Origin of the sequence: Actinokineospora bangkokensis, assembly GCF_001940455.1 — a bacterium.
Lineage (GTDB): Bacteria > Actinomycetota > Actinomycetes > Mycobacteriales > Pseudonocardiaceae > Actinokineospora > Actinokineospora bangkokensis.
The window spans coordinates 5,623-120,326 of the sequence record NZ_MKQR01000004.1 but is presented as its reverse complement, the minus strand read 5'-3'; the positions used below and the strand labels follow the sequence as shown (position 1 = coordinate 120,326).

Below are 114,704 nucleotides of genomic sequence, written 5' to 3'. Positions count from 1 at the left end.
CGGGGAAGGGCGGGAACCGTTCCCGGTCCCCGCCCTTCCCGTGGTCCTGCGGTCAGCTGCAACCGGAGGTGGAGCCGCAGCCCTCGCAGACGTAGCAGGAGCCCGCGGGGCGCATCTTGGTGCCGCAGGTCATGCACAGCGGGGCGTCGGCGGCCTTGCCCAGGTGCAGCTCCAGCAGCTCGGTGGAGCTGTGGGCGGCGCTGAGCGGCTTGTCGGCCACGGCCTGCTCGATCTCGGTGCTGGGGGTGGCGTCGACCGAGGTGCGCAGGGCTTCGAGGTCCACGTCGGTGCCGTAGTCGGCGGCGACCTGGGCCGAGCGCTCGTCGGCGGTGAAGATGCCGAGCTGGGCGCGGGTGTCGTAGGGCAGGTAGTCCAGGGCCAGCCTGCGGAACAGGTAGTCCAGGACGCTGGTGGCGATGCGCACGTCCGGGTCGTCGGTCATGCCCGCGGGCTCGAAGCGCAGGTTCTGGAACTTCGAGACGTAGAACTCCAGCGGGATGCCGTACTGCAGGCCGACCGAGATCGACATGGAGAACGCGTCCATCACCCCGGCCAGGGTCGAGCCCTGCTTGCCCAGCTTGACGAAGATCTCGCCCAGGCCGTCGTCGGGGTAGGAGCCCGCGTGCAGGTAGCCCTCGGCGCCGCCGACGGTGAACGACACGGTCTGGCTGGGGCGCTTCTTGGGCAGGCGCTTGCGGACCGGCTTGTACTCGACGACCTTCTCCGGCTCGGCCTCGGCCTTGGCCGCGCCGCCCTTGCCCGCCGACAGTGGCTGGCCGACCTTGCAGTTGTCGCGGTAGATCGCCAGGGCCTTGATGCCCAGCTTCCAGCCCTCGTAGTAGATCTCCTCGACGTCCTCCACGGTCGCCGACTCCGGCATGTTGACCGTCTTGGAGATGGCGCCGGAGACGAACGGCTGCACCGCGGCCATCATCTTCACGTGGCCCATCGGCGCGATGGACCGCTCGCCCATGGCGCAGTCGAACACCTCGTAGTGCTCCGGGCGCAGGCCGGGGGCGTCGACGACGTGGCCGTGCTCGGAGATGTGCTCGACGATGGCCTCGACCTGCTCGTCCTGGTAGCCCAGGGCGGTCAGCGCGCGCGGCACGGTCTGGTTGACGATCTGCATGGAGCCGCCGCCGACCAGCTTCTTGAACTTGACCAGCGCCAGGTCCGGCTCGATGCCGGTGGTGTCGCAGTCCATCATCAGGCCGATGGTGCCGGTGGGGGCGATCACCGAGGCCTGCGCGTTGCGCCAGCCGTTCGCCGCGCCCACGCGCAGCGCCTCCTGCCACTCCCGGGTGGCCACCCGCTGCACGTGCGAGTCGATGTGGTCGTAGGTGCGGACCAGGTCGTTGGCCGCGGCGTGCTTGCGCATGACGCGCTGGTGGGCGTCGGCGTTGCGCGCGTAGCCCTCGTACGGGCCGACCGCACCCGCCAGCTCGGCGGAGCGGCGGTAGGCGGTGCCGGTCATCAGCGAGGAGATCGCCGCGGCCAGCGCCCGGCCGCCCTCGGAGTCGTAGGCGTGGCCGGTGGCCATGAGCAGCGCGCCGAGGTTGGCGTAGCCGATGCCCAGCTGGCGGAAGCGGCGGGTGGTGTCGGCGATCGGCTCGGTCGGGAAGTCGGCGAAGCAGATCGAGATGTCCATCGCGGTGATGATCAGCTCGACGGCCTTGGCGAACCGCTCGGCGTCGAAGGTGCCGTCCTCGCGCAGGAACTTGAGCAGGTTCAGCGACGCCAGGTTGCAGCTGGAGTTGTCCAGGTGCATGTACTCGCTGCACGGGTTCGACGCGGTGATCCGGCCCGACTCGGGGCAGGTGTGCCAGGCGTTGATCGTGTCGTCGTACTGGATGCCGGGGTCGGCGCACTCCCAGGCGGCCTGGGACAGCTTGCGGAACAGCTGCTTGGCGTCGACGCGCTCGATGACCTCGTGCGTGGTGCGCGAGCGCAGGCCGAACTCGCCGCCGGTCTGCACCGCGTGCATGAACTCGTCGGAGACCCGGATGGAGTTGTTGGCGTTCTGGTACTGCACCGAGGTGATGTCGGCGCCGCCGAGGTCCATGTCGAAGCCCGCGTCGCGCAGCACGCGGATCTTCTTCTCCTCCTTGGCCTTGGTCTCGATGAACTCCTCGACGTCGGGGTGGTCCACGTCGAGGACGACCATCTTCGCCGCGCGCCGGGTGGCGCCACCGGACTTGATGGTGCCCGCGGAGGCGTCGGCGCCGCGCATGAACGAGACCGGGCCGGAGGCGGTGCCGCCGGAGGACAGCAGCTCCTTCGACGACCGGATGCGGGACAGGTTCAGGCCCGCGCCCGACCCGCCCTTGAAGATCAGGCCCTCTTCCTTGTACCAGTTGAGGATCGAGTCCATCGTGTCGTCGACCGACAGGATGAAGCACGCGCTGACCTGCTGCGGGGAGGCGGTGCCGACGTTGAACCAGACCGGGGAGTTGAAGCTGAACACCTGGTGCAGCAGCATGTAGGTCAGCTCGTGCTCGAACACCTCGGCGTCCTGCGGCGAGCCGAAGTAGCCGTGCTCGACACCGGCGGCGACGTACTTGCCCACCACCCGGTCGATGAGCTGGCGCAGCGACTTCTCCCGCTTGTCCGAGCCCACGGCGCCGCGGAAGTACTTGCTGGTCACGATGTTGGTCGCGTTGACCGACCAGGTCGAGGGGAACTCCACGCCGCGCTGCTCGAAGTTCACCGACCCGTCGCGCCAGTTGGTCATCACGACGTCGCGCAGCTCCCAGGTGACCTCGTCGTAGGGGTGCACCCCCTCGGTCGTGTGCACGCGCTCCACCCGCAGCCGCTGGCGCGGTGCCCCGCCGCGCTCGGCCGTGGTCTCGACGGTCTCGGTCATGACCGGTCCCTCTCGTTCGTCAGTCCGCTGCTGTGCTGTGGCCACGGCCGCCGTCCCCGCCGTCCGCGTCGCCCCCGTGCTGTCCTTGCCCCTGCTCGCGCCCCCACCGGGGCGGCCCGGCGCACCGCTGCGCCGCCACTTGCCGCGCTTACCGCTCATCCGGCCCTGCCGCCCGCTGCGCCATGGCGGCGCGCAGGTCGGCGATCTCCTTCTCGAAGTCGTCGACGGAGGAGAAGGACCGGTACACGCTCGCGAACCGCAGGTACGCCACCCCGTCGAGCTCGCGCAGCGGTCCGAGGATCGCCAGCCCGACCTCGTGGCTGGGGATCTCGGCGCTGCCCTGCGAGCGGATGGCCTCCTCGACCCGCTGCGCGAGCTGCTGCAGCTGGTCCTCGTTGACCGGGCGCCCCTGGCAGGCGCGCGCGACCCCGCGGATGACCTTGTCCCGGCTGAACGGCTCGGTGACCCCGGACCGCTTCACGACCGCGAGCACGGCCTCCTCGACGGTGGTGAACCGGCGGCCGCACTCCGGGCAGGACCTCCTGCGCCGGATGGCCTGGCCGTCGTCGACCTCGCGCGAGTCCACGACCCGCGAGTCGGCGTGCCGGCAGAACGGACACCGCACCGGCCCCACCCCTCTTCCTCACGTCCTGGCCCCCACCTGGTACCCGCTCATCGACCACGCTTGGTGATCAACCTGTGGACAACCCTGTGCACAGGGTGTGGGCAACTGCCCCTACCTGTGGACTACTTACACGGGTGTAACTACCAGATGTTGTGGTGAACCCTAGGGGTAGACACCAGTGGGGGCAAACCCGGGGTAGGCATCGACTTGGCGCCGGAACTCACCCTGCGTGAGCACCGTTGCGCGTACGTGACCTGGGTGAACAGGGTGCGGCGGTAGGTCGACGGCGGCGTACCCGTCATCGACCTGCCCACACGCGAGAAGGCGTCACGGGTCGACAACGGACTGTCGACGGCGGCCGACCACGCACGGTGAATCGCCCGACGGAGTGACACGCGCCACCCGGGCGCGCGGGGTGATGTCGATCATGCGGAGCGTGGCGGTGCACCGTCCGAACAGGACGGATCCGCAGGTAGCGCCGCCCGTGAGCGGTGGTGCGCGTGGTACGCGCGGGAACGCTGGGGCGCCCGAGGGCGGTGGTGCGCCCGGTAGTCCTTGGCGCCCCGGGCAGGCCGTCAGCCGGAGAAGGGGACGGTGAGCGGCTGGCCCGAGCGGATCGACCCGTCCGGCAGCGCGTTCAGCTCGCGGATCCGGTCGACCACCGCGGCGGTGTCGCTGCCCGGCGCCATCCGCTCGGCGAGCCCGGACAGCGTCTCGCCGGGCTGCACCCGGACCACCGTGGTCGTGCGCGGCACGTCGGCGCCCGCGACCGACCCGGCGAACGCGCCGAGGCCCACGACGGCGGCGGCCACCACGCCCGCGAGCCCGACCAGGGCCGCGACCGGGACCGGCCTGCGCCGGGCGCAGCGGGAGGCGCCGAGCAGGTGCTGGGCGCCGACCGGGGCGCGGCGGGTCGGCGGGCGGAGCCTGCCCCGGCCGACCCGGCGACCCGGGCGCGCCGGTGCCTGCTCCCGCGTGGCGGTGACCGCGCGCAGGGCGGGTCGCGGCGGCGGGCCCGCGGTCTCCACCGGGGTGCCCGCGCCCGCGATCTCCGACGTCAGCGGTGCTGCCATCGCTGCCTCCTCGAACTACCGTTCGATCGAACGTCCGTGCGAATGTGTACCACCGAACGCGGCGGGAATTCCAGACCGCCCCGGCGTGTCGCTCGAACAGGTGTTTGATCTGCGCAGGTCGGCGGGCTACCGTCGACCCCGGAGATGATCGAGAAGGCGATCGACCCGCGATCGGCTCAGGCTCCACCGGCGCCGCAGGCGGGCGCCGGCGCGCAGGGAGGCACAGCAGTGGCAGGCACAGGAGGTCGGAAGCCCTCGGGGGCGCCGAAGAGGAAGCCGTTGACGGGGGGCAACGTGCGCAGCTTCCCCGAGCTCGACCAGACGTCCGACGGCGCGGAGCTGCCGCTGCGCCAGCGCCAGGTGCTGGAGGTCATCCGCTCCTGGGTGCAGCGCTTCGGCTACCCGCCCAGCGTGCGCGAGATCGGTGAGGCCGTGGGCCTGACCTCCACCTCCTCGGTGGCCTACCAGCTGCGGGCGCTGGAGGAGAAGGGCTACCTGCGCCGCGACCCCAACCGGCCGCGCGCCATCGGCGTGCTGCCCGCCGACGCCACGCCCGCCCAGCTGCGCGGCGAGCAGGTGTCGCCGGTGCTCATCGAGCAGGGCGACCAGGGCCCCAGGCCCACCTACGTGCCGGTGGTGGGCCGGATCGCCGCCGGTGGCCCGATCCTGGCCGAGCAGGCGGTGGAGGACGTCTTCCCGCTGCCGAAGGAGCTGGTCGGCGAGGGGTCGCTGTTCATGCTCAAGGTGGCCGGTGACTCCATGATCGACGCCGCCATCGCCAACGACGACTGGGTCGTGGTGCGCCAGCAGCCGACCGCGGACAACGGCGACATCGTGGCCGCGATGATCGACGGCGAGGCCACGGTGAAGACGTTCAAGCGGCGCGACGGGCACGTGTGGCTGATGCCGCACAACGACGCCTACGAGCCGATCCCCGGCGACGAGGCGACCATCCTCGGCAAGGTCGTCGCGGTCCTGCGCAGGCTCTGAGACCGGCGCCGTCAGCCGCGCTTGCGCGCGGCCCGGCGGTGCATGAGGTAGAGGATCCCGGCCACGACCACCCCGGTCACGCCGAGCGCCGGGATCGTGGACAACCCGCTGCTGCCGTTCGCGGCCGCCCGGGGCTGGTCGCTCGCGGGCGCGGCCGTCCCGGGGGTCGCCCCGGCGCGCTGCTGGTCGTCCTCCGGCTTGTCGCCCGCCAGCAGTGCCGTGGCGCCCGCGACGACCTTCACCGGCTCGCCCACGCCCTCCGAGGCCGAGACCAGCGACCCGTCCGGTTGCAGCGCGATGGCCTCGCCCTGCTTCTCCCCGGGCAGCGGGATGCGCACCGGCTCGCCCTGGAGCAGCGCGGCGCCGACGTCCCCGTCCGGTGCGGCGAACAGGTAGGCGTCGGTGTAGGTGCGCAGCGCGACGACCGTCCCATCGGCGCTGACAGATCCCCCGGTCACGGCCATCGACCCGATCGAGGGCGCGACGGGGCCGCCTTGGGTGGTGGTGCTGTCGACGGTGAGCGCGCCGAGGTGTTCGAGCGCGGTGGGCCCGGGCGTCGCCAGTGGACCGGCCGGGCGGTAGACGTCGGACACGCCGAACGGGCTCTTGGCCACGAGGTAGGGCGTGCCGTCCTTGGCGAGCAGCAGCGCCTCGGTGTCGTGTGGACCGTCCGGGTAGGTCAGGCGGTGCAGGGTCGTCTTCCCGGCGGGGGTGAGGGCGATGAGCGCCACTGTCTCGCGCTTGCGGTTGTTGTCCCCCGTGTCGGACAGCCAGAAGGTGCCGTCCGCCCCGCGCGCCAGGTCCTCCACGTCGTAGGGGTCGACGGGACCGGAGATCACCCGCTCGACCGCGCACGTCCGCGGGTCGAGCACGAACACCTGCGACCGGGTGCCGCCGTCGTTGACGGCGAACCAGCGCTCGCCATCGGAGACGAGGCCGGACAGCTCACCGAGCCTCTTGTCCGAGGTCGTGCAGGCGTCCACCGGCGCGGGCTGCCCCTGCGCGGCCGCGGGCAGTGGCACGGCGAGTGCCACCGCCGCGGCGGCGAGGAGCGCCCGCACCGGTGTCCGGACGAGCGGCACCGGGCCGGTCAGGCGCGGGTGCGGTGGACGGCGAACTGCTCCAGGGCGCCCGCGAGGTCGGCCTTGACCTTGGCGTGCAGCGCGGTGCCGGACTCGGTGTGCTCCTCGGAGAGCACCTCGCCGTCGCGGTGCACGCGGGCCACCAGCTCACCCCGGTCGTAGGGGATGAGCACGTCGACCTCGACGTCCGGCCGCGGGATCAGCTCGGCCACGCGCTCGCGCAGCTGCTCGATCCCCTGGCCGGTGTGCGCGGAGACGAACACCGCCCCGGGCAGCAGGTGGCGCAGCCTGGCCAGCGCCAGCTCACCGGCCGCGTCCACCTTGTTGACCACGATCAGCTCCGCGGGCATGGCCTGCTCGCGGCGCTCACCGATGTCGTTGAGGACCTCGCGCACCGCCTGGACCTGCCACTCCGGCATCGGGTCGGAGCCGTCCACCACGTGCAGGATGAGGTCGGCGTCGGCCACCTCGTCCAGCGTGGAGCGGAATGCCTCGACCAGCTGGTGCGGCAGGTGCCGGACGAACCCGACGGTGTCGGTCAGGGTGAAGCCGGTGCCCTCGGGGGTCTGGGTGCGCCGGGTGGTGGCGTCCAGGGTGGCGAACAGCGCGTCCTCCACCAGCACGCCCGCGCCGGTCAGCGCGTTGAGCAGACTGGACTTGCCCGCGTTGGTGTAGCCGGCGATGGCCACGCTCGGCACGTCGTTGGCCACCCGCCGCCCGCGCTTGGTGTCGCGGATGGTGGACATGTCCTTGATGTCGCGGCGCAGCTTGGAGATCTTGGCGCGAATCCGCCGCCGGTCGGTCTCGATCTTGGTCTCACCGGGGCCGCGCAGACCCACGCCGCCGTTGCCGCCACCGGCGCGACCACCGGCCTGCCGGGACAGCGTGGCGCCCCACCCGCGCAGGCGCGGGAGCAGGTACTGCAACTGGGCCAGCTCCACCTGCGCCTTGCCCTCCCGCGAGCGGGCGTGCTGGGCGAAGATGTCCAGGATGAGCGCGGTGCGGTCGATGACCTTGACCTTGAGCCGCGCCTCCAGCTGCTGCAGCTGCGACGGGGACAGCTCACCGTCGCAGATGACGGTGTCGGCGCCGGACGCGCGCACGACCTCGGCCAGCTCACCGACCTTGCCGGAGCCGACGTAGGTCGCCGGGTCGGGCTTGTCGCGGCGCTGGATGAGGCCGTCGAGCACCTCCGAGCCCGCGGTCTCGGCCAGCCGGGCCAGCTCGGCCAGGCTGGACTCCGACTCGAGCGCGGTGCCCTCGGTCCACACCCCGACGAGCACCACGCGCTCCAGGCGGAGCTGCCGGTACTCGACCTCGGTGATGTCCTCGAGCTCGGTCGACAGGCCGGTGATCCGGCGCAGCGACGAGCGCTCCTCCAGTTCGAGTTCACCGAGGGAGAGCTCAGCCGGACCGGTCCCGTCGCCGTGGGTGTCGTGCTGGAAGCTTTCCTCAGTCACGTGGTGAACCCGTCCTTCGTGTCGACGATGGTGTCTGCACTGCTACAACGCCATGGTCCCACGTCCGCGTTCCCGATTCGAGCAGGATTTACCCGCTCGGGTAGATCGCGAGGTACACCGCCGTGCGCTCGGCGCCCTCCAGGGGCTCCCTACCTGCGAATTCCTCCAGCAGCTCACCGATGCGCACCTGCAGTTCCGCCCGGGAGGCCTCGTCCACCTGCACGACGAGGCGGGTCTGCTCGACTGCGCCGACCCCCGCCGCGGCCACCTCCCCCAGGTAGGCCTGCAACATGGCCTCGGAGACGGTCGGGGTGTGGCCCAGGCTCAGCCGCCAGGACAGCCCGGTGGACCGGTAGGGGATCTCCTTGGCGCCCCGGGTGCCCCGGCGCTCGGGGAGGGCCTCCAGGAAGCCCGCGGCGTGCAGCTTGCGCACGTGGTGCAGGGTCGTGGCCGGGTCCTTGCCGACCTTCTCGGCGATCTCCTTGTTCGTCAGCGGCCGGTGGTGGGTCAGGCGGATGATGCGCAGCCGCACGGCCGAGCCGAGGACCTGCAGCTCCTCCGGCGTGGCCGCCCTGCGCTCGGGCACCTCAGTCACCCCTGGAGACTAGGGCGTACCTCCCACGGGGGGCGGCCTCAGCTCGTCCGTCGTTGTGCCGGGTCGCCTGGAGCGGGACCGGCGGGTGCGGGACCGTGCCGGGTGGGGTGTGGATGACTGATTGACAAGTTCCAATCAGTCGTCGACCCTGTGCGCCATGACTTCTCCGGGAACCCCTCCCACCGCTCGGCGCCGAGCCGCGCTGTGGCGGCACCGCGACTTCCGGCAGCTGTGGGTGGGCGACACCATCGCGCAGTTCGGCTACCAGGTCGGGCAGGTGGTGCTGCCGCTGCTGGCGATCTCCGCCCTCCAGGTCTCACCGGGGCAGATGGGGCTGCTCGGCGCGGCGGAGAACGCGGCGTTCCTGCTGGTGGGGCTGCCCGCGGGCGCGTGGGTGGACCGGATGCGCAAGCGGCCGCTGATGATCGCCATGGACCTGACCAGGGCGGTGCTGCTGCTGACCGTGCCGGTCGTGGCCTGGCTGGGCGCGCTGACGCTGGCGCACCTGCTGGTGGTGGCCCTGGCGATCGGGGTCTGCACGGTGTTCTTCGACGTCGGGTACCAGTCCTACCTGCCGGGGCTGGTGGGCCGGGAGCACCTGGTGGAGGGCAACGCCAAGTTGCAGGCCAGCCAGACCGTCGCCGCGCTGGCGGGTCCGGCGCTCGGCGGAGGGCTCACCCAGGCCCTGTCGGCTGCTTCGGCGCTGGTGGCGACGACGGTCGGGTACCTGTCGTCGGCGTTGTCGCTCTCGCGGATCCGCACCGGGGAGCAGGCGCCCGAGCGCAAGCAGACGCCGAACCTGCGCGCGGAGGTGGCCGAGGGCCTGCGGTTCGTGTTCGGCAACCGGTTGCTGGTGGCGATCACCGCGTGCACGAGCACGGCCAACTTCTTCGGCGGCGTCGTCAACGCCAGCTTCGTGCTCTTCCTCAGCGGCGTCGTCGGCCTGTCCCCCGGCCAGATCGGCCTGGTGATCGGGGTGCAGGCCCTCGGCGGCGTGCTGGGCGCGCTGGTCGCCGGGCGGGTGGGCGACTGGTTGGGCGGGGCGCGGGCGATCTGGGTGAGCACGCTGGTCACCTCGCCGTTCGGCCTGCTCGTGCCGCTGGCCGCGCCCGGGTGGCCGCTGGTGCTGTCGACGTTCGGGTTCGTCGTCACCGGCATCGGCGTGGTCGTCTACAACGTCGCGCAGGTGAGCTTCCGGCAGGCGGTGTGCCCGGACGCGCTGCTGGGCCGGATGAACGCCAGCATCCGGTTCGTGGTGTGGGGCACGCTCCCGCTGGGGTCGCTCGCGGGCGGGCTGATCGGTGAGTGGGCCGGGGTGCGGACCGCGCTGTGGGTGGGCGTCGGCGGCACGGTGCTCAGCGCGCTGTGGGTCGTGTGCTCACCGCTGCGGCGGATGCGCGACGTGCCGAACGCCCCCGAGGAGGTGGTGGCGGCTGGGTGATGCCCCAACTCCGATGCCCCACAACTCCACAGTGGAACAGGTCAGGCCAGGGCGTCCCACCAGGACTGCGCGAGCTCGCCCTCGGCCACGAACTCGGCCGGGCCGGTGAGGGTGCTGCCGGTGTCGGTGACCTCGACGGTGACCGTGCCACCCGGGATGTGCACGGTCACCACGCCGGTGGTGCGGCCCTGGGCGTCCAGGGCGGCGGCCGCGGCGGCGACGGTCCCGGTGCCGCAGGAGCGGGTCTCCCCCACCCCGCGCTCGTGGACGCGCATGCGCACCTCGTCGTCGGTCACCGGTTCGACGAACTCCAGGTTGACGCCCTGGGGGAAGGTGGCGGGGTCGAAGCCGGGCTGGGTGGCCAGGTCGAGATCAGCGACCGCGTCGACCACGCAGGCCAGGTGCGGGTTGCCGACGTCGATGCCCAGGCCGTCCAGCTCGCGGCCCGCGAGCCGGGCGGTGGAGCGGCCCAGCCTGCGGACCGGTCCCATGTCGACGGTGACCGTGCCGTCCTGGTTGACCGTGGCCGGGCGCAGGCCCGCCCGGGTGCCCACCGGCACCTCCGGGCCCGCGGCGAGGCCGGTGTCGGTGAGGTAGCGGGCGAACACCCGAACGCCGTTGCCGCACATCTCGGCGATCGAGCCGTCGGCGTTGCGGTAGTCCATGAACCAGACGTCGCCGTCGATGCCGCCGGGGGCGTCCGGCAGGGCCTTGGTGCGCACCACGCGCAGCACCCCGTCGGCGCCGAGGCCGCGGCGCCGGTCGCACAGGGCCCGGACCCGGTGCGGGGTCAGGTCGAGGTCGCCGTCGGGGTCGGGCAGCAGCACGAAGTCGTTCTCCGTGCCGTGCCCCTTGCTGAACGCGATCGCCACGCCACCAGGCTACGCGGCGGCGCCCGGCGGGCCCTCAGCGCGGCAGCAGGGCGAGGACCGCCTCGACCAGGCCGGGGTCGGCGGCGTCGAACCAGGTGGTGCGGCGGTCGCGGCGGAACCAGGAGCGCTGCCTGCGCACGAACCGGCGGGTGGCCCTGGCGGTCTCGGCGGCGGCCTCGTCCACCGTGGACGTCCCGTCGAGGACGGCGAGCACCTGCTGGTAGCCCAGGGCGCGCGGGGCGGTGCGGCCCGCGCGCAGCCCGACCTCGCAGAGCGCGTGGACCTCCTCGACCAGCCCGGCGGCGAACATCCGCTCGACCCGCAGGTCGACCCGGGCGTCCAGCTCGGCGGGGTCGCGGTCGACGCCGACCAGGACCGCGCCGTAGCGGGGTGGGCCGGGGGTGGGCAGGGTGGCGGAGAACGGCTGCCCGGTCAGCTCGATGACCTCCAGCGCGCGGACCAGGCGCCTGCCGTTGCTGGGCAGGATGGACTCGGCGGCCACCGGGTCCAGCCCGCTCAGCCGGTGGTGCAGGGCGGGGGCGCCGACCACCGCCAGCTCGTCCTCCAGGCGGGCGCGGATGCCCGGGTCGGTGCCGGGGAAGCGCAGGTCGTCGAGGACGGCCTGGACGTAGAGGCCGGAGCCGCCGACCAGGATGGGCACCCGGCCGCGGGCGAGGACGTCCTCGACGGCGGCGCGGGCGTGGCGCTGGTAGGCGGCGACCGAGGCGGTCTCGGTGACGTCGAGGACGTCGAGCTGGTGGTGCGGGACGCCGCGCCGCTCGGCCGGGGTCAGCTTGGCGGTGCCGATGTCCATGCCGCGGTAGAGCTGCATGGCGTCGGCGTTGACCACCTCGCCGCCCAGCCGCTCGGCCAGGGCCAGGCCGAGGTCGGACTTGCCGGTGGCGGTGGGGCCGACGAGGGCGAGCGCGGTCACGCCGGGTCCCAGACGGCCACGTGGTAGGCCACGCCGAAGGGCACCAGCGCGGTGGACCGGGTGCCGCGCCAGGTCCGCCCGTCGGCGCGCAGGGCGGCGGCGAGAACCTGCCAGGGTGCGCGGCCTGCGGCGCCCAGGTCGGCGGCCACGGCGGGGTCGAGGCCCGCGAGCGCGGCCAGGTCGGCGGTGGCCAGGGCGCGGGCGACGGCGTCGTCGAAGGCGGGGGCGCGCTCGTCCGGCCTGCCGACGGCGTGCTCGCCGTGCCGGTGTGAGCCATCACCCACCACCAGCAGGGCGACCGGGTCCGGGCCGGACAGCTCGGCGGCCAACCGGGCGCCGTCCCTGGCGCAGTCGGCCGGGGTGGCGTCCTGGGCGACCAGGTGCACGGGGACGTCGGCGGCGTCGACCTGGCCGCGCAGCCAGCCCGCGACCAGCACGGGCAGCGGCAGGTCGGCGGCTGGGGGCCGCCGGTCCTGGGCGGGGTTCACCCGCTGGAGTGAGACGGGCACGTCGGCGCCGTAGGGGGCGAAGGTGCCGGTGGTCGCGGGCGGGTGGTGCGCCGGGCGGGTGTGCGCGCCGACCGCGACCCAGTGGTCGCTGCTCGCCAGCAGGGCCGCCGCCGCGTCCCGGCAGGCCGCGCGCAGCCGCTCGGCGTCCTCGTCCGGTCCGCCGACCAGCTCGGGGACCAGCAGGGGCGGCTGGGGCACCACCGCGACTCGGGAGATCACGGTGGCGAGGTTACTGTCCGTCGAACTATCTTGGCCGCCGCAGCCCACGGCCGGACGATTTGCGGCACCATGATGTGCAGAGCGGCCTGCCGAGTACCCGTGCGCGTGCTGACCTGTTTGAATGCGCGCGGTACGCCCGGGCCGCACGGCCGCCGAGGCCGTACGCACAGTGCTGGGCCCCGCGCGAGCGGGGCGCCCGCGGGACGCGGGCAACGCAGGCGGGAGGGAGCCGGTCATGACCGACAACAACGAGGGCACCGCGGACGCGGGCACCGGGCCGGGCACGGCCGAGGGCACCACCGGTGACCCGGTCGAGTCGACGCCCACGTACTCGGCCCCGACGCCGGTCGAGGGCGCCACCGCGAGCGCGGCACCGGCCGGGACCGCGACCGGCGAGGTCGCCGACGACCAGGCGGACGCCCCGGCCCCCGCTGCCGACAGCGCCCCCTCAGACAGCGCCCCCTCCGACAGCGCGCCTGCTGACGATGCGCCTGCTGGGGTCGTCGAGTCCGCCCCGACCTACTCCGCGCCCGCGGCCGCCGTGCCCGCGCCGGTCGAGGCCGCCCCCGCACCGCCCGCCGCACCGGTCGCGCCCGCGCCCCCTGCCGACGCCGCCCCCGCCGCCGCGCCCAGCCCCGCCTCGGTCACCCCCGGTGGCGCCGGCGCCGCGCCCGTGGTCGCCGTGGCCTCGGCGGACCCGGGCAAGTGGGGCCGGGTCGACGAGGACGGCACCGTCTACGTCAAGACCGCCGACGGCGAGCGGGCCGTGGGGTCGTGGCAGGCGGGCGAGCCCACCGAGGGCCTGGCGCACTACGCCCGCAAGTTCGACGACCTGCGCACCGAGGTCGAGCTGCTGGAGGCCCGGCTGACCTCCGGGTCCGGCGACCCGAAGCAGGCCGCGGCCAGCGCCAAGCAGATCCGCGACGGGCTGGCCGAGGCCACCGTGGTCGGTGACCTCGACGGGCTCGCCGCCCGGATCGACTTCGTCCTGGGGCACGCCTCGAAGGCCGTGGACAAGGCCAAGGCGGCCCGCGACCAGGCCAGGGCGGCCGCGGTGGCGCGCAAGCAGGCGCTGGTCGAGGAGGCCGAGAAGCTGGCCGACGAGTCCACCCAGTGGAAGGTGGCGGGCGACCGGCTGCGGGCGATCCTGGACGAGTGGAAGACGGTCAAGGGCGTCGACCGCAAGACCGACGAGCAGCTGTGGCGCCGGTTCTCCAAGGCCCGCGACACCTTCAACCGCCGCCGGGGGTCGCACTTCGCCGACCTCGACCGCCAGCGCGCGCAGGCCAAGACCCGCAAGCAGGAGCTGGTGGAGCTGGCCGAGGAGCTGTCGGAGTCCGACGACTGGGGCCCGACCGCGGGCCGCTACAAGGACCTGATGGTCGAGTGGAAGGCCGCGGGCCGCGCGCCCAAGGACGCCGACGACCAGCTGTGGCAGCGGTTCCGGGCCGCGCAGGACAAGTTCTTCGCCCGCCGCTCCGCGGTCTTCGACGAGCGCGACGCCGAGTTCGCGACCAACGCCAAGGCCAAGGAGGAGCTGCTGGTCGAGGCGGAGAAGATCGACCCGAGCACCGGCCTGGACGCCGCCCGCAGCGCCCTGCACCGGGTGCAGGAGCGCTGGGAGGAGATCGGCAAGGTCCCGCGCGAGCGCATCCGCGAGCTGGAGGGCCGTCTGCGCGCGGTCGAGGAGCGGGTGCGCCAGGCGGGCGAGGCCCAGTGGCGCCGCACCGACCCCGAGGCCGAGGCCCGCGCCGCCCAGTTCCGCGAGCGCGTGGAGCAGTTCGAGGCCCAGGCCGCCAAGGCGCGCGCCGCGGGCGACAAGCGCCGCGCCGAGCAGGCCGAGGCCCAGGCCGCCCAGTGGCGCGAGTGGCTGGCCGCCGCCGAGCAGGCCGTCGCCTCCCGCTGACGCACCAGCGCGAAGGGGCTCACCTCCGGTGGAGGTGAGCCCCTTCGCGCGTGGTCGCCCCTGGCAGGAGCAGGACGAGGCGGGTCAGGCCGGGTCGTCGGGGTCGGGGTGGGTGGGTTCGGGCTTGGAGGGGTCCCGGGACCACGCGGTGCGGAACCACAGGATCGCCAGGACGACCATGGCGGCCTCGGCGATGACCATGCCGAGGCCCGCACCGGGGCCGGGGGTGGTGCCGCGGACGAGGGACTGCTCGGTCCAGATGGCGAGCAGGCCGTCGACGGCGGCGAACCAGCCGCCGATGGCGGCGATCCAGGTCATGCCCCAGCGGCGGGTGTTGAGGGCCAGCGCCGAGGCGAGGATGCCGAAGAGGGTGCTGGTGAAGGCGAACAGGCGCGGGACCGAGAGCACGCCGAGCTGCTCGGCCGGGCCGAAGCCGAAGAGGATCTCGAAGCCGAGGGCGTCGCCGCCGGGGGTGTGCACCCAGGGCAGCACGAGGCCGACGATGAGGGCGAACACCGCGACGGCGATGACCAGCGCGCGCACGCCCAGGTCGACGGTGCGCACGGTGGCGGTGCCGCGGGCCTCCACGTCGGCGCGCAGCTGCTCGTAGGCCTTGCCCGGGTCGGTCATCGGACTCCTCCGTCGAGTGCGGGGACCTCCGCCGCGCAGGCCTGGGCGGGGGGCAGGGGCGCGGGGGCGCCGAAGGAGGGCAGGCCCAGGCCGACGCCGCCGGTCTTGGGGCGGATGCCCGCCTCGTGGTTGTCGCCCGCGCGGGTGCGGCGGTGGGAGACGAGGGGGCCGTCGGCGACCAGGTGGTGCGGGGCGGCGTAGGTGATGACCGCCTCGACGACGTCGCCGGGGCGCACGTGGGTGGTGCCGGGGGTGAAGTGGACCAGGCGGTTGTCCCTGGCGCGGCCGCTGAGGCGGTGGGTGTCGGCGTCCTTGCGGCCCTCGCCGACCGCGGCGACGACCTCGACGGTGCGGCCGACCTGCTCCTTGTTGAGCTGCCAGGAGATGTCGTTCTGCAGCTGCACCAGCCGGTCGTAGCGCTCCTGGACGACCTGCTTGGGCAGCTGGCCGGGCATGTCCGCGGCGGGGGTGCCGGGGCGCTTGGAGTACTGGAAGGTGAAGGCGCTGGCGAACCGGGACTCGCGGACCACGTCCAGGGTGGCCTGGAAGTCCTCCTCGGTCTCCCCGGGGAAGCCGACGATGATGTCGGTGGTGATGGCCGCGTCGGGCATGGCGGCGCGGACCTTCTCGATGATCGAGAGGTAGCGGGCCGAGCGGTAGGAGCGGCGCATCTCGCGCAGCACCCGGTCCGAACCGGATTGCAGCGGCATGTGCAGCTGGTGGCAGGCGTTGGGCGTCTCGGCCATCGCGGCGATGACGTCGTCGGTGAAGTCCTTCGGGTGCGGGGAGGTGAACCGGACCCGCTCCAGGCCCTCGACCCCGCCGCAGGCGCGCAGCAGCTTGCCGAAGGCGAGCCGGTCGCCGAACTCCACGCCGTAGGAGTTGACGTTCTGCCCGAGCAGGGTCACCTCCAGCACGCCCTCGGCCACCAGCGCCTCGACCTCGGCCAGCACCTCGCCGGGGCGCCGGTCGCGCTCGCGGCCGCGCAGCGAGGGCACGATGCAGAAGGTGCACGTGTTGTTGCAGCCCACCGAGATCGACACCCAGCCCGAGTGCGCGGAGTCGCGGCGGGCGGGCAGCGTGGAGGGGAAGACCTCCAGCGACTCCAGGATCTCCACCTCGGCGCTCCGGTTGTGCCGGGCGCGCTCGAGCAGGGTGGGCAGCGAGCCGATGTTGTGCGTGCCGAACACGACGTCGACCCAGGGGGCGCGGCGGACGATCTCGCCGCGGTCCTTCTGCGCCAGGCAGCCGCCGACGGCGATCTGCATGTCCGGGTTCGCCGACTTGGCCGGGGCCAGGTGGCCCAGGTTGCCGTAGAGCTTGTTGTCGGCGTTCTCGCGCACGGCGCAGGTGTTGAACACGACCACGTCGGCGGTGGCGCCCTCGGGCGCGGCGGTGTAGCCCGCGTCCTCCAGCAGGCCCGACAGCCGCTCGGAGTCGTGGACGTTCATCTGGCACCCGTAGGTGCGGACTTGGTAGGTGCGCGCGCTCATCTCGCTGTCCGAGGGTACGCGGGCCGGTCGGCGGGGGTTCTGGCACCATCGGCCAATGCTGCCCAGGCGCCCGCGGACCCGGCTCGGCGCGCTGCTCGCCGCCCTGCTCGCGGTGGCCGCGCTGACCAGCGCCTGCGACACCACCTTCCCCGGGACCCGGCTGCGGTTCGCCTCGGGCGGTCCTGGCGGGGTGTACAACGCGCTGGCCAGGGGGTTGTCGGCGGCGTGGGAGGAGCAGCTGGGGCTGGCCGGGACCGACGTGCAGGAGACCAACGGGTCCGGCGACAACGTGCTGCGGTTGCAGTCGGACAAGGCCGACGTGGCGATCAGCGCGGCGGACGTGGCCAGCCGGGCGGCCTCCGCGCAGCGCTCCGACGACCCCCGCGCGCTGGTGGCCCTGGCCCGCATCTACGACGACTACCTGCACGTGGTGGTGCGCCGGGACTCCGGCATCGAGACCCTGGCCGCGCTGGCGGGCAAGCGGGTCGCGGTGGGCACCCGGGACTCGGGCACCCGGGTGATCGCCGACCGGGTGCTGGCGGTGGCCCAGCTCCAGGTGCGCGAGGTCGAGGACAACCTCAAGTCCTCGGTGCTCAAGCTGCGCTCGGGCGAGGTCGACGCCTTCTTCTGGTCCGGCGGCCTGCCCACCAACGACGTGGAGGCGCTGGCCAGGGACACCCCGGTCCGGCTGCTGGACCTGGGCGACCTGCTGCCGCAGATCCGCCGGTCGGACCCGGTGTACAACGCTTCGAGCATCCCCGCCTCGACCTACGGCACCGGCGTGGCGGTGGCGACGCTGGCGGTGCCGAACTTCCTGCTGACCACCCGGGCGGTGCCCGACGAGCTGGCCGAGCAGCTGACCAGGGGCCTGTTCGACGCCCGCGACCGGATCATCGGGTCGAACCAGGCCGTCGGGCAGCAGAACGCGGTGGCCGCGGCGCGGGCGATCGACGTGCTGCCGGGCATCGAGACCGACCCGGTGCCGCTGCACCCGGGGGCGCTGGCCTACTACCGCTCGGCCGACGGCTGAGGCCCCGCGGCGGGCACCTCGGCGGTGACCGCCAGCCCGCCGCCGTCGGGCAGGCTCAGCACCAGCTGCCCGCCCACCCGCTGCACCAGCCGGGACACGATCGACAGGCCCAGCCCGGAGCCGGGGACGTTCTGGTGGGCGTTGCTGCGCCAGAACCGGTCGGTGGCCCTGGGCAGCTCGTCCTCGCGCAGGCCGGGGCCGTGGTCGCGGACGGTGAGCCGGACGAGGTCGTCGTCGACGTCGGCGGCCACCTCCACCGCGGCCCCCGGCGGGGTGAACTTCAGCGCGTTGTCCAGCAGCGCGTCGAGCACCGCCTCCACCGAGCGCGGCGGCATGAGCACCCGGGTGGCGCCGACGGAGGCGTCGACGTGCAGCGGCACCCCCTTGGCCTCGGCCACCACCCGCCAGTCGGCGGTGCGGTCGGCGACCGCGGCGTCGACGTCGACCGGGACGAGGTCGTCGCGGTCGGCCTCGGCGCGGGCCATGGACAGCAGCTCGTCGAGGATGCGGTTGAGCCGGTCGGCCTCGGCCACCGCGGCCACCCGGTGCGCCTCGGCGGTGGCGTCGACGTGCCCGTCGAGGTTGACCAGGCGCAGCTTGAGCGCGGTGAGCGGGTTGCGCAGCTGGTGCGAGGCGTCGGCGACGAACGCGCGCTGGGCGGCCAGGGTGCCGCTGACGCTGGCGGCCATCCGGTCGAACGAGCGGCCCAGCTCGCGCAGCTCCGGCGGCCCCTGCTCGGCGCCGACCGGGTCGGCGTCGCGGCCGCTGACCACCGCGGCGACGAGCTCGCCGGTGGCCTGGTCGAGCCTGCGCACCGGGCGCAGGATCCAGCGCACCACCGGCACCGCCACCGACAGTGCCAGCGCGAACGCCAGCAGCCCGCCGCCCGCGATGCCCACCCACCACCACAGGATCGTGGTGCGGGTGGCGGCGGTCGGGGAGACGACCACGACCGCGCCGCGCACCTCGCCGTCGGCCAGCACCGGCGCGGCGAGCACCAGCGGGTCGGTGTCCCAGGGCACCAGCAGGGGCCCCGGCCCCGGCCGCCTGCCCGCCAGGGCGAGCCCGATGGCGTCGCGCACCGCCGGGTCCGCCAGGTCGATCATGGGACGACCGGAGCCGTCGGCGGAGCTGACGGCGCGCTCGCCGTCGGCGTCGACGACCACCACCGACACCCCGTAGACCTCGGCGTAGCGGTCGAGGCTGCCGCGCAGCAGCCGGGGCTGGGCGTCGGTGAGCGGTTGCTGGGCCAGGGAGGAGAAGCGGTTGAGGGCGGTGAGCCGCCGCAGGTAGAGGTCCTGCTGCTCGGCCCCGGCCACCGAGCGCGCCAGCGGCACGCCGAGGCCGAACACCACCAGGGCGATCAGGAACCAGACCATGCCCAGCAGCCGCGTGCGCACCCCGCTCCTCCCCCGCCCGGCGGTCTCAGCCCGCGAACCGCGGCTGGCCGCTGAGCCGGTAGCCCACGCCGCGCACGGTCTCGATCAGCCCGCTGCGGCCCAGCTTGGTGCGCAGGTTGGCGATGTGCACGTCCAGCGAGCGGTTCTCCGCCGCGCCCGCGTGCTGCCACACCTGGTCGAGGATCGTCTCCCGCTCGCAGACCGCGCCGCGGGCGTTGAAGATGAGCGCGAGCACCTGGAACTCCTTGCGGGACAGCAGCACCGGCACTCCGTCCACAGTGACCTCCCGGCGGTCGAAGTCGACCCGGGCGCCGTCGAGCTCGGCCACCGGGTTGGCCCCGGTGCGCCTGCGGTGCACGGCGTGGATGCGCGCCACCAGCTCGTCGACGTCGTAGGGCTTGACGACGTAGTCGTCTGCCCCGGCCTGCAGGCCCACCACCTTGTCGTGCACCTCGCCCAGGGCGGTCACCATGATGATGGCGACGTCGCCGGAGACCTCCCGCATGCGCCTGCACAGCACCACCCCGTCCACATCGGGCAGGCGCAGGTCGAGCAGCACGACGTCGACCTCGCCGACCAGCTCCAGGGCGCCCGCGGCCGAGGGCAGCCTGCGCACGGCCAGCCCGTGCCTGGCCAGGGCGGGCACCAGGGCCTCGGCGACGGGGTCGTCGTCCTCCACGAGCAGCACTCGCACGCGTGTCCTCCGGTTCCCGAGCGGCGGGTGTGACAGAGTTGAGACCCTAAGTGTTGCTCAAGCGACATGGACATCGGCACCAGCGGGGGTAGCTTCTGCCCATCGCGAGCCAGACAGACGTCGCCCAACGTTCACGCAAGCCCTCGTGGGAGGACCCATGACCGCCCCGGACCCCGAGTCGACGTCCGGAACTTCGATGATCAGCGTGCAGTCGGTCGACAAGCACTTCGGCCCGCTGCACGTGCTCAAGGACATCACCCTGGAGGTCCCGAGGGGGCAGGTCGTCGTCGTGCTCGGCCCGTCGGGCTCGGGCAAGTCGACGCTGTGCCGGGCCATCAACCGGCTGGAGCCCATCGACTCCGGGCGCATCGCCATCGACGGCAAGCCGCTGCCCGCCGAGGGCAAGGACCTGGCCAGGCTGCGCGCGGACGTGGGCATGGTGTTCCAGTCGTTCAACCTCTTCGCGCACAAGACGATCCTGGAGAACGTCACCCTGGCCCCGGTCAAGGTGCGCAAGACCCCCGCCGCCGAGGCCCGCAAGACGGCGATGGAGCTGCTGGAGCGGGTGGGCATCGCCGCGCAGGCCGAGAAGTACCCGGCCCAGCTCTCCGGTGGCCAGCAGCAGCGCGCGGCCATCGCCAGGGCGCTGGCCATGCGGCCGAAGGTGATGCTGTTCGACGAGCCGACCTCGGCGCTGGACCCGGAGATGGTCCAGGAGGTGCTCGACGTGATGACCGGCCTGGCCGCCGAGGGCATGACCATGGTCGTGGTCACCCACGAGATGGGCTTCGCCCGCAAGGCGGCCAACCGGGTCGTGTTCATGGCCGACGGGGAGGTCGTGGAGGACACGACCCCGGAGGAGTTCTTCACCGCGCCCAAGTCCGTGCGCGCCCGGGACTTCCTCGGCAAGATCCTGACCCACTAGTGGAGCCGGGGAGTCGACCGACTCGCCGCTGGACAGATTCTGGAGACAGACAACGATGAGGGTTCGTACCCTGGTCACCGGGCTGCTCGCCACCGGGCTCGTGCTGAGCGCGTGCGGCAAGGAGGGCTCGCCGGACACCGCGTCCGCCCCGTCCACCACCGCGGCCGTCGAGGCCAACGTCGACGTCGCGGGCTCGCCGACCTTCGCCAAGATCAAGGCCGCGGGCAAGGTCCGCATCGGCGTCAAGGAGGACCAGCCGGGCCTGGGCTTCAAGGACCCGACGACCGGCAAGTTCTCCGGCTTCGACATCGAGATCGCCAAGCTGGTCGCGGCCAAGCTCGGCTTCGACGAGAGCAAGATCGAGTACAAGGTCGTCCAGTCCGCGGGCCGCGAGCAGGCCATCGTCAACGGCGACGTCGACTACTACGTCGGCACCTACACCATCAACGACAAGCGCAAGCAGCAGATCTCCTTCGCGGGCCCGTACTTCGTGGCCGGGCAGAGCCTGCTGGTGCGCTCGGACGAGAGCACCATCACCGGCAAGGACACCCTCAAGGGCAAGAAGGTCTGCTCGGTGACCGGGTCCACCCCGATCCAGCGGGTGCGCGACCAGGGCCTGACCGAGCCGGGCAACATCGTCGAGTTCCAGGGCTACGCCCAGTGCGTCGACAAGCTGCTGGCCAAGGAGGTCGACGCCGTCACCACCGACGACGCGATCCTGCTCGGCTTCGCCTCCCAGGACAGCGACAAGCTCAAGGTCGTCGGCGAGCCCTTCTCCAAGGAGCCCTACGGCATCGGCCTGCCCAAGGACGACAAGGCCCTGCGCGACAAGGTGAACGACATCCTGGAGGCCTCGTTCAAGGACGGCACCTGGCAGGCCATCTACGACGCCACCCTGGGCAAGTCGGGCACCAAGGTCAGCCCGCCGTCGGTCGACCGCTACTGATCCGGCAGTCCCCCGAGCGGGCCGGTGACCGACCGGTCACCGGCCCGCTCCCCTAACACGGCGCTGGAGAAGCCAACATGCGCGTGCTGTTCGACAACCTGCACTACTTCGTGGACGGCTTCCGCGTCACCGTCCTGCTGTTCCTGCTGTCCGCGGTCGCGTCGCTGGTCGGCGGCACCGTGCTGGCGATGATGCGGGTCAGCCCGGTCCCGGTGTTCCGGGCGGCGGGCACGCTGTACGTGACGGTGGTCCGCAACACCCCGCTCACGCTGGTCTTCCTGTTCTTCGTCTTCGCCTACCCGCTGCTGGAGATCGTCGAGCTGTCGTACTTCGCGGCGGCGGTCGTGGCGCTGTCGGTGTACACCTCGGCGTTCATCTGCGAGGTCGTGCGCTCGGGCATCAACACCGTGCCGGTCGGGCAGGCCGAGGCGGCGCGCGCGCTCGGGCTGGGCTTCAGCCAGTCGCTGGGCCTGGTGATCCTGCCGCAGGCGGTGCGCGCGGTGGCCCCGCCGATGATCTCGACGCTGATCGCGCTGCTGAAGAACACGACCATCGCGGCGGGCTTCTCCGTCGCCGAGGCGGGCGCGATCCGCCAGATCCTGTCCGAGAGGGGCGAGAACCAGCTGCTCGTGCTGACCTTCGTCGCCCTGGGCTTCATCGTCCTGGTCCTGGTGCTCACCCTGGTCCAGCGTGCCCTCGAGAAGCGTTGGAGCCGCGCCCGATGAGCAACGTCCTGTTCGACCTGCCCGGCCCCAAGGCCCGGGTGCGCCACCGCGCCCTCGGCGTCGTCGGCGTGCTGGCGCTGCTCGGGGTCATCGCCTACGTGGTCTACCGCTTCTACGACAGCGGGCAGTTCACCGGCGAGAAGTGGGAGTGGTTGCAGTACCAGAAGGTCCAGGAGGACCTGCTGGCCGCGGTCGGCAACACCCTCAAGGCCTTCGCGCTGGGCGCGGTGCTGGCGATCGTGTTCGGCGCCGTGTTCGCCGCGGGCAGGCTCTCCGAGCACGCCTGGGTGCGCGCGATCTCCTCGGTGGTGGTGGAGTTCTTCCGGGCCATCCCGCTGCTGATCCTGATGTTCCTGTTCTACTACGGCCTGCCGGTCGCGGGCGTGAAGATGACCCCGTACGCGGCGGTCGTGCTGGGCCTGACGCTCTACAACGGCTCGGTGCTGGCGGAGGTGTTCCGCGCGGGCGTGCTGGCCCTGCCCAAGGGCCAGTCGGAGGCGGCGTACGCGCTGGGCATGCGCAAGACGCAGGTGATGGTCCAGGTGCTGCTGCCGCAGGCGCTGCGGTCGATGCTGCCGACGATCATCAGCCAGCTCGTCGTGCTGCTCAAGGACACCGCGCTCGGCTTCCTCATCACCTACGAGGAGCTGCTGAACTACGCCCGCTACATCGGCTCGCAGGGGTCGTTCGCCCGGCCGATCGTGCCGACGACCATCGTGATCGGCGCCATCTACATCGCGCTGTGCCTGCTGCTGACCCTGCTGGCCAACTACCTGCAGAAGCGCTCGCAGCGCAGCCGCAAGACGCCGGACGCCACGATCGGCGACGAGGAGCTGGTGAAGGCCAACGCCTGATCCGCGCAGCTCAGAGGCGGTACCCCGGTCCGGGGTACCGCCTCTTCGCGTTGCGGGGGCGCCGCGCGGCTCAGGGGGTGCGGCGGCGGAAGAGCTTGTTGCCGAGCCACACGATCGGGTCGTACCTGCGGTCCGCGACGCGCTCCTTGAGCGGGATGAGCGCGTTGTCGGTGATGCCGATGTGCTCGGGGCAGACCTCGGTGCAGCACTTGGTGATGTTGCAGTAGCCCAGCCCGTGCTCGTCCTGGGCGGCCGGGACGCGGTCGGCGGAGTCGAGCGGGTGCATCTCCAGCTCCGCGATGCGCATGAGGTGGCGCGGACCGGCGAAGCGCTGCTTGTTGTCCTCGTGGTCGCGCAGCACGTGGCAGGTGTCCTGGCACAAGAAGCACTCGATGCACTTGCGGAACTCCTGCGAGCGCTCCACGTCGACCTGGCGCATCCGGTACTCGCCGGGGGCCACGCCCGGGGGCGGGGCGAAGGCGGGCACCTCGCGCGCCTTGGCGTAGTTGAACGACACGTCGGTCACCAGGTCGCGCACCACCGGGAAGGTGCGCATCGGGGTGACGGTGACGACCTCGTCCTCGGCGAAGGTGGACATCCGGGTCATGCACAGCAGCCGGGGCCTGCCGTTGACCTCCGCCGAGCAGGAGCCGCACTTGCCCGCCTTGCAGTTCCAGCGCACCGCCAGGTCCGGGACCTGGGTGGCCTGCAGGCGGTGGATGATGTCGAGCACGACCTCGCCGTCGTTGACCTCGACGGTGTAGTCGCGCAGGTCGCCGCCCTCGGCGTCGCCGCGCCAGACCCGGAAGCTCGCCTGGTAGGCCACCGCTACTCCGCCCTTCCGGGGTGTCCGGTCAGTTCGCCGTCGGTGTAGTACTTCTCCAGCTCGGGCAGCTCGAACAGCTCCAGCAGGTCGGGCCGCATCGGCACCTGCTCGGCGCGCTCGACCGACACGCCGCCGTCGGTGGCAGTGCACACGAGCAGGGTGTTGCGCCACTGGCTGTCCATCACCGGGTGGTCGTCGCGGGTGTGGCCGCCGCGGCTCTCGGTGCGGGTGAGCGCCGCGCGCGCCACGCACTCGCTGACCAGCAGCATGTTGCGCAGGTCGAGGGCGAGGTGCCAGCCGGGGTTGAACTGCCGGTGGCCCTCCACCACCAGGTTCGGCAGGCGGGCCTTGAGCCGGTCGAGGGTGTCGAGCGCCTGCTGCATCTCCTCGGCCCTGCGGATGATGCCCACCAGGTCGTTCATGGCCTGCTGCAGCTCGTTCTGGATCGCGTACGGGTTCTCCGGCGCCCCGCCCACCTCCGGGTCGAACGGGGCCAGCGCCGTCGCGGCGGCGGCGTCCACGGCCGCCTGCGCCGCGGTGGGGCGGTCGGTGAGGCCCTCGACGTAGTCGGCCGCGCCCAGGCCCGCGCGCCTGCCGAACACCAGCAGGTCCGACAGCGAGTTGCCGCCCAGGCGGTTGGAGCCGTGCATGCCCCCGGAGCACTCCCCCGCGGCGAACAGGCCGGGCACGGAGGCCGCGGCGGTGTCCGGGTCGACCTCGATGCCGCCCATCACGTAGTGGCAGGTCGGGCCGACCTCCATCGGCTCGGCGGTGATGTCGACGTCGGCCAGCTCCTTGAACTGGTGGTACATCGACGGCAGCCTGCGCCGGACCTCCTCGGCGGGCAGCCTGCTGGCGATGTCGAGGAACACCCCGCCGTGCGGGGACCCCCGGCCCTCCTTGACCTCGGTGTTGATCGCGCGGGCCACCTCGTCGCGGGGCAGCAGGTCCGGGGTGCGCCGGTTGGCCTCCTGGTCGGTGTACCAGCGGTCGGCCTCCTCGGTGCTCTCGGCGTACTGGCCCTTGAACACGTCGGGGACGTAGCCGAACATGAACCGCTCGCCGTCGCTGTTCTTGAGCACCCCGCCGTCGCCGCGCACGCCCTCGGTGACCAGGATGCCCTTCACGCTCGGCGGCCAGACCATGCCGGTGGGGTGGAACTGGACGAACTCCATGTTGACCAGGCGGGCGCCCGCGCGCAGGGCCAGCGCGTGCCCGTCGCCGGTGTACTCCCAGGAGTTCGAGGTGACCTTGAACGACTTGCCGATGCCGCCGGTGGCCAGCACCACCGCGGGGGCCTCGAACAGCGCGAAGCGGCCGGTCTCGCGGTGGTAGCCGAAGGCGCCCGCGATCCGGTCGCCGTCCTTGAGCAGTTCGGTGACGGTGCACTCGGCGAAGACCTTGATGCGCGCCTCGTGGTCGCCGCTCGCGGCGAAGTCCTCCTGCTGCAACGACACGATCTTCTGCTGCATCGTGCGGATCAGCTCCAGGCCGGTGCGGTCACCGACGTGCGCCAGCCGGGGGTAGGTGTGGCCGCCGAAGTTGCGCTGGCTGATGCGGCCGTCGGCGGTGCGGTCGAACAGGGCGCCGTAGGTCTCCAGCTCCCAGACCCGGTCCGGGGCCTCCTTGGCGTGCAGCTCGGCCATCCGCCAGTTGTTGAGGAACTTGCCGCCGCGCATGGTGTCGCGGAAGTGCACCTGCCAGTTGTCGTTGGGGTTGGCGTTGCCCATCGACGCCGCGCACCCGCCCTCGGCCATGACGGTGTGCGCCTTGCCGAACAGCGACTTGCACACCACCGCCACCCGCAGGCCCCGCTCGCGGGCCTCGATGACCGCGCGCAGGCCCGCGCCGCCCGCCCCGATGACCACCACGTCGTACCGGTGCCGCTCGACCTCGGTCATGTCGTCCCCTCGCTCAGGTGATCCGCAGGTCGTCGATGGCGCCGCTGGCCACGAGCATCACGTAGAGGTCGGTGAGCACGAGCGTGCCCAGCGTCGTCCACGCCAACTGCATGTGCCGGGCGTTGAGCCGGGACACGAACGTCCACAGCCGGTAGCGCACCGGGTGGCGGGAGAAGTGCTTGAGCCTGCCGCCGGTGATGTGCCTGCAGGAGTGGCACGACAGCGTGTACGCCCAGAGCATCACCACGTTGACCAGCAGGACGACGTTGCCGAGCCCCACGCCGTAGGTGAGCGCGACGACCGCGTCGTAGGTGTTGACCAGGCTCACCAGAACCGCGACGTAGAAGAAGTACCGGTGGGCGTTCTGCACCACCAGGGGCAGCCGGGTCTCACCGGAGTAGGAGCCGTGCGGCTCGGCGACCGCGCAGGCGGGCGGGGACTGCCACACCGAGCGGTAGTAGGCCTTGCGGTAGTAGTAGCAGGTCAGGCGGAAGCCCAGCAGGAACGGCAGGGCCACGAAGCCCAGCGGGATCCAGCCGGGCAGCTCCGGCAGCGGGGTGCCGAAGTGCGCCGAGCCCGGCAGGCACGACTCACTGAGGCACGGCGAGTAGAACGGCGTGAGGTAGCCGTGCTCGCCGACCCAGTACCACTTGCCCATGAAGGAGCGGACCGTCGCGTAGGCGACGAAGGCCAGCAGCCCCAGGTTCGTCAGCAGCGGGGGAACCCACCACCGGTCGGTCCGCAGCGTGCGCGCGGTGATCGTCGCCCGGCCGGGGGCGCCTACGCCTGACGTCATGTGGTCCTCTCGTCCTTGAGAGCTCCGGGTCGGCGAGCGGCGGTGGTGCTACCGCTGGTAGCCGCCGACCCCCTCGTCGTCGGCGCCGTGCCAGAGCGCCGGGTCGTACGGGGTGTCGGGGATGTGCACGACGTCGAGCTCCACCGGCCCGCGCGGGGCGGGCGCCACCGGGGCGGCGCTCAGGTCGCAGGCGTCAATGCCGATGCGCTCCACGTCGTTGTCCAGCCTGCGCACCGCGGGGGTGTCGCCGTAGCGGGAGCGCAGGGACGCCACGCACAGGCGAAGCTGCCCGATCGTCCGCTGCAGTTCGCTCACCTCAGTGCTCGTCATGTCGACCTCCGTGCTGACCGTGGGTCCGTTCGCGGCCGGGTTGGTCGATACGCCGTCGTACCGGGACCGCTCACCGCCGACTGTGCCCGCTGTGAGCAGATGTGACAAGTACCACAGGGGGGCGAGCCGCAGCCAGCCGAAGTCCTGGGGTGGCTCAAAAGCGCGTATGACGTGTGCCACACAGCCGCCACCCACCCGCATCGCCGATCAGCGATCTCCGCAGCTCAGCGGCCGAAAACGAGCAACCGAACCGGATGTGATACCGGGCACGCGCGGGAGTCGCCGCAGGGGTGCTCCCAGCCACTTCCGGGTGATCGAAAACTGGGGTGCCGCCGTCCCGCGATTCGAGACGGCACCGAGCCCGCTTCGAGGCGGGTAGGGGATCGCTGGGGTGCCTGCGCGGGTGCGGCGGGACCGACCTCAGTCGGGCAGGAGGTCCCACTCGATGCGCTCGTCGGTGTCGGTGTCGGTGTCGGCGTCCTCGGCGTCGAGGGCGGCGCGGACGACCCCGTAGGCCATGCCCTCGGCGTAGCCGCGGCGGGCGAGCATGGCGACCAGCCTGCGGATGCGCTTCTGCCGGTCGAGGCCGCGGGTGGAGCCGAGCTTGCGGCGCACCAGCTCAGCGGCCCTGGCCTGCTCGGCGTCGGCGTCGAGGTCGGAAAGGGCCTCCTCGACGACCACCTGGTCCACGCCCTTGCGGCGCAGTTCCTGGGCGATGGCGCGGCGACCGAGGCCCTTGTGCTCGTGGCGGGCGCGCACCCACGACTCCGCGAACGCCTCGTCGTTGATCAGGCCCGCCTTGTCGAACTTGGCCAGCGTCGCGTGGATGACCTCCTCGGGCACCTCGCGCTTGCGCAGCGCCTGCTCCAGCTCCAGGCGCGTGTGGTCGCGCATGGTCAGCAGCCGGTAGCAGATGTCCCTGGCCCGAGCGGCCGGGTCCTGCTCGCCCTTGGCCGAGCGCGGTGCGGTGGGCTGCTCGGCGGCCTGGGCGGTGCGCCTGCGGAACCGCCTGCCCCCGGGCTCCCCCGGCTCCGCAGCGCCAGGAGGGCTCTGGGGCGGGTCGGCGGGGCCCGCGGACGGGTCCGACGCGGCAGGCCGCTGCTCAGCAGGCTCCGGTGCGGCACCGCGCGAATCAGCACCGCGCGGGTCCGCGCCGCTCGGGTCCGCGCCGCTCGGCTCGGTCTGGGGTTCGCCGCGGGTCACGGGCTTGCGGGCCTTGCGCGGGCCTGCGCGTCGAGCACCCCGACGGGCTGGTTCAGCGTCGAACCAGGCCGTCTCCGGGGGTGGGGCGGGTGCGTCGCCGCCGGTGAACCACGCGGGCTCGGCGTCGACCGGCGGGGGTGGTGCCGGTGCCGGGTCGTCGGCGAACCACGGGGGGTCGTCGGCGGCCGGTGGGGGTGGGGAGGGTGCAGCGGGCGGGGCCTGGTCGACGAACCAGGCCTCCGCCGCGGCGGGAGCGGTGGGCGCCTGCCCCGGGGCGGGTTCGGCGTACCACTCGGGGTCGGCGGCCGGTGCGGCGGTGGGCGGCGGCGGGGACGGGGTGTACCAGTCCGCGCCGCTGTCCCCCTCGGGCTCCGGGGGTCCCTGCTCGGGAGCCCCGGAACCCGGGGGTGGGGTGCCGCCGGTCATGGCCGGTCCGCTCAGAACTCGACGGGGGCGGCGGCCGCGGCGGTCTCGTCGGCGTCGAGCTTGGCGCCGATGCCGAGCTTGTCCTTGATCCGCTTCTCGACCTCGTTGGCCACGTCCGGGTTCTCCATGAGGAACTTGCGGGCGTTCTCCTTGCCCTGCCCCAGCTGGTCGCCCTCGTAGGTGTACCAGGCACCGGACTTGCGCAGGATCCCCTGGTCGACACCCATGTCGATCAGCGAGCCCTCGCGGCTGACGCCCTTGCCGTAGAGGATGTCGAACTCGGCCTGCTTGAACGGCGGGGCGACCTTGTTCTTGACGACCTTGACCCGGGTGCGGTTGCCGACCGGCTCGCCGCCGTCCTTGAGGGTCTCGATGCGGCGCACGTCCAGGCGCACCGAGGCGTAGAACTTCAGCGCCTTGCCACCGGTCGTGGTCTCCGGGGAGCCGAACATCACGCCGATCTTCTCGCGCAGCTGGTTGATGAAGATCGCGGTGGTGCCGGAGTTGTTCATCGCGCCGGTCATCTTGCGCAGCGCCTGGCTCATCAGCCGGGCCTGCAGGCCGACGTGGTTGTCGCCCATCTCGCCCTCGATCTCGGCGCGGGGCACCAGGGCCGCCACGGAGTCGATCACGATGATGTCCAGGGCGCCGGAGCGGACCAGCATGTCCGCGATCTCCAGCGCCTGCTCACCGGTGTCGGGCTGGGAGACCAGCAGGGCGTCGGTGTCGACGCCCAGGGCCTTGGCGTACTCCGGGTCGAGCGCGTGCTCGGCGTCGATGAACGCCGCGATGCCGCCCGCGCGCTGGGCGTTGGCCACCGCGTGCAGGGCGACGGTCGTCTTTCCGGAGGACTCCGGGCCGTAGACCTCGATCACCCGGCCGCGCGGCAGGCCGCCGATGCCGAGGGCGACGTCCAGGGCGATGGAGCCGGTCGGGATGACCTGGACGGGTGCCCGGCCCTCCTCGCCCAGCCGCATCACCGAGCCCTTGCCGAAGTTCTTGTCGATCTGGGCCAGGGCGAGCTCGAGCGCCTTTTCCCGGTCCGGTGCTGCTGGTGCCATCTTCGATCCACCTCGAGTCTGTTTCGTGCTCACGCCGGTGACGCTACGGGCAGGGACCGACGATTTCCGACAGGCACGCGTCCCTGTGGATAACTCGGACCCGCGGCCGTGGGGTCGTCCACGGCCAGGCGAACAGGGTAACGAACACGTGTTCGATCGCGCGCACCGACACGCCCGGATGCCGGGTACCCGCGTGTCGGCACTGCTCAGCGGTGGTGCCCCGGCGCACCGGCGCGCGCCACCCGGCCCGGTCAGCGCCGCTCGTCGGGCACCTCGAACGCCTCGCACACGGCCTGCCAGATGTCCTTGGTCGGCAGGCCCGCGTCGAGCGCCTCGTCGACGGTGCGCCCGCCGAGGGCGGCGAAGACGTGGTCGTGGGCGATGGTGTCGGCCCGCTGCGCGCCGAACTCGTCGGCGAGGCGGGCCCGGAAGGCGGTGATGCGCATCGGTGACCAGTCTAGTCCTGGCGCGCCGCCGCCCGGGGTGGGCAGGCGCGGCGTCAGGCACAATCGGGGCATGCCCCTCAACGACCCGCTGCTGGACGTGCTGGTGGCCGTCGAGCCGCCCAGCCCGACCGAGAGCCTGCTGCTGGACCTGGGCGTGGCGGCGAGCTGCGTGGCGGTGCTGGTGTTCGGCATCGTCTACTTCGTGCGCAACCGCCGCCGCTGACACCCTGCCGCTGACACACCTGCGCTGGCACTCCTACGCTGACACACCTGTCGCCGACGACCCCGCCCTGGGCGACCGCGCTCAGGTGCCCGGCTGCACGCGCTGGGTGAAGTAGTCCGCGAGCGCGTCGGGGGTCAGGTCGTCGCCCTCGGCCGTGCGCGAGATCCACCCCACCAGCGGCCGGTCCTTGACGGTGAACACCAGCACCCCCGTGCCGCCGCTCACCCCCGCCCGGAAGCTGCCGTCGAGGCCGTTGCCGCGCCAGTCCGCGAGGACGTGGTCGCCCTCGGACATCGAGCCCAGCTCCTCGCGCAGCACCCCCTGCACCTCGTCCTGGGTGCCGACCTGGGCGTAGCTGACGGTGTAGTCGTCGCTGAGGCCGCAGGTGACGTCGGCCAGGGCGTCGGCGGGGGCGGCCTTGCAGGTGCCGCCGTCGGCCACCGCCCCGGCGAGCTGGCGCAGGCACTCGGTGAAGCCCTGCGCGTCGCGCGCGCCCGCCGACCGGCAGGACTCGGCGCTGGGCAGGTCGTCGCCGCCGAACAGCAGGAACCCGCCCACGGTGCCCAGCGCGAGCACCACCGCGGCGGCCGCGGCGGCGATGACCTTCGACCGGGTGCGGCGGCCGGGGCGCGGCGGGGTCGGGAAGTCCTGCCGCAGCGGCGTCGGGAAGTTCGTCTGGAGGCCCTGGGCGGGGTAGCCGGCGGTGGGCGGGTACTGGCCGCCGAACTGCGGCTGCTGCGCGGTCGGGGCGGGGGTGGCGGTGGGGGTGGGCGGGTTCTGCGGCGCGGGGGCGGCCTGCGCGCCGGGGGTGACCCCGCTGGTGCGCATGCTGATGCCCTCCTGGGTCACCTGGTGCGCGCCGAGGGCCACGGCCGTCTCCGGCTGGTCGAGGCTGGTGGGCACGATCCGCAGCTGCTCGGCGATGAGGGTCGCCACCAGCGGGATGCGGCTGGACCCGCCGACCAGGTAGACCCCGCCGAGCCGGTCGGGGGTGGTGCCGGTGGCGCGGATCGTTGCGGCGAGCAGGTCGGCGCTGCGCAGCAGGTTCGGCCGGACCAGCGCCTCCAGCTCGCCGCGGGTGACCAGCACGTCGTCGAACGGCTCGGGCATGGGCACCTCGGTCTGCGGGTGCCGCGACAGCGCCTCCTTGGCCGCCCGCACGTCCTCCTGCAGCGCCCGCCGGGCCCGCCGGTCCGCTGTGGACTCCGGGCGCAGCAGGTGCTGCCAGCCGCGCGGGTCGCGGTGGGAGACTTGGCGGCCGACGTGCTCGAGCAGGGTCTGGTCGACGTCGAGGCCGCCGAGGTCGGGCAGGCCGTCCTCGGCCAGCACCGCGAAGCCGGACTGGGTGGCGGCCACCACGGCCACGTCGAAGGTGCCCGCGCCCAGGTCGTAGACGGCCAGCGCCTGCCCGGGCAGCAGGGTGTGGCCGAGCGAGGCGAAGTGCGCCGCGGCCGCGACCGGCTCGGGCACCAGCACCAGCGCCGAGCCCATGCCCGCCAGCCGGGCGGCGGTGAGCAGCACGTTGCGCCGTACCGGGCCCCACTGGGCGGGGTGGGTCAGCCGCACCTCGTCGGGGGCGGCCCCGCCGAGCTGGCGGGTGGTCTCCTCGTGCACCCGCTTGAGCACCGCGGCCAGCGTCTCCGCGACCGGGACGACGGTGTCGCCGAGCAGCAGCGTGCCGTCGTCGACGCGGCGCTTGGGGTTGGGCTCGAAGCGGGAGGGGTCGAGCCGGGCGCGGCGCTCGGCGTCGCGGCCCACGACCAGGGTGCCGTCCTCCTCGGCGTAGACCGCCGAGGGCATCGTCGCCGAACCGTCCACTTCGACCACCCGGGGTGGCCGCCCGTGCGCGGAGAGCACCGCGACGGTGTTCGACGTGCCCAGGTCGACCGACAGCACCCGCATGTTCTGACCTCCGGGTCGGGGACGGCCCAAGTCTGGCAGACCCGGGCCGCGCGGTTCAGCTGCCCGGCTTGACCTTGCTGTTGAAGTAGTCGACCAGGGTGGTGTCCGAGCCGCCGGAGAGGTTCACCACGGCCCCGAGCAGCGGGGTGTCGTCCACGGTGAACAGCAGCAGCCCCTGCCCGCTGACCTCGACGGCGTAGTAGCGCCCGGACAGGCCCGCGCCGCTCCAGGTGGCGGTGTCCGCACTGGACTTGGACACGCCCATCCCGCTGAACGCCTGGTCGATGTTGCTCGACACCGCGGCCTGGTTGGGGAACTGGTAGTAGATGGCGGAGTAGCCGCTGCCGAGGGTGCAGGTGGCGGCGGTGGCGCCGGGGGTGTCGAAGGCCTCGCCGCTGAGGGTCATGCCGGACTCGCAGTCGCCGGAGCTCGCGACCGAGCCCGCGATGCTGCGCATGCAGGGGGTGAAGCCCTGGGCGTCGGTGGTGGTGCTGGCGGCGCAGTCGGCCAGGTCCGTCCCACCGGGACCGGTGGTGCCGCCGGAGGTGGCGATCACGATGACCACGATGGCCACCAGCACGACGGCGCCGACCGAGCCGAGGATCGCCCACAGCTTGCCGCTGCCCCCGCCCTGGCGCTGCCGGGGGAACTGGGGACCGGGCGGGAGCTGCTGGGGGTTGTGCTGCTGCTGCTGCGGGGTGTGCTGTTGGGGGGCGTGCTGCTGGAGCGCGGGCTGCTGCGGGCGCGGCGGGCCGGGCTGCTGCACCGGGATCGGGCCCGAGCGCGGCTGCTGCTGGGCCACCACCGGGTTGGGGCCGGAGGCGGGGTTCTGCGCGGGTGTGGGCCGCGAGGGCGGGTTCTGCGGGGCGCGCTGCTGCTGCGGGGTGGGCAGCTTGGGCTGCTGCACGGTGGCGCCGTCGGAGAAGCCGGTGCCGCGGGTGGGGATCACCGCCCGGGTGCGGGCCTGGTCGAGCGCGCCGGACATGTCGCCGGTGCGCATGGTGATGCCCTCCTGGGGCACGTGGTGCGCGCCGAGGGCGACGGCGGTCTCCGGCTGGTCCAGGCTGGTCGGCACGACGTGCAGCTGCTCGGCGATCAGCGTGGCCACCAGCGGGATGCGGCTGGACCCGCCGACGAGGTAGATGCCGACGAGGTTGGCGGGCGACATGCCGGTGGAGCGGATGGTGGCGGCCAGCAGCTCGACGCTGCGCAGCATGCCGGGGCGGATCAGCGCCTCCAGCTCGGTGCGGGTGACCAGCACGTCGTCGAACGGCGCGGGCAGCGGCACCTCGGTCTGCGGGTGCCGCGACAGCGCCTCCTTCGCGGCCTTGACGTCCTCGCGCAGGGCGCGCTGGTCGCGGCGGTCGGCGGTGGAGGTGGGGCGCAGCAGCCGCTGCCACCCGGCGGGGTCGCGGTGGGAGACCTGGCGGCCGACGTGCTCCAGCAGCGCCTGGTCGACGTCGAGGCCGCCGAGGTCGGGCAGGCCCGCCTCGGCCAGCACCGAGAACCCGGTCTGGGTGGCGCCGACGATGGCCACGTCGAAGGTGCCCGCGCCCAGGTCGTAGACGGCGAGCGCCTGGTTGGGGGCCAGGGTCTGCCCGGGGAAGGAGGCGAAGTGGGCCGCGGCGGCCACCGGCTCGGGCACCAGGGCGAGGGTGGAGCCCGCGCCCGCCTGCCGGGCCGCGGAGAGCAGCACGTTGCGCCGCACCGGGCCCCACTGGGCGGGGTGGGTGAGCCGGACCTCGTCGGGCTTGGCGCCGCCGAGCTGGCGGGTGGTCTCGTCGACGACCCGGCGCAGCACGCCCGCCAGCGCCTCGGTGACGGAGACGACCTGGTCGCCCAGCAGCAGGGTGCCCTCGTCGACGCGGCGCTTGGGGTTGGGCTCGAAGCGGGAGGGGTCGAGCCGGGCGCGGCGCTCGGCGTCGCGGCCCACCACCAGCGCCCCGTCCTCCCCCGCGAAGACCGCGGACGGCATCATCGACGCACCGTCGACGTCGACCACGCGCGGTGGCCGCCCGTGCGCGGACAGCACGGCGACGGTGTTCGACGTGCCGAGATCCACCGACAGGACGTTCACTGCTCTCCCCTCATCACCCAACCCGGCGAACACTGCCCCCCGCGGGTTGTGTCGCTGATGCTCCCACGAGCGATACCGGTCCTGGTCGGGGTCTGCGGATCTGCTCGGCCGCGGGGGGATCGCCGCAGGTCACCGGGGTGACGCGCGGGGGCGGCCGGGGCGCGTCGCCCCGGCCGCCCCCGCGCGGTGGTCCTGCCGGTCAGGGGAGGGCGATGATGCCCTCCTCGACGAGGTAGTCCCTGGCGACCTCGACCGGGTCGGCGCCCTCGACGTCCACCTTGGCGCTGAGCTCCTGCATGGTGCGGTTGTCCAGCCGCTCCACCAGCGGGTCCAGGACGTCCTTGACCTGCGGGTGCTCGCGCAGGAAGTCGGTGCGCACGACCGGGGCGATGTTGTACTGCGGGAAGAACTTCTTGTCGTCCTCGACCAGGGTCAGGTCCAGCGCCAGGATCCGGCCGTCGGTGGTGTACACCTCGCCGAACTTGCAGGCGCCGTTGCCGAGGGCGGCGTACACCGCGCCCGAGCCGAAGATCTTGACGTTGCCCGGCGGGACGGTGAACCCGTAGGCCTTCTGCACCCCCGGGAACCCGTCGGAGCGGCTGACGAACTCGGTCTCCAGGCAGAACACGCCCTGGCTGGGGTCGCGCTTGACCAGCTCCGCGATCTGGCTGGTGGTGGAGATGCCGAGCGCCTGGGCGTCCTGCTTGCGCATGGCGAAGGCGTAGGTGTTGTTCAGCGCCGCGTAGTCGAGCCACTCCAGGCCGTTCTCCTTGTCGGCCGCCTTCACCGCCTCGAACTGCTTGGCCTCGTCCGGGATCGGGTCGGTCTGGGCGAGGTAGCTGACCCACGCGGTGCCGGTGTACTCCCACTGCACGTCGATGTCGCCGGACACCAGTGCCTGCCGGGAGCTGTTGGAGCCCTGGATGTTGGTCAGGTCGACCACGTCGGCGCCCGCGGCGGCGAGCATGAACTCGGTGAGGTGCCCGACGATGATCTGCTCGGTGAAGTCCTTCGACCCCACGATGATCCGGGTGCCGGTGAGGTCGGCCTTGGCGGCGTTGGGTCCGGCGAGGACGTCCAGCGGCAGCGCGAAGCTGCTCGACAGGCCGCACCCGGACAGCAGCAGGCAGCTCGCGGCGAGGGCGGCGAGCCTGGTCTTGAGCCCCGTCATCAGCCCCGTCATCAGCGCAGCCCCTTCGGTCCGAGCTCGCGCTCGGCGAGCGCGCCGAGCCAGTCCACCAACAGCGCCAGCCCCACCGCGAGCACCGCGCCGGTGACCAGCACGAGCGGGCGGTTGAGCTTGTAGCCGGTGTCGATGAGCAGGCCGAGGCCGCCGCCGTTGACGAACGCGCCCAGGGTGGCGGTGCCCACGGCGAGCACCAGCGAGGTGCGCAGGCCCGCCAGGATCAGCGGGACGGCCAGCGGCAGCTCGATGCGGCGCAGCACGGCGCCGCCGGACATGCCGATGCCCCGGCCCGCCTCCACCAGGGCGGGGTCGACGGACTGGATGCCCACGACGGTGTTGCGCAGCACCGGCAGCAGCGAGTAGAGCGCGATGGGCAGCGCGGCGGCCCACAGCCCCTCCCACTCGGTCCACAGGAAGAACAGCACCAGCACGCCGACCGCGGGCGCGGCCTGCCCGACGGTGGCGATCCCCAGCACCACCGGCGCGGCCCACCGGGCCCAGGCGCGGGTGACGGCCACCCCGAGCGGGACCGCCACGGCGAGCACCAGCGCGGTCACCACCACCGAGAGCACCAGGTGGTCCCAGGTGTCGCGGAGCAGCTTGGCGGCGTTGATGTTGGCGGCCTCGATGGGGTCCAGGTCGCGGGTGAAGGCGTAGGCCAGGATGCCGCCCACCAGCACCACGACCGCGATCGGCTGGCCGAGCAGCCGGATGCGCTCCGCGCGGCGGGCGCGGACGTCGACGGCGGCTGTCACGCGGGCACCCCCGCGCCGTGGGTGCCGGGGTTGTGGTCGTCGGCGTGCTCCTCGCGCAGCGCGGTGATCGCGTCGGTGACCGTCTGCAGGCCGATGGTGCCGACGAACTCGCCCCGGGAGCCGGTGACCACCGCGTTGCCGCCCTCGGTGAGGATCGCCTCCAGGGCGTCCTGGAGGGTGGACTGCACGGTGACCGAGTCGCCGATGGGCTTGCCCACCTCGGCCAGGCTGGACACCGAGTTGAGGTCGCGCACGTGCGCCCAGCGGGCGGGGCGCTTGCGGCGGTCGAGGATCAGCGCGTAGTTGACCCGGCTGGCGGTGAGCTTGGCGCGCAGCTCGTCGACCGGGTCGTCCACGCCCGCGGTGACCGCGGCGGTGCGGTCGAACTCGACGTCGCGCACGCGCAGCAGGGTGAGCTGCTTGAGCGAGGCGCCCGCGCCGACGAAGCCCGCGACGGTGTCGTCCGCGGGGTTGGCCAGGATGGCCTCGGGGGTGTCGAACTGGAGCACGCGCGACTGCGGGCCGAGCACGGCGATGCGGTCCCCGAGCTTGACCGCCTCGTCGAAGTCGTGGGTGACGAAGACGATGGTCTTGCCCAGCTCGCCCTGCAGGTTCAGCAGCTCGTCCTGCAGGTTGCCGCGGGTGATCGGGTCGACGGCGCCGAACGGCTCGTCCATGAGCAGCACCGGCGGGTCGGCCGCGAGCGCGCGGGCCACGCCGACGCGCTGCTGCTGGCCGCCGGAGAGCTGACGGGGGAACCGGGTGGCGAACTCCTGGTCCAGGCCGACGAGGTCGAGCATCTCCTCGACCCGGGACGCCGCCCGCTTCTTGTCCCAGCCCAGCAACCCCGGCACCATCGCGATGTTCTGCGCCACGGTCAGGTGCGGGAACAGCCCGGCCTGCTGGATGGCGTAGCCGATCCGGCGGCGCAGCTGGTCGGGGTCGATGCGCAGCACGTCCTCGCCGCCCATCGTGATCCGCCCGGAGCTGGGCTCGATCAGCCGGTTGATCATCTTCATGGTGGTCGTCTTGCCGCAGCCGGACGGTCCGACGAAGACGGTGACCTGCCCGGCGGGCAGCACCATGCTCACGTCGTCGACGGCGGGCGCGCGCTGCCCGGCGTACTTCTTCGTGACGTGGTCGAGGGTGATCTCGACCCCCGCCCGCTCCCCCGCCGCGGCGTCCCGGCCGGTGTCGTTGTGCTCAGTCACGGATCCCCCTGGAGACGGTCAGTCGGCCCACCAGCACGAACACGCCGTCGACCAGCAGCGCCAGCACGACGATGCCCAGCGTCCCGGCGAGCGCCTGGTTGGTGGCGTTGGCGCTGCCCGCCCTGGTCAGCCCGGAGAAGATCTCCGTGCCCAGGCCGGGCCCCTTGGCGTAGGCGGCGATCGCGGCGATGCCCATCAGCAGCTGCGTGCTCACCCGGATGCCGGTGAGGATGGCGGGCCAGGCCAGCCGCAGCTCGATCCTGGTGAGCACCCGCAGCCGGTTCATCCCGATGCCCCTGGCCGCGTCGGTGATGGCACTGTCCACCCCGGACAGGCCGACGATGGTGTTGCGGACGATGGGCAGCAGCGCGTAGAGCACCAGGGCCACCACGGTCGGCGCGACCCCCAGCCCCAGGACCGGGATCAGCAGGCCGAGCAGCGCGAACGACGGCACGGTCAGGATGGCGCTGGTCAGGGCGGTGGCGATGGCCGAGCCCGCGGGGCTGCGGTAGACCGCGACGCCCAGCGCGACCCCCGCGACCGCGGCGATGGCGGTGCACTGGATGACGGCGCTCGCGTGCAGGGCCGCTTCGGGCAGGAGTCGATCCCATCGCTGGACGATGAAGTCCCACAGGTTCACCGACCGCCTCCTCTCTCGACTCGGGCGGACAGTTCGTGGGAAAGCAACATTCCCTAAACCGGCGTTACGGGCAAGCGACTGTCCACACAGCGCGAAACACGGGTACCCCCGGGTCAACCGGTCAAACCGCGCGTTTGTCGGTGGGTTCAGCGACGATGTCACCATGCCCGAGAACGCGCTCGACCTGTTCGCCCCGGCGACCCGCCAGTGGTTCGCGGGCGCCTTCGCCGCACCCACGGAAGCGCAGGCAGGGGCGTGGAAGGCGGCGGCGGCGGGCGAGCACGCGCTGGTGGTCGCGCCGACCGGTTCCGGCAAGACGCTGGCGGCGTTCCTCTGGGCGCTCGACCGGCTCGCCCACGAGGGCCCCCCGGAGGAGGCCAAGCACCGCTGCCGTGTGGTGTATGTCTCACCGCTGAAGGCGCTGGCCGTCGACGTCCAGCGCAACCTGCGCGCCCCGCTGGCGGGGATCCGCCAGGCCGCGCACCGGCTGGGGCTGCCGGAGCCGGACATCTCGGTCGGGACGCGGACCGGGGACACCCCGGCCGAGGAGCGCCGCGCGTTCGCCAGGACGCCGCCGGACGTCCTGGTCACCACGCCTGAGTCGCTGTTCCTGATCCTCACCTCCGCGGCCAGGGAGTCGCTGCGCGGCGTGCGCACGGTGATCGTCGACGAGGTGCACGCGGTGGCGGGCACCAAGCGCGGCTCGCACCTGGCGCTGTCGCTGGAGCGGCTGGACGCGCTGCTCGACCGGCCCGCGCAGCGCGTGGGCCTGTCCGCGACCGTGCGCCCGGTGGAGGAGGTCAGCGCGTTCCTCGGCGGCGGCAGGCCGGTGACCCTGGTGCAGCCGAAGCTGCCCAAGACGGTCGAGGTGCGGGTGGAGGTGCCGGTGGAGGACATGTCCTCCCTCACCGAGCAGCCGCGCGCGGTGCCGGAGGACCCGGACTCCCCCGAGGCGCCGCAGCAGGCCTCGATCTGGCCGATGGTGGAGCGGCGGGTGCTGGAGCTGGTGCGCGCGCACCGCTCCACCATCGTGTTCGCCAACTCCCGCAGGCTCGCCGAGCGGATGACCGCCCGGCTCAACGAGCTGGCCGCCGAGCAGGACGAGCAGGCCCGGCTGGAGCAGCAGGGGCACGAGGCGCCGGGCGGGGGGCCGCGGGACCCGGAGCGGGTGCTCGCCCGCTTCCCCGCGGAGGCCATCGGGCAGTCCGGGCTCACCACCGGCGCGGCGCCGGTGGTCGCGCGGGCGCACCACGGGTCGATGTCGCGCGAGCAGCGGACGCTGGTGGAGGAGGACCTCAAGTCCGGGCGGCTGCCGTGCGTGGTGGCCACCTCCTCGCTGGAGCTGGGCATCGACATGGGCGCGGTCGACCTGGTGGTGCAGGTGGAGGCGCCGCCGACGGTCGCGGCCGGGTTGCAGCGCGTCGGCCGCGCCGGGCACCAGGTCGGCGCGGTCTCGCGCGGGGTGATGTTCCCGAAGTTCCGCGGCGACCTGGTGTCCTGCGCGGTGGTGGCCGAGCGGATGGCGGGCGGGGCGATCGAGGCCGTGCGCTACCCGCGCAACGCCCTGGACGTGCTGGCCCAGCAGGTCGTGGCGATGGTGGCGCTGGAGCCGTGGAACCTCGACGACCTGGCCGCGGTGGTGCGCCGGGCCGCCCCCTACGCCTCGCTGCCGGACTCGGCGCTGCACTCGGTGCTGGACATGCTCTCCGGGCGCTACCCCAGCGAGGAGTTCGGCGAGCTGCGGCCGCGGATCACCTGGGACCGGGTCACCGGGGAGCTGGGCGGGCGCCCGGGGGCGCAGCGGCTGGCGGTCACCTCCGGGGGCACCATCCCCGACCGGGGCCTGTTCACCGTGATGACCCCGCCGGACGAGCGCGGGTCCGGGTCGCGGGTGGGCGAGCTGGACGAGGAGATGGTCTACGAGTCGCGGGTCGGGGACACGTTCCTGCTCGGCACGTCGTCGTGGCGGGTGGAGGACATCACCCACGACCGCGTGATCGTCACACCGGCGCCCGGTGAGCCCGCGCGGATGCCGTTCTGGAAGGGCGATTCCCCGGGCAGGCCGCTGGAACTGGGGCGGGCGCTGGGGAAGTTCGTGCGCGAGCTGTCCTCGGTGGACGACGCCAAGGCCCGCGAGCGCACCGCCGCGGCCGGGTTGGACGCGTGGGCCGCGGACAACCTGCTGGCGTACCTGGCCGAGCAGCGGGAGTCCACCCGGCACGTGCCCGACGACCGGACGCTGCTGGTGGAGCGGTTCCGCGACGAGCTGGGCGACTGGCGGCTGGTGGTGCACTCACCGTTCGGCGCGCAGGTCAACGCCCCGTGGGCGCTGGCGATCGCGGCCCGGCTGCGCGAGCGGCGCGGGGTGGAGGCGCAGATCGCCCACGCCGACGACGGGATCGTGCTGCGGCTGCCCGACGCCGTCGACGACACCGGGCAGGAGGTGGTGGCGGGCGCCGAGGACGTGCTGCTCGACCCCGAGGAGGTCGAGCAGGTCGTGGTGGCCGAGGTGGGCGGCTCGGCGCTGTTCGCCTCCCGCTTCCGCGAGTGCGCGGCCCGGTCGCTGCTGCTGCCCAAGCGCGACCCGCGCAAGCGCTCCCCGCTGTGGCAGCAGCGGCAGCGGTCGGCGCAGCTGCTGTCGGTGGCGGCGAAGTACGAGCAGTTCCCCGTGGCGCTGGAGGCGATGCGGGAATGCCTGCAGGACGTCTACGACCTGGGCGGGCTGCGCGAGCTGATGGCCGACGTGCGCGGGCGCAAGGTGCGCGTGGTGGAGGTGCAGACCACCCAGCCCTCGCCGTTCGCCCGCAGCCTGCTCTTCGGCTACGTGGGCATGTTCCTCTACGGCGTCGACGTGCCCCTGGCCGAGCGGCGGGCGGCGGCGCTCTCGCTCGACAGCGCCCTGCTGGCCGAGCTGCTGGGGTCGGAGGCCATCCGCGAGCTGCTCGACCCGGACGTGCTGGCCGAGGTCGAGCGGTCGGTGCAGCGGGTGGAGCCGTCCCGGCACGCCCGGCACGCCGAGGACGCCGCCGACCTGCTGCGCTTCCTCGGTGACCTGTCGGTGGCCGAGGCCGCCGAGCGCGGGGTCGACCCGGAGTGGCTGGCGGAGCTGGAGTCGGCGCGGCGGGTGCTGCGCGTGCGCATCGCCGGGGACGAGCGGTTCATCGCCATCGAGGACGCGGGCCGGGTGCGCGACGCCCTGGGCACCGCGCTGCCGGTCGGCGTGCCCGAGGCGTTCACCGAGCCGGTGGCCGACCCGCTGGGCGACCTGCTGTCCCGCTACGCCCGCACGCACGGCCCGTTCCCGGCGGGCGAGGCGGCGCAGCGGTTCGGCCTGGGCGTGTCGGTGGTGACCGGGGTGCTGGAGCGCCTGGCGGGCAGCGGGCGGCTGGTGCGCGGCGAGCTGCGCCCGGGCGGCACCCAGGTCGAGTACTGCGACGCCGACGTGCTGCGGCGCATCCGCCGCGGGTCGCTGGCCAAGCTGCGCGCCGAGGTGGAGCCGGTCGAGCAGGCGGCGCTGGGCCGGTTCCTGCCCGGGTGGCACGGGATCGGGCGCAGCACCCGGTCGCGGCCGTCGGTGGACGACGTGCTGTCGGTGGTCGAGCAGCTGGCGGGCGCCCCGCTGCCCGCCTCGGCCCTGGAGTCGCTGGTGCTGCCCTCGCGGCTGCCCGGGTACACCCCGGCGCTGCTGGACGAGCTGACGGCGGCCGGTGAGGTGACCTGGTGCGGCACGGGCGCGCTGGCCGGGGGTGACGGGTGGGTGGCGCTGGCCCCGACCGACGTGGCGGACCTGCTGCTGCCCGACGTCGAGGAAGCGGTGCCGGACACCCCGCTGCACGGCGCGGTGCTGTCCTCATTGGACGGCGGGGCGCTGTTCTTCCGGCAGGTGGCCGACCGCACCGGCGCCGTCCTGCTCGACGGCGGCGCCGACGCGCCCACCGACGGCGACGTGGTGTCGGCACTGTGGGACCTGGTGTGGGGCGGCCTGGTCACCAACGACACCATCGCCCCGCTGCGGGCGCTGGTGTCCGGCAAGGGCGCGGCGCACAAGACCCGCGCGACGGCCCCGCGCGGCCGCTACGCCCGCATGCGCGCGGCCCGCCCCACCATGCCGTCGCGCTCGGGCCCCCCGACCGCGGGCGGCCGGTGGAGCCTGGTCACCCCGCGCGAGGAGGACCCCACCCGCCGGGCGCACGCCCGCGCGGAGGCCTTCCTGGAGCGCCACGGCGTCCTGACCAGGGGCGCCCTCGACACCGAGCGCGTCACCGGCGGGTTCAGCGGCATCTACAAGGTGCTGCGCGCCATGGAGGAGTCCGGCCAGATCATCCGCGGCTACGTCGTCGAGGGCCTGGGCGCCGCCCAGTTCGCCGCCCGCGGCTCGGTCGACCGCCTGCGCGCGCTGTCCACACCGGAGGGTGAGCAGGGCCCGGGCACCGCCGTCGTCCTCGCCGCCGCCGACCCGGCCCAGCCCTACGGCGCCGCCCTCCAGTGGCCCCCCGTCATCGGCGGCGGCAAGCACCGCCCCGGCCGCAAGGCCGGAGCCCTCGCCGTCCTCGTCGACGGCACCCCCGCCCTCTACGTCGAACGCGGCGGCCGCTCCCTGCTCTCCTTCACCGAGGACCCCGCCCCCCTCCACACCGCCGCCCAAGCCCTCTCCCGCGCCGTCAAGGAAGGCTGGCTGGGCGCCCTGTCCGTCCAGAAGGCCGACGGCGAAACAGCCCTGACCTCCACCCTGGGCGACGTCCTGCGCGAAGCGGGCTTCCGCGCCACCCCCAAGGGCCTCCGCCTCCGCGCCTGACCCCGGCCGCAACAGCTGTGCGCGACCTGGTCGAGGAGTTCCTGGCGGTGAGGGGAACGCGCCGTGGTGGCGGGTTCGGGGGACGAGGGGTGGGCGGCGGATGTGTTGAACGAGGGGTGGGCGGCGGGTGTGGTGAACACGGCCTAGTCGGGGCGGGAGGAGAGGATGCAGAACTCGTTGCCCTCCGGGTCGGCCAGCACGACCCAGGAGCGCTCGCCCTGGCCGAGGTCGAGGTGGGTGGCGCCGAGGGCGAGGAGGCGGTCGACCTCGGCCCGCTGGTCCTCGCCCTCGTAGGCGGCGACGTCGATGTGCAGGCGGTTCTTGGTGCGCTTGGGTTCGGGGTGGGCCAGGAACTCCAGCCAGGGGCCGCGGTCGCCGCGGACGACGGCGGAGGCGGGGGTGTCGCGGACGATGGGGTTGCCGGTGGCGGCGGCCCAGAAGTCGGCCTGGGCGCTGGGGTCGGTGGCGAGGGTGACGATGCAGGCGACCGCGCCGGTGTCGGCGTTCTCGGGGCGGGGCTCCAGGACGCAGAACTCGTTGCCCTCGGGGTCGGCGAGCACGACCCAGGGGGCGTCGCCCTGGCCGACGTCGGTGTGGGTGGCGCCCAGGGACAGGGCGCGGTCGACGATGGCGGCCTGGTCGGCGGCCGACACGCTGGACAGGTCCAGGTGGTAGCGGTTGACGCCCACCTTCGGGTCGTCGACCGGCACGAACGTGAGGTCGCCGGGGAAGCCGTCGTCGTCCTGCGGGGCGACGCAGACCTCATCGGCGCTCTCGTGGGTGATCGACCAGCGCAGCAGGTCGGCGTAGAAGCGGGCGAGCGCCGCCGGGTCGGCCGAGTCGACAACGAGGGAGGTCATGCGGGTGGGCATGGCCGGACGTTAGGCGGTATCTCCCGAACCCGCCACCCTCACCCGCATCCACCCGGCACGCGCATCGCCCGCTCAGGTGCGCACGTGCGCGGGCACGAGGCGGAACTCGTTGCCCTCGGGGTCGGCCAGCCAGGCGACGCCGTGGTCGGCGGAGCCGGGGACCGGGCTGGCGCCCAGGTCGAGCAGGTGGGCCAGGTCGGTGGGGCAGCGGTCGGCGGTGACGTCGAAGCGCAGGCGGTTGGGGCCGCGCTTGGGGTCGGGGACGCGGAGGAACTCCAGCCAGGGGCCGCTGGTGGCCGAGGAGCGCAGGGCCGCCGAGCCCGGTTCGGCGTGCACCTGGGGCCAACCGGTCGCCGCGGACCAGAAGCCCGCCAGCGCCGCCGGGTCGGCGCAGTCGACCACCAGGGCGGCCAGCGGGCCGGTGCGCTGGTAGAGGTCGCCGGGTTCGAGGATGCAGAACTCGTTGCCCTCGGGGTCGTGGAAGACCGTCCACGGCACCTGCGGGCCCTGGCCGACGTCGGCGGCGCGGGCGCCGACGTCCTCGGCCAGCGAGGTGAGCACCTGGTACTCGTGCGGGCTCTCGGTGGCCAGGTCGAGGTGGATGCGGTTCTTGCCGGTCTTGCGGCCCGCGGCCGGGGTGAACACCAGGTCGATGCCGGACCCGCCGACGTCCGGGGCGAGCAGCCGGTGGCCGCCGCCGGGCTCCGGGGTCGCGGTCCCGCCGAGCATGATGTACCAGAACTGGGCGGCCGCGGCGGGGTCGGTCGCGTCGATCACGAGACTCGCCAGCCGGGTGGACATGGTCGACACGGTAACCGCGTTCGCGCCGCCCGTGCCGACCACGACCGCCCCGAGCGGCCACCCCCGTCCCCGCCCGGTCGGGTCGTCGCAGCTCAGCGAGGCTGTCCGGCGATGTGGCGAGAATTGGCCGGAACCGGACGCCCCGCGGCCCGGGATGACCGCCGGGACCCGACCGGCCGGGAGCGGCCCGGCCGGTCGGGGGTCAGCGGGTGGCCAGCCGGAGCAGTGCCCACAGCTGCGCGATGGCGTCCTCGTCGCCGGTGCGGACCACGTCCCGGTCGAAGACCGCCGAGCGGCCCCACAGCCACAGGTAGAGCGCCTCGGGCGGGGCGATCACGGCCGTCGGGTGCTCGGTGCCCGCGGGGACCCGCTGCGCGGAGGTGCGGTCGAGGAACATCTCGGCCAGCCACGCCTGGTCGCCCGCCCGGACGAGCACGGCGGCCTCCCGGGTGCCCGCGACGCCCAGCTCCGACAGGCGCTGGGTGAACCAGGCGGTCAGCACCTCGTCGATGCCGTCGAGGGCGACGGCGGGGTCGACGGGGTCGTGACCGCCCGCGGTGGCCGCGCTCTGCACGTCGACGCGGTGGACGGTGGCCTCGTGCGCCATCCGCCGCCGCCAGAACCGGTAGGTGCGCTGCCCCGGGTGCCAGGTGGGGCACGCCCGGTCGGGGGCGTGCGCGGCCAGTTCGCCCAGCAGCGCGCGCAGGCCGTCGCGCAGCCAGTCGGCCACCGGCTCGCCCTCGTCGGGCTCGCGCTCCCAGTTCAGCGGCCGGGAGCCGGTGCGGATCCAGGACAGCACCATGCGCTGCACGCTGCCCACGTGCCGCGCGGTCTCCCCCGCGGTCAGACCGGGGCAGGCGGGCACCGGGCGGTCCTGGTCGGCCGCGGCCGCCACGTCGGCGAGCAGCAGCGTCTCCGCCTCGAGCACGTCCAGCAGCCGGTCGTCGTCGATCGGCCGGGTCACCGGCCGGTGCCGTGCACTGCGCGGTGGACCAGGCCGGTGAACTGCCGGGTCTGCCGGTACAGGTCGTCGGCGGCGCGCGGGCCCACCCGGTTGCTGATCCCGGCCTGCACCGCCGCCCTGGTCGACGAGCACGAGGCGAAGAACGCCGCCCACTCGCGGAACTCCGGCGCGACGCTGGACATCAGCGTCCACACGCTCGTCGGCTTCGCCCGCCCCCGGTGCGGCCGCCCGCGCACGGCCAGCAGCGCCGCCGCCGCGCGCAGCGCGCACAGGTAGGAGTCGGCGAACCGGTGCGCGGGGTCGGTCTCCGCCGCCACCGCGAGCAACCCCTGCTCGGCCTGGTGCAACAGCTGCACCGCCGACGGCGGCACCGGGGCGGGGGGCGGCGGGGTCTGCACGGGCAGGCTCTGCTGCTCCACCTCCGGGGAGGGCGCGTGCGCGCCGGACCGCGCGGAACCCGTCGGCGGCGTGTGCCGGGAGGAGCCGCGCAACCGCACCTCGGCGTCCGGCACCGGCTGCCCGGGCCGCGCGGGCCGATCGCCCGCGACCGCGCTGCCCGCGGCGCGAGCACCGACGGCCTCGCGCTCACCGGGCTGCTCCACGATGGCGAGCAGTTCCCCCTGCCGCTGTGCGGAAGCCTTGGCCCGCGCGGTACCCCGGGGGCGCCGCTCGCCGCGGACGCGCTCCGGCCGGGCGCCCACCAGTTCCGGCTCGCGATCGGCGTCCCCAGCGGACTGCCCGGGGATCACGATCAGCTCCGGCTGCTGGGCGCGGGAACCCTTGGCGTGCGGCAGGACCCGCGCACGCCCGGCCCGCGCGGGCTTGGCGCCGCTACCGGCCCCGGCGCGGGGCTCGGGCCGGCCCGCGCCCCGGGAACCCTTGGCCTGCGGGACAACCAGCGCCGGGTGGTCGCCCTCGGCGGGCTGCCCGGTGATCGCGAGCAGTTCCGGCTGGTCGGCGGCGGGGACCTCCGCACCGCCGTCCCCGGTGCCGGACCCCTTGGCGCGGGCGGGAACCCGGGTGCGGGTCGACGAGCGCCGGGAGGCGGTGCCCACCGGTTCGGGGCGGGGGCAGGCCCGGGGCGGGATCGGGGTGGCGGTCGGGTCCGCCGGTTCGGTGTCCAGGAGTTCGGGCTGCACCCAGTCGCGGGTGGACCGGCGGCGCCGGGTGGGCGCGGCGGACGCGGCGGACGCGGCGGGGTCCAGGGGTCGCGGGCCGCTCGGGCCCTGCTCGTGGGCGGCTCGGGTCGCGCTCGTGGACCCGCCCGGGCGGCGCGGCGCCCGCTGCCGCGCGGGCGGCGCCTGGTCGGCGGGCTGGTCGGCGGGGCGGGTGGGGTCCGGGTCGGCGGGGGTGACGGGGAAGTCCAGCGTGCTGGTCATCGAGACCTCCTCGCGGTCGTGCCGTCGGCTGACGCGCGCCGGGGGGAAGCCAGCGGCGTCCGGTGGTGAGGCGCTTCCCCCGCCCCACCACCGGACCGTCTCGAACACGTGTTCGAGCACCACCAGACTAACCCGCCGCGACCGGCGCTTCAAGCCGACCGGGGGTGACGGTGAATACCGGGTGCCCGCCTGGTCACCGCTGGTGGTGGGATGGAGCGGTGAGCACACTCGAACACCCAGCCATCGCCGCGGTGGCGGCGGCCCTGCGCGCCGCCGGGATGGACACCGCCGCCGCCGGGATCCGGGTCCTCGACGCCGACGCGCGCACCGCGGCGCTGGCCGCCGAGGCCCTGGGCGTCACCGTCGGGGCCATCGCCAACAGCCTGGTCTTCGCCGCCACCATCGACGGCGAGCGGCGGCCGCTGCTGGCCCTGACCTCGGGCGCGCACCGCGCCGACACCGCCAGGCTCGCCGAGCTGGTCGGCGCCAGCGAGGTGGGCAGGGCCGACCCGGCCTTCGTCCGCGAGCACACCGGGCAGGCCATCGGCGGCGTCGCCCCGGTGGGCCACCCGAGCCCGCTGGTCACCCTGGTCGACGAGCACCTGGCCCGGTACCCGGTCGTGTGGGCGGCCGCGGGTCACAACAAGGCCGTCTTCCCCACCACGTGCGCCGAGCTGGTGGCGCTCACCGGGGGACGGCTCGCCAACGTCTCCGGGGAGGAGGATGATCCGTCGTCGTGACCGCCGCTCCCCCACCCAGCACGACCCGGTTCGCCGAGCTGAGCGCCGACGAGCTGCGCGCCCGGCTGCGCGAGGCGCTCGCCCTCTACGTCACGGCCATGAACTACCCGCGCGGCACCGCCGAGCAGCGGGCGCCGATGTGGCTGGCGCACATGCTGCGCGCCGGGTGGCGCTGCGCGGCGGCCTTCGACGGCGACGGGGCCATGGTCGGCATCGGCTACGGCTACCTCGGCGCGCACGGCCAGTGGTGGCACGAGCAGGTCCGCCGCGGGGTCACCGAGCGGCGCGGCGCCGAGGTGGCCGACGCGTGGATGGGCGACTACTTCGAGCTGACCGAGCTGCACGTGCGCCCGGACGCGCAGGGCGGGGGGATCGGCGCGGAGCTGGTGCGGCTGCTGCTGGCGGGGGCCACCAGCAAGCACGTGCTGCTGTCCACACCGGAGGGTCCGTCGCGGGCGTGGCGGCTCTACCGGCGGCTGGGCTTCGTCGACGTGCTGCGCGACTACCAGTTCACCGGCGACCCGCGCCCGTTCGGCGTGCTGGGCCGGGAGCTCCCGATGGCCTGACCCGGGAGCTCCCGGTCGGGCTCAGAGCGCGGCCAGCCGCTCGGAGAGGGTGTCCAGGCCCATCGCGCCCATCTCCAGCACGTCGCGGTGGAAGCGCTTGAGGTCGAAGTCGGCGCCCTGGCGGGCCTTGACCTCGTCGCGGGCGCGCAGCCACAGGCGCTCGCCGAGCTTGTAGGCGGGCGCCTGCCCGGCCCAGCCCAGGTAGCGGTCGATCTCGTCGCGCACGTGCGCCGGGTCGGTGATGGTGCGGGTGAGCAGGAACTCCAGGCCCAGCTCGGGGGTCCACCGCTCGCCCTCGTGGAAGCCGGTGCCCTTCGGGATCTCCAGCTCCAGGTGCATGCCGATGTCGACGATCACCCGGGCGGCGCGGAACAGGTGCGCGTCGAGCATGCCCATGAGGTCGCCGTCGTCGGACAGGTAGCCGAACTCGCGCATCAGCCGCTCGGCGTAGAGCGCCCAGCCCTCGCCGTGCCCGGGGACCCAGCACAGCAGGCGCTGGAACCGGTTGAGCGAGTCGGCCTGGTTGACTGCGGTGGCGATCTGCAGGTGGTGGCCGGGGACGCCCTCGTGGTAGACGGTGGTGACCTCGCGCCAGGTGGAGAAGCCCTCGCGGTCGACCGGCACCGACCACCACATCCGCCCCGGGCGCGACCAGTCGTCGGACGGGCCGGAGTAGTAGGCGCCGACCGGGCCGCCGGGCGGGGCGATGCGGCACTCCAGGGCCATCAGCCGGTCCGGGATGTCGAAGTGCACGCCGCGCAGGTCCGCGAGCGCCTGGTCGGACAGCCGCTGCATCCACTCCTGCAGCGCGCGCTGCCCGGTGACCTGGTAGCGCGGGTCCTGGTCGAGGTGGGCGGCGGCCTCGGCGATGGTGGCGCCCGGCTTGACCCGGCCCGCGACCTCGCGCATCTCGGTCTCCACCCGGGTGAACTCCTCCCAGCCCCAGGCGTAGGCCTCGGCCAGGTCGAGCTTGGCGCCGGTGTAGAGCCGGGAGAACAGCGCGTACCGCTCCGCGCCGACGGCGTCCTTGGTCGGGGCGATCGGCGCGAGGTCCTTCTCCAGGAAGTCGGCCAGCTCGGCGTAGGCCTGGTCGGCGGCCCGCGCGCTCGCGACCAGCCGGTCGCCGGAGTGCTCGCCAGCGCCCGCGACGAGGGTGGTGAAGTAGGAGGGGGTGCCCGACTGGCCCGCGTAGACCCGGCACTGCTCGGCCACCTTGGTGACCTGCCGGACCGCGGCGACCTGCCCGCGCGCGGCGGCCGCGCGCAGCGTCTCGACGTGGCCCGCCAGCGCGGCGGGCACGGCGGCGAGCCGGGCGCCGATGGCGTCCCAGTCCTCGGCGGTGCCGGTGGGCATGAGGTCGAACGCCGAGCGCAGGTCGAGCGCGGGGGCGGTGACGACGTTGATGGTCCAGTCGGTGAGCCCGGCCTCGTCGATCTCGCGGGCGAGCCCGACGCGCTCGGTGAACACGGCCTTGGCGTTGGCGCTCAGCGCGTCGGTGGCCTCGGTGGCCGCCATCCGCTCCAGCGCGCCCGCGTTGATCGCCGCGCGCGCCGCGACGCCCTCCGGGGAGTAGTCGGGCAGCAGGTGGTCGTAGCCCGGGATGCCGGACAGGGTGGCGATCACGGGGTCGGCCGCGGCCGCGGCGTCGACGTAGTCGTCGCTGATGGTGTGCACGTCGTGGGTGGGAGGCGCCATGGGGCCGAACGTAGCCGAACCGGTGCGGGGGCGGCGATCGCATATGGGGTCGGTGCCGGGGCGCGCCGGGGTGGGCGGATGGGGCAGGATGGCCCGGTGCCGCAGACGAGCTCCCCGACCAGGACCCGCGCCCGCAGGTGGGTGGCGCTCGCGCCGCTGGCGGCCGTGCTCGCGCTGGCGCTGTCCGGCTGCCTGCGCGTGCAGGCCGCGCTCGCGGTGTCCGAGGACGACACCGTCTCCGGTCAGCTGGTCGTGGCCTCGGTCGCGGGCAAGCAGGGCGACCTGGGCCCGGCGCTGACGGTGCCGCCCGAGCTGACCGGCAAGGTGCGCACCCAGGTCTACAACCAGGACGGCTACGTCGGGCAGACGGTGGCCTTCCAGGACCTGACCTTCCCCGAGGTGACCCTGCTCGGGGAGTCCATCACGGTCGGCAAGCAGTACCGGCTGACCTTCCGCCGGGCGGGCGACCTGGTGACGATGGCGGGCTCGGTCGACCTCACCGAGCTGCCCGCCGACCGCGCCGACATCCAGGTCAAGATCGCCTTCCCGGGCACGGTGAGCCGCACCAACGGCGTCAACGACGGCGGCACGATCAGCTGGAAGCCCAAGCCGGGGGCGGTGTCGGAGTTCAACGCCACCGCCCAGTACAGCGACGCCTCGGGCGTCTCCTGGACCGGGTGGGTGGCCATGGTGGGCGCCGCGGCGGTGGGCGTGGCCCTGATCGTGCTGGCGCTGGCCCTGTACTCGCACCGGCGCACCGAGCGGCAGCTCGGCGCGCCGCCCGCACCCCGGTACTGAAACGGGCCCCGCGGCTCAGGCGCGGGCGGGCACCAGGCCCAGGCGCCCGACGACCTCGCGGGTCGCCTTGGAGCGGTTGAACGTGTAGAAGTGCAGGTCCGTCACGCCCTCGGCGAGCAGCCGCCTGCTCGTCTCGGTGATCACGTCGATGCCCTCGGCGCGGAAGGCCTTCGCGTCCTCGGCCAGCGGCTGCAAGCGGGCGGCGAGCCGGTCGGGCAGCGGGGCGCCGGACAGCTCGACGGTCTTGGCGAGCATCTTCGGCGTGGTCAGCGGCATGATCCCGGGGATGAGCAGCTTGTCGCAGCCGCGGGCGGCCACCCGGTCGCGGAAGCGCAGGAAGTCCTCGGGCTCGAAGAACAGCTGGCAGATGGCGAAGTCGGCGCCCGCGTCGAACTTGCGCAGCAGGTTGTCGATGTCGGCCTCGGCGTCGGCGGCAGCCGGGTGGCCGTAGGGGAAGGCGGCCACGCCGACGCAGAAGTCGCCCAGCGAGCGGAGCAGCTCGACGAGCTCGTAGGCGTAGTTGAGCCCCTGCGGGTGCTGCACCCACGGGCCGTTGGGGTCGCCGGGCGGGTCGCCGCGCAGCGCCAGCACGTTGCGGATGCCGTGCGCGGCGTACCAGCCGATGACGTTGCGCAGCTCGGCGACGGAGTGGTCGACGGCGGTCAGGTGCGCCATCGGCACCAGGGTGGTCTCGGTGGCCATCCGGCCGGTGGTGCGGATGGTGCGGTCGCGGCTGGAGCCGCCCGCGCCGTAGGTGACGGAGACGAACGCCGGGTCCATGCCCTCCAGCTCGCGGACCGCCCGCCAGAGCAGGGCCTCGTCGGCCTCGTCGCGCGGGGGCATGAACTCCACCGAGAACACCGGCCGGTCGGTGCGCAGCCTGTCCGCCACTGTCGTCATGGACCAAGGTTACCGATGGTCCGAAAGGCGGGACACCCCTCTCACCGGACGGGCGCAACCGGGGGTCACCGGCGGGTGCGTCACATCCGGACACCCCGGGGCGGCGGCGCGCGGCCGCACAGCGGACGATGGGGGGGTGCGAGCCAGCGGCATCCCGGTGATCGACGGACCCCACGACGCGCCCATCGACGAGGCGCTACCCGCGCACGTCGAGCGGGCGCTGGCCGACTACCTGGCGATCCGGCACGCCGCGATGGCCGACCAGGCGCCCTCGTTCGGCACCGCGGTGGCCTCGCTGGCCGGGTTCGTGCTCGGCGGCGGCAAGCGGCTGCGGCCCACCTTCGCCTGGTGGGGGTGGCGCGGGGCGGGCGGCGAGGGCTCCGGGCCGGGCGCCGAGGCGGTGCTGCGGGCGGTGAGCGCGCTGGAGCTGATCCAGGCGTGCGCGCTGGTGCACGACGACCTGATGGACGCGTCCTCGCTGCGCCGGGGCAAGCCGACCGTGCACGTGGAGTTCGCCGCCCGCCACCGCGAGCGGGGCTGGCTGGGCGAGCCGGAGCGCTTCGGCGCCGCCGCGGCGATCCTGCTCGGCGACCTGGCGCTGGCCTGGGCCGACGACATGTTCACCGGCGCCGGGCTGCCCGCGGCCCGGCAGGTGGCCGCGCTGCCGCCGTGGCAGGCGATGCGCGCGGAGATGCTGGCCGGGCAGTACCTCGACGTGCTGGTGCAGGCCACCGGCGACGAGTCCGGCGCCGCGGCGCTGAGCGTGGCCAGGATGAAGACCGCCGCCTACACCGTCGAGCGGCCGCTGCACCTGGGCGCGGCGCTGGCCGGGGCGCCCGAGCCGCTGGTGGCCGGGCTGCGCGCGTTCGGCACCGACATCGGCGTGGCGTTCCAGCTGCGCGACGACCTGCTGGGCATGTACGGCGACTCCGACGTCACCGGCAAGCCCGCGGGCGACGACCTGCGCGAGGGCAAGCGCACCCTGCTGGTGTCCGAGGGCCTGCGCCGGGCGGGCGCGGCGGGCGCCGACGTGCTGCGGGCCGCGCTGGGCGACGACGACCTCGACGCCGACGGGGTGGAGCGGGTGCGCGCGCTGCTGCTCGACGTCGGCGCCGTGGCCGCGGTGGAGCGGCGCATGGGCGAGCTGACCGGCACCGCCCTCGCCGCCCTGGACGGGCTGGAGCTGGCCGCCCCGGCGGGCGCGGTGCTGCGCGAGCTGGCCGTGACCGCGACCAGGAGGACCAGCTAGCGATGCGCGGGCGTCGGACGATCACCGGGCGCACCGACCACGTGGTCGTCGTCGGGGCGGGCCTGTCCGGGCTGTCCGCCGCCCTGCACCTGGCCTCGGCGGGCCGCGCGGTGACCGTGCTGGAGGCCGCCGCCGGGCCGGGCGGGCGGGCCGCCCGCGACCGGCTGGGCGGGTTCGCCCTCGACACCGGCGCCACCGTGCTGACCATGCCGGAGCTGGTGGACGAGGCGCTGGCCGCGGCGGGCACGTCGCTGGCCGCGGAGGTCGACCTGGTGCGGCTCGACCCGGCGTACCGGGCGCACTTCGCCGACGGCAGCACCATCGCCCTGCACACCGGCGCCGAGGAGATGGAGGCCGAGGTGCGCCGGGTCGCGGGCCCCGAGGACGCCGCGGGCTACCGGGAGCTGCGGCGCTGGCTCACCGACCTGCACCGGGTGCAGCGCGACGCGTTCATCGGGGCCAACTTCGACTCCCCGCTCGACCTGCTCGGCCCCCGCCTGGCGCGGCTGGCGGCCCTGGGCGGGTTCGGCAGGCTCGGGCCCGCGGTGGCCCGGTTCCTGTCCGACGAGCGGTTGCAGCGGCTGTTCACCTTCCAGTCCCTCTACGCGGGCGTGGCGCCGGACCGCGCGCTGGCCGCCTACGCCGTCATCGCCTACATGGACACCGTGGCGGGCGTGTACTTCCCGCGGGGCGGGGTCGGCGCGGTGGCCGAGGCGATGGCCGCCGCGGCCGGGCGGGCCGGGGTGGCGTTCCGCTACGGCACCGCCGCGGCGTGGCTGGAGCGGGTCGGGACCCGGGTGGGGGCGGTGCGCACGACCGCGGGCGAGCGGATCGCCTGCGACGCGGTGGTGCTGACCACCGACCTGCCCGCGGCGTACCGGCTGCTCGGGGTGGCGCCGCGCAGGCCGCTGCGGCTGCGCCACTCCCCCTCCGCGGTGCTGCTGCACACCGGCGTCGACCGGTCCTGGGACCTGCTCGACCACCACACGATCTTCTTCGGCGGCGCCTGGGCGCGCACCTTCGACGAGCTGACCCGGCGCGGGTCGCTGATGTCGGACCCGTCGCTGCTGGTCACCCGCCCCACCGCCACCGACCCGGGGATGGCCCCCGCGGGCGGGCAGCAGGTGTCGGTGCTGGCGCCCGTGCCCAACCTGCGCACCGGGCCGGTCGACTGGGAGCGGGTCGGGCCCGCCTACCGCGACGAGCTGGTACGGGTGCTGGAGGCGCGCGGGCTCACCGGGTTCGGTGACGCGATCCAGGTGCAGCGGTTGGTCACGCCCGCGGACTGGGCGGCGGCCGGGCTGGCCGAGGGCACCCCGTTCTCCCTGGCCCACACCGTCACCCAGACGGGGCCGTTCCGGCCGCGCAACCTGGTGCCGGGGGTGGCCAACGTGGTGCTCGCCGGCAGCGGCACCACCCCCGGCGTGGGCATCCCGCCGGTGCTCATCTCGGGCAGGCTGGCCGCCCAGCGGGTCGTCGGCAGGCTGCCGGTCGAGGGCCGCGCGGGCGGTCGCGGGGAGTCCGCGGGCGGGTTGTGAGCCCGCGCCCCGCCGCGGTCGGGGATAATCCCGGCAGGGTCCTGGCTGTCGATCAACAGGGGGTGTCCGCTTGTCGTCCAGGCGCGCAGCGGCGGCGGTGGTGGCGGTGGCTGCGGCCTTCGCCGCGTCGTGCAGCAGCGGGATCAGCGGCTCACCGGTGGCGGCCGAGGTCGCCCCGCCGACCGCCGCCGACTCGGTGCGCCAGGCGGTCACCGACCTCGGTGAGGCCGCGGTGCTGCGCTACCAGGGCGGCATGACCGCCTCCGGCAGCCACCCGGCGACCTTCGACATCACCGCGGCGGGCAGCGGGGAGATGGTCGGCACGCTGACCCTCGACTCCCGGCCCGCGACCCTGCTGGTGGTCGACCGGTCGATCTTCCTCAAGGCGGGCGCGGAGTTCTGGGCCGCGCTGCCGGGCATCTCCGAGGGCCCGAGCAAGGGCACCGCGGTGGCCGACCGGTGGGTGCGGGTGCCCGCCGGGCTCATCGGGGTGGAGCCCGCGGACGTGTTCACCCCCCAGGTGCTCGGGCAGAACCTGCTCGAAGGTGTCGACCGGGCCGGTGACCGGCCGCTGGCCGACGGCGAGAAGGCCAAGGTCGGGGCCGTCGACGCGGTGCGGGCCAAGACCGGCAAGGGCGCGGTGACGGTGGCCAGCAAGGCCCCGCACGGGGTGCTCAAGGTCGAGCTGTCCGAGGCGGGCGAGTCCGACCCCACCAGCGTGCGCGACTTCCAGGCCACGGTCACCGACGGCTCGGCCACCGCCGCCCGGTTCTACCAGGACTTCGCCGCGAGCGCGGCCCAGGTGAGCGCGCCGGTGGACGTGCTGACGACCGTGCAGGAGAGCGGCCACACCTTCGACGCCTGCGGTGCGCAGAGCTGCTCGATCATCGTGAACTTCACCAACCCGAGCAAGGTCGCCGTGCGGGTGTCGGTGCGCGGCAACTGGGTGGGCGACAACGCCCCGCTGGGCAGCTGCGAGACCGTCGCGGGCCCGGTGGCCCCCGGCCAGCCGGGCGCGGCCACCTGCACCCTGGCGGGCCCGGAGTGGGCGGGGTTCTACCAGCGGGCCAACTCGGTGCCCGGCAGCCACCCGTACAGCGTGCAGTGGTCGACCCTGGTGCTGGCCGACCCGCCGGACCTGACCAAGGTCACCGCCCGGGCGCAGGCCAAGCCCGCGGACCCGGCGGCGCGCAAGACCGAGGGCAGCAACTACGTCTACTCCATCGGCTACACCGACGGCGGCACCGACGTGGTGTGGAAGTACGGGTCGGTGGCGACGAAGTTCTGGTCCGAGCACGCCGACCAGCAGCTCGGCACCTGCCTGGGCAGCACCGGACGGGTGTGCCTGACCACGCTGGTCACCGCCACCGACGACGCCGCCTCGGCGCAGGGCCTGGTGCTCAAGCTGGTCACCGCCTACAAGCAGCGCACCGGTGCGTGCCCGGCGGGCCAGTGGGTCGCCTGCGGCGGCTGAGCCGGAGTCCCGGGGCGGTGTCCCACCAGGGGGTCGGCGTCAGCTCGTCCGTCGTCGTGCCGGGTCGGGACGGCGGGGGCGGGTGGCGGGTCGGTGGAGCCCTAGAACGCCAGCGCTTGCGCGCGGCGCTTGACCTCGCGGCCCCGGTCGCCGCGCAGGGCGTCGATGGGGCGCCCGGGCAGGGTGTCGTCGGCGGCGTAGAGCCAGCGCAGCGTCTCGTCCGGGCTGAAGCCGGAGTCGTTGAGCACGGTGATGGTCCCGCCCAGGCCCTTGACGACGGCGTCGCCGTCGAGGAAGTCGGCGGGCACGACGAGCTTGCCGCTGACCCGCACGGCGAGCAGGCCGCGCTCGCGCAGCAGCTGGTGCACGCGGCTGATGGGCAGGCCGAGCCGGTCGGCGACGTCGGGCAGGGGCAGCAGGTCCACGCCCTCGGCGAGGGCGGCGGCGGAAGCGGCTGGTACGGAGCTCACCCGGGCAAGGTTGCCACACCCGGTCGGGCCGCCCGAGCGGGCGCCGGTGCCCGGGTGGGTCACAGTTCCCCGGGGCCGGGCACGCGGGCGAGCAGGGCTCCGTACGATCGGGCACCGTGGAGGCGAAGGGGTCGGCGTTGATCGGGAGGCTGCTGGAGCAGCGCTACCGCGTGGACGCGCTGCTCGCGCACGGCGGGATGTCGTCGGTCTACCGGGGCTTGGACACCCGGCTGGACCGCCCGGTGGCGATCAAGGTCATGGACCCGCGGTTCGCCGCCGACCCGGCCTTCGTCGAGCGGTTCGAGCGGGAGGCGCGCTCGGCGGCCAAGATCCACCACCCGAATGTGGTGGCCGTGCACGACCAGGGCCTCGACGGCGACCACGTCTTCCTGGTGATGGAGCTGGTGCAGGGCGGCACGCTGCGCGACCTGCTGGCCGAGCGCGGGGCGCTGCCCGCCCCGCTGGCGGTGTCGATCATGGAGCCGGTGCTCTCGGCGCTGTCCGCGGCGCACCGGGCGGGCCTGATCCACCGCGACGTCAAGCCGGAGAACGTGCTCATCGGCACCGGCGGGGTCGTCAAGGTCGCCGACTTCGGCCTGGTCCGGGCCATCCACTCGCCCGGGACGACCAAGAGCAGCGTCATCCTCGGCACGGTGTCCTACCTGTCCCCCGAGCAGGTGACCACCGGCGCGGCCACCTCCCGGGGCGACGTCTACTCCTCGGGGATCCTGCTCTACGAGATGCTGACCGGCGCCGCCCCCTACCGCGGCGAGAACGCGCTGTCGGTGGCCTACCGGCACGTCAACGACGACGTCCCGGCGCCGAGCGGGTCCGCCCACGGGGTGCCGCCGCTGCTCGACGACCTGGTGGTGCGCTGCACCCGGCGCGACCCCGAGGCCCGCCCGGCCGACGGCGCCGGGTTCCTGGTGGAGCTCCAGCACGTGCGCACCGCGCTGAACCTCCCCAGGATGCGCGTGCCGGTGCCCACCCCGCTGCCCGTCGAGGAGCTGCCGGGGCCGGACGTGGGCACCGCCTCCGGCGTGCTGCCGGTGCAGGCGGACCCGGCGCAGGTGCACGACGGCCAGGACGCGGTGGAGACCGCCATCGTGCCCGCCACGCCGCCCGCCGGGGCGCCCGCGCAGTGGCCGACCGAAGACGTCGACCCGGAGGCCACCGTGCGCGTGCGCCCGGTGCCTGCCCCCGCGCCGCAGGGCGCCACCGTGGTGCGCCCGGTGGTGCCCGCGGGCTACAGCGCCGCGGGGCCGCAGGGCACCCGGGCCATGCTGCGCTCGGACTTGGAGCGGGTGGCCGAGCGCCAGCAGGCCACCCAGTACCCGCCGAGCGGTCCCCAGCCGCTGCCCCCGGCGGGGCCGCCGCCCCCGCAGACCGGCGCCCACCCCGCGCAGGCCCAGCCCCGGCGGCGCAGGCCGCGCTGGCTCGTCCCGGTGATCGCGGGCGTGCTGGCGGTGGCCGTGCTGGCGACTGGGATCTGGTGGTTCTCCGCGGGCCGCTACACCGACGTCCCCCGCCTGGTGGGGCAGCAGGCGTCGGCGGCGGAGCAGGCCGTGCGCGACGCGGGCCTGACCCCCAAGCTCACCTCCGTGCGGGACAACTCGGTGGAGGCGGGCCGGGTCATCTCCACCGACCCCGGCGAGGGCGCGGAGCTGCTGCGCGGCGACCAGGTGGAGATCGTGGTCTCCAAGGGCAAGCCCGTGGTCCCCGACATCACCCCCGGCACCTCCCCCGACCAGGCCGAGCAGACCCTGCGCGACGCCGAGCTCCAGCCCCAGCGCGACGACGGCAAGAACGCCTACGACGACAAGGTCGCCAAGGGCACCGTCATCCGGCTGGAGCCGCCCTCGGGCACCCAGGTCGACATCGGCCAGCGCGTCGTCGTCGTGCTGAGCAAGGGCCCCGCCCCCAAGCCCGTCCCCGACGTCCGCAACAAGACCAGGGACGAGGCCTACCAGCTGCTCACCTCGGCGGGCTTCCAGCCCTTCGACGCCCCGGCCGAGTTCTCCGACGCCGTGGACACCGGGCGGGTCATCAAGACCACCCCCGCCCAGGGCACCCAGGTGGAGGCCGACGGGGACAAGCGGGTCTACGTGACCCTGTCCAACGCGGTGACGGTGCCCGACCTGAACCAGAAGACGGTCGGGGAGGCGCGCGCCCTGCTCCAGCAGCTGGGCCTGTCGCTGAAGCTGCAACTGCCCTCCGGCGACAACGGCCGCATCTTCACCCAGAGCCCGGGCGCGGGCTCCCGGGTGGCCCAGGGCACGGAGATCACCGTCTTCGCCTTCTTCGGCTGAGCCCGCGGCCCGGGGCTCGGCCGGTGCCGGGCCCCGGACGCACCAGGGGCCGCCCCCGGGTGGGAGCGGCCCCTGGTCACGGCGCGGGGGGTACTACGAGCGCAGCATCTCCGCCACGAGGAACGCCAGCTCCAGCGACTGCTGGGTGTTCAGCCGCGGGTCGCACGCGGTCTCGTACCGACCGGCCAGGTCGGCGTCGGAGATCTCCTGCGCCCCGCCCAGGCACTCGGTCACGTCCTCGCCGGTCAGCTCGACGTGGATGCCGCCGGGGTGGGTGCCCAGCCTGCGGTGCACCTCGAAGAAGCCCTGGACCTCGTCGACGATGCGGTCGAAGTGGCGGGTCTTGTAGCCGGTGGAGGACTCGTGGGTGTTGCCGTGCATGGGGTCGCACTGCCAGATGACCTTGTGGCCGGAGGCCTCGACCTTCTCCACGATGGCGGGCAGGACGTCGCGGACCTTGCCGTTGCCCATGCGGGAGATGAGGGTGAGGCGGCCCGGCTCGTTGCGCGGGTCGAGGCGCTCGACGTACTCCACCGCCATCTCCGGGGTGGTGCTGGGGCCGATCTTGAGGCCGATGGGGTTCGACAGCAGCTCGGCGAAGGCGATGTGGGCGCCGTCGAGCTGGCGGGTGCGCTCGCCGATCCACAGGAAGTGCGAGGACAGGTTGTACAGCCGCGGGTCGGGCCCGGTGGTGTCCAGCCGCAGCAGGGCGCGCTCGTAGTCGAGCAGCAGGGCCTCGTGCGAGGCGAAGAACTCCACGGTGTGCAGCGAGCTGTCCTCGACGCCGCAGGCCTGCATGAAGCGCAGGCCGCGGTCGATCTCGGTGGCCAGCGCCTCGTAGCGCTCCCCAGCCGGGGAGTTCTTGACGAAGTCGCGGTTCCAGTCGTGGACCTTGGTCAGGTCGGCCATGCCCGCGCCGGTCAGCGCCCGCACCAGGTTCATCGCCGCGCCCGCGTTGGCGTAGGCGCGCAGCATCCGGCCCGGGTCGGGGACCCTGGCCTCGGGGGTGGCGACCAGCGAGTTGACGATGTCGCCGCGGTAGACCGGCAGGCCCAGGGCGTCGGTCTTGGCCGAGCGGGGCTTGGCGTACTGCCCGGCGATGCGGCCGACCTTGACCACCGGCATGCTGGCGCCGTAGGTGAGCACCACGGCCATCTGCAGCAGGGTGCGGATGTTGCCGCGGATGTGCGGCTCGGTGTTGTCGACGAAGGTCTCGGCGCAGTCGCCGCCCTGCAGCAGGAACGCTTCGCCGCGGGCGACCTCGGCCAGCCGCCGCTGGAGCTTGTCGATCTCGGCGGGCACGGTGATCGGGGGGACGCTCTCCAGCAGCGAGCGCACCGTGCGCACCTGCTCGGCGTCCGGCCACTCCGGCTGCTGGGCCGCGGGCCGGGCCAGGGCGTCGTCGAGTCGGGTGCGCAGCTCAGGAGGCAGCGGTGGCAGTTCGGGCAAGGTGTCCACCGGCACGTCCACGGTCCAGTTCACGCATCCAGGTTAGAAGGTGCGCGGGACCTGCCCGGAACCGGGACAGCTGTTCCACGATGTGGACGACGCGTCTGGTGCGTGGTACCGGGCGCCGGTACCGGCTGACTGTGCACTTTGCACAAGGCAGGATGCGCCAATGCCCGAGCTGACCCTGGACCCCACCACCGCCGACCGGTTGCTGGCCACCGCCACCGACAACCTCCGCCGCGAGTACCCGATCCACTGGATCCGCCTCGTCGAGTCCCCGGCCGACCTGATACCCCACCGCGAACTCCACCCGGTGTTCGCGGGCTCCTACGACTGGCACTCCTGCGTGCACCAGACGTGGCTCGCCGTCCGCATGCTGCGCCTGCACCCCGGGTCACCGTCCGCCGAGCGGGCCCGCGCCACCCTCGACGAGCTCATCACGGTGGCCAACGCCCAGACCGAGGCCGACTTCTTCCTCCGGCCCGAGGGCGCGCACTGGGAGCGCCCGTACGGCTGGGCGTGGCTGCTGGTGCTCGACTCGGAGCTGCGCACCTGGGACGGCGGCGCGCGCTGGGCGCAGACCCTGTGGCCGCTGGTGTCGGCGGTGCGCACCCGGTGGGTCGAGTGGTTGACCTCGGCGCGCAGACCCGTGCGGGTGGGCACGCACACCAACACCGCCTTCGCGCTGTGCCTGGCGCTCGACGCCGCCCGGGCCGTCGGCGACGAGGAGCTGGCCGCGGCCTGCGCCACCGCCGCCCACCGCTTCTACCTGCTCGACACCGACTACGGCGCCTACGAGCCGGACGCGGCGGACTTCCTCTCCCCCGGGCTCACCGAGGCCGACCTGATGCGCCGGGTGCTCTCGGCGCAGGAGTTCGAGGCCTGGTTCGACGCCTTCCTGCCCGACCTGACCCGCCCGCGCTGGGCCGTGCTGCGCACCCCGGTGGAGGTCGACGCGCCCGCCGACCCGCACGGCTCGCACCTGGCGGGCCTGGCGCTGTCGCGGGCCTGGTGCTGGGCGGGCATCGCGGCCGCGCTGGGGCCGGGGCACCGCTGCGCCGCCCTGGCCGCCGACGCCGCCGAGGCGCACCGGCAGACCGGGTGGCAGTACGTGTTCGGCTACGGCTACGCCGCCGAGCACTGGCTCGGCACCTTCGCCGCCTACCTGGCCGTCGGCGCCTTCGCCTGACCGGCGCGGGCCTGCGGGGCCCGCTCCGGCACCGCGCCGGGCGGCGGGCCGGGGGCACGCCGCCTGCTGGTGCGGATCGCGACCGCGGCCAGGGCGACGAGGACGAGCGCCGTGCCCGCGGACACCCAGGGACCGGCGTACGGCGCCGCCGCGACCACCGGCACCAGGAACGCCGCCAGGGGACCCGTCCGCGGCCGCCCGGCCATCGCGACCGCCTCCACCACCGAGGCCAGCACCACGAGCAGCACCAGCAGCAGCCCGAGCCAGTCGGCGCCCACCAGCAGCGCGCCGCCGACCGCCTCCCCCGCCGTCACCAGCGCCATCGCGGTGACCAGGGCGCGCAGGGGCCACCGGGCGCGGCGGCGGCGCGCGGCGGGCTCGACCTCCGGGGTGCCCAGCACCCGCGCGACCCGCTCGGCCACCTCCGGCGGCAGGTCGGGGACGGCGGCCAGGTGCTCCGCGGCCCGCTGGGCGAGGTCGTCGCGGTCGAGCAGGCCCACCAGCACCGGGACCGCGGAGGGGGTGGCGGCCAGCGCGTCGACCACCGGCAGCGGGTCGGGGCGGTCGAGGACGCCGAGCAGGGCGGGGACGGCCGCGTCGCCCATGGTGGCCAGGGTGGTGAGGTGGCGGCGGTCGGCCAGCAGCTTGGCCGCCCGGGGCAGGCCGGAGGCGGCGAGGGCGTGGCAGGCGGCCGGGTTGCCGCCCTGGGCCGCGGTGATGAGGAAGGCCAGGACGACCTGGCCGCGCGGGCGCGGGTCGGCGGCCAGGCCGCCCAGCGCGCGCAGCACCCGCGGGTCGGTGTCGGGGGCCAGGGTGGCGCGGAAGTGGTCGGTGATCCGGTCCGCGACGGCGATGTCGAGGGTCCTGGCCTCGGGCAGGCACTCCAGGGCGAGCACCGGGTCCAGGGCGAAGACGTCCTCGATCAGCGGGCCCGCCTGGGTGCCCACCGCCCCGCACCAGGACAGCACGGTGTCGCGGGTGCCGTCGGGGTCGGCCTTGTACCGCTCGACCAGCCCGTCGCGGTCGGCGCGCAGGCCCAGCGCCGCGAGGTGGTCGCGCAGGCCGGGGACGGCGAAGCCACCGCCGGGGGCGAGCAGGCCCGCGGCGTCGTCGTCCGGGGCGGGGCCGCCGAGCGCGTGTCCGATGAGGACGTCGAGGGTGGCACCGGGGTCGGGGCACTCGTCGAGCCTGGCCTTGAGCACGCGGGTGTAGAAGGCGGCGCGCGAGGTGGGCGCGGGTGCCTCGGGGTAGGCGGCGTAGAGGCTGAGCAGCAGCGGGGTGCGCACCAGCCGCAGCGCGCGCGGGTTGTCCCGCAGCGGTTTGAGCAGGTCGGGGTCCTTGATCCCGGCGCAGAAGCGGCGGATCTCGGCGTCGGTGAGCGGCGGCACGGCCGTGGTGGTGGCGCCGTCGAGGATCGGGGCGTCCGAGCGGCTGGCGACCACCAGCTTGCACCTCGGGTAGCGGGTGGCGAAGGCCCGGATGGACTGGACCACCCGCGGGCGCAGCTCGGCGGGCAGGTCGTCGTAGCCGTCGAGCAGGACGGTGAGGCCGCGCCCGGCCAGCGCCCGGCGCGCGAACGGGCCGGGGTTGGGGTGGCCGTCGGCGCCGAGCCGGGCGGTGATGTGCTCGCGCCAGGTCCGCTCGGGCGGCCCGGCGAGCGCGCCGAGGTCGAGCAGCACCGGCGCGGGCCCACCGGTCCAGGTGGCCAGGATCCGGCGCAGGTGGGTGGTCTTGCCCGCGCCGGGCGGGCCGGTGATGACCGTGTGCTGGTCGAGGGCGCGCACGTCGAGCGGGCCGACCGCGGGGTCGCGGGTGATCGGCGGCGGCAGGTAGGCGATCGCGGGGCGGGCGTAGGCGCGGTGCAGGGCGGCGCGGTAGGTGGTGAGGGCGCGGCTGGGCGTCAGGGACTTGGCCTTGTGCAGGTGCGGCTTGACCGCTTCCCACACGACCACCGCCGCCAGGGCTGCGAGCAGGTAGCCGGTGGGGGTGCCGAGATCGATGTGCACGGGGGCGAGTCAAGCGGCATCGCCGCCCGCGCGCCACGCGATCGCGACAAACGTAACGCCCCCGCCCCGGGGCGGGCTCAGCCGTCGCCGTAGGCCAGCAGGCCGTCGATGGGCAGGCCGCGGCGCAGGCGGCTGACCGCGATCACCGCCGCGGTCGCCCGGCACCAGCCGTCGAGCCGCTCGGGGTCGAGGTCGGAGGCGGCCAGCAGGGCGTCGCGGCGCTGCTCGACGCGGCCGCCGGGGGCGTCGAGGACGTAGTCGACGGCGTCGAACTCCGGCTCGCCGAGGACGGCCTTGGGGTCGATGGCCACGACGCCGCGGTCGGGGCCGCCGTCGACCAGGTTCGCCGCGTGCAGGTCGCCGTGCAGCAGCACCAGCGGCGCCTCCCGCGCCAGCAGCGCCACCCGCCGCTCGCGCGCCCTGGCCAGGTGGGCGGCGGTCACCGGGCCGGTCGGGGTGAACCGGGGGAAGTCCTCGTAGTCCTTGCTGCGCAGGTGCCTGCGCGCCACCGCGGCGGGGTCGTCGACGGCACCGTGCAGGTCGCGCAGCAGCGCGGCGAACCCCGCGGGCTCGGGCCAGGTGCCCTCGGTGCCGTCGACGTGCTCCATGAGCAGGGCGCCCTCGGCGCGGTCGGCGGCCAGCAGCCGGGGCACCCGGCCGGTGGGGCTCCATGCGGTGAGCACCTCGGCCTGCTCGGCGGCGAAGTCGACGTCCGGGGAGACCTTGAGCACGGCGGGCTCGCCACCGCGCAGCACCCGCAGGGTCACCGCGGAGTTGCCGTCGGCGAAGGCCTCCCCGACCTCCAGGTCCCAGCGCGCGGCGAGGCGGGCCAAGCGGGCGGGCAGCGCCTCGGTCCAGGCCAGGACCCCGTCACCGAAGCGGTTGCGCATGCGGGTGGCGACGTCCATCGGCTGCTCCTCGGTCGGCGGTGGCCGGGGCCAGTTGACCACACCACCGGCCGGTTGCGCCCGCCTATCGCGGCAGGTCGGGGTGTTCGTCAGCCCATGGGTGGGCCCGCTCGTACTGCGCGGCCAGCGACAGCAGCCTGCGCTCGGAGTGCTGCGGGCCGATGAGCTGGACCCCGGTGGGCATGCCCGCGGGCGTTCGGTCGACGGGCACGGCGGCCACCGGCATGCCGAGCACGTTCCAGGTCGGGAAGTACGACATCACCGGCAGGATGCCGAGCATGGTGGTGACCATGCCCCGGCCGTGCGTGGCCCCGACCGGCAGCGGTGTCCTCGTCCACGACGGCTGCAGGATGGCGTCGTAGCGGTCGAAGAACGGCGCGAGCCGGGCGTGCAGCCCCGCCTCGGCCGAGCGGGCCCAGTCCCGGACCCGGTCGGGGACGCGGCGGCCGACCGCGGCGATGCGGCGGGTGCGCGGCTCCAGCCACTCCGGGTGCGGCAGCTGGTCGACGTCGGCGGCCACGCCGCGGAAGTAGCGGACGACGAACTGCGGCGACGGGCGCGCGCCCAGCCCCGGGTCGTCCTCGACGACGGTGTGCCCGAGGGCGCGCAGCCGGTCGGCGGCGGTGGTCGCGGCGGCCCGCCAGGCGGCCTCCATCGGCGGCCTGCCGGTCGGGGCGCGCCAGACCAGGGCGATGCGCAGCGACCCGGGGTCGGCGTCCACGGCGGCCCGGTAGTCGCCGCCGCCCGCCATGCCGTCGAGCAGCAGGGCGGCGTCGGCCACCCGGCGCCCGAGCGGGCCGGTGACGCCCAGGCCCTCCCAGCCCTCGTCGAGGTCGAGCAGGCCGCGGGTGGTCTTGAGGCCGAAGATGCCGTTGGCCGCGGCGGGCAGCCGGATGGAACCGCCGCCGTCGCTGCCGGTGGCGGCGCCGACGATGCCCGCGGCGATGGCCGCGCCGGACCCGCCGGAGGAGCCCGCCGGGGTGCGCGCGGGGTCCCAGGGGTTGCGGGTGGCGCCGTAGGTCAGCGACTCGGTGAACGGCCACAGGCAGCGCTCGGGGGTCAGGGTGTGGCCGACGAGCACCGCGCCCGCCGCGCGCAGGTTGGCCACCACCGGGCTGTCGGCCGCGGCGGGCGGGAACTGCGGGCGCCCGCCCTTGGCCGTGGTGTCCCCGGTGACGTCCAGGTCGTCCTTGACCGCGACCGGGACGCCGAGCAGCGGGGCGTCCTCGCCCGCGTCGATCCGGCGCTGGGCGGCCGCGGCGGCCTCGCGGGCGGAGTCGGTGAACACCGTCCGGAAGGCGTTGAGCACCGGGTTCAGCGCGGCGGCCCGGTCCAGCACCGCTTCCAGCAGGTCAGGCGCGGTCACCTGCCGCTTGCGCAGCGCCTCGGCCTGGGCGTCGGCGCCCGCCCACAGCAGCTCGTCCATGGCCGGTGAACATAGTTCACCGCGCGCGGGTCGGGCCAGCCCCTCAGTTCAGCAGCGCCAGGCCCAGGTTGAGCGCGGTCGCGAACAGCACCCACGCCAGGTAGGGCACCAGCAGCCACGCCGCCACCGGGCGCACCCGGCGGGCGGCGGCGATCGTCCACACCACGGCGAGGTCCAGGGCGACGATGACGGCGAAGCCCAGCCACAGCTGCTCCAGGCCGAAGAACAGCGGCGACCAGGCGAGGTTGAGCACCAGCTGCACCGACCAGGCCACCAGGGCCGGGCGGTCGTGGCGCACCAGCCAGCCGGAGACGGCGATCAGCGCGTAGAGCACCGTCCAGACCGGGCCGAACAACCAGTTGGGCGGGGTGAACGACGGCTTGTCGGCCGTGGCGTACCACCCGTCGACATTGCCCGCCGTGGCGAGGGCGCCGAGCGCGGCGATCCCGAAGCACAGGACGAGGAACCCGACGAGCGCGGCCCAATCGCGCGGCCGGGGGGCGCGGAGGGTGGTCACGCCCCCAGTGGACCCCACCGGGGGCGTGACCGCACGGCGAACCGGGCAGACCGGTCAGCCGAAGAACACCTCCGCCTCGGCGTAGCGCTCGGCCGGGACGGTCTTCAGCTCGGCGGTGGCCTCGGCCAGCTTGACCCGGGTGATGTCGGTGCCGCGCAGCGCGACCATCACCCCGAAGTCGCCGTCGGCCACCGCGTCCACCGCGTGCAGGCCGAACCGGGTGGCCAGCACCCGGTCGTAGGCGGTGGGCACGCCGCCGCGCTGGGTGTGGCCGAGCACCACCGCGCGGGACTCCTTGCCGGTGCGCTCGGCGATCTCCTCGGCCAGCCAGGTGCCCACGCCGCCGAGGCGCACGTGGCCGAAGGCGTCCTTGTCACCGGTGAGCAGCACCTCCTCGCCGCCCTCGGGCAGCGCGCCCTCGGCCACGACGATGATCGGCGCGTACTCGCGCTCGAACCGGCGGGTGACCCACTCGACGACCTTGTCGACGCTGAAGTGCCGCTCCGGCACCAGGATCACGTTGGCCCCGCCCGCCAGGCCCGAGTGCAGCGCGATCCAACCGGCGTGCCTGCCCATCACCTCCACCACCAGCGCCCGGTGGTGGGACTCGGCGGTGGTGCGCAGCCGGTCGATGGCCTCGGTGGCGATGTGCACGGCGGTGTCGAAGCCGAAGGTGTAGTCGGTGGCGCCCAGGTCGTTGTCGATGGTCTTGGGCACGCCCACCACCGGGACGCCCTCGTCGGTCAGCCGCTTGGCCACCCCCAGGGTGTCCTCGCCGCCGATCGCGATCAGCGCGTCGACGCCCTGCTCGGCCAGCACCGCCCTGATCCGCTCGACGCCGCCGTCGACCTGGTAGGGGTTGGTGCGCGACGAGCCGAGGATGGTGCCGCCGCGGGTCAGGATGTCCTCGACGTCGTCGAGGCCCAGCGGCCGGGAGCGGCCCTCCAGCGGGCCCTGCCAGCCGTCGCGGAAGCCCACCACCTCCCAGCCCCGCACCTCGACGCCCTTGCGGACCACGGCCCGGATGACCGCGTTGAGGCCGGGGCAGTCGCCGCCGCCGGTGAGTACGCCCACTCGCACTTGGAGCCCACCTTCCACCGTCCCGGCAGTGATCGGCGTCACTGCCTCTCCCCGGCCACCCTGCCAGGGCTGAATCGGTGTAGCAACGCCCCCGGCCGGGTGGGCGGTCTGGGGGCGCCGTGCTCCCCGCGTTATGGAATCGCTGGCCGAACAGTGGCTGGAGTGAGTGGAAAATGATTTCTCTGACCAGTGGGTACAAGTGCGTACCTACCAGGTACAAGTTCGTACCCCAGCACAGGCCGGTGCACAGGGTTTGTGAGGTGAACGCAGACGTTCGGGCAGTTCCGGCCGCACTCTTGTGTGACATCGGCGTTGCTCGGTAATTTCCCGGAATGTAAGGCTTTTTCCGGGGAAAGGAGACTCTGGTGCGCCAGAGAAAATTCGGGCGGCGAAAGGGCGTGCTGGCGGTCCTGGCCGCTGTCGCGGTCGGCGCGTCGCTCATCGTGGCGTCGGGCAGCGCGGGTGCGGGCCAGAGCACCGCGGCGGTCGCCCCCGCGCCCGCCACCCAGCTGGCCTCCAACGGCCAGCCGGTCGCCAAGGAGATCAGCACCACCGGCGTCCCGGTCGGCGCGCGCAGGAACGCGGACGGCTCGACCACCACCAAGGTCAAGCTCGGCCCGTTCAACCTCGCGCCCATGCCCGCCGACGGCGACGACCACGAGCACCCGTCGTCGACCGGCGAGGTCGGCACCATGCACGGCCCGGACGACCCGGGCGGGCACCACGGCGCGATGACCCGCACCGTCGCGCTGATGCTGCCGCCGTGCACCAACTGCTTCATCACCGGCATCAAGCCGGACATGACCATGGCGGACGGGTCGCCCGCGAACTACGCCCAGGACGTCATGCTGCACCACACGGTCTTCTTCGACCGCTCGAAGTCCGACATCACCTGCCCCGGCGGGTGGCCGGGCATGGCCGGTCAGCGCATCTTCGCCTCGGGCAACGAGCGCACCGGTGGCACCCTGCCCGAGGGGTACGGCGTGAAGTTCGGCTTCATCCCGCTGACCTGGATGATGATCGAGCTCATGTCCATGAGCCACGAGCAGAAGTCCGTCACCGTGACCGTGGACCTGACCTGGAAGCCGGGCAACACCCCCGGCATGAAGGCGGTCACCCCGCTCTGGCTGGACGCCGACAACTGCGGCCTGTCCGAGCACGCGGTGCCCGAGGGCGAGTCGCACACCGGCTGGGACTGGAAGTCGACCGTCTCCGGCAACTTCGTCGGCGCGGGCGGCCACCAGCACGACGGCGGGTCCTGGATCAAGCTCTACAACAAGGACACCAACCAGGAGATCTGCACCTCGACCGCGGGCTACGACACCAAGCCCGAGTACCAGGGGCACGTGGAGTCGATGAGCACCTGCCTGTCCCCCAGCCTCGGCCGGGTCACCAAGGGCCAGACGCTCAGCCTCGACAGCTACTACCACACCCACATGGCCGACGAGCACGCCATGTCGATCATGGTCGCGTTCATCGACGAGAAGGGCTGATCCCAGCCCCCTGAGCACGTCCGGCGGTGACCGCCCCGCGGTCACCGCCACCCCAGCAGACGGCCCGGCGGCCACGCCCGACCCCCGCCGCCGGGCCGTCTGCTCGTCCGGGCACGTCCCGAGGAACCCCGTTGCGAGAAAGGGACGTGCGATGACCCGTGCGCGCTCCACGCGGACCGCGGTCCTGCTGCTCGCCCGCCGCGTGCACTACCTGGCCGGGATGGCCATCGCCCCCTTCGTCTTCCTGCTCGCCCTCACCGGCCTGTGCTACGCGTGCGCCCCGCAGCTGGGCGAGGCCCTCTACGCCACCGAGCTGTTCACCGAGGTCCCCGCCGACGGCGCCGCGCTGCCGGTGGACCGGCAGGTGCGCGCGGCGCTCGCCGCGCACCCGCAGGACGCCCTGCGCCAGGTCACCGTGTTCGACGACCCCGAGCGCACCACGCAGGTCGTCCTCGCCGACCGCGCGCTGCCGCAGGGTCAGGGCCTGGCGGTGCACGTGAACCCCTACACCGGCGTCCTCACCGGCGACTACCCCACCGCCGACGGCCGCGCCCCCGTGCAGACCTGGCTCGGCGCCATGCACACCAACCTGCACCTGGGGCAGGCGGGCAGGCTGTACGCGGAGTTCGCCGTCAGCTGGCTGCCCGCGGTGATGCTCTTCGGCGTGCTGCTCTGGGCCCTCGGGCCCAAGAAGCGCCGCCAGCGGCTCAGGACCAAGAACCCCAAGATCCGCATCCGGGCCTGGCACGGGCTCGTCGGCGTGGTCGTGGTCGTCGGCCTGGTCGTCATCAACTTCTCCGGCCTGACCCGCGCGCTCACCGCGGGCGACCGGGTGCAGGACGCGCTGGGCACCAGGCCCGCGCCCATCACCCACCCCGCCGTCCAGCCCGACGCGGCCGGGCCGACCACCCTCGACGCGATCGTCGCGGCCGCCCGCGCCGACGGCCTGACCGGCGACCTCACCCTGACCCCGCCGCGCACCTACGACGACCCGTTCACCGTCGCGGAGGTCTCCCCCGGGCTGCCCGTGCGCAAGGGCGTCGCGCTGGTCGACCAGTACCGGGGCACCGTCATCGGCAAGCAGACCTTCGCCGACTACCCCCTGCTCGGGCAGCTGCGGCTGCTCGCCGTCGCCGCCCACCACGGGTCGCTGTTCGGGGTGGTGAACCAACTGCTGCTGGTGTGCCTGGCGTGCGGGCTGGTGGCCGTGCTGTGGATGGGGTACCGGATGTGGCGGCAGCGCAAGCCCGCGCCCGCGCCGCCGAGGACGCTGGCGAAGCTGCCGAAGAAGGTGCTCGTGCCGCTGGTGGTGGTGAGCGGGGCGCTGGGGTGGTTGCTGCCGGTGTTCGGGGTGACGCTGGTGGCGTTCCTGCTCTGGGACGCGGTGGGGCAGGCGCTGCGGAAGTCGCAGGCGGCGAAACCGCAGCCGAAGCGGTTGCGGAGTGGTGGTGGCGGCGGTGGGGTCGTGGTGGGTGTGGTGGGGGTTTCGCGGGGGCGGCACCTGCCTGCTGGGGGTGGGGTGGCGGGGCGGCGGCGGGTGGCCGTGGGGGGTGCTGCTGGGGGTGCTTCCGCTGAGCGGGAGAGGGCTTCTGTGTGAAGCGAATGGCCGCTGCGACGGGGGACGGGGTGGATTTTGTGTGATCTGCTTGCGCAGATCGAAAGAAGCGGGATTTTGTTGGCGTGCCCGGGTGGGTGGTCGGGTGCTCGGAGTAGGCGGGGGTTGTGTGTGGGAGCGGCGGTGTGGCGAGGGGGGAGTTAGACCTGTGCGCCGTTGTCGTCGTCGGGGCGGGGGTGGCGGCGAGTGGTGAGGAGGAGGGTGCCGATGCCCACGGCCAGCAGGGCGATGCCGACGGGGGTCCAGATGGTGGACAGGACCGTGGAGGACAGGACGAGGAGGGCGATGCCCGCGGTGATGGTCAGCAGGGCGGTGATGGTGATGGGGCGCAGGCGGGGCAGGGGTGGGGGCTCGGGGGGTTCGTAGTGCTCGTCCTCGTTGTCGTTGTTCCAGTCGATCTCGGTGTCGTGGGCTCGCCAGGTGGAGGCGGGGGGTTTGGGCTGGGGGGAGGGTGCGGGGGGCTTGGGCTGGGCGGGGGGTTGGTCGTCGGCGGTGTCGGCGCGGTCTCGGGTCACCTCGGCCTCGGTGGGGAGGGGGAGGCCGACGCCTTCGCGGCGGAGGTCGGCGACGATCTGGGCGAAGGCGGCCTCGACGTCCTCGGGGCCGTCGCCGGGGCGGGGGGTCATGCGCGGTCCCGGGTGCGCTCGGCGGTGACTCGGTGGATGAATTCGGCGCTGCGGTCGTGGATCAGCGGGGCGTCGTGGTCGAGGGTGGCCACGTGGTAGCTGTGCTCCAGGACGACCTCGGTGGCGTCGGTGCTGCCGACCTCGGCCAGGATCACCGCGGCGTTCTCCGGCTCGACCACGTGGTCGACGGCCGAGTGCAGCAGGAGCAGGGGTTGGGTGACCTTCGGCAGGTCCGCCCGCACCGCGGCCCAGAGCCGGGTGAGGCTGGCCAGGGCGCGCAGCGGGGTGCGCGGGTAGGCGTGCTCGCTGACACCGGGCTTGGCGATGTCGTCGCTGATGGGGGCCACCGAGGCCACCACCTTCGACAGCAGCGGCACGAACCTGATGTCCTTGCGCAGCGACATCACCGACGGGTTGACCAGCACCAGGCCCGCCAGGTCCTGGCGCTGCTGGGCCAGCCGCAGGGCCAGCGCGCCGCCCATGGACAGGCCGCAGGCGAAGACGACGTCGCAGCGGGCGGCCAGCTCGTCGTGCGCGCGCTCCAGTTCGCCGTACCACTGCGGCCACGTGGTGCGGTTCATCTCGCGCCAGTCGGTGCCGTGGCCGGGCAGCAGCGGCACCCGCACGCTGCACCCCTGGGCCACCAGGTGCTCGGCCCACGGGCGCACGCTGAACGGCGACCCGGTGAACCCGTGGCTGAGGACGACCCCGACCTCGGAAGACCCGTCGTGGGCGAAGCCCTCCGCGCCTGCGACTGCGGGCACCCCCGCCTCCTATGATCAGCGTGCGAGCACGGTCCTGGGGCCATCGTCGCACGGATCGGCGCGGTCGCGGACCCCCGCCTCCGCGCATCTGCCCGGCGGCGCCCGGCGTTACGTGTTCCACGTGGCGTTGTCCCGCGTGCCGCGGGTTCGTAAGGTCGACAGGGCGCCACCGAGCGAGGACGCGCACCAGGGCGCGGACGAGGGAAACGGAGACCCGTTGCTGTACTGGTGGATGAAGCACGTGCTGCTCGGCCCGCTGCTGCGCCTGTTCTTCCGGCCCAGGATCGAGGGCGCCGAGCACATCCCGGCCGAGGGCGGTGTGCTGCTCGCCAGCAACCACCTGGCGGTGTCCGACTCGTTCTTCCTCCCGCTGATGGTGGACCGGCGGGTCACCTTCCCCGCCAAGATGGAGTACTTCACCGAGGGCGGGCTCAAGGGCGCGTTCAAGCGCTGGTTCTTCACCGGCATGGGCCAGATCCCCATCGACCGCTCCGGCGGGTCGGCCGCGCAGGCCGCGCTCGACACCGGCGTGCGGCTGCTGCGCGAGGGCCGGGTGATGGGCATCTACCCCGAGGGCACCCGCTCCCCCGACGGCCGCCTGTACAAGGGCAAGACCGGGGTCGCGCGGATCGCGCTGGAGGCCGGGGTGCCGGTGGTGCCGGTGGCCATGTTCGGCACCGACAAGGCCAACCCCATCGGCTCGAAGATGTGGCGGCCGCACCCCATCCGGATCAAGGTCGGCCCGCCGCTGGACTTCTCCCGCTACGAGGGCATGGAGGGCGACCGGTTCGTCGAGCGCTCGATCACCGACGAGGTGATGTACGCGCTGATGGAGCTCTCCGGCCAGGAGTACGTCGACGTCTACGCGGCCAAGGCCAAGGAGGCGGCCACCCCGCTGCCCGCGCCGCGCTCCGGCCGCGACGCCGACCGCGTCCCGGAGTCCGAGGCGAGCTGACTAGGCTGGTCGGATGCGGTTCTTCTACGACACCGAGTTCATCGAGGACGGCCTGACGATCGACCTGGTCTCCATCGGTGTCGTCGCCGAGGACGGCCGCGAGTTCTACGCGGTGTCCACCGAGTTCGACCCGGCCAAGGCGGGGTCGTGGGTGCGCGCGAACGTGCTCGACAAGCTGCCCCCGCCCGCCGACAAGTCCTGGATGTCGCGCGAGCGCATCCGCGCTGAGCTCTTCGAGTTCCTCACCGGGGGCAACCACGGCGGTGCCAAGGTCGAGCTGTGGGCCTGGTTCGGCGCCTACGACCACGTGGTGATCGGCCAGCTCTGGGGGGCGATGCCCGCCCTGCCCCGGGCGCTGCCGCGGTTCACCAGGGACCTGCGCCAGCGCTGGGAGGACGTGGGCAGGCCCGCGCTGCCCCCGCCGCCCACCGACGCCCACGACGCCCTCGCCGACGCCCGGCACAACCTCACCCGCTGGCGCGTGATCGACGAGATCTGGCGCCGCAAAATGGGCTAGTTCTATTCCTCCCGCCACCCACCCCCTCGTCCCCGCCCGGCACCGTCCCCGACCTGGCACCACGGCCGCCGGAAGGGCGGTCGGCAGCAACACGGCGCCAACCCCCACCACCGGGCCTCCGCGTCCCCACCCGGCACCGTCCCCGACCTGGCACCACGGCCGCCGGAAGGGCGGTCGGCAGCAACACGGCGCCAACCACCACCACAGGGCCCCTCGTCCCCGACCTGGCACCACGACCGCAGGGCTGCGCGCACTGACTGGAACGGCGGTGCCAACTCCGCGAGCCCTTTCGCGCCTGGCGTGACAACTCGTGAGCAGCTGTCCGGGGAGAACTGCGGTGTGCAGGGGAACTGCGGTGTGTTCGGCACCGGGGTTCGTCACGCGGTGCTGAGGCCACGGGTGGGGTGGGCGGCGAGGGCGGCGGCGCCGATGATGCCCGCGTTGTCGCGGTGGTGGGCCGGGCGCAGCCGCAGCGGCGGCCGGTGGCCCGCGCCGGTGAGCAGGCCGTGGAACTGCTCGCGCGCGTCGTCGAGGAACAGCGGCGCCGCCTCCGACAGCCCGCCGCCGATGGCCACGACCTCGGGGTCGTAGGCGTCGGCGATCAGCGACAACCCGGTCGCCAGCCAGCGCGCGAACTCCGCCATGGCCGCCACCGCCAGCGGGTCGCCCTCGCGCGCGGCGGCGGACACGGTGCGGCCGGTGAGCGAGCCGGGGTTGCGCTGCTCCTCGCGGGCCAGCGGTGACCCGCGGGCGACGCGGGTGGCCAGCAGGTCGGTCGCCGTCGCGGCCAGGGCGGTCCCGCTGCAGTAGCGCTCCCAGCACCCCCGCTTGCCGCAGGGGCACGGTCGGCCGCCGGGCTCCAGGGTGAGGTGGCCCAGTTCGGGGGCCACGCCGTGCGCGCCCCGGTAGAGCCGCCCGTCGACGACCAGGGCGGCGCCGATGCCGGTGCCGATGGCCAGCAGCAGGCCGGTGCCCACGCCCTTGAGCGCGCCGAAGCGGTGCTCAGCCCAGCCCGCGGCGTTGGCGTCGTGCTCCAGCACCACCGGCAGGCCCAGCCGGGCCTCGACCCTGGCCGCCACCGGGGCGTCGCGCCAGGCCAGGTGCGGGGCGAACATCACCGTGCGCCGGTCGTTGGCGATGAAGCCCGCCACGGCCAGCCCGACGGCGGTGGCGCGGTGGCGGGCGGTCAGCTCCGAGACCACCGCGCAGATCGCGTCCTCCAGGGCCCGCTCGGTGGGCGGGGTGCTGCCGCGGGCGGTGTCGAGGACCTCGCCGCGGGCGTCGACGACCCCCGCGCGGACGCTGGTGCCGCCCACGTCCACGCCGATCGTGCTCACCTGCGGCGGACCGGGATGCGCTGGACCCTCGGGTTCTCGGTGGGGGCGGGCGGGTCGGGGCGGAAGCCGGGCATGTGCGGCTCGCCGGGCTCCCAGCGGTCGGCCAGGACCGCGCGCAGCAGCGCCACCACGTCGGCCAGCCGCTCCAGGGCGCCCGCGGCCATCGGGTTCGGCTCGCCGCGCAGCAGGGCGATGAACGCGCACACCGGGCAGGACGCGCACACCCCGCCGGGGGCGGCGTGCTCGTCGTGCTCGCTGACCGCCACCCGGTCCAGCCAGGGCCCGGCCCGCTCGGCCACGGCGGACAGCAGCAGGGCCAGCTCGTCGGCCAGCCTGCTGCCGGGGTCGGCTCCAGCGCTCACGCGGACTCCTCCTCGGCGAAGCGCACCACCAGGCCCGCGGCGTCGGCCTCGGCGTCGACCACCGCCCGCCGGTGCAGCAGTGGCGGCAGCGCGACGAGCCTGCGCGTGCCGTCCACGGTGACCGCCAGGTCGTCGCCGATCCTGGCCAGGTCGAGCGCGGCGCCGTCGGTGAGCGGCAGCGCGATGGTGAGCAGCACGTGGTCGCCGTCGGCGGCCACCGACAGCAGCGGGGCGCCGGGGGCGGCGCCGACGGCCAGCGGGTCCCGCTCGCCGTAGAGGTCGTCGGCCAGGGCGAGCAGGGCGGCGGGCCCGATCGGCTCGGTGGCCAGGTGCTCCACCCGGTGCACCGGCAGCGGGGTCGAGGCGGCCAGCTCGGCCAGCACCCCGTCCTGCTCGGCGCGGCGCACCCGCAGCCAGGACGCCGCCGGACCGCGCCAGCGGCTCGCCCTGGGGACCAGCCGGTTGGCCACCAGCGCGTCGACGTGCACCCCGCGCAGGGCCAGCGCGCCGAGGGTGCGGCGGGTCTCGGCGACCACCAGCCGCTCCGGGGTGAGCACGAGCCGCACCGAGGTCACCGCGGGGTCGGTGAGCAGCGCGCGCAGCCCGGACAGGTGCTCGGCCAGGGTCCGCAGCGACCCGGCGACCGCGCGCACCTCGCCCCCGGCGAGCACCCCGGCCACACCGCCGAAGGCCCGGTCGAGGTAGCCGGAGACGGCCTCGGGCAGCGAGAGCAGGCGCAGCGTCTCGGCGGTGGGGCCGCAGTCGACGACCACGACCTCCCAGGGGCCCTCGGCGGCGAGCCTGGCGACCTCGGTGAGCGCCAGCAGCTCGTCGACGCCGGGCAGCACGGTCAGCTCCTCGGCGTCGAGGGCGTCGAGGCCGGTGCGGTCGAGCACCCAGCGCAGCGCCGCGCGCAGGGTGGGCCAGGAGCGGTCGGCGAGCACCCTGGCGTCGACGTGCGCGGCGTGCAGCGCGTGGTCCACTTCGGACGGTTCGGGGCCGAGCGGGGTGGCGTAGGCGTCGGCCAGCGAGTGCGCCGGGTCGGTGGACACGACCAGGGTCTTGGTGCCCCGGGCGGCCAGCCGGGCCGCGGTCGCCGCCGCCAGGGTCGTCTTGCCGACCCCGCCCTTGCCGGTGAACAGGAGGATGCGCACGGGGCTCAGCGCGACTCGACGCGCCGCTTGAGCTCCTTGAGCGCGGTGTCCATGATCATCTTCTCCGCCTTGCGCCGGAACAGGCCGATCATCGGCACCGCCAGCTGCACCGACAGGGTGTAGACCACCTCGGTCTTGCCCCCGGTCTCGCGCAGCGCGTAGCGGCCCTTCTGCGCCTTCTGCATCTGGCCCTTGACCAGGGTCCAGTCGACGGCCAGCCCGTCGGGCGACCAGTCGTAGGCGAGGGTGTACTCGTCCTTGAACGGCCCGGCGTCGAGGGCGAACGCGACCTCCTGCGCCCTGCCGTCGGCTCCGGTGGACTGCACCTGGGCGCTCTTGACCGCCCCCGCCCACTCCGGGTACGCCCCGAAGTCCGCGATCACCGCCATGATCGCCTCGGCGGGGGCGTCGACCACGATGGACTGTGTGGACTCATCGGCCATGGCTGAGGAGGTTACCCGCTCCACCCGCTCGGCACCGGGGGCCTGCCGCGCGGGTGCCGCCGTGCTCACCAGCGCAACACGTACGCGCGCTCGGTGCGCTGGAAGTGCCCCACGTTGACGCACTCCGTGCGGCCGAAGCGCAGCCGGGGTGCCAGCGGCTGGTGCACGTGCCCGAACAGCGACCACCGCGGCCGCTGCTCGCGGATGAGCCCGACCAGCGCCGCCGAGCCCAGCTCCGCCCGCCGGGCCACCACGTCGTAGACCAGTTCGGGCAGGTCCGGCGGCACGTGCGTGCACAGCACCTCGACCCCGGTCAGCCCGGCCACCCCGGCGGCGAAGTCCTCCGGCGTGCGCAGGTAGGGGCGGAACGCCGACCCCCGCCGCGGGGTGATGCCCTCGGGCAGCACGGTGCCGCCGACGAAGCCGAACCGCAGCCCGCCGATCTCGGTGGTGGCGCCGTCGAGCACGGTCAGCCCCTCGCGGGCGAACCCGGCCCACAGGTCGGGCGTGTCGACGTTGCCGGGGGTGGCGTAGGTGGGGGTGGGCAGCACCGCGAACAGGCGGGCGTACTGCTCCAGGACGGCTTCCTCGACCAGCGCGCGCGGGTCGTCCAGCTGCGACCACAGCTCGCGGATGTAGCCGGAGGCGCGCACGTGCGAGCGCTCCCGGCGCAGCCGCGCGTAGACGCCCACCTTCTCCGGGCCGAAGACGCGGCCCATGATCCCGCCGCCGTGGTCGTGGTAGTCGACGAAGTCGATCAGGTCGCCCAGCACGACGAGCGCGTCGGCGCCGTCGCCCGCGCGGGCCAGGGCCTCGGCGTTGCCGTGGACGTCGGACACGACGTGCACCCGGTGCCCGCTGCCTGCCACCGACCCTCGCCCTCTCCCGCCCGCCGCGCACCGGCGGGTCGCCCCCAACCAGCCTAGAGCGTTTCACGAAGTGGGGCGGCGTCAGCTCGTGTGTCGTCGTGCCGCGTGGCCTGGGGCGGGGCAGGCGGCCGTGGTGGCAGGTGGGGGACGGTGCCGGGTGGGGACGCGGGGGTGGGTGGCGGGTTGGTGAAACACAGCCGCGCCACAGGCGGGTGCGGGGACCCTCGCTACTCGGCGGTCGGGGGGATGCCGGGGGCGCGGCCGTCCTCCAGGACGGCCTTGAGGCGCAGGGCCAGCGCCTTGGCCGCCAGCTGCCGGGAGCGGCGCAGCTTCTCCACCGCCTTGGCGGGCAGCGGCTCGGCCGGGTCGGCGCGCAGGAAGTAGTGCACCAGGGTGCCGTCGAGCACCGGCTCCAGCCAGACCTCCATGGTGCCGGTGAGCGCGCCGGTCACCGTCCAGCGGACGCCCTCCAGGCCGCGGTCGGCGTAGGCGTGCAGGCGCAGGTCCGGCCAGTAGCGCTGCCAGGCGGCCGGGTCGGCGAACGCGGCGGCCGCGGTGGCGGGGGGCACGGCGAGGAAGGTCTCGTCCACGACGTCGACTGCGGGCACCCGGCCAGCTTCGCACGGGGCGTGGTACCCGGCGCCGCCGCCCTGCTCTAGGTTGGGACCGGGGGTCACCGGGAGAGCGCACAGCGTGTCGGGAGGTCGGCGTGTCCCAGTTCAGCGGCGCGGCCGGGGTGCCGGTCGAGGCCCGGGAGAGCCTGGTCGACGTGGTCTGGGCCAACGCGGAGCGGTTCGCCGACGCGATCGGGTTCCGCAGGCGGGTGGCGGGCACGTGGGTCGACGTGACGACCAAGGACTTCGCCGCGCAGGTGCTCGCGTTGGCCAAGGGGTTCGCCGCCGCGGGGCTGGCGCCCGGCGACCGGGTGGCCGTGCTGTCGCGGGTGCGCTGGGAGTGGACGCTGGTCGACCTCGCCGCGTGGGCCGCGGGGTGCGTGGTGGTGCCGGTGCCCGAGACGGCCTCGGCCGAGCAGGTGGCCTGGCAGCTGCGCGACTGCGGTGCGCGGGCGGTGGTGGTCGAGGACGACGCGCACCGCGCGCTCGTCGAGGGCGTGGTGGACCGGCTCGCCGACGTCACCCGGGTGTGGCGGGTCGACCCGGGGCCCGCGACCGGCGACGGCGACGCGGCCCCCGCGCTGGACGAGCTGGTGGCGCTGGGCGCGGGGGTGCCCGACGCCGAGGTGCACCGGCGCAGGCTCGCCGTGGGCGCCGACGACCTGGCGACCCTGGTCTACACGGCGGGCACCACCGGGCGCCCGCGCGGGGTCGAGCTGACCCACGGCGCGCTGCTGGCCAGGGTGCGCGGGCTGGTCGCGGCGTTCCCCGAGCTGCTGGTGCCGGGCAACTCCATGCTCCAGTCGATGTCGCAGGCCCGGCTGTTCGCCAGGGTGCTCACCCTGGCCTGCGTGCACACCAGGACGACGCTGGGGCACCTGGCCGACAGCGGCGACCTCGCCTCGGACCTGGCGACCTTCCGCCCGACCTTCGTCGCCGCCGGGCCCAGGGTGTTCGAGCGGGTGCGCGCCACCGCCCGGCGGCGGGCCGCCGAGCGCGGCCGGGGCGCGCTGTTCGACCTGGCCGAGGGCGTGGCCGTGCGGCACAGCGAGGCGCTGGCCACCGGCGGCGTGCCGCCGCTGCTGAGCGCGCAGAAGCTGCTCGCGCGCAGGTTGCTGGGCCGGGAGCTGCACGCGGTGCTGGGCGGGCGGTGCCAGGCGGCGCTGAGCTGCGGCGGTGCGCTCGACGCCCGGCTGGCGCACTTCTTCCGCGGCGCGGGCATCCCCGTGCACGCCGGGTACGGGCTCACCGAGGCCTCCTCGATCGCCTGCGCCACCACCGCCGCCGCGTTCCGGGCGGGCACCGCGGGGCGCCCGCTGCCCGGGGTGCGGGTGCGCGTGGACGAGACGGGCGAGGTGCTGCTGGGCGGCGACGGCCTCTTCCGCAGGTACTGGCGCGACCCGGCCGCCACCGCCGAGGCGCTGGTGGACGGCTGGTTGCGCACCGGCGACCTGGGGTCCCTCGACCCGGACGGCTACCTGCGGATCACCGGCAGGCTGCGAGACACGATCACCACCGCCGACGGCCGCGAGCTGGCGCCCTCGGCGCTGGAGGACCGGGTGCGCCGCGACCCGCTGGTCTCGCAGTGCGTGGTGGTCGGCGACGGGATGCCGCACCTGGGCGCGCTCATCACCGTCGCCGAGGACGCGCTGGCGGAGTGGGCGGCGCGCGCGGGCAAGCGCTCGGTGGACGTCGCGACCGACCCGGACCTGCGCGCGGCGCTGCGGCGCACGGTCGACGCGGCGAACCGCACCGTGCCCAGGGCGGCGGGCATCGCGGCGTTCGCGGTGCTGGCCACCGACTTCTCCGAGGCCGCGGGCGAGCTGACCCCGGCGGGCACCCCGCGCCGCGAGGCGATCCTGAAGTCCCGGGCCGACGAGGTGGCCGGGCTCTTCCCCGGCTGAGCGCACCCCGCGCCGAGCGCATCTGTGCACCCCGTGTTGACCGGGCGTGCAGCGGTGCTGGCCCCTGGGCGCCCCGCGAGCCAGAGTTGTCCCGTGTCCCGGAGGGGCTGCGAGCGGAGGCGGGGATGGACGAGAAGGACCTGGTCGACCTGATCAGCGACGCGCTGGGCGAGGGCGGCGGGCGCGGTCGGGGCGAGGGCGGGCGCAAGCCGGACCGGGGCGGCGACAAGGGCGGGCGGGGCGGCGGGCCCGAGGGCTTCCAGGTCGACACCGCCGCGCTCGACGCCTACGCCAAGCAGACCGCGAAGCTGGCCGAGGAGCTGCGCGAGTCGGCCAAGAAGGGCCTCGGCGGCATCACCGGCGAGGGGTTCGGCCGCATCGGCCGCGACTCCGGGTTCGCCGAGGCGCTGGCCGGGTTCGCCAAGGCGCTGGGCACCCAGGTCAGCGGGGTGGCGGGCAACGCGGCCGAGCTGGGCCGGGCCACCCGCAGGACCGCCGACGCCTACCAGGAGCAGGACGGCGGCATCGCGATCGACCTCAGCAAGCTGCTGGGCTGAGCGGGGGGAGCAGGGGACATGGACACCAAGCGGATCGCCCGGCAGTTCGCCGAGCAGATCGTCGAGCACCGCAACCGGCTGGCGGGCAAGGTCGAGGACGCCCAGCGCGCGCACGCCGCCCTCGCCGCCGCGCACGCGCTGCTCGTCGAGCACCGCGACGGGCACCGGACCGCGGCGGGCACGGCCACCGAGCACTGGAGCGGCAAGTCCGCCGACGGCTTCGACACCCGCGCCCACCGGGTCACCCGGTCGCTGGGCGCCACCTCGTCGGCCGCCTCCGACGGCGCCGCGGTCGTCGCCAGGACCGCCGCGGCCCTCGACGGCGGGCACACCGCGGTGGTGCGGCTGCTCGACGAGTACACGACCAGGGCGTCGGCGGCGCTGGACGCCGGGCTCGCCGTCACCGGCACCGGGCAGCGCGCGGCGATCATCAAGGCCGTGGGCGAGGTCGCGGACCTGGTGCGCTCCTACACCGGGGAGAGCGCCAAGCAGTTCCGCTCGGTGAAGGAGCAGATGGCCGACTCCGCCAAGCAGCTGAAGTCGCTGGAGCGGGCCGTCGAGCACGACGGGTACGTCGACCCGAAGGCCAAGCGGGCGGGTACCGCGGCGGCGTCGACCAAGCAGGCCGAGCGCAAGAAGGACAGCGGCAAGCCCGACCGCGCCAAGCCCAAGGACGACGACGACAAGAAGTCCGGCGGCACGTCCAAGGCCAGCAGCGAGCGGGTGCACGACGTGCTCAAGTACGCGCGCTCGCAGCTGGGCTACCACGAGGGCGCGGGCAACCAGAACAAGTACGGCCCGGCCGCGGCGTGGTGCTCGTCGTTCGCGACCTGGGTGTGGCGCAAGGCCGGGGTGAAGATCCCGCTGCTGCCCTTCACCGGCGACGTCTACAAGTGGGGGCAGGAGCACGGCCTCTCCTACGGCAAGGGCGACCTGCGCGAGGCCCGCCCCGGCGACGTCCTGCTGTTCGGGACCGGCCCGCAGAGCCCCGCGACGTCCACCCACATCGCGATCGTGGAGAAGGTCGAGGGCAACACCGTCACCACCATCGAGGGCAACTCCGGCGACCAGGTGGCCCGCCGCACGCACACGCTGTCCACGGCCACCTTCTACGGCGGGGTGCACCCCAGGTGAGCGCGTCCGGGTCCGCGCACAGCCGCGACGTGCTGGTCGAGGTGGCCCCCGGCGGGGCGCTGCTCGACCTGCGCATCGACGAGCCCGCCCTGCGCCGGGGCGGGCAGGCCCTGGCGCAGGAGCTGCTGGAGCTGGTGCGCCGCGCCACCGCGGTCGCCGACCAGCGCGCCCGGCACACCCTGGGCCTCACCGACCGCGACGCCGAGGTCCTGGGCCTGACCGCCGACACCGAGCTGACCGAGCACGCCGAGGCCACCACCCCGGACACGTGGAGGGCGCAGTGAGCAGCAACGCCGTTCCCGGCACCGAGCCGACCGGGCGCGCACCGGGCAGCACCGGGTCGGCGGGCACCGGGTTGAGCAACGTGGACACCGCGGAGCTGTCCAGCGACGAACTGCTGGCGCTGGCCGAGGAGCTGGAGCAGCGCACCCGGGACGTCCCGGCCCGGCTGGCCGCGATCACCGGCACCGCCACCGGCCCGCACGGCATCCGGGTGGTGGTGTCCCTGGCCGGGCAGCTCACCGACCTCGACCTGGGCGACGCCTGCCGCAGGCTGGGCGCCGCCGAGCTGACGGCGGTGCTGCGCGACCTCATCTGGGACGCCACGGACCGGGCCATCGCCGCGGGCGTCGAGGTCGTCGCCCCGATCGCGGGCCCGGAACTGGCGGGCGAGCTGGCGAGGCTGACCGCTCCCCCGCCGCGCCCGGAGCCCACCCCGGCAACCCCGGCGGCCCCAGCGCGGCCCGCCCGGCCGCCCCGGCCCGACGACGAGGACGACTTCTCCGCGCAGACCTTCGCCCTGCGGGACTGACCGTCCGCTGTGGACCGCCCGGGTCAGCTGCTGAAGCGGTAGACCGACTCCCCCTCCAGGAGCCCCGCGAGGCGCTTGGCCCGGGTGTCCCAGCTCCACTCCTCCTCCATCCACGCCCGCCCGGCTGCCCCCATCGCCGCCGCGCGGTCCGGGTCGGCGAGCAGCCCGGCGACGCGCTCGGCCAGCACGTCCACCGCGCGCCCGTCGACCACGTGCCCGGTCTCGCCCTCGATGACCGCCTCCGGCGCGCCGCCGGAATCGCCTGCCACCACGGGCAAACCGCACGCGGCGGCCTCCAGGAACACGATGCCCAGCGCCTCCACGTCCAGGCCCCGCCCGTGCGTGCGGCACGGCATCGCGAAGACGTCCCCGGTGGCGTAGTGGGCGGGCAACTCCTCCCACGGCACGGACCCGGTGAACACCACGTGCTCGGTGACCCCGCCCTCCGCCGCGAGCGCTTCCAGGCGCGACCGGTAGGGCCCGCCCCCGACGACGAGCAACGCCGCCCCGGGCACCGCCGCGCGGATGGCGGGCAGCGCCCGGATCAGCGAATCCTGCCCCTTGCGCGGCATCAACCGCGACACGCACACGACCAGCGGGCGATCCCCGAGCCCGTGGCGGGCACGGATCTCCTGGCGCGCAGCGGGATCGGGGCGGTAGAGCGCGGTGTCCACACCGGACGGGAGCAGCTCCAGCGCCGCCCGCCTGCCGAACGCCGCAGCGAACCGGGCGCGGGTGTACCTGCTGACGTAGGTGACGACGTCGGTCGTGGACCCGATGCGCCGCAACGCTTGCCGCGCCCCCGGCAGCATCGACCACCCGACCTCGTGCCCGTGCGTCGAGGCGATCGTGCGCGCGGCCCCGGCCGCCTTGAGCCCCGGGCCCAGGAGCGCGAGGGGGGCCGCCGCGCCGAACCACACCGCGTCGCAGTCCTCCGCCCGCAGGACCTCCTTCGCCCGCTTGGCCACGGACGGCCCCGGCAGCATCAGCTCCCCGGGGTGGCGCACCACGGCGAAGGGCTGCGCGGCGTCGAACTCCGCGGCCCCGCGCCACGCGGGGGCGTAGACGACGAGGTCGTGACCGGGCAGCCGGGAGGCCAGGTTGTGGACGTAGGTCTGGATGCCCCCTGGCCGGGGAGGGAAGTCGTTCGTCACCAGCAGGGTCCTGCGCACCCGCGTCAATGTAGTCCTGCTGGGCGCGCTCGCGCCGGTCGGGTCGCGAGGGGCGGACGACCGGGGAAGCCGCCTCTCCGCGCGTGCGGAACCACCGCGTCGAGCCCGCTCAGGCGCTCACCGCAGCATGGCCCGCAGGTAGTCCTGCCAGCTCCGCAGCAGCGCGGCCCGGTCCAACCCCAGCACCCGCCGCAGGTGCGCGTCGGTCTCGTTGGCGGAGATCGGCCCGGCCCCGGCCAGGTCCCGGTACAGCGCCACCAGCTTCTGCTCCCCGAACCGGTCGGCCACGAACTTCGCCAGCGACCACGACCGCTGGTAGGCCAGGTCCAGCTCCTTGTCCTTGCCGCGGAAGTCCCGGTCCTGCGGCAGGGACGGCGGCAGGGTCCCGGCGCGCACCGACCGGGCCAGGTCCGGGGCGCCCTGGGCCAGGCCCAGACCGCTCTCCCGGTAGCCCACGTAGTCCGCGAACCCCTCCAGCAGCCACATCGGTGACCCGTCGACGGTCTGCACGCGCGCGGCCACGTGCGTGATCTCGTGCCGGAGCACGACGCGCAGGGAGGCGATGGACAGCGCCCGGGACCCGGTCGGGCTGAGCACGACGCGCTGGCCGGTGGCCGTGCGGCGGGTGGTGTCGACCCGGTCGGCGATGGCGACGGCGACCACGGACTCGACGGGGAAGTCGGGGCCGACCAGGGCGCGCATCTCGGCGGGGCTGTCCGGCAGCAGCAGGGCGACGCGGCGCGGCCACTGGTCGCCCCAGGTGCGGGTGACGGCCTCGACGGCCGGGTCCAGCTCGCGGACGAGGCGGTCGACCATGGGCTTGTTGCCGGGGTGGGCGAGCACGACGCCGTGGGTGGCGGGGGTGACCTCGACCGGGCCGAAGTCCCAGGGGCCGCGCCAGGTGCGCCTGCCCAGGTCCTCCAGGGCGGTGTCCGAGCGCAGGAACCACTGGTCGCCGCGGCGGGCGAACAGGTAGCCCAGGGAGCGGTCGGTGGGGGTGGGGTCGATGCCGCGCAGGGCGTAGTGCAGGTCGACGCCCGGGGCCCACTGCTCGTCGGCGGTGGGGTCGGCGGCGGGCGGGTCGAGCGCGCGCAGGTCCAGGCCGTCCTCGGGGCGCACCGTGTAGGACCACTGGTCGAGGGGGACGCCCGCGAGGTTGGTGAACAGCTCCTGCTGCTTCTCCAGGAAGGCCGGGTCGGCGGCCGGGTCCAGGGTGGCGGTGAACGCGGCCTGGTCGCGGCGCAGCAGGGCGTCCGCGCGGCGGGCGAGCAGGTCGGTGACGGCGTCCGCGCGCTGGGCGTCGGCGGCGCCCACCGCGGGCGGGACGGCCCCCATGGGCCTGCCCTGGCCGGACTGGCCGGGCGCGTCGAGCGGGGTGGGGGCCGGGACGGACACCAGGGCCACGCCGGACAGGCCCGCCACGGCCACCGCCGCCGCGAGCCACCCGCGCACCCTCGCCCTGCCCACCCGGACGATGTTAGGGCAGGAACGCGTCGGGACCGGAGTCCGAGGACCCCGGTCCCGAGCGAGCACTCACGCGGGTGACAAAACCCGGTGCGGCGCCGTGGTGCCGATCAGCCGACGATGCGCTTGGCACCCAGGTAGTCGCGGCCACCGCCGTCGACGGTGTCGGTCTTCACGGGCACGCCGGTGGTGGAGGCGTGCACGATCCGGCCGCCGCCGATGTACATCGCGACGTGGTGGATCGAGCCGACGCTGCTGCCGTAGAACAGCAGGTCGCCGGGCTGCAGGGCGTCCCGCGAGACCGACTTGCCGTAGCCGTACTGGGCCCGGCTGGAGTGCGGCAGGCTGACGCCCGCGGCCCGGTAGGCGTAGAGGGTCAGGCCGGAGCAGTCGAAGCTGCCCGGGCCCTCGGCGCCCCACACGTAGGGCTTGCCGCGCTGGCCCAGCGCGACCTCCATGGCGGTGCCCGCGGCGCCGGGGGGCGCGAGGTACACGCCGTCGTCGGAGCCGCCCTTGAGGGTGGTCTGCTCCTTCGACGAGAGGTTGTTGTAGGCCGTCTTGACCTGGTCGATCTGGCCCTGCAGGTCCTGCTGGTGCTTGACGATGTCGTTCGCCAGCTGCTCGGCCGCCGCCTTGGCCTCGGTCGCGCGCCGCTGGCCGTCCTCGGCGAGCTTGCGGGCGTCGGAGGCGGTGGTGACCGCCTGGGTGTACTTGTCCAGGGCGGCCTGGTTGTCGCTGGCCAGCACGTTGAGCGCGGAGGCGCGCTCGAGGAAGTCGTCGGGCGAGGACCCGGTGAGCAGCGCGGAGATCTTGTTGAACCGCGCGCCCTGGAACGAGGCGCTGGCCAGCAGGTCGACCTGGCCGCGGAACTGCTCCTCCAGCGCCTGCGCCTGCTTCTCGGTCTCGGCCGCCATCGCCACGTCGGCGTTGGCCTTGTCCAGGTCGGCCTGGCGGGCCTGCAGGTCGGTGCGCGCCTTGAGCAGGTCCTCGTTGACCTGCTCGGCCTGCGCCGAGAGGTCCTTGTAGCGCTGGAGCGCCTCGCTGGCCGAGGCCGGGGGCGCGGGTTGCTGCTGGGCCACGGCGGGGGTCGGGGAGAAGCTCACGACGGCGACGACCGCCGCGACGCTCATGGCGCCACGCACTGCACGTTTGAGTCGATGCGACGACACAGTCGCGCGTACTCCTTCATCCGTCTGACCGCCGACGGGCCCACCGGGCGCGGGGCGGTGAACCCGGACCTGTCCGGTGGGCGAGCGGGATCACCGCTGCCTCGCGTCACCACTGCCCTGCGTCCGCCGGTGCGGCCCCACCGTGGGGGGCGGTCCGGCCTGCTGGCCGGATCGGCGGCGACCCCGCGTGCCACCCTCGGGGTGGGTGGCTTGCCGTCGCGAGGTCTCGGACAGGTTACGAAAAGTAGGGCGAGCCGTCCACCACGGCGACAAAAATCGGTTGCCCCCTGCTCGTAAAACACCAACGGAGCAGTCGGAACTGCGTGGTGTGACGAGCCGTACACCTGCATCACTCGGTGTGGTGAACCGCTGAGCGACGGATCCGACCACTCGGCGCGTGGCCGTTTTCGGTCGCGCCGCGCGTGTCGGACACCGCCGGGTTCTCCGCGCCGCAGACCCCCGGGTCAGGCCGACTTCTCGATGGGGACCAGCCGCAGCCGCGGCACCATCCCGGCGTCGGCGAGCGCGTCGATGGCCCGCTGCTCGGAGCTGTCCAGCTCCACGGTGGGCGGGGCGCCGAGCAGCACGCTCACCACGCACTCGGTGCACGCGTCGCCCCGGACCTCGCAGCTGTCGCAGTCGATGATCATTGCCCCGCTCCTCCTCTGGCCGGTGCTCCTGATCCGTCGACGCCGACACTAGGCGGGGGGTACGACAATTCTCGCTCACGCGTTCGAGGGCACCGCGCTGACCTGCGGTTCGACGCCGCCAGGACGGCCCGTCTCAGGCCCCGGTGTACTCCCAGTGCCACGGCTCCTCGCGCCCCCGGCCCGGCTGCGCCCACGGCGGGTTCGACCAGCCGAACAGCGGGGCGTTGGCGGCCATCCACGCGTACTGGGCGGTGCCGAAGGACTGGATGCCCCCGCACAGGTCCACCGCCAGGCCCCAGCCGTGGTTGCTGGTGCCCGGCACCGCCGCCAGCGCGGGTTTCACCTGGTAGAGGCGCACCTGGGCGGAGAAGGAGCGGTAGGAGTCGGTGATGCACAGCGGGCCGCCGAACGACCCGGCGAAGGCCTGCGAGAGCGCCTGGTAGGACTGGGCGGCGTCGCAGCGCAGCATGTGCGACCCGGTCCCGAGCAGGCACAGCGACGCGGGCGGGATGAGCCCGTTCGGGTAGCCGCCCCACGCCCCCGCCGCCTCGCCCTGCGACCGGGCCGGGACGCGGACGCTGCCGCAGCGCCAGGTGAGGCCGCCGTCGGTGGCCTGCGGCACCGGCTGGGCCGGGCGCTGGGCCAGCGCGGGCCTGCCCACGCCGAGCACGGTGTCGCCCGCGGGCAGGTCGGACACGACGACCCCGGCCAGCCGCGCGTCCGCGGCGAGCATGGTCTTGCCGTCGAGCACCACGCCCACGCCCTGCACGCCCAACCTCGCGGGCCCCAGGAACACGACGTCGCCGGGCTGGGCGTCGGCGGTGGCCACCGGCGACAGCACCGCCATCTGCTCCCCCGCGGCGGCGGGCAGCGCGATGCCGCCCGCGGCGAAGGCGGAGCGGACGAGCCCGTCGCAGGAGTACGCGGTGGGCCCCTCACCGCCGCCCGCGGGCACGTACGGCTTGCCCAGCGCGCCGACGGCGCTGGTCACGGCCGCGACGACCTCCGAGGGCAGCACCAGCAGCCGCTCCCCCGACGGCAGCGCCACCTGCGCGACCCCCGCCTGGGGTGCGCCGTCCGCACCGGGCAGCGGCGACAGCCCGGCGGGCAGCGCGTTCGGGTCGCGCAGCGCGGCGGCGCTCGGCAACCGCACGCCGGAGGCGGCCACCTTGTCCGTGTAGGCCTTCCAGTTGGCCGCCGTGCGGTCGTTGCGCTCCTTCTGCGCCTGCTGCTGCGCGGTCACGGCGGCGTTGGTGCGGTCGACCTGCCCGCGCAGCTCCGACGACACCGCCGCCGCCCGGTTCGAGGCGTCCTCGGTGCGCCGGTCCAGGTCGGACTTGCGCTCGGCGGCGGAGCGCTCGGCACCGACCGCCTGCGCCTCGGCGTCCTCGGCGGCGCCCTGCCGGGCGTAGGCGGCGGTGAGCCTGCCGTCCTGGTCGGCGCGCACCCGGTCGATGAGGTCGCTGCCCTGCAGGAACTGCTCGGGGTCGGTGGCGGTCAGCAGCACCTGGAGCTGGTTGGGCTGGGCCAGCGCGGCGAACACGCCCTTGCTGTAGTCGTCGACCTCCGCCTGCTGGGCCGCCACGACCCGGTCGGCCTCGGCGCGCTCGGCCCGGGCGGCGTCGGCCTTCTCCGCCGCGGCCGACAGGTCGCGCTCGGCCCCGTGCACCTGGTCGGCCAGGTCGGCCAGCTCCCGCTGGACGTCGGTCGCGGTGCGCTGGAGCGCGGCGACCTCCGGGTCGGCGAACGCCTCGCCCGGGCGGGTGTCGGGCACCGGTGCCCCGGGCGCCACGCCCGCCTCGATCTGCGGCGGGTCACCGGGCGTCGCGGGCTGGGCGACCGCGGGGCTCCAGAGGAACGCCACCGCCAGCCCCACGGCGCCGACCACGCCGAACCGCACCCGCGCCCCGCCCACCCGAGTTCTGCCCATCTGGAACCCGCCCACCCGCTCCCGGCTCACCAGCGCCCCCGCCCCTCAGACCCGTCCCAGCCGCGTCAGCAGCACCGCCGACGGCACGGTGTGCGCGCCCCGGCCGCGCACGGCGTCGGCCACCGCCTTGTCCGAGGTCGCCACCACCACGAGCCTGCCCACCGGCTCCCCGGCCACCAGCGCCCGGATCACGTCGTCGGCCAGCACGCCGGGGTCGGAGAACATCACCCGCACCAGGCGCGGGCCCGCCACCGGCACGGCCACCACCCCGGCGCCGTCGAAGACCAGGGTGATCTCGGCGGAGGTGCGCGCGGCGAGGGCGGCGAGCTGGCGGGTGAGCCGGTCGCGCTGGTCGGCCAGGGACAGGTCGGAGTAGCCGGTCTTGGTGACGTTGTAGCCGTCGACGACCAGGTGCACGCCGGGCATCGCCAGCAGCCGGTCGAGCTGCTTGGGGTCGTCCACCCGGCGCCCGGCGCCGCCGCCGGTGCTCGCCCCGGCCACCAGGTCGGCGGGCCGGGGGCCGCGGCCGTCACCGAGCACGAGCTCCCGGCGCAGTCCCTCGACCGCGCCGCCGATCTGGTTGACCAGCAGCGCCAGGCGCACCTCGTCGGCCTGCCTGGCCTCGCGGGCGGACTGGCGGGCGGCGTCGGCGTCGGCGACCGCCTTGGCCGCGCGCGCCCGCTCCACCTCGACGCGCTCGCGCTCGCGGGCCAGCTGCTCGGTCAGCGCGGCGACCCTGGCGTCGACCTCGGCGCCCGCCCGCTCGGCGGCGGCGCGCGCGGTGGCCGCGGCGTCCTTGGCCTCGCGCAACCGCACGCCCTGCTCGCGCAGCCGCTTGCGCAGCCGCTCCAGCTCCGCCTCGCCCTCGGCGCGGGCCCGGTCGGCGGCGCCGTCGGCCTCCGCCAGCCGGGCGCGGACCGCGGCCAGCTCGGCCTCCACCTTGGCCAGCTTGACCAGCGCGGCGTCGCGCTCGGCCCGCGCCGCGGCGTCGTCGGCGCGCTTGGCCACCAGCTCCAGGTGCCCCGCGGCGCCGGGGTCGCCGCGCAGCAGCCCGGCGGCGGCGACGCCCACCGGGTCCTCGGCCGGGGGGTCGAGCGCGGGGCCGCGGTGCTCGCGCAGCCACTCCAGCACGGCGGTGCGGAAGGCGGTGTTGTCGCGCAGGGCGGCGACGATGGTGGGCCCGCCGACCCGCGCGCGCTTGGCCGGGGCGAACCGGGCCACCGGGCGCAGCGGGTGCGGGACGTCGACCGCGGGCAGCGCCCCGAGGGCCTCGGCGCCCAGCTCGGCCAGGCGCGCGCGCACCGGGTCGGGCACGGCGTCGGGCCACGGCGCGCACCCCGCCGACTCCTCCACAGTGGACTCGACGGGCGCGTCGACCCCCGGGCCGTCCGCTGTGGACGGCTCGGGCGCGGCCGGGCCGACCGGCTCCGACGAGGGGGTCACCCCCCAAGGGTAGTCGGCACGCCCGGTCCGCCGCGCGGGCGGCGATCACGTCCCGCCGGGTGGACGGCCCGCGCCCCGGTGGGCGGGGGCCGGTGGGCGGGGGCCGGTGGGCGGGTCAGCACAGCTCACCGGCGCGGGCCACCAGCCGCCCGGCCCGCAGCACCAGCCGGTCCGGGTCGCGGTCGACCACGGCGGCGGTGAGGGCGTCGCCGCGCAGCACCACCACGTCGCCCCGGCCGCCCACGACGAGGTCGTGGCCGGTCAGCCCGCACACCGCCGCGCCGCCGGTGGTGGCCACCCGCACCCGCTCGGCGATCTCGTCGTCGCGGCGCAGGCCCGAGCGGTGGGCGAACTCGTAGGTGCGGTCGAGCATGTCGGCGTTGCCGTAGGGCGACCAGTAGTCGCGGATGCCGTCCTGGCCCAGGCCCAGCCGGACCCCCGCGGCGCGCAGCCGGTCGACCGGCAGCGGCTCGCGCGCGCCCGGGGCCACCGTCGTCAGCGCCACGTCCGCCTCGGCCAGCAGGTCCACCAGCGCGGCCTGGCGGTCGGCGTCGACACCCGCCAGGGCGAAGCAGTGGCTGATCGCCACCCGCCCGCGCAGGTCCAGGGCCAGGGCCCGCTCGCAGATCAGCTCGACCTCGAACGCGCCCAGCTCACCGGGGTCGTGCAGGTGCACGTCGACGCCCACGCCGTGCTTGTCGGCCAGGCCGAACACGGTGTCGAGGTGCCCGACGGGATCGCGGTCGTAGCCCGCGGGGTCGAGCCCGCCGACCAGGTCGGCCCCCTCGCGCAGGGCGGCGTCGAGCAGGTCGGCGGTGCCGGGGTCGCGCAGGACGCCCGCCTGCGGGAACGCCACGACCTGCACCACCGCCCGCCCGGCGTGCGCGTCGCGGGCGGCGAGCACGCCGTGCAGCCGCTCCAGCCCGCAGTCGGTGTCGACCTGGGCGTGGCTGCGCACCACCGTGGCGCCCCGGGCGATGGTGCGGCCGAGGGTGTGGGTGGCGCGGTCGGCCACCGAGGCCTCCGCGCGCCGCCAGTTCGCCCGGTCGTTCATGATCAGCCCGCGCAGGCCCGGCTCGGCGGTGTGCTCCCGGAACGGCAGGCCCAGGCGGGTCGAGTCCAGGTGGGCGTGCGCGTCGGCGAACGCGGGCACGGCGATGCCGCCCCCGCCGTCGACGACCTCATCGCCGTCGAGGTCGGGGCCGATGGCCTCCACGGCGCCGCCGCGGAAGCGGACGTCGACCGGGGGCCCGGCGCCCCAGGGGCGGACCGCGCGCAGGACGGTGCTGGTCAGGGGGCCGGTCGGTCGCTGGTCGTCCACCGGCTGATCCTCACACGGGCGCGGGGACTGTCGGTGGGGTGATCTAGCGTCGGCCGCGATGAGCACCGAGACCCCGCCGCAGCTGGCGTTCGACGAGCTGGGCACGCCGCTGCGCGACACCACGTTCGTGGTGTTCGACCTGGAGACCACCGGCGGCAGCCACGAGGACGACGCCATCACCGAGTTCGGCGCGGTCAAGGTGCGCGGCGGCGAGGTGCTGGGCGAGTTCGCCACCCTGGTCGACCCCGGCCGCGGCATCCCGCCGGAGGTCGTCGCGCTCACCGGGATCACCGACGTGATGGTGTGCGCGGCGCCGAAGCTGGACGCGGTGCTGCCCGCGTTCCTGGAGTTCGCCGCGGGCGCGGTGCTGGTGGCGCACAACTCCGGGTTCGACGTCGGCTTCCTCAAGACGGCCTGCGCCCGGCTCGGCTACCCCTGGCCCAAGCCCGCGGTGGTGTGCACGGTGCGGCTGGGCAGGCGGGTGCTGAGCCGGGAGGAGGCGCCGAGCTGCAAGCTCTCGGCGCTGGCCGCGCTGTTCCGGGCGAGCACCACGCCCGTGCACCGCGCGCTGGACGACGCCAAGGCCACCGTGGACGTGCTGCACGGGCTGCTGGAGCGGGTCGGGTCGCTGGGCGTGCAGACCGTCGAGGAGCTGCTGGACTACATCCCCGAGGTCACCCCGGCCCAGCGGCGCAAGCGGACGCTGGCCGAGGACCTGCCGCACGAGCCGGGCGTCTACCTCTTCCGCGGCCCCTCCGACGAGGTGCTCTACGTCGGCACCGCCTCGGACCTGCGGCGGCGGGTGCGCCAGTACTTCACCGGCTCGGAGACCCGGGCGCGGCTGCGGGAGATGGTGGCGCTGGCCGAGCGGGTCGACCACGTGGTGTGCGCGCACCCGCTGGAGGCCGAGGTGCGCGAGCTGCGGCTGATCTCGGCGCACAAGCCCGCCTACAACCGCCGGTCGAAGAACCCGCGCGACGCCTGGTGGGTGGTGCTGACCGACGAGCCGTTCCCCCGGCTGTCGCTGGTGCGCACCGCCCGCGACGGCGCGCTGGGGCCCTTCCGCGGCCGGGCGCGGGCGGAGGAGGCGATGCAGGCCATGCAGGCCGCGACCGGGGTGCGGCCGTGCACGGTGAAGATCCCGGCGAAGTCCCCGTCGGCCACGCCGTGCGCGCTGGCCGAGCTGGAGCGCTGCGCGGCGCCGTGCGCGGGGCGGCAGAGCGCGCAGGAGTACGCGCCCGCCGTGGCCGCGGTGGCGTCGCTGGTGGCCGGGGCGAGCACCGACCCGCTGCGACGGCTGGCGCTGCGGTTGACCGAGCTGGCCGAGGCGCGCCGGTTCGAGCAGGCCAGGGCCGACCGCGACCGGATGCGCACGCTGGTGCGCGGGCTGGACCGGGGGCAGCGGTTGGCGGCGCTGGCGGCGGTCGCCGAGCTGGTCGCCGCGCGCCCGGACGGGGCGGGCGGCTGGGAGTTCGCGGTGGTGCGCCACGGGCGGCTCGCCTCGGCGGGGGTGGCCCGGCGCGGCGTGCGGCCGATGCCGGTGGTGGAGCTGCTGGTGGCCTCGGCCGAGACGGTGCTGCCCGGCGAGGGTCCGCTGCGCGGCGCGGTGGGCGAGGAGGTCGCCCTCGTGCTGAGGTGGTTGGACCGGCCGGGCACCCGGATGGTCCAGTGCTCGTCGCCGTGGGCCGAGCCCGCGGGCTGCGCGGCGACCTGGCGGGGGTGGCTGGAGCGGGCCGACGCCGCGCGCGAGGCGTGGCGCGCCGTGGACTGAACCGGGCCGCGACACGCCGGTGGGGTGCACGGCTGGTCATCACCTGTGCACGCCTGGTCATGTTGACGTCTTCCCGGATGTGGCGGGGTGTCGGTACTGATTTACCCAACCGGTTCTCCGCCAACCCGAGAGGAACCACGCATGGCTCTCCCCTCCGCCCTGCGCGGCACCGTCGCCGCCCTGGCCGCCGCGGCGTCGCTGGTGGGCCTGTCCGCCACCGCGGGCGCGACCGCCCAGTCGGGCAGCGGCACCATCAACGACCCGTGGCAGCCCACCCGCGCGGCCCACATCTCCTGCCAGTCGGCGACGCTATTCGCCAACTACTCGCCCACCGAGGGCCACCGGGACCCGATCGCGACCCTGTACCAGGGCAACTACATCGGCGTCCGCTACATCACCTCCAACGGCTACTCCGCCGACGTGTTCTGGCACGGCACCAGCCAGTGGGGGTTCCTCCTGCGCTCCTGCTTCACCCTCAACTGACCCGGAGGCCACCGTGCGCCGCACCGCCATCACCACCGCCCTGACCGCCGCCGCCCTCGTCGTCGCCGCCCCGATCGCCTCGGCGGGCACCGTCGAGGAGGTCTGCGCCGACTCGCTCTACGTCCGCACCCAGCCCGCGGGCGTCATCATCGGCACGCTGTTCCGCGGGGAGCACTTCGAGGTGTCCCGCTACTCGGAGAAGGGCTGGGCCGAGGGCTACGCCATGGGCCACGTCAACCAGCGCGGCTGGGTCCAGGGCGGCTGGTTCTGCTGATCGCCGCAGCGGACCCCGCTTGCCCAATCCGGTAACACTGCGTGATCCTCCCCGATAGATTCATGGCATACGGGTCTATCGGGGAGACAGCAACCGTGAACGCACTACGCCGCGTGGTCAGCCTGTGGTACTTCATCGTGCCGATCGCCACGATCGGCCTCTTCGCCTTCGTCCCGTTCGTGCACGCCGCGGTGCGGCTGCGCGAGCGCCGGGTGGTGCTGCTGGCACTGGCCTACGGCGCGGTCGACGTGGGCATCCTGGCGGGCACCTCGATCCTGCAGGACGGTTCCGGGCGCGCCCCGTGGCCCTTCGCCATCGCGGCCATCATCGTCGTGGTGGCGGCCTGCGCGCAGCTCAGCGGCCTGCGCAGGCGGGCCTACGCCATCGCGGCACCGCAGGTCGCCCCCGTGCCCGCCGCCCAGCCCGCGGCGGTCGACCCGCACGTGGCGAGCGCGCTGGCCGCGCGCGAGCGCCGCACCCAGGCCAAGCAGCTGGTCGAGTCCGACCCCCTGCTGGCCCGCGACCTCGGCATCGGCCGCCCCGACCTGGCCCGCGGCTACGACGACGGCGGCCTGGTCGACCTGGCGGGCGCCCCGGCGGAGGTCATCGCCCGGGTCTGCGGCCTCACCGAGGCCGAGGCCGCCCTGGTGGTCGACAACCGGGGCCGCTTCCAGAACATCGACGAGCTGCTCGTCATCGCGGACCTCCCGGTCAGCCAGTGGGGCCTCATCCGCGACCGGGGGGTCGTCTTCCCCGTGCGGGTGTGACGCGCGTCCCGGCACCGCACCCGCCGCGTCGACGCCCACCGCGTCGTCGTCCCCGCGGATCCCGCCACTGAGGTCGCCATCGCTCACGACAGGCGTCTTCGGCCTTTCCGACACACCCTTCGGCCCGGCCTCCGCAATCATCAGGTTCTCCATTTCCGGTGCGGCCCGGTGCACGGCGGCGCGAATTCCGTTCACCGCGGAAATCGCCCGCGCCTGCTGAACGGCACCCGTCGCCACCAGGACTATCGGGTGACAACACCAGCCGAGCCGAGGCCGCAGGATCAATTCCACCAAGTGGACAGTCTCGTCTGGTCAGTGCTCGGCTGGTTCCCTGCTGCCATGCCACTGATTACCTTCGCCGTTTCCGGAGAGGGCACCGGCGTCGCGCAGACCGTCGCGGTGTCCGGCGCCGAGTACACGATCCAGACCGACGCGTACCCCGCCTTCGGCGGCCAGGACGCGCACCCGAGCCCGCTGGCCTACGCCCTGGCGGCGCTGTCGTCGTGCAACCAGGTCACCGCGCAGGTGGTGGCCAAGGAGCTCGGCATCACCATCGAGCACGTGCACATCGACGTCGCCGCCGACTTCAACCCCACCACCATGACCACCGGCCAGCACCGGGAGGGCGAGACCACCTTCCAGAACCTGCGGGTCGACGCCGTGGTCACCACCGACGCGACCGACGAGCAGGTGGCCACCCTCGGCGCCGAGACCGCGCGCCGCTGCCCGGTCACCGAGCTGTTCCGGCTCGCGGGCGTCGCCATCACCAACGACTGGCGCCGCGCCTGACCGCAGGGGCCTGGACGCACCGGTGACCGACCCTCGCGTGCACTGTCGTGCGCGACATCCCTCAACTGCGGCACGGGCGTCACAGCGCACGAGAGGACCTCCGTGGACCGATCGGGTGCGTCAGACACGCCCCAGTCGGCCCCGGAGGGGCTCCCCGATCAGCACGACACACCGACAGCGATGGTTCAGTGCGATGGACGTCGCGGAGTACGCGCAGACGCTGATCCAGCGGATCAAGCAGCGCGGGCGAGCATCGAGATCGATGAGGCGAAGGGGGCGTTCGACCTCGACTCGGTGCTCAGCGCCGCCGGGGAGCTGAAGTACATCGGGCAGCTCAAGCGCGTGCTGGCGGGCCAGTTCAAGGCGCCGGACGAGGACTGGGTGCGGTTCCTGACCACCCGCGTGTACGAGGGGTCCTTCACCCAGCGGGTGCGGGAGCAGTTCGTGCCGCTGGTGGAGAAGGCGACGCGGCAGTTCCTCAACGAGCAGGTCAACGACCGGTTGAAGAACGCGCTCGGCACGCCGGACATGGTGCTGACGGTGCCGTCGAGCGTGGTGGCGCCCGCGGTCGAGGAGCCCGCGGCGGAGGTCGGCGGGGACGTGGTGACCACCGAGGACGAGCTGGAGGGCTTCCGGGTGGTGCGGGCGATCGTGTGCAGCGAGGTGCCGACCGGGCGGGTGGTGGCGCGGGACACCAAGACCTACTTCGGGGTGCTGTTCGACGACAACAACCGCAAGCCGATCGCGCGGTTGTGGTTCAACCGGACCCAGAAGTACCTGGGTGTGTTCGACGAGAACAAGGTGGAGACGCGCATCCCCATCCAGTCGGTCGAGGACATCTACACCCACGCGGAGGTGCTGCGGGCGACGGTCGCGCGGTACACCGGCGTCGTTTAGGCGGTGCCCGCGGGCTGAGCGAGCGGCTAGGGAAGCTGGTCGAGGACCCAGGTTGTGAGGGTGTCGTCGAGGTGGCCGTGGGGGAGGTTCGTCCCCGCGCAGCGGAAGGCGTCGAACCGGGTCGGGGTGGTCGCCACCGGGGTGAGCAGGTCGGCCCCGGGCAGGGCGGCGGCGCTGACCGCGGGCACGAAGCAGGAGCTGCGGTGCTCCTCGGCGATCTTCGCGCCCACGGCGTCCGCCGCCTGGCCGAACAAGTCGCTCAGCCCGCCGGGGGCGCTGTCGAACGCGGGGACGGCCGTCGTGGCGGCGCGGCGCACTTCCAGCAGTGCCTCCACCGCGCCGATGCCCTGGTCCTCCCCGCCGTCGGGCTGGAAGCGGGCCGTGGCACCGGCATCGCTGCCCAGGCGCCAGTCGAAGGCCATCGCCCCGGGCTCCACATCGGACCGCCTGCCCGTGCCCACCCCGCAGGACACGCCCACCAACCGGGATCGCGGCGGCCACCCGCCCGCTCGGTTCAGGTCGCGCACCAGCTCCCCGCGCAGCCGCGACACCACCGGGCCCGAGTGCTTCGCGTCAGGCACCCACGCCGTGAGCAGCTGCTGCGCGGCCACGGATCGCAGGTAGTTCGCGCGCGGTACCGGAGCACCTGGGAAGCGTTCGAAGAAGTAAGCGAACTGTTGGAGTATCAGCGGGATCCACGCGCCTTCGTGCGGCGCGTCCAGCGACAGGTACACCGGCGCGAAACCGTCCACAGCAGACTCGAACCGCGTCAACGCCAGCCGGGCGATCACCCCTCCGGCTCCCACACCGCCGACGACCAGCGGTGTCACCCCCTCGGCCGACACCCGGCGCAGACACTCCCCCAACACCCCCGCGTTCGCCTGCACGTATGCGTGGCGTTCGGCGAACCCCACCAGCACCACGTCATACCCGGCACTCGTCAGCGCGTCCAGGAACCCGCGCCCGGTCAGCCCCACAACAGGGTCCAAGCTGGGCCCGTACCCCGCAGCATCGGCCAACACCACAGGCGCGCGCAGTTTCCTGTGCCCGGGAGCCAGGTGCACCGAGGCACGGCCGACAGCGCGGACCCCGTTGTAGCCCGAGGAGTCGACGAGCGACCACACCGCGCAGGGCTTGGCGGGCTCGGCATCCGGTTCGGCGGTGAACCACACGGTCGGGGACAGGGCGCGGGTGAGTGTGTGCAGCGCGCCCGGGGTGGGGTAGGCGGGGCTGACGAGTTCGACGTCGACGCGGGACGCCGGGGTCAACACGGGCCGTTCTCCTGGGTGGCGGGGTTCGGGGAGTTCGACGGTAGCGGCGGGGGGCGCGGGGGCGCACGCAGGAGTTCGGGTGATTCCGCGACACCGATGGTCCAGTCCGCGTGCCGCTGCGTCACCGCGTCCCCGGGGGCGGGCGGGGCCCCCGGGGACGCGGGTCAGAAGTCCTCGTCGAACGACACCGTGCCGGGGACGGCGACCTGGTAGGCCGAGACGCGGCGCTCGAAGAAGTTCGACAGCTCCTGCACGTCCTGCAGCTCCATGAAGGCGAACGGGTTGGCCGAGCCGAAGACCGGGTCGATGCCCAGCGCGGCGAGCCTGCGGTCGGCCACGTGCTCCAGGTAGGCGCGCATGTCCGCCGGGGTCATGCCCGCCACGCCGCCGCCGAGCAGGTCCTCGGCGAAGCGGGTCTCGGCGTCGACGGCCTCGCGCAGCATGGCCCGGACCTGCTCGGCCAACTCCTCGTCGAACAGCTCCGGTTCCTCGGCGCGCACCTGGTCGACGACGTCGAAGGCGAACGCCATGTGCATCGACTCGTCGCGGAACACCCAGTTGGTGCCCGAGGCCAGGCCGTTGAGCAGGCCCCGGGAGCGCAGGAAGTACACGTAGGCGAAGGCGCCGTAGAAGAACAGGCCCTCGATGCAGGCGGCGAAGCAGATCAGGTTGAGCAGGAACGCCCGCCGGTCGGCCCGCGTCCGCAGCCGGTCGAGCGCGGCGAGGGAGTCGATCCAGCGGAAGCAGAACTCGGCCTTGTCGCGGATGGAGGGGATGTTCTCCACGGCGGCAAACGCTTGCGCCCGCTCCTGCTCGTCGGGCAGGTAGGTGTCGAGCAGGGTCAGGTAGAACTGGACGTGCACGGCCTCCTCGAACAGCTGCCGCGACAGGTACAGCCGGGCCTCGGGGGCGTTGACGTGCTGGTAGAGGTTGAGCACCAGGTTGTTGGCCACGATGGTGTCGCCGGTGGCGAAGAAGGCGACCAGCCGCTGCACCAGGTGCCGCTCGGCCGCCGAGAGCGCGGCCAGGTCGGCCAGGTCGGAGTGCAGGTCCACCTCCTCGACGGTCCAGGTGTTCTTGATGGCGTCGCGGAAGCGGTCGTAGAAGCGGGGGTAGCGCATCGGCCGCAGCGTCAGGTCCATGCCGGGGTCGAGCAGCGTCGTGGGGCGGGTCACTGGCAGGCCTCGCAGGTCTCGGGGTTCTCCAGGGAGCAGGCGACGGCCTCGACCGGCGCGGCGGCGCCGGGCACGGTGGCCTGCTGGATGCGCGTCGCGGGGCGCGAGCGCAGGTAGTAGGTGGTCTTGAGCCCGGACTTCCAGGCGTGCAGGTACATCGAGGACAGCTTGCCGATGGTGGGCGCGGCCGCGAACAGGTTCAGCGACTGGCTCTGGTCGACGTACGGGCCGCGCGCGGCGGCCAGGTCGATCAGCGCCCGCTGCGGCAGCTCCCACGCCGTGCGGAACAGCCGCCGCACGTCCTCGGGCAGCTCGGTGAAGCCCTGCACGGACCCGTCCGCGCGCTTGAGCGCGGCGCGGGTGTCGGCCGTCCACAGCCCCCGCGCCTTCAGCTCCCGCACCAGGTAGGTGTTGACCTGCAAGAACTCCCCGGACAGGGTCTCGCGCTTGAACGTGTTGGACACCTGCGGCTCGATGCACTCGAAGCAGCCCGCGATCGAGGCGATGGTGGCCGTCGGCGCCACCGCCACCAGCAGCGAGTTGCGCAGGCCGTGGGCGGCGATCCGGCGGCGCAGCAGGGCCCAGCGCTCGGCCTGGGTGGGCGTGCCCCCCCACAGGTCGGGTTGCAGCTGCCCGCGCGCGGCCCGGGTGCCCGCGTAGGCGGGGTGCGGGCCGTGCTCCAGGGCCAGGTCGACCGAGGCGTCGAGGGCGGTGAGGTACACCTCCTCGGCGATGCGCGTGGACAGCTCGCGCGCCTCGGCGGAGTCGAAGGGCAGGCGCAGGGTGAAGAACACGTCCTGCAGGCCCATGACGCCGAGCCCGACCGGGCGCCACCGCGGGTTGCTGCGGGCGGCCTGCTCGGTGGGGTAGAAGTTGACGTCGATCACGCGGTCGAGGAACAGCACCGCCGTGCGCACGGTGGCCCGCAGCGCCTCCCACTCGACGCCTGCCGGGGTGACGTGCGCGGCGAGGTTCACGGAGCCGAGGTTGCACACCGCGGTCTCCTCGTCGCTGGTGACCTCCAGGATCTCGGTGCACAGGTTGGACAGGTGCACCACGGCGCCGGGCTCGGCGGTCTGGTTGCAGGTGCGGTTGGCGGTGTCCTTGAAGGTCATCCACCCGTTGCCGGTCTGGGCGAGCGTGCGCATCATCCGGCCGTAGAGGTCGCGGGCGCGGACGGTGCGCACGGCGCGGCCGTCGGCCTCGGCCCGCCGGTAGGCGCGGTCGAAGTCCGCGCCCCACAGGTCGGGCAGCTCGGGCACCTCGTCGGGGTCGAACAGCGACCAGTCGGCGTCGGCCTCCACCCGGCGCATGAACTCGTCGGGCACCCAGTTGGCCAGGTTGAGGTTGTGCGTGCGGCGGGCGTCCTCGCCGGTGTTGTCGCGCAGCTCCAGGAACTCCTCGACGTCGGGGTGCCAGGGTTCGAGGTAGACGCACGCCGCGCCCTTGCGCCGCCCGCCCTGGTTCACCGCGGCCACCGAGGCGTCGAGGGTGCGCAGCCAGGGGACGATTCCGTTGGAGTGGCCGTTGGTGCCGCGGATCAGCGCCCCGCGCGAGCGCACCCGCGACCACTGCACGCCGATGCCGCCCGCGAACTTCGACAGCCTGGCCACCTGGGCGTACCGCTCGTAGATCGACTCCAGCTCGTCGCGCGGGGAGTCGAGCAGGTAGCACGACGACATCTGGGTGTGCCGGGTGCCGGAGTTGAACAGGGTGGGCGAGCTGGGCAGGTACGCCAGCGACGACAGCAGCCGGTAGAAGCCGATCGCCTCGCGCGGGGTGGTGGACAGCCCGCAGGCCACCCGCAGCAGCCAGTGCTGGGGCGCCTCGACCACCAGCCGGGTCGACGGGTGGCGCAGCAGGTAGCGGTCGTGCACGGTGCGCAGCCCGAAGTACTCGAACCGCCGGTCGGCCTCGGGGTCGACGGCGGCGTCGAGGACCTCGGCGTGCTCGGCGACGAACGCGGCCGTGGTGTCGCCGATGAGGCCCTGGGCGTGGCCGACGGCGATCGAGGCGCTGAAGGAGGTGATGCCCTGGCCGCGCACCTCCCGGTCGAGGCAGGCGCCGAGCAGGGCCGCGGCGAGCTTGCTGTACTGCGGCTCCTCGGCCACCAGCTCGGCGGCGGTCTGGACGCGCAGCCGGTCCAGCTCGGCCGCGGTGGCGCCGTCGTAGAGGCCGCTGAGGGTCTTGGTGGCCACCCGCAGCGGGTCGACCTCGGTGAGCCCCGCGGCGGCGCGGGTCACCTCGGCGACGACCTCGTCGAGGTCGACCGGGACCAGGGCGCCGTCGCGCCCGCGCACGCGCACGCCTGTCGGGGCTGCTGGGCCGGTTCCGGCGGGTGCTGGGTGGGTGGTGGGTGCTGCCGTCACGCTCTCTCCTCGCGAGCGGCCGCGGGGGCGGGGCCGAGGAGAGGCGGGCAGGGGTGACCGCGCTGTCCTCGGGCCCTCCCTCGGGGCCCGGACACCCGCGCGCGGTCGCACGCGGGGCGCTGGCAGGTCTTCGGACTCACGGGCACCCGCCCGAAGGCGGACCTACTGGCCGTCGCTTCCCGGGCCGGGGCCCAGTGCTTCCTGACGGCGGTCGTTCCCGTTCACCGCTGCGGGGCAGTCCCGGACTCGCACCGGGTTCCCTCTTGCGACGACCACCCTGGCGGGGTGGCCGAACCAGCTGCTCGGCACAATACACAGGCGCGTCGACCGGTAGCGGCACCACATGTTGTGTGCGCGTCGTCTCCTCCCGGGGGCTCGACACCCCCGGGGTCAGGCGTGGTGGACGCCCCCCAGGTCGTCGAAGACCGCGCGGTTGAGCCGGAAGGCCACGTTGGCCTCGGAGATCAGCGACGCCCGCTCGTCCTCGTCCCACGCGGTCGTGTCGAGCAGGTCGCGGTAGTGGTCGCGGAACGGCTTGGGCTTGCCGACGGCGTCGAAGTCGTAGAAGCGCACGCCGTCGCCGTCGAGCCCGAAGAGGTCCTTGAGCCTGCGGCGGATGACCTGCCCGCCGGAGAGGTCCCCGAGGTAGCGGGTGTAGTGGTGGGCGACGAAGGCGCCCCGGTCGGTGAAGCACACCTCGCGCAGCCGGTCCACGTAGGACAGCGTCGCGGGCAGCGGCCGCACGCCCGCGCGCCACCCCGGGCCCAGCAGGTACGCGAGGTCGCGCTCCAGGGCGCCGCGGCGCAGCAGGCCGTCGATGACGAACCGGCCGACCACCGCGTCCCCGCGCCAGTGCTCGCCCGCCTCCTCCAGCACGCCGTAGAACACGTGGCTCTGGGCCAGCAGGGCCGCGTAGGCGCCCAGCCCGAGCCTGCCCCCCAGCAGGTCCGCGACGAACGCCGAGCGCTCGGCCCGCTCGTGCTCGTCCCGCGTCGCCGCCCGCAGCCGCGCCGCGAAGCCCTCGTCCACCGCCGTCATCGCCACCGTCCAGGTAAGGGTCGCCTAAGCAGAACCTAGGACACGGCGGTCGGGCGATCTAGCGTCTTTTGGCGGATCGTCCCAGCACGGGCTGTCACCGCAGGAGCGATTCCACCAGGTCCACCGCCGCCCGCCCCGCGGCCTCCCGGTCCTCGCCCGCGTCGAGGTAGGCGGCTCGCAGGTACAGGCCGTCGACCACCAGCCACACCCGCTCCGCGACCTCCGCCGAGGGTGCCAGTTCCGCGACCTGCCGCCGAGTCCGCCGCAGGTAGTCCCGCGCGACGGCCGCGGGCGCCTCGTCCTCGCGGTCGGGGAACTCCGCGAGGTAGTTGCGGAACGCGCAGCCCCGGAACGCCGGGCTCGCCACCTTGTCCGCCACTTCCCGCACCAGCGCGAGCAGCCGGTCGCGCGGGGACGTCGCACCCGCGAGGGCGGCCGCGGCCTCCGCCGTGCGGATCTCGACGACGCGGGCGAGGTAGGCGGCGACGAGGTCCGCCTTCTCCGGGAAGTGCCGGTACAGCAGGTTCTTGCCGGTGCCCGCCTCCTGGATCACCCGGTTCATGCCCACCGCGCGGACGCCGTGCGCGTAGAACAGCGCGCTCGCCGCGGCGAGGACGCGCTCGCGGGTGCCCGGTGCGGGGGTGCGTGCCACGCCCCGAGCATAACGGACCGATCGGTCCTTGACGGCGCCGGACGCCACCGCCGATGATGGACCGGCCGGTCCGGGACCGATCGGTCCGCAACAGGGAGGGTGCGCCCATGCCGAAGGAACTGCCGCGCAAGCTGGCCGAGCACCCGTCGGTGCGCGCGGTGCGGGAACGGGGGGAACGCCCGGGACCGGCCGTGCTCGACGCGGGCTGGCTGCGCGAGCTGTGCCTGCGCGCGGGCGCCGACGACGCGGCCGCCGTACCGCTCGACCACCCCGACCTCGCGGGCGAGCGCGAGCACGCGCTCGCGGCCATGCCCGGCACGCGCACGCTGGTGTCGCTGGTGGTGCGGATGAACCGGGAGGACGTGCGCTCCCCCGCGCGCAGCGTGGCCAACCAGGAGTTCCACCACGCGGGCGAGCTGATCAACGCCGCCGCCCGGCAGGTGGTGCGCGAACTGGAGGACGCGGGCGTGCGGGCGCTCAACCCGTCGGCGACGTTCCCGATGGAGATGGGCCGCTACCCCGGCCGCATCTGGGTGGTGGCGCACAAGACGGTGGCGGTCGCCGCGGGCATGGGCGCCATGGGGATCCACCGAAACGTCATCCACCCCCGGTTCGGCAACTTCATCCTGCTCGCCACCCTGCTGCTCGACGCCGAGGTGTCCGCGCACGGCACCGCACTGGACTACAACCCCTGCCTGGAGTGCAAGCTGTGCGTGGCGGCCTGCCCGGTCGGGGCGATCAAGAAGGACGGCGAGGACTTCGACTGGCTGGCGTGCTCGACGCACAACTACCGGGAGTTCATGGGCGGGTTCACCGAGTGGGTGGAGACCGTGGCCGACAGCCGCGACGGCGCCGACTTCCGGTCGCGGGTCACCGACTCGGAGAACGCGTCGATGTGGCAGAGCCTGTCGTTCAAGCCGAACTACAAGGCGGCGTACTGCATGGCCGTCTGCCCGGCGGGCGAGGACGTCATCGGCCCGTACCTCGACGACCGCAAGGCCTTCCTGGACACCGTGCTCAAACCCTTGCAAGACAAGGTGGAACCGCTCTACGTCCACGCCGGGTCGGCGGCCGAGGAGCACGCCGCGCGCCGCTTCCCGCACAAGCCGACGAAGCAGGTCACCGCGAACCTGGGCCGAAGGCCAGGTAGCGCCTGACCGACTCGCGGCCGTCCGGGGTGAACGGCCAGGCGGGGTCGTCGAGGCGGCGCAGCAGCTCGTCCCACGGCATCCACCACCCCTCGGCGACCTCCTGCGGCTGGTGGCGCACCGGCCCGTCGGCGGGGCGGTGGGTGGCCTCGTAGACGCAGGCGAGGTAGTTGGCCTGCTCGTCGCGGTACCAGTAGCGGAAGCAGGGGCGGATGCGGCTCGTGACGCCCAGCTCCTCGGCCAGTTCGCGCTGCGCACCCGCGTCGATGTCCTCGCCCGACGCGATCACCCCGCCCGCCCAGGCGTCGTGCGCGCCGGGGTAGATGTCCTTGGTGGCGGTGCGGCGGTGGACGTAGACGCGCCCACGGCCGTCCCGCAGCAGCACCTGCGTGGCGGCGTGCGGCAGGTTCTCCGCCCGCACGCGCCAGCGCGGGGCCACCCCCGTCACGACACCGGAGAGGTCACCCTCCGCGTACAGGTCGACCAGCTCACCCATCCACCGACTCCTGTCCCAGTTCCGCGCGCGCCAACGCCACCAGCGCCCGTCCCGCCGGGCTTCCCGGCCCGCCGCCGCGCCACGCGAACACCAACCGGCCGCGCAGCGCGGGTTCCACGATCGCCAGCGGGTGCAGGTCGGCGCGCGAGCGGGCCAGCGAGTCCGGGAGCACCGCCACGCCCAACCCCTTGCCCGCCAACTGCGCCAGCAGCACCGGGTCCCCCGCCTCGAACGCCACGGTGGGTTCGACCCCTGCCGCCGCGCACCCGGCGTCCAGGCGCGACCGGATGCCGGTGCCGTGCGGCAGGCAGATCAGCGGCAGCCCGGCCAGCTCGCGCAGCGGCACCCGGTCGCGGCCGGCGAGCGGGTGGTGGTGGGCCACCGCGGCGGTGATCGCCTCGTCGCTGAGCACCAGCGACCCCAGCGACGGCGGGGTGTCCTGGCCCAGCGAGACGATGGCGGCGTCGAGGGTCCCGGCCAGCACGCGCTCGACCAGCGCCCCGGACGGCCCCTCCAGCAGCGTGATCTCCACCCCGGGGTGGGCGTCGTGGAAGCGGGCGAGCAACCCGGGCAGGTCGACGCTGTGCGAGGTGACGGTGCCGACCGCCACCCGCCCGCGCACCAGCCCGGCCAGCTCGTCCACCGCGTCCCGCGCGCCCGCCACGGCGGCGAGGGCGGCGCGGGCGAAGGGGAGCACGGCGCGCCCCGCCTCGGTCAGCCGCACCTGCCGCCCCGAGCGGTCCAGCAGCTCCTGCCCCAGCTCCCGCTCCAGCCGCTTGACCTGCGCGCTCACCCCCGGCTGCGCCACGTGCACCTTCGCCGCGGCCCGGGTGAAGCCGCCCTCGTCGACGACCGCGAGGAAGTACTCCAGCTGCCGCAGCTCCATAACGGGCGATTATAGACGCCAGAACGAGCATCTCTTGGACTTCTGGAGCGGTTGGGTCCACGGTGGAGCCATGAGCAACGCAGCACCGAACAACACAGCACCGGACAACGCAGCGAAGAGCAGCTACGAGAAGGCGATGACCCCCGAGGACCTGGCCCGCTTCTTCGTCGAGCGCGCCAACGCGGGCGACGCCGATGGCCTGGCCGCGCTGTACGAGCCGGACGCCGTGCTGGCCTTCCCGCCCGGCGCCCGCACCGTGGGCCGCGACGCGATCCGCGAGGTGTGCGCTGCCCTGGTGGCCGACGGCCCCACCTTCACCCTGGAGGACCCGCTGCCCACGGTCGTCAACGGCGACCTGGCGCTGACCTCCACCCGCCCCACCGACGGTACCGGCGGGCGGGTCCAGCTGGTGCGCCGCCAGCCCGACGGCTCCTGGTTGCGGGTCATCGACCGCCCGGAGTCCTGACCAGCGGCGCAACCCCGCACCGGTTCTTGAGCGCGGGTGACAAGAACCGATGCGGCGCAAGGCCATTCGGGACGGTCGTGGCTATCCTCGAACCGCCGGGTCGCGACACCCGGGCCCGAGCCGAGGGAGGTCGCAGCCGATGCAGGTGGCCGTGGACCTGCGGGGGACGACCGTGCTGGTCCCCGCGCGCGACTACCGGGGGCCGGACCCGCAGCAGGTCGTGCACGCCCTGCGCGGTGTCGTGCCCGCCACCCTGCGCGGCGACGAGCTGCTGCTGCACACCCGGGGCCTCGTGCTGCACCTGGGGGTCAGCGCGGCCCAGGACGCGTTCCTGCTGCTCCACGCGCGCAAGCCGCGGCTGGGCGACCACGACCAGCTCAGCCGCGGCTGCCTGCGGTTGAGCGCCACCTGGGCGGCGGTGCGGCTGCCGCAGGACGTGCCGCCCGGCAGCCAGGTCGACTGGGACCTGCTGCGCCGCAACTGGGGGCTGCTGGCACCCGCGCCCCGGGTCGAGCGCGACTCGGCGCACCAGCGCTTCCTCGACGAGCTCGACACCGCCGTGGACACCGCCCGCGACCTCGCGCCCCGGCCGCTGTTCGGCTACACCGCCGCGGAACCCACCGGCCCCAAGCACTGCGCGTTCCGCCTCGCCGACGGTGTGCGCCCGCCCACCCGCAACGCGTTCGTGCGCATCGCGGGCGAGGACAGCATCGGCCGGGTCACCGCGACGGCGGACGGGGTGGTCACCGTCCGCTTCGACGCGCTGCCGGACACGATCCCCACCCGGGGCAGGCTCCAGCTGGCCACGCCCGACGTCCTGCACGCCGAGCGGCACGCTGCGGTCGAGCTGCTGCGCGACGGCGGCGCCCGCAACCCCGCGCTGCTGCGGGCGTTCATCGACCACCAGGCCGAGGACATCGCGCCCACCGACGACGAGCCCACCCTGGAGCTGACGCCCGAGCAGCTCGACGCCTACCGCACCGCCCTGGGCGCCCGGGACATCGCGCTCATCGTCAGCACCCCCGGCACCACGCACACCACCTCGCAGGTCGTCGACACCGCCGCCCGCCGCTCGGGCCGGGTGCTGGTGACCTCGACGTCGAACCGGGCCGTGGACGACGTGCTCGCCTCGCTGCCCAAGGACCTCGTCGTCGTCCGCGTCGGCGACGACCAGCTGGAGCGCCGCGCCGACGAGCTGCGCGCCGAGGTGCTGGCGGGGGTCGACCGCACCCGCGGGCTGCACCACCGGGTCGGTGAGCTGCGCCCCTGGCTGCCCCAGCTCGACCAGCGGATCCGGCTCGTGGTCGACGCCGACACCCGCCTGGCCGTGGCCGAGCAGGCGCTGGAGGACGTGCGCGCGCAGACCACCGGCCGCGCCCGGCAGGTCGTCGACACCGTCACCGGCCAGGTCGGGGAGCTCGACCAGGCGCTGCGCGCGGCGCGCCGGGAGGCGTCCAAGGCCACCGACAAGCAGGACCGGGCCGCCGACCGCAGCGCGTGGCCGGTGCTGGGGGCCTGGTACAAGCAGCGCGCGGACGTCCACATGCACCGCGCGGAGTCCGCGGGCGGGCAGGCCCAGCAGCTCGCCGGGCAGCTCGGCGCCGCGCAGGTCGACCAGCACCAGGCCCTGCTCGCGCTGCAACGCGCCACCCGCACGCACCCGGCGGTGGTGCAGGCGGGCGAGTCGCTGCTGGCCGCCCGCCGCCACCGCGACGCGTGCGTGGCCGACGCCGCCACCATCGCCGACCACCTGGTCGGCGCCGTGGCCCCGGTGGAGGAGGCGCCCGGGTTCGGGCCGTGGGACGCCGATTCGCTGGCCGCCCTGCGCGGGTGGCTGCTGGAGCGGATGCCGGTGTGGCAGGCGCGGGCGAACCTGCTCGACGACTGGCACGGCGCGCTGTCCGGGTCGGCCGAGCGGCTGCACCCGGAGCTGGTGCGCTGCGCGGACGTGGTGGGCGCCGACTGCGCCGCCGCCACCGCCCGCGCCGAGGTCACCGGCACCGACTTCGACCTGGTGGTGGTGCCCGCCGCGGGCCGGGTGGCGACCCCGGACCTGCTGGCCCCGGTGGTACGGGCGCGGCGGGCGGTGCTCGTCGGGGACCACCGGCAGCTGCCCCCGGCCGTCGAGCTGGACCCGGCGACCGGCTCGGAGGTGCGCCAGCTGCTCACCGCCAGCGCGCTGGAGCAGCTGATCCCCGCGCTGCCCCCCGCGCACGTGCGCTACGTGCTCGACCAGCGGCGGATGCCCCGCCCGGTGGCGGAGTTCGTCTCGGCGGCCTTCCACGGCGGCCGGTTGCGCGCGGTGGGCGAGCGCGAGCACCACGACCCGTACTTCCGCAGCGCGCTGGCCTTCGTCGACACCGGCAAGGCCAAGGACCGGCAGGAGACCCGGGGCGAGGACGGCGTCACCAACCGGCTGGAGGCGACCCTGCTCGCCGCGCTGGCCGGGCACTTCACCCGCGTCGACCGCGACTGGGTGGTGCTGGTCGCCCACGACGCCCAGGCCGAGCTGGTGCGCTCGCTGCTGCGCAAGGGCACCGACCAGGTGAGCACCGTCGACGGGTTCGACGGCGGCGCCCGCGACGTGGTGCTCTACGGCTTCACCCGCAGCAACACCACCGGCGCCACCGGCCCGCAGGACGACCCGCGCCGCGCGGGCACCGCCTTCACCCTGGCCACCCGCCAACTGGTGCTCGTGGGCGACCTGGACAGCCTGGCCGCGGCCAAGAACCGCGACTTCGCCGCCCTGGTGCGCACCCTGCGGTCGCACGTGGACCGCGCGGGCGACCTGCGGCCCGCCGCCGAGGTCGTGTCGTGGCTCGGGAGGGCCGAATGAGCGCGCTGTTCCCCTACCCCGTCGAGCGGGCGCTGGAGGACGCCGCCCACCGCACGGGCCGCCAGCCCGCCCGGGTGCTCAGCGTCCTGCTGCCCGTGTGGTCGGTGCGGGTCGAGGCGACCACCACCGACAGCGCGCCCTACGAGCTGATCGACCGGTTCGTGGCGCGGGCGCTGGCCGAGGCCCGCCTGGGCACCGCCCACGGGCTCGCCGCCCTGCTGGGCCTGGACGAACCCCTGGTCGACCGCACCCTGCGCCACCTGCGCGCCCTCGACCACGTCACCACCACCGACGACACCCACGCCCTCACCGAGCTGGGCCGCCGCTCCCTGCGCGACGGCGAGGTGCACCGGCGCAAGACCGAGGAGTTCACCCTCCACTTCGACGCGTTCCTGGCCCGCCCGCTGCCCACCACCCACCACCCGCTGCTGGTCCCCGACGCCGAGGCCACGGCGCTGCCCCGGCTGTTCAGCCCCAGCACCCCCGAGCCCGACCTCGCCGTCGCCGACCGCGCCCGCCACGGCCTGCCCCTCGCCCTGGAGGTCCACAAGCGACTCGACGAGCGGCAGTCCTACCTGCCCCTGCACCTGGTCCGCGCGGGCGGCGACGTCCTCGCCTACAGCAGGCTCGGCCCCACCCCCGACGCGGACATGACGACCCTGGCCGCCTCCATCCCCGTCGTGCACGACCTGTTCGACGCCGAGGACCAGGCCGCCTCCCCCAGCGCCATCACCGAGTGGTCCCGGACGAGGGGCCTCACCGGCTGCACCATGACCCGCCAACCCGAGGGCAGCTGGCGCCTCACCCTGCCCGCTGCCGCCTTCGCCGCGGGCGGCCCCCTGCCCGAACGCTCCCTGGGCTCCTACGCCGTCGTCGACACCACCGTCGTCCACCTGTGGTGCCCGGACGTGGCCGCCCGGGACGCGGCCATGTTCGCCCTGGCCGCGGAGGCGGTCGAGACCCGCCGCTCCACCCACTCCGCCCTGGGCGCCCTGTCCCTCATCACCCACCGCCTCGGCATCACCCCCTCCACCCCGGCGACCGTGGTGGAGAAGGCGACCGCAGCGGGCAAGGACGACCTGGCGACCGCGATCAGCAATCTCCTGGCCCGCACCTCCTGAGGCCGCCTCCTACCGCGCCCAGATGTCGCAGTGGTGGGCGGCGGCGAAGTCGTCGGCGTCGACCTGGGTGGTGCCGCCGGTGGTGAGGCGGGTGATCGCGGCCTTGTCCTGGAAGGACGGCCAGGGGCCGGGGGTTCCGTCGCGCATGAAGCCCGCCCAGGTGGCGCGCATCGACCTGCCCAGTTCCTCCTGCTCCGCGGTGAGGGCGGGCTGGCCCCGTACGAGGGTGAACAGGTAGGGCAGCTCGGCGCCGTGGGTCGCCTTGCCGCGCAGGTCCTCGGGGATGACGGCCAAGGCGTTGGGGGCGCTCGCGTCGGCGAACTCGTAGGCGTAGGTGGGGTTCTCGGCGGAGAGCCCCTGGAAGACGCGCAGGTTCGCGCACGACCACGCGCGATCGGTGACCACCCGCGACCAGGCGTTGTTGAAGGTGGCGCCGCCCTTCGGGGTGTAGGCCGCGATGGCCTCGGCGGCGCGCGGCCCCGCGGCGGCGGTGACCATCCCGGTGAAGGTCTCCTCGGTCAACGGCTTCTCGGCGAAGCCGCCCGAGGAGAGGAACAGCGCGCCCTCGGCCTCGACGATCCCCGTCAGCACGGGCACCCTCGCGATGGCACCGCCCGCGATGGCCTGCCCAGGGGACTCCGGCAGCACGCCCCGGCCGATCGTGGGCGAGTAGTACGCGCCGCTCTTGTCCGCCCCCTCCCGCAACTGGGGCGCGGGAACACCGCGCAGGCAGTCCACCGCGGTGGCGGGGTCGGTGCAACCGAGCGACCCCGCGAGGGCCACGCCCAGCGGCTCGGCCACGGCAGCGGGCTTCCACGCCGCGAGGACGGGCCCCGCACCGGGCAGGATCGCCTCGACGACGCTGGTGTCCCCGCAGGTGCCGCTCTGGATCACGGCCCGGTGGAACAGCCCCGCTGCCTCCGGTGACGCGAGCTGGGCGCACACGCTGTCACCGCCACCGGACTCGCCCGCCACGGTGACGTTGCCCGGGTCACCACCGAACGCGGCGGCGTTGTCCCGCACCCACCGCAGCGCGGCCTGCTGGTCGAGCAACCCGAACTGCCCACCCCCGTCGAGACCGGGTACGTCGAGGAACCCGAAGGCCCCCAGCCGGTAGTTGGTGGTGACGACCACGACGTCCTGCTCCGCGGCGAAGCGGCGCATGTCGTAGTCACTGCCCGCCCCGCTGCGCAACCCGCCTCCGTGCACCCACACCAGCACCGGCCGCTTGGTGCCCGCGGTGCTCGGCGTGGTGACGTTGAGGTACAGGCAATCCTCGGAATCGGAAGCGGGCGTCTCCCCCGGAGCACCGGGCTGCCCGACGCCCTGCGCGCACCGCGGCCCCGGCTGAGTCGCATCCCGAACCCCCTGCCACGGCTGGGGCGGCTTCGGCGCAGTCCACCGAAGCGCGCCCACAGGAGGCTGGGCGAAGGGAATCCCTTGATACACAACAGCATCACCGGAGACCGATCCCCGGACAACACCGTCCGCCGTCGTCACCTCGTTGGGAGCCGCGGGCAACTCCGCCGCGCACCCCGCACCGAGAAGCCCAGCCAGGATGACCACACCTGCGCGCCGCATCCGCGAATCCCCCACTGTGTCCACCACCGACACAGCACAAGCTAGTGGGGCGCGCAGAACCCCGCACGGCCGCAACCGGTTCAGGATGACGTAGGACTCAGAAGGTGTAGCGGAACAAGCGCATGGTGTCGCGCAGTGCCGGCACGCTGTTGAACAGCCGGTAACCCACCTGGAACGCCTTGATCGGCACGTCCTGGTAGTCGTGCAGGACGGGGCGGGACTCGGCCAGGTGCAGTCGGGGGACCCACCGCTCGACCTCGCGGCCGTCCTGGACAGCCCACGCCATGCCGAAGTCACCGAACGGCTGGGGCAACCACTGGCTGACCGTCACGGCCCACGAGCTGAGACCGTCGAAGACGACCTCGCCGGTGTCGAAGTGCTCGGTGGCGCGGGTGAGGATGGCGCGCACGTCGTCCTCGCGCAGGTACATGAACAGGCCCTCCGCGACGACCAGCACCGGGCCGCCGGTGGGCACGCGGTCCCACCACGAGCCGTCGACCACCGACGAGCCGACGAGCTGGTAGCGGTCCTGCTCCGGGTAGACCTTGCGGCGCAGGTCCACGACGTCGGGGTAGTCGACGTCGAACCAGGTGCCCTCGCCGCGCGGGACCCGGAAGGCGCGGCTGTCCATGCCGCACCCCAGTTGCAGGACCGTGGCGGCGGGGAAACGCCCCAGGTAGTCCGCCACCCACCGGTCGAGCTGGCGTGCGCGCAGCGCGACGAGGTAGCGATCGCCGGAGGTCAGGCGCATCTTGAGGGAGTCGAAGTCGTAGTCGATGGTGCGGACGAGCTCCTCGGCCATCCGGTCACCGAGGACGTGACCGCCCTCGCGGCTCTCCTGGGCCCGCATGTTCAGCGTCACCAGGTTCGTCCACCGGACACCCTGGAAGTCCACCTTGCCGGTCATCGCCTCTCCTCCCCGAGCACATGACCGGTATACCGCCGCGGCGGCGACCGCGCAGCGGTCACTTGCGGCAGGTGGCCCCCCGCAGCCCGATCGCCCGGCTCTCGTACGTGCGCGCGGCGTCGGTGCCCTGGACGAGGACGCAGTAGCGCAGCGTGGGGTCGACCTCGACGGTGGCGGACGTGACCCGCCCCACCACCTCCCCGGTCGCCTCCTGCCCCTCCGCGGCGAGGATCACCGCGTAGTCGAGCTGCTTGTCGCTGCGCCACGACAGCTCGATGCGCCCACCCCGGTCGACCGGCGGGTCCAGCTCGATCAACCCGCCCGCGGGCGCGGCCCCGGCGGTCGGCGTCCCCGGCTCGTCGGGCTCCAGCACCACCGGCGTCCCCCCGACCAGCAGGTAGGCGGTGAAGGACGCGACCCCGATCGCCAACGCCCCACCCACGGCGATGACCCCCCACGGCCGCCGCGCCGCGGGCTCGGCGGTGGCCCCGTCGATCACCGGGAACCCCTGCTCACCGGAAGGCGCCTGCCACCCCTCGGGCTGCGCCAGCACGGCGAACCCCGGCGGCTGCGGCGGCCCGGCCGGGTGCTCCACCGCCCGCCCGTGCGCCTGGCCGTCGGCCTCGGCGAAGTCGTCCACCTCGGCGACCTGCTCGTCGACCGGCTGCCCGGTGAGCCCGTGGATGATCAGCGTCTGCTCCGCCGCCGACTCGTCCGACGCCGCGTCGGTGGCAGGCCACGCGATGCCCGGCCCCGTCGGCGGCCCCACCACCTGCGGGGCGGCGGGTGCGGCCTGCGGCTCGGACAACCGCCCCCGAAAACCCGTCGACGCCGACGCCTCAGGTGCAGACCCGATCTCGGCTGTCGGCTCGGTAGTGGGTGCCAGTTCGGCCTCGGGTGCGGCCAGCCCCTCGGACACCGGCGCGGGAGCCCGCCGGACCACCGGCGCGGGCACGGCGGGGGCCGGGTCCTCCGGCCTCGGCCGCAGTGCCGGGGCAGGCTGCGGCGGGGGCGGCACGGCGGACGTCGGCCGCAACGCGTGCACCGGCGCGGTGGCAAGGGGTGTGGCGGACGTGGGACGCAGCGCCGCAGGCGACGCGAGTGGCGGCGGGACAGCGGAAGTCGGCCGCAGCGCGGACGGCCTCGACACCGCCGCAGGGCTCGCGACCGGATCGGTGGCAGGCGCCCCAGCCACCGGCGACATGGTGGAAGCCGAGCGCCGGGACACCGGCGCGCCACCCCCGAACCGCGCGCCCTCGCTCTCGGCATCCGCCTCGACACCAGCAGACCCGGACTCCCCCCGAGGCGCCAAGGCAGGCTCGGCCCCGGGTTTCACGGCAGACTCGACCGACGCCGGATCGCCCTCCGCCGAGGCCTGAGGCGCCGAGGCACCTTCGGCCGGGAGCGTCGTCTGGGGTGTCGGGGCAGGGCAGGCGGCGGGCTTGTCCGGCACCGGGAGCACGCGCGCCTCGAAGGCGTCGGCCTCGTGCCCGGCGGGGGGCCAGGTGGCGGCGAACAGCCTGCGCGCGGCGGACGCCCCGGCTGCCTGTTCCTCCGCTGCCGGGTCGGGCTCGGGGGGCGTGGGCTGGACGGGTCGCGCGGGTGTCCGGGGGGCGAGCACGAACCCGGCCGGGGGTTCTTGCCCCGGAGTGGGCGCAGGCGGTGGCTGCTGGACGACCGGAACGGGCGCGGTCTGGTCGGCAGGGGCTTGGCGAGGCGCCTCATCGGCAGCGGACCGGCGTGCGGACGGTTGGCGGGCAGCGGGCTGGGGTGCCGATGTCTGGAGAGGGCCAGCCTGGGGAGGACCGGGCTGGGGCGCGGGCGCCTGGCGACCAGCGGCCTGGGCCGCCCCCTGGTGGGGAACGGGTCGGGGTGCTGGGGCCTGCTGGGCGGGCGGGAGCGGCACCGACCGCGACGACACCCGCGGGGCCTCCGGGGGCGCGGCGGGCTTGGGCGTGCGGAACACCGACGGCAGGGCGTTGCGGGCCGCGCGCTGCCAGGGGCGCCGGGTGGGGGTGCCGCCCGCGAAGTCGTCGAACTCGGTGTCCGGGGCGGGCGGGGGTGGGGCGGGGGTGGGGCGGGGCAGGGGGAAGGCGGCG

General features: G+C 74.4%; 101 protein-coding genes and 1 riboswitch. Of the genes, 37 read left to right on the top strand and 64 right to left on the bottom strand.

Annotated elements, in window-relative coordinates:
• Positions 1–52 precede the first annotated feature (52 nt).
• The 3 genes from BJP25_RS02480 to BJP25_RS32995 all read right to left on the bottom strand — a co-directional run bounded on the left by BJP25_RS02480 (position 53) and on the right by BJP25_RS32995 (position 4,561).
• Positions 53–2,863, bottom strand: a complete 2,811-nt coding sequence (locus BJP25_RS02480; RefSeq protein ID WP_075973115.1) for a vitamin B12-dependent ribonucleotide reductase — start codon at positions 2,861–2,863, stop codon at positions 53–55.
• 148 nt (positions 2,864–3,011) lie between these two features.
• The gene (gene nrdR / locus BJP25_RS02475) at positions 3,012–3,488 is read right to left on the bottom strand and encodes a transcriptional regulator NrdR (RefSeq protein ID WP_075973140.1); all 477 of its coding nucleotides are present in this window, start codon (positions 3,486–3,488) and stop codon (positions 3,012–3,014) included.
• Between the two features lie 575 nt (positions 3,489–4,063).
• Complete coding sequence (locus BJP25_RS32995; RefSeq protein WP_143218843.1) at positions 4,064–4,561, bottom strand: LysM peptidoglycan-binding domain-containing protein; 498 nt, start codon at positions 4,559–4,561, stop codon at positions 4,064–4,066.
• Between the two features lie 279 nt (positions 4,562–4,840).
• Between BJP25_RS32995 and lexA the strand changes: the two genes are divergently transcribed.
• Positions 4,841–5,551: a transcriptional repressor LexA gene (gene lexA / locus BJP25_RS02465; protein ID WP_143218842.1), complete on the top strand. Its 711-nt coding sequence runs from the start codon at positions 4,841–4,843 to the stop codon at positions 5,549–5,551.
• An 11-nt stretch (positions 5,552–5,562) separates the two neighbouring features.
• On the opposite strand, the gene BJP25_RS02460 is transcribed toward lexA, so the two are convergent.
• The 3 genes from BJP25_RS02460 to BJP25_RS02450 form a co-directional block, all read right to left on the bottom strand.
• Complete coding sequence (locus BJP25_RS02460) at positions 5,563–6,612, bottom strand: hypothetical protein (protein WP_075973113.1); 1,050 nt, start codon at positions 6,610–6,612, stop codon at positions 5,563–5,565.
• Between the two features lie 29 nt (positions 6,613–6,641).
• Positions 6,642–8,093, bottom strand: a complete 1,452-nt coding sequence (hflX, locus tag BJP25_RS02455; RefSeq protein ID WP_075973112.1) for a GTPase HflX — start codon at positions 8,091–8,093, stop codon at positions 6,642–6,644.
• An 88-nt stretch (positions 8,094–8,181) separates the two neighbouring features.
• The gene (locus tag BJP25_RS02450; RefSeq protein WP_408607085.1) at positions 8,182–8,688 is read right to left on the bottom strand and encodes an ArsR/SmtB family transcription factor; all 507 of its coding nucleotides are present in this window, start codon (positions 8,686–8,688) and stop codon (positions 8,182–8,184) included.
• Positions 8,689–8,845: 157 nt separating this feature from the next.
• On the opposite strand from BJP25_RS02450, the gene BJP25_RS02445 reads away from it, so the two are divergent.
• Positions 8,846–10,129, top strand: a complete 1,284-nt coding sequence (locus BJP25_RS02445) for an MFS transporter (RefSeq protein ID WP_075973110.1) — start codon at positions 8,846–8,848, stop codon at positions 10,127–10,129.
• Between the two features lie 41 nt (positions 10,130–10,170).
• On the opposite strand, the gene dapF is transcribed toward BJP25_RS02445, so the two are convergent.
• The 3 genes from dapF to BJP25_RS02430 are packed head-to-tail and all read right to left on the bottom strand — an operon-like array spanning position 10,171 to position 12,663.
• On the bottom strand, positions 10,171–11,001 hold the full coding sequence (dapF, locus tag BJP25_RS02440) for a diaminopimelate epimerase (RefSeq protein WP_075973109.1): 831 nt from the start codon (positions 10,999–11,001) through the stop codon (positions 10,171–10,173).
• A 34-nt stretch (positions 11,002–11,035) separates the two neighbouring features.
• Entirely contained in the window at positions 11,036–11,935 is a 900-nt protein-coding gene (gene miaA / locus BJP25_RS02435) for a tRNA (adenosine(37)-N6)-dimethylallyltransferase MiaA (RefSeq protein WP_075973108.1), read from the bottom strand.
• A complete protein-coding gene (locus BJP25_RS02430) occupies positions 11,932–12,663 on the bottom strand; it encodes a class III extradiol ring-cleavage dioxygenase family protein (protein WP_075973107.1) in 732 nt (243 codons plus the stop codon). Before BJP25_RS02430 ends, miaA begins: the two co-directional genes overlap by 4 nt.
• A gap of 541 nt (positions 12,664–13,204) precedes the next feature.
• Here BJP25_RS02430 and BJP25_RS02425 point away from each other — a divergent pair.
• Positions 13,205–14,569, top strand: coding sequence for a DUF349 domain-containing protein (locus BJP25_RS02425; RefSeq protein WP_075973138.1), 1,365 nt, complete (start codon positions 13,205–13,207; stop codon positions 14,567–14,569).
• 84 nt (positions 14,570–14,653) lie between these two features.
• Here the strand turns inward: BJP25_RS02425 and BJP25_RS02420 are convergent, their stop codons facing one another.
• Together BJP25_RS02420 and miaB are read right to left on the bottom strand one after the other, a co-directional pair.
• Positions 14,654–15,199: an Rv2732c family membrane protein gene (locus BJP25_RS02420; RefSeq protein WP_075973106.1), complete on the bottom strand. Its 546-nt coding sequence runs from the start codon at positions 15,197–15,199 to the stop codon at positions 14,654–14,656.
• Entirely contained in the window at positions 15,196–16,692 is a 1,497-nt protein-coding gene (miaB, locus tag BJP25_RS02415; RefSeq protein WP_075973137.1) for a tRNA (N6-isopentenyl adenosine(37)-C2)-methylthiotransferase MiaB, read from the bottom strand. Before miaB ends, BJP25_RS02420 begins: the two co-directional genes overlap by 4 nt.
• Before the next feature lie 55 nt (positions 16,693–16,747).
• On the opposite strand from miaB, the gene BJP25_RS02410 reads away from it, so the two are divergent.
• On the top strand, positions 16,748–17,722 hold the full coding sequence (locus tag BJP25_RS02410; protein WP_075973105.1) for a TAXI family TRAP transporter solute-binding subunit: 975 nt from the start codon (positions 16,748–16,750) through the stop codon (positions 17,720–17,722).
• Here BJP25_RS02410 and BJP25_RS02405 read toward each other — a convergent pair.
• Positions 17,701–19,122: a sensor histidine kinase gene (locus BJP25_RS02405; protein WP_075973104.1), complete on the bottom strand. Its 1,422-nt coding sequence runs from the start codon at positions 19,120–19,122 to the stop codon at positions 17,701–17,703. The genes BJP25_RS02410 and BJP25_RS02405 overlap by 22 nt on opposite strands.
• Before the next feature lie 25 nt (positions 19,123–19,147).
• Entirely contained in the window at positions 19,148–19,816 is a 669-nt protein-coding gene (locus BJP25_RS02400; protein ID WP_075973103.1) for a response regulator transcription factor, read from the bottom strand.
• A gap of 196 nt (positions 19,817–20,012) precedes the next feature.
• Between BJP25_RS02400 and BJP25_RS02395 the strand changes: the two genes are divergently transcribed.
• From BJP25_RS02395 to BJP25_RS02380, 4 genes are all read left to right on the top strand, one after another.
• The gene (locus BJP25_RS02395; protein ID WP_143218845.1) at positions 20,013–20,741 is read left to right on the top strand and encodes an amino acid ABC transporter ATP-binding protein; all 729 of its coding nucleotides are present in this window, start codon (positions 20,013–20,015) and stop codon (positions 20,739–20,741) included.
• Positions 20,742–20,796: 55 nt separating this feature from the next.
• A complete protein-coding gene (locus BJP25_RS02390; RefSeq protein WP_075973101.1) occupies positions 20,797–21,687 on the top strand; it encodes a glutamate ABC transporter substrate-binding protein in 891 nt (296 codons plus the stop codon).
• A gap of 77 nt (positions 21,688–21,764) precedes the next feature.
• Positions 21,765–22,412 (top strand): amino acid ABC transporter permease, encoded by a 648-nt coding sequence (locus BJP25_RS02385; RefSeq protein ID WP_075973100.1) that lies wholly within the window; start codon positions 21,765–21,767, stop codon positions 22,410–22,412.
• Positions 22,409–23,266 (top strand): amino acid ABC transporter permease, encoded by an 858-nt coding sequence (locus BJP25_RS02380; protein WP_075973099.1) that lies wholly within the window; start codon positions 22,409–22,411, stop codon positions 23,264–23,266. The genes BJP25_RS02385 and BJP25_RS02380 overlap by 4 nt, the downstream gene beginning before the upstream one ends.
• Positions 23,267–23,336: 70 nt before the next feature.
• On the opposite strand, the gene BJP25_RS02375 is transcribed toward BJP25_RS02380, so the two are convergent.
• From BJP25_RS02375 to BJP25_RS02345, 7 genes are all read right to left on the bottom strand, one after another.
• Complete coding sequence (locus BJP25_RS02375) at positions 23,337–24,092, bottom strand: succinate dehydrogenase/fumarate reductase iron-sulfur subunit (protein ID WP_075973098.1); 756 nt, start codon at positions 24,090–24,092, stop codon at positions 23,337–23,339.
• Positions 24,093–24,094: 2 nt separating this feature from the next.
• Positions 24,095–25,993 (bottom strand): fumarate reductase/succinate dehydrogenase flavoprotein subunit, encoded by a 1,899-nt coding sequence (locus BJP25_RS02370; protein ID WP_075973097.1) that lies wholly within the window; start codon positions 25,991–25,993, stop codon positions 24,095–24,097.
• A gap of 13 nt (positions 25,994–26,006) precedes the next feature.
• Positions 26,007–26,789 (bottom strand): hypothetical protein, encoded by a 783-nt coding sequence (locus BJP25_RS02365; RefSeq protein ID WP_075973096.1) that lies wholly within the window; start codon positions 26,787–26,789, stop codon positions 26,007–26,009.
• A gap of 48 nt (positions 26,790–26,837) precedes the next feature.
• The gene (locus BJP25_RS02360) at positions 26,838–27,119 is read right to left on the bottom strand and encodes a hypothetical protein (protein WP_075973095.1); all 282 of its coding nucleotides are present in this window, start codon (positions 27,117–27,119) and stop codon (positions 26,838–26,840) included.
• A 420-nt stretch (positions 27,120–27,539) separates the two neighbouring features.
• Positions 27,540–28,748, bottom strand: a complete 1,209-nt coding sequence (locus tag BJP25_RS36420) for a regulatory protein RecX (protein WP_143218840.1) — start codon at positions 28,746–28,748, stop codon at positions 27,540–27,542.
• A gap of 11 nt (positions 28,749–28,759) precedes the next feature.
• Positions 28,760–29,809 (bottom strand): recombinase RecA, encoded by a 1,050-nt coding sequence (recA, locus tag BJP25_RS02350; RefSeq protein ID WP_075973094.1) that lies wholly within the window; start codon positions 29,807–29,809, stop codon positions 28,760–28,762.
• Positions 29,810–30,060: 251 nt separating this feature from the next.
• Positions 30,061–30,255 carry a DUF3046 domain-containing protein gene (locus BJP25_RS02345; protein WP_075973093.1) on the bottom strand — a complete coding sequence of 65 codons (195 nt, stop codon included), beginning with the start codon at positions 30,253–30,255 and terminating at the stop codon, positions 30,061–30,063.
• Positions 30,256–30,325: 70 nt separating this feature from the next.
• On the opposite strand from BJP25_RS02345, the gene BJP25_RS33955 reads away from it, so the two are divergent.
• Positions 30,326–30,478, top strand: a complete 153-nt coding sequence (locus tag BJP25_RS33955) for a hypothetical protein (protein ID WP_158075587.1) — start codon at positions 30,326–30,328, stop codon at positions 30,476–30,478.
• Positions 30,479–30,559: 81 nt separating this feature from the next.
• Here BJP25_RS33955 and BJP25_RS02340 read toward each other — a convergent pair whose 3' ends face one another.
• The 6 genes from BJP25_RS02340 to BJP25_RS02315 form a co-directional block, all read right to left on the bottom strand.
• Complete coding sequence (locus BJP25_RS02340) at positions 30,560–32,380, bottom strand: Hsp70 family protein (RefSeq protein ID WP_075973092.1); 1,821 nt, start codon at positions 32,378–32,380, stop codon at positions 30,560–30,562.
• Positions 32,381–32,435: 55 nt separating this feature from the next.
• Positions 32,436–34,457, bottom strand: coding sequence for an Hsp70 family protein (locus BJP25_RS02335; RefSeq protein ID WP_075973091.1), 2,022 nt, complete (start codon positions 34,455–34,457; stop codon positions 32,436–32,438).
• Positions 34,458–34,656: 199 nt separating this feature from the next.
• Complete coding sequence (locus tag BJP25_RS02330; protein ID WP_233157879.1) at positions 34,657–35,640, bottom strand: glycine betaine ABC transporter substrate-binding protein; 984 nt, start codon at positions 35,638–35,640, stop codon at positions 34,657–34,659.
• Positions 35,640–36,398 carry an ABC transporter permease gene (locus BJP25_RS02325; RefSeq protein WP_075973089.1) on the bottom strand — a complete coding sequence of 253 codons (759 nt, stop codon included), beginning with the start codon at positions 36,396–36,398 and terminating at the stop codon, positions 35,640–35,642. The genes BJP25_RS02330 and BJP25_RS02325 overlap by 1 nt, the downstream gene beginning before the upstream one ends.
• Positions 36,395–37,609, bottom strand: coding sequence for an ABC transporter ATP-binding protein (locus BJP25_RS02320; protein WP_075973088.1), 1,215 nt, complete (start codon positions 37,607–37,609; stop codon positions 36,395–36,397). The genes BJP25_RS02325 and BJP25_RS02320 overlap by 4 nt, the downstream gene beginning before the upstream one ends.
• Positions 37,602–38,249 (bottom strand): ABC transporter permease, encoded by a 648-nt coding sequence (locus BJP25_RS02315; RefSeq protein WP_075973087.1) that lies wholly within the window; start codon positions 38,247–38,249, stop codon positions 37,602–37,604. Before BJP25_RS02315 ends, BJP25_RS02320 begins: the two co-directional genes overlap by 8 nt.
• A 163-nt stretch (positions 38,250–38,412) precedes the next feature.
• Between BJP25_RS02315 and BJP25_RS02310 the strand changes: the two genes are divergently transcribed.
• Positions 38,413–43,044 carry an ATP-dependent helicase gene (locus BJP25_RS02310; RefSeq protein WP_075973086.1) on the top strand — a complete coding sequence of 1,544 codons (4,632 nt, stop codon included), beginning with the start codon at positions 38,413–38,415 and terminating at the stop codon, positions 43,042–43,044.
• 143 nt (positions 43,045–43,187) lie between these two features.
• Here the strand turns inward: BJP25_RS02310 and BJP25_RS02305 are convergent, their stop codons facing one another.
• The 4 genes from BJP25_RS02305 to BJP25_RS33950 all read right to left on the bottom strand — a co-directional run bounded on the left by BJP25_RS02305 (position 43,188) and on the right by BJP25_RS33950 (position 47,060).
• Entirely contained in the window at positions 43,188–43,916 is a 729-nt protein-coding gene (locus BJP25_RS02305; protein ID WP_075973085.1) for a VOC family protein, read from the bottom strand.
• Positions 43,917–43,988: 72 nt separating this feature from the next.
• Positions 43,989–44,717 carry a VOC family protein gene (locus BJP25_RS02300; RefSeq protein WP_075973135.1) on the bottom strand — a complete coding sequence of 243 codons (729 nt, stop codon included), beginning with the start codon at positions 44,715–44,717 and terminating at the stop codon, positions 43,989–43,991.
• A gap of 202 nt (positions 44,718–44,919) precedes the next feature.
• Positions 44,920–45,681, bottom strand: a complete 762-nt coding sequence (locus tag BJP25_RS02295) for a maleylpyruvate isomerase family mycothiol-dependent enzyme (protein ID WP_075973084.1) — start codon at positions 45,679–45,681, stop codon at positions 44,920–44,922.
• Positions 45,678–47,060 (bottom strand): SAV_6107 family HEPN domain-containing protein, encoded by a 1,383-nt coding sequence (locus BJP25_RS33950; RefSeq protein ID WP_158075586.1) that lies wholly within the window; start codon positions 47,058–47,060, stop codon positions 45,678–45,680. Before BJP25_RS33950 ends, BJP25_RS02295 begins: the two co-directional genes overlap by 4 nt.
• 218 nt (positions 47,061–47,278) lie before the next feature.
• On the opposite strand from BJP25_RS33950, the gene BJP25_RS02285 reads away from it, so the two are divergent.
• Positions 47,279–47,800 (top strand): YbaK/EbsC family protein, encoded by a 522-nt coding sequence (locus tag BJP25_RS02285; RefSeq protein ID WP_075973083.1) that lies wholly within the window; start codon positions 47,279–47,281, stop codon positions 47,798–47,800.
• Complete coding sequence (locus BJP25_RS02280) at positions 47,797–48,366, top strand: GNAT family N-acetyltransferase (RefSeq protein WP_075973082.1); 570 nt, start codon at positions 47,797–47,799, stop codon at positions 48,364–48,366. The genes BJP25_RS02285 and BJP25_RS02280 overlap by 4 nt, the downstream gene beginning before the upstream one ends.
• 21 nt (positions 48,367–48,387) lie before the next feature.
• Here the strand turns inward: BJP25_RS02280 and BJP25_RS02275 are convergent, their stop codons facing one another.
• Positions 48,388–50,061, bottom strand: a complete 1,674-nt coding sequence (locus BJP25_RS02275) for a DUF885 domain-containing protein (protein WP_075973081.1) — start codon at positions 50,059–50,061, stop codon at positions 48,388–48,390.
• A 96-nt stretch (positions 50,062–50,157) separates the two neighbouring features.
• Between BJP25_RS02275 and BJP25_RS02270 the strand changes: the two genes are divergently transcribed.
• Entirely contained in the window at positions 50,158–50,859 is a 702-nt protein-coding gene (locus tag BJP25_RS02270; RefSeq protein WP_198943313.1) for an LppM family (lipo)protein, read from the top strand.
• Positions 50,860–50,874: 15 nt separating this feature from the next.
• On the opposite strand, the gene BJP25_RS02265 is transcribed toward BJP25_RS02270, so the two are convergent.
• A complete protein-coding gene (locus tag BJP25_RS02265) occupies positions 50,875–51,759 on the bottom strand; it encodes a methylenetetrahydrofolate reductase (protein WP_075973079.1) in 885 nt (294 codons plus the stop codon).
• Between the two features lie 136 nt (positions 51,760–51,895).
• Here BJP25_RS02265 and BJP25_RS02260 point away from each other — a divergent pair, with 136 nt between their 5' ends.
• The 3 genes from BJP25_RS02260 (at position 51,896) to BJP25_RS02250 (ending at position 56,020) form a co-directional block, all read left to right on the top strand.
• Positions 51,896–53,008 carry a polyprenyl synthetase family protein gene (locus BJP25_RS02260; protein ID WP_233157878.1) on the top strand — a complete coding sequence of 371 codons (1,113 nt, stop codon included), beginning with the start codon at positions 51,896–51,898 and terminating at the stop codon, positions 53,006–53,008.
• Positions 53,009–53,010: 2 nt separating this feature from the next.
• Positions 53,011–54,546 carry a phytoene desaturase family protein gene (gene crtI, locus BJP25_RS02255; RefSeq protein WP_075973078.1) on the top strand — a complete coding sequence of 512 codons (1,536 nt, stop codon included), beginning with the start codon at positions 53,011–53,013 and terminating at the stop codon, positions 54,544–54,546.
• 70 nt (positions 54,547–54,616) lie between these two features.
• Complete coding sequence (locus BJP25_RS02250) at positions 54,617–56,020, top strand: hypothetical protein (RefSeq protein WP_143218839.1); 1,404 nt, start codon at positions 54,617–54,619, stop codon at positions 56,018–56,020.
• A 101-nt stretch (positions 56,021–56,121) separates the two neighbouring features.
• Here the strand turns inward: BJP25_RS02250 and BJP25_RS02245 are convergent, their stop codons facing one another.
• Positions 56,122–56,490 (bottom strand): Rv2175c family DNA-binding protein, encoded by a 369-nt coding sequence (locus BJP25_RS02245; RefSeq protein ID WP_269844514.1) that lies wholly within the window; start codon positions 56,488–56,490, stop codon positions 56,122–56,124.
• A gap of 116 nt (positions 56,491–56,606) precedes the next feature.
• On the opposite strand from BJP25_RS02245, the gene BJP25_RS31980 reads away from it, so the two are divergent.
• On the top strand, positions 56,607–58,799 hold the full coding sequence (locus tag BJP25_RS31980) for a Stk1 family PASTA domain-containing Ser/Thr kinase (RefSeq protein WP_084793607.1): 2,193 nt from the start codon (positions 56,607–56,609) through the stop codon (positions 58,797–58,799).
• Positions 58,800–58,892: 93 nt separating this feature from the next.
• On the opposite strand, the gene BJP25_RS02215 is transcribed toward BJP25_RS31980, so the two are convergent.
• Positions 58,893–60,281 (bottom strand): class II 3-deoxy-7-phosphoheptulonate synthase, encoded by a 1,389-nt coding sequence (locus tag BJP25_RS02215; RefSeq protein WP_075973075.1) that lies wholly within the window; start codon positions 60,279–60,281, stop codon positions 58,893–58,895.
• A 136-nt stretch (positions 60,282–60,417) separates the two neighbouring features.
• On the opposite strand from BJP25_RS02215, the gene BJP25_RS02210 reads away from it, so the two are divergent.
• The gene (locus tag BJP25_RS02210; protein ID WP_075973074.1) at positions 60,418–61,437 is read left to right on the top strand and encodes a DUF2891 domain-containing protein; all 1,020 of its coding nucleotides are present in this window, start codon (positions 60,418–60,420) and stop codon (positions 61,435–61,437) included.
• Here BJP25_RS02210 and BJP25_RS02205 read toward each other — a convergent pair.
• The 5 genes from BJP25_RS02205 to BJP25_RS02185 form a co-directional block, all read right to left on the bottom strand.
• Positions 61,410–63,443, bottom strand: a complete 2,034-nt coding sequence (locus tag BJP25_RS02205; RefSeq protein WP_075973073.1) for an NACHT domain-containing protein — start codon at positions 63,441–63,443, stop codon at positions 61,410–61,412. The two genes, BJP25_RS02210 and BJP25_RS02205, sit on opposite strands and share 28 nt — an antisense overlap.
• Before the next feature lie 77 nt (positions 63,444–63,520).
• A complete protein-coding gene (locus BJP25_RS02200) occupies positions 63,521–64,351 on the bottom strand; it encodes an aminoglycoside phosphotransferase family protein (RefSeq protein WP_075973072.1) in 831 nt (276 codons plus the stop codon).
• Between the two features lie 64 nt (positions 64,352–64,415).
• Positions 64,416–65,777 carry an amidase family protein gene (locus tag BJP25_RS02195; RefSeq protein WP_075973071.1) on the bottom strand — a complete coding sequence of 454 codons (1,362 nt, stop codon included), beginning with the start codon at positions 65,775–65,777 and terminating at the stop codon, positions 64,416–64,418.
• Positions 65,778–65,820: 43 nt separating this feature from the next.
• Positions 65,821–66,294 (bottom strand): TspO/MBR family protein, encoded by a 474-nt coding sequence (locus BJP25_RS02190; RefSeq protein WP_198943312.1) that lies wholly within the window; start codon positions 66,292–66,294, stop codon positions 65,821–65,823.
• A 54-nt stretch (positions 66,295–66,348) separates the two neighbouring features.
• On the bottom strand, positions 66,349–67,374 hold the full coding sequence (locus BJP25_RS02185) for a 6-phosphofructokinase (RefSeq protein ID WP_075973069.1): 1,026 nt from the start codon (positions 67,372–67,374) through the stop codon (positions 66,349–66,351).
• A 365-nt stretch (positions 67,375–67,739) separates the two neighbouring features.
• Here BJP25_RS02185 and BJP25_RS02180 point away from each other — a divergent pair, with 365 nt between their 5' ends.
• Together BJP25_RS02180 and BJP25_RS02175 are read left to right on the top strand one after the other, a co-directional pair.
• Positions 67,740–68,867, top strand: a complete 1,128-nt coding sequence (locus BJP25_RS02180; protein WP_143218838.1) for a hypothetical protein — start codon at positions 67,740–67,742, stop codon at positions 68,865–68,867.
• Between the two features lie 151 nt (positions 68,868–69,018).
• Positions 69,019–70,464 (top strand): PepSY-associated TM helix domain-containing protein, encoded by a 1,446-nt coding sequence (locus BJP25_RS02175; RefSeq protein ID WP_075973067.1) that lies wholly within the window; start codon positions 69,019–69,021, stop codon positions 70,462–70,464.
• 158 nt (positions 70,465–70,622) lie between these two features.
• On the opposite strand, the gene BJP25_RS02170 is transcribed toward BJP25_RS02175, so the two are convergent.
• Both BJP25_RS02170 and BJP25_RS02165 read right to left on the bottom strand, forming a co-directional pair.
• On the bottom strand, positions 70,623–71,108 hold the full coding sequence (locus BJP25_RS02170) for a hypothetical protein (protein ID WP_075973066.1): 486 nt from the start codon (positions 71,106–71,108) through the stop codon (positions 70,623–70,625).
• Positions 71,105–71,872, bottom strand: coding sequence for an alpha/beta hydrolase (locus tag BJP25_RS02165; RefSeq protein ID WP_075973065.1), 768 nt, complete (start codon positions 71,870–71,872; stop codon positions 71,105–71,107). Before BJP25_RS02165 ends, BJP25_RS02170 begins: the two co-directional genes overlap by 4 nt.
• Positions 71,873–72,089: 217 nt before the next feature.
• Between BJP25_RS02165 and BJP25_RS02160 the strand changes: the two genes are divergently transcribed.
• Both BJP25_RS02160 and BJP25_RS02155 read left to right on the top strand, forming a co-directional pair.
• Positions 72,090–72,827, top strand: coding sequence for a lysophospholipid acyltransferase family protein (locus BJP25_RS02160; RefSeq protein ID WP_075973064.1), 738 nt, complete (start codon positions 72,090–72,092; stop codon positions 72,825–72,827).
• Between the two features lie 13 nt (positions 72,828–72,840).
• Entirely contained in the window at positions 72,841–73,344 is a 504-nt protein-coding gene (locus BJP25_RS02155; protein WP_075973063.1) for a polyadenylate-specific 3'-exoribonuclease AS, read from the top strand.
• Between the two features lie 377 nt (positions 73,345–73,721).
• Here BJP25_RS02155 and BJP25_RS02150 read toward each other — a convergent pair whose 3' ends face one another.
• From BJP25_RS02150 to BJP25_RS02125, 6 genes are all read right to left on the bottom strand, one after another.
• A complete protein-coding gene (locus BJP25_RS02150; RefSeq protein WP_075973132.1) occupies positions 73,722–74,666 on the bottom strand; it encodes an ROK family protein in 945 nt (314 codons plus the stop codon).
• Positions 74,667–74,677: 11 nt separating this feature from the next.
• The gene (locus BJP25_RS02145) at positions 74,678–75,043 is read right to left on the bottom strand and encodes a hypothetical protein (protein ID WP_075973062.1); all 366 of its coding nucleotides are present in this window, start codon (positions 75,041–75,043) and stop codon (positions 74,678–74,680) included.
• Positions 75,040–76,197 (bottom strand): ArsA family ATPase, encoded by a 1,158-nt coding sequence (locus BJP25_RS02140; RefSeq protein WP_075973061.1) that lies wholly within the window; start codon positions 76,195–76,197, stop codon positions 75,040–75,042. The genes BJP25_RS02145 and BJP25_RS02140 overlap by 4 nt, the downstream gene beginning before the upstream one ends.
• A gap of 5 nt (positions 76,198–76,202) precedes the next feature.
• Complete coding sequence (locus tag BJP25_RS02135; protein ID WP_075973060.1) at positions 76,203–76,640, bottom strand: SRPBCC family protein; 438 nt, start codon at positions 76,638–76,640, stop codon at positions 76,203–76,205.
• A gap of 65 nt (positions 76,641–76,705) precedes the next feature.
• On the bottom strand, positions 76,706–77,509 hold the full coding sequence (locus tag BJP25_RS02130) for a metallophosphoesterase family protein (RefSeq protein ID WP_075973059.1): 804 nt from the start codon (positions 77,507–77,509) through the stop codon (positions 76,706–76,708).
• 227 nt (positions 77,510–77,736) lie between these two features.
• Entirely contained in the window at positions 77,737–78,117 is a 381-nt protein-coding gene (locus BJP25_RS02125; RefSeq protein WP_075973058.1) for a polyketide cyclase / dehydrase and lipid transport, read from the bottom strand.
• A gap of 101 nt (positions 78,118–78,218) precedes the next feature.
• Here BJP25_RS02125 and BJP25_RS02120 point away from each other — a divergent pair, with 101 nt between their 5' ends.
• The 5 genes from BJP25_RS02120 (at position 78,219) to BJP25_RS02100 (ending at position 82,529) form a co-directional block, all read left to right on the top strand.
• Positions 78,219–80,027 (top strand): AMP-dependent synthetase/ligase, encoded by a 1,809-nt coding sequence (locus BJP25_RS02120; RefSeq protein WP_075973057.1) that lies wholly within the window; start codon positions 78,219–78,221, stop codon positions 80,025–80,027.
• A gap of 125 nt (positions 80,028–80,152) precedes the next feature.
• A complete protein-coding gene (locus BJP25_RS02115) occupies positions 80,153–80,584 on the top strand; it encodes a type VII secretion target (RefSeq protein ID WP_075973056.1) in 432 nt (143 codons plus the stop codon).
• An 18-nt stretch (positions 80,585–80,602) separates the two neighbouring features.
• Entirely contained in the window at positions 80,603–81,718 is a 1,116-nt protein-coding gene (locus BJP25_RS02110) for a C40 family peptidase (RefSeq protein ID WP_075973055.1), read from the top strand.
• Positions 81,715–82,002 (top strand): hypothetical protein, encoded by a 288-nt coding sequence (locus BJP25_RS02105; RefSeq protein ID WP_075973054.1) that lies wholly within the window; start codon positions 81,715–81,717, stop codon positions 82,000–82,002. Before BJP25_RS02110 ends, BJP25_RS02105 begins: the two co-directional genes overlap by 4 nt.
• Positions 81,999–82,529, top strand: coding sequence for a Rossmann-fold NAD(P)-binding domain-containing protein (locus tag BJP25_RS02100; protein WP_075973053.1), 531 nt, complete (start codon positions 81,999–82,001; stop codon positions 82,527–82,529). The genes BJP25_RS02105 and BJP25_RS02100 overlap by 4 nt, the downstream gene beginning before the upstream one ends.
• Before the next feature lie 23 nt (positions 82,530–82,552).
• On the opposite strand, the gene BJP25_RS02095 is transcribed toward BJP25_RS02100, so the two are convergent.
• The 7 genes from BJP25_RS02095 to BJP25_RS02065 all read right to left on the bottom strand — a co-directional run bounded on the left by BJP25_RS02095 (position 82,553) and on the right by BJP25_RS02065 (position 91,678).
• Positions 82,553–83,701, bottom strand: coding sequence for a glycosyltransferase family 4 protein (locus BJP25_RS02095; RefSeq protein WP_075973052.1), 1,149 nt, complete (start codon positions 83,699–83,701; stop codon positions 82,553–82,555).
• A 117-nt stretch (positions 83,702–83,818) separates the two neighbouring features.
• Positions 83,819–85,168, bottom strand: coding sequence for a peptidase MA family metallohydrolase (locus BJP25_RS02090; RefSeq protein ID WP_143218837.1), 1,350 nt, complete (start codon positions 85,166–85,168; stop codon positions 83,819–83,821).
• Between the two features lie 107 nt (positions 85,169–85,275).
• Positions 85,276–86,295 carry a C40 family peptidase gene (locus tag BJP25_RS02085; protein ID WP_233157877.1) on the bottom strand — a complete coding sequence of 340 codons (1,020 nt, stop codon included), beginning with the start codon at positions 86,293–86,295 and terminating at the stop codon, positions 85,276–85,278.
• A gap of 503 nt (positions 86,296–86,798) precedes the next feature.
• On the bottom strand, positions 86,799–86,984 hold the full coding sequence (locus tag BJP25_RS02080; protein ID WP_075973049.1) for a hypothetical protein: 186 nt from the start codon (positions 86,982–86,984) through the stop codon (positions 86,799–86,801).
• Positions 86,985–87,117: 133 nt separating this feature from the next.
• Positions 87,118–88,944, bottom strand: coding sequence for a D-alanyl-D-alanine carboxypeptidase family protein (locus BJP25_RS02075; protein WP_233157876.1), 1,827 nt, complete (start codon positions 88,942–88,944; stop codon positions 87,118–87,120).
• Between the two features lie 15 nt (positions 88,945–88,959).
• Positions 88,960–90,357: an NYN domain-containing protein gene (locus BJP25_RS02070; RefSeq protein WP_075973048.1), complete on the bottom strand. Its 1,398-nt coding sequence runs from the start codon at positions 90,355–90,357 to the stop codon at positions 88,960–88,962.
• Positions 90,358–90,472: 115 nt separating this feature from the next.
• Positions 90,473–91,678 (bottom strand): amidohydrolase, encoded by a 1,206-nt coding sequence (locus tag BJP25_RS02065; protein WP_233157875.1) that lies wholly within the window; start codon positions 91,676–91,678, stop codon positions 90,473–90,475.
• A gap of 58 nt (positions 91,679–91,736) precedes the next feature.
• Here BJP25_RS02065 and BJP25_RS02060 point away from each other — a divergent pair, with 58 nt between their 5' ends.
• From BJP25_RS02060 to BJP25_RS02035, 6 genes are all read left to right on the top strand, one after another.
• Entirely contained in the window at positions 91,737–93,449 is a 1,713-nt protein-coding gene (locus tag BJP25_RS02060) for a DEDD exonuclease domain-containing protein (protein ID WP_075973047.1), read from the top strand.
• 141 nt (positions 93,450–93,590) lie between these two features.
• Positions 93,591–93,932, top strand: a complete 342-nt coding sequence (locus BJP25_RS02055) for a hypothetical protein (protein WP_075973046.1) — start codon at positions 93,591–93,593, stop codon at positions 93,930–93,932.
• A gap of 13 nt (positions 93,933–93,945) precedes the next feature.
• Positions 93,946–94,206, top strand: coding sequence for a hypothetical protein (locus BJP25_RS02050; protein WP_075973045.1), 261 nt, complete (start codon positions 93,946–93,948; stop codon positions 94,204–94,206).
• Between the two features lie 95 nt (positions 94,207–94,301).
• Positions 94,302–94,973, top strand: a complete 672-nt coding sequence (locus BJP25_RS02045; RefSeq protein ID WP_143218835.1) for a hypothetical protein — start codon at positions 94,302–94,304, stop codon at positions 94,971–94,973.
• Positions 94,974–95,312: 339 nt separating this feature from the next.
• A complete protein-coding gene (locus tag BJP25_RS02040; protein ID WP_075973043.1) occupies positions 95,313–95,762 on the top strand; it encodes an OsmC family protein in 450 nt (149 codons plus the stop codon).
• Positions 95,763–96,056: 294 nt separating this feature from the next.
• Complete coding sequence (locus BJP25_RS02035; protein WP_233157874.1) at positions 96,057–96,659, top strand: hypothetical protein; 603 nt, start codon at positions 96,057–96,059, stop codon at positions 96,657–96,659.
• 26 nt (positions 96,660–96,685) lie between these two features.
• Here BJP25_RS02035 and BJP25_RS02030 read toward each other — a convergent pair whose 3' ends face one another.
• The 5 genes from BJP25_RS02030 to BJP25_RS02010 form a co-directional block, all read right to left on the bottom strand.
• Positions 96,686–97,930, bottom strand: a complete 1,245-nt coding sequence (locus BJP25_RS02030; RefSeq protein WP_075973042.1) for a hypothetical protein — start codon at positions 97,928–97,930, stop codon at positions 96,686–96,688.
• A gap of 164 nt (positions 97,931–98,094) precedes the next feature.
• Positions 98,095–99,105, bottom strand: coding sequence for a ribonucleotide-diphosphate reductase subunit beta (locus BJP25_RS02025; protein WP_233157873.1), 1,011 nt, complete (start codon positions 99,103–99,105; stop codon positions 98,095–98,097).
• Positions 99,102–101,411: a ribonucleoside-diphosphate reductase subunit alpha gene (locus tag BJP25_RS02020; RefSeq protein WP_075973041.1), complete on the bottom strand. Its 2,310-nt coding sequence runs from the start codon at positions 101,409–101,411 to the stop codon at positions 99,102–99,104. The genes BJP25_RS02025 and BJP25_RS02020 overlap by 4 nt, the downstream gene beginning before the upstream one ends.
• A 167-nt stretch (positions 101,412–101,578) precedes the next feature.
• Positions 101,579–101,789, bottom strand: a riboswitch (cobalamin riboswitch).
• A gap of 75 nt (positions 101,790–101,864) precedes the next feature.
• Positions 101,865–102,512, bottom strand: coding sequence for a biliverdin-producing heme oxygenase (locus tag BJP25_RS02015; protein WP_075973040.1), 648 nt, complete (start codon positions 102,510–102,512; stop codon positions 101,865–101,867).
• A 94-nt stretch (positions 102,513–102,606) separates the two neighbouring features.
• Positions 102,607–103,164 (bottom strand): TetR/AcrR family transcriptional regulator, encoded by a 558-nt coding sequence (locus BJP25_RS02010; RefSeq protein WP_075973039.1) that lies wholly within the window; start codon positions 103,162–103,164, stop codon positions 102,607–102,609.
• 107 nt (positions 103,165–103,271) lie between these two features.
• On the opposite strand from BJP25_RS02010, the gene BJP25_RS02005 reads away from it, so the two are divergent.
• Complete coding sequence (locus tag BJP25_RS02005) at positions 103,272–104,321, top strand: 4Fe-4S binding protein (protein ID WP_075973038.1); 1,050 nt, start codon at positions 103,272–103,274, stop codon at positions 104,319–104,321.
• On the opposite strand, the gene BJP25_RS02000 is transcribed toward BJP25_RS02005, so the two are convergent.
• Together BJP25_RS02000 and BJP25_RS01995 are read right to left on the bottom strand one after the other, a co-directional pair.
• Complete coding sequence (locus BJP25_RS02000) at positions 104,284–104,808, bottom strand: NUDIX hydrolase (protein ID WP_075973037.1); 525 nt, start codon at positions 104,806–104,808, stop codon at positions 104,284–104,286. The two genes, BJP25_RS02005 and BJP25_RS02000, sit on opposite strands and share 38 nt — an antisense overlap.
• Positions 104,801–105,694, bottom strand: a complete 894-nt coding sequence (locus tag BJP25_RS01995) for a LysR family transcriptional regulator (protein WP_075973036.1) — start codon at positions 105,692–105,694, stop codon at positions 104,801–104,803. The genes BJP25_RS02000 and BJP25_RS01995 overlap by 8 nt, the downstream gene beginning before the upstream one ends.
• 70 nt (positions 105,695–105,764) lie before the next feature.
• Between BJP25_RS01995 and BJP25_RS01990 the strand changes: the two genes are divergently transcribed.
• From BJP25_RS01990 to BJP25_RS01980, 3 genes are all read left to right on the top strand, one after another.
• Positions 105,765–106,160, top strand: coding sequence for a YybH family protein (locus BJP25_RS01990; RefSeq protein WP_075973035.1), 396 nt, complete (start codon positions 105,765–105,767; stop codon positions 106,158–106,160).
• Positions 106,161–106,299: 139 nt separating this feature from the next.
• Positions 106,300–108,996 (top strand): AAA domain-containing protein, encoded by a 2,697-nt coding sequence (locus BJP25_RS01985; RefSeq protein ID WP_075973034.1) that lies wholly within the window; start codon positions 106,300–106,302, stop codon positions 108,994–108,996.
• A complete protein-coding gene (locus tag BJP25_RS01980; RefSeq protein ID WP_075973033.1) occupies positions 108,993–110,117 on the top strand; it encodes a hypothetical protein in 1,125 nt (374 codons plus the stop codon). The genes BJP25_RS01985 and BJP25_RS01980 overlap by 4 nt, the downstream gene beginning before the upstream one ends.
• A 9-nt stretch (positions 110,118–110,126) precedes the next feature.
• Here BJP25_RS01980 and BJP25_RS01975 read toward each other — a convergent pair whose 3' ends face one another.
• The 3 genes from BJP25_RS01975 to BJP25_RS33945 all read right to left on the bottom strand — a co-directional run bounded on the left by BJP25_RS01975 (position 110,127) and on the right by BJP25_RS33945 (position 113,413).
• Complete coding sequence (locus BJP25_RS01975) at positions 110,127–111,698, bottom strand: carboxylesterase/lipase family protein (protein WP_143218833.1); 1,572 nt, start codon at positions 111,696–111,698, stop codon at positions 110,127–110,129.
• A gap of 97 nt (positions 111,699–111,795) precedes the next feature.
• Positions 111,796–112,605: a class I SAM-dependent methyltransferase gene (locus BJP25_RS01970; protein ID WP_075973032.1), complete on the bottom strand. Its 810-nt coding sequence runs from the start codon at positions 112,603–112,605 to the stop codon at positions 111,796–111,798.
• 58 nt (positions 112,606–112,663) lie between these two features.
• Complete coding sequence (locus BJP25_RS33945; RefSeq protein WP_075973031.1) at positions 112,664–113,413, bottom strand: hypothetical protein; 750 nt, start codon at positions 113,411–113,413, stop codon at positions 112,664–112,666.
• Positions 113,414–114,704: the final 1,291 nt, after the last annotated feature.

What these genes read in the sequence shown, in the direction of transcription:
- BJP25_RS02480 (WP_075973115.1), bottom strand. Translation starts at nt 2,863, where the DNA reads ATGACCGAGACCGTCGAGACCACGGCCGAGCGCGGCGGGGCACCGCGC.
- BJP25_RS32995 (WP_143218843.1), bottom strand. Translation starts at nt 4,561, where the DNA reads ATGGCAGCACCGCTGACGTCGGAGATCGCGGGCGCGGGCACCCCGGTG.
- BJP25_RS02445 (WP_075973110.1), top strand. Translation starts at nt 8,846, where the DNA reads ATGACTTCTCCGGGAACCCCTCCCACCGCTCGGCGCCGAGCCGCGCTG.
- BJP25_RS02420 (WP_075973106.1), bottom strand. Translation starts at nt 15,199, where the DNA reads ATGACCGACCCGGGCAAGGCCTACGAGCAGCTGCGCGCCGACGTGGAG.
- miaB (WP_075973137.1), bottom strand. Translation starts at nt 16,692, where the DNA reads ATGAGCGCGCGCACCTACCAAGTCCGCACCTACGGGTGCCAGATGAAC.
- BJP25_RS02410 (WP_075973105.1), top strand. Translation starts at nt 16,748, where the DNA reads ATGCTGCCCAGGCGCCCGCGGACCCGGCTCGGCGCGCTGCTCGCCGCC.
- BJP25_RS02395 (WP_143218845.1), top strand. Translation starts at nt 20,013, where the DNA reads ATGATCAGCGTGCAGTCGGTCGACAAGCACTTCGGCCCGCTGCACGTG.
- BJP25_RS02390 (WP_075973101.1), top strand. Translation starts at nt 20,797, where the DNA reads ATGAGGGTTCGTACCCTGGTCACCGGGCTGCTCGCCACCGGGCTCGTG.
- BJP25_RS02385 (WP_075973100.1), top strand. Translation starts at nt 21,765, where the DNA reads ATGCGCGTGCTGTTCGACAACCTGCACTACTTCGTGGACGGCTTCCGC.
- BJP25_RS02380 (WP_075973099.1), top strand. Translation starts at nt 22,409, where the DNA reads ATGAGCAACGTCCTGTTCGACCTGCCCGGCCCCAAGGCCCGGGTGCGC.
- BJP25_RS02370 (WP_075973097.1), bottom strand. Translation starts at nt 25,993, where the DNA reads ATGACCGAGGTCGAGCGGCACCGGTACGACGTGGTGGTCATCGGGGCG.
- BJP25_RS02365 (WP_075973096.1), bottom strand. Translation starts at nt 26,789, where the DNA reads ATGACGTCAGGCGTAGGCGCCCCCGGCCGGGCGACGATCACCGCGCGC.
- BJP25_RS02360 (WP_075973095.1), bottom strand. Translation starts at nt 27,119, where the DNA reads ATGACGAGCACTGAGGTGAGCGAACTGCAGCGGACGATCGGGCAGCTT.
- BJP25_RS36420 (WP_143218840.1), bottom strand. Translation starts at nt 28,748, where the DNA reads ATGACCGGCGGCACCCCACCCCCGGGTTCCGGGGCTCCCGAGCAGGGA.
- recA (WP_075973094.1), bottom strand. Translation starts at nt 29,809, where the DNA reads ATGGCACCAGCAGCACCGGACCGGGAAAAGGCGCTCGAGCTCGCCCTG.
- BJP25_RS02345 (WP_075973093.1), bottom strand. Translation starts at nt 30,255, where the DNA reads ATGCGCATCACCGCCTTCCGGGCCCGCCTCGCCGACGAGTTCGGCGCG.
- BJP25_RS33955 (WP_158075587.1), top strand. Translation starts at nt 30,326, where the DNA reads ATGCCCCTCAACGACCCGCTGCTGGACGTGCTGGTGGCCGTCGAGCCG.
- BJP25_RS02340 (WP_075973092.1), bottom strand. Translation starts at nt 32,380, where the DNA reads ATGCGGGTGCTGTCGGTCGACCTGGGCACGTCGAACACCGTCGCGGTG.
- BJP25_RS02330 (WP_233157879.1), bottom strand. Translation starts at nt 35,640, where the DNA reads ATGACGGGGCTGATGACGGGGCTCAAGACCAGGCTCGCCGCCCTCGCC.
- BJP25_RS02310 (WP_075973086.1), top strand. Translation starts at nt 38,413, where the DNA reads ATGCCCGAGAACGCGCTCGACCTGTTCGCCCCGGCGACCCGCCAGTGG.
- BJP25_RS02305 (WP_075973085.1), bottom strand. Translation starts at nt 43,916, where the DNA reads ATGCCCACCCGCATGACCTCCCTCGTTGTCGACTCGGCCGACCCGGCG.
- BJP25_RS02300 (WP_075973135.1), bottom strand. Translation starts at nt 44,717, where the DNA reads ATGTCCACCCGGCTGGCGAGTCTCGTGATCGACGCGACCGACCCCGCC.
- BJP25_RS33950 (WP_158075586.1), bottom strand. Translation starts at nt 47,060, where the DNA reads ATGACCAGCACGCTGGACTTCCCCGTCACCCCCGCCGACCCGGACCCC.
- BJP25_RS02275 (WP_075973081.1), bottom strand. Translation starts at nt 50,061, where the DNA reads ATGGCGCCTCCCACCCACGACGTGCACACCATCAGCGACGACTACGTC.
- BJP25_RS02265 (WP_075973079.1), bottom strand. Translation starts at nt 51,759, where the DNA reads ATGACGACAGTGGCGGACAGGCTGCGCACCGACCGGCCGGTGTTCTCG.
- crtI (WP_075973078.1), top strand. Translation starts at nt 53,011, where the DNA reads ATGCGCGGGCGTCGGACGATCACCGGGCGCACCGACCACGTGGTCGTC.
- BJP25_RS02210 (WP_075973074.1), top strand. Translation starts at nt 60,418, where the DNA reads ATGCCCGAGCTGACCCTGGACCCCACCACCGCCGACCGGTTGCTGGCC.
- BJP25_RS02200 (WP_075973072.1), bottom strand. Translation starts at nt 64,351, where the DNA reads ATGGACGTCGCCACCCGCATGCGCAACCGCTTCGGTGACGGGGTCCTG.
- BJP25_RS02195 (WP_075973071.1), bottom strand. Translation starts at nt 65,777, where the DNA reads ATGGACGAGCTGCTGTGGGCGGGCGCCGACGCCCAGGCCGAGGCGCTG.
- BJP25_RS02175 (WP_075973067.1), top strand. Translation starts at nt 69,019, where the DNA reads ATGACCCGTGCGCGCTCCACGCGGACCGCGGTCCTGCTGCTCGCCCGC.
- BJP25_RS02170 (WP_075973066.1), bottom strand. Translation starts at nt 71,108, where the DNA reads ATGACCCCCCGCCCCGGCGACGGCCCCGAGGACGTCGAGGCCGCCTTC.
- BJP25_RS02155 (WP_075973063.1), top strand. Translation starts at nt 72,841, where the DNA reads ATGCGGTTCTTCTACGACACCGAGTTCATCGAGGACGGCCTGACGATC.
- BJP25_RS02135 (WP_075973060.1), bottom strand. Translation starts at nt 76,640, where the DNA reads ATGGCCGATGAGTCCACACAGTCCATCGTGGTCGACGCCCCCGCCGAG.
- BJP25_RS02115 (WP_075973056.1), top strand. Translation starts at nt 80,153, where the DNA reads ATGGACGAGAAGGACCTGGTCGACCTGATCAGCGACGCGCTGGGCGAG.
- BJP25_RS02110 (WP_075973055.1), top strand. Translation starts at nt 80,603, where the DNA reads ATGGACACCAAGCGGATCGCCCGGCAGTTCGCCGAGCAGATCGTCGAG.
- BJP25_RS02085 (WP_233157877.1), bottom strand. Translation starts at nt 86,295, where the DNA reads ATGAGCGTCGCGGCGGTCGTCGCCGTCGTGAGCTTCTCCCCGACCCCC.
- BJP25_RS02080 (WP_075973049.1), bottom strand. Translation starts at nt 86,984, where the DNA reads ATGATCATCGACTGCGACAGCTGCGAGGTCCGGGGCGACGCGTGCACC.
- BJP25_RS02060 (WP_075973047.1), top strand. Translation starts at nt 91,737, where the DNA reads ATGAGCACCGAGACCCCGCCGCAGCTGGCGTTCGACGAGCTGGGCACG.
- BJP25_RS02055 (WP_075973046.1), top strand. Translation starts at nt 93,591, where the DNA reads ATGGCTCTCCCCTCCGCCCTGCGCGGCACCGTCGCCGCCCTGGCCGCC.
- BJP25_RS02040 (WP_075973043.1), top strand. Translation starts at nt 95,313, where the DNA reads ATGCCACTGATTACCTTCGCCGTTTCCGGAGAGGGCACCGGCGTCGCG.
- BJP25_RS02015 (WP_075973040.1), bottom strand. Translation starts at nt 102,512, where the DNA reads ATGACGGCGGTGGACGAGGGCTTCGCGGCGCGGCTGCGGGCGGCGACG.
- BJP25_RS02005 (WP_075973038.1), top strand. Translation starts at nt 103,272, where the DNA reads ATGCCGAAGGAACTGCCGCGCAAGCTGGCCGAGCACCCGTCGGTGCGC.
- BJP25_RS02000 (WP_075973037.1), bottom strand. Translation starts at nt 104,808, where the DNA reads ATGGGTGAGCTGGTCGACCTGTACGCGGAGGGTGACCTCTCCGGTGTC.
- BJP25_RS01995 (WP_075973036.1), bottom strand. Translation starts at nt 105,694, where the DNA reads ATGGAGCTGCGGCAGCTGGAGTACTTCCTCGCGGTCGTCGACGAGGGC.
- BJP25_RS01990 (WP_075973035.1), top strand. Translation starts at nt 105,765, where the DNA reads ATGAGCAACGCAGCACCGAACAACACAGCACCGGACAACGCAGCGAAG.
- BJP25_RS01985 (WP_075973034.1), top strand. Translation starts at nt 106,300, where the DNA reads ATGCAGGTGGCCGTGGACCTGCGGGGGACGACCGTGCTGGTCCCCGCG.
- BJP25_RS01980 (WP_075973033.1), top strand. Translation starts at nt 108,993, where the DNA reads ATGAGCGCGCTGTTCCCCTACCCCGTCGAGCGGGCGCTGGAGGACGCC.
- BJP25_RS01975 (WP_143218833.1), bottom strand. Translation starts at nt 111,698, where the DNA reads ATGCGGCGCGCAGGTGTGGTCATCCTGGCTGGGCTTCTCGGTGCGGGG.
- BJP25_RS01970 (WP_075973032.1), bottom strand. Translation starts at nt 112,605, where the DNA reads ATGACCGGCAAGGTGGACTTCCAGGGTGTCCGGTGGACGAACCTGGTG.